This window comes from Tenacibaculum sp. TB-53 (assembly GCF_059716285.2).
This window is the reverse complement of record NZ_CM202790.1, coordinates 1011886-1095000: the sequence shown is the minus strand read 5'-3', so window position 1 is coordinate 1095000 and position 83115 is coordinate 1011886. Positions and strand designations below refer to the sequence as shown.

Genomic DNA, 83115 nt, shown 5'->3' with positions numbered 1-83115 from the left:
GTGCCTTTTGCATAATGAGCCTACGAGTTACTGTTGCTAGCAAGGTTAAAGATTTAAGGTCTGGAGCCGAAGCGAAAGCGAGTCTGAATAGGGCGATTATAGTTAGTAGTAGTAGACGCGAAACCGAGTGATCTACCCATGGGCAGGTTGAAGCTGTGGTAACACACAGTGGAGGACCGAACCAGTTGACGTTGAAAAGTCTTTGGATGACCTGTGGGTAGGGGTGAAAGGCCAATCAAACTCGGAAATAGCTCGTACTCCCCGAAATGCATTTAGGTGCAGCGTTGAATAAAAGTTTTATAGAGGTAGAGCTACTGATTGGATGCGGGGGCTTCACCGCCTACCAATTCCTGACAAACTCCGAATGCTATAAAATGTTTTTCAGCAGTGAGGGCATGGGTGCTAAGGTCCATGTCCGAGAGGGAAAGAACCCAGACCATCAGCTAAGGTCCCCAAATATATGTTAAGTTGAAAAAACGAGGTTTGACTGCCCAGACAGCTAGGATGTTGGCTTGGAAGCAGCCATTCATTTAAAGAGTGCGTAACAGCTCACTAGTCGAGCGGTCGAGCATGGATAATAATCGGGCATAAACATATTACCGAAGCTATGGACTTTTAAAAGTGGTAGGGGAGCATTCTATATGTGCTGAAGGTGTGCTGTGAGGCATGCTGGAACGTATAGAAAAGAAAATGTAGGCATAAGTAACGATAAAGGGGGCGAGAAACCCCCTCACCGAAAGACTAAGGTTTCCTCAGCGATGCTAATCAGCTGAGGGTTAGTCGGGACCTAAGGCGAATCCGAAGGGAGTAGTCGATGGACAACAGGTTAATATTCCTGTACTTCTTATAATTGCGATGGGGTGACGGAGTACTGAAAGCACCGCGAACTGACGGAATAGTTCGTTGAAACATTTAGGTATTAGACTGGTAGGCAAATCCGCTGGTTTAGCTGAAGTGTGATAGTACCACAAGTCTTCGGATGCGTGGATAGTGTGCCTAAAAACTTCCAAGAAAAACCTCTAAGCTTCAGGTTATAAGAACCCGTACCGTAAACCGACACAGGTAGTTGGGATGAGAATTCTAAGGTGCTCGAGAGATTCATGGCTAAGGAACTAGGCAAAATAGACTCGTAACTTCGGGAGAAGAGTCGCCAACAGCAATGTTGGCCGCAGTGAAAAGATCCAGGCGACTGTTTATCAAAAACACAGGGCTTTGCTAAATTGAAAGATGATGTATAAGGCCTGACACCTGCCCGGTGCTGGAAGGTTAAGTGGAGTTGTTAGCTTCGGCGACGCAATCAAATGAAGCCCCAGTAAACGGCGGCCGTAACTATAACGGTCCTAAGGTAGCGAAATTCCTTGTCGGGTAAGTTCCGACCTGCACGAATGGTGCAACGATCTGGATACTGTCTCAGCCATGAGCTCGGTGAAATTGTAGTATCGGTGAAGATGCCGATTACCCGCAGCGGGACGAAAAGACCCCGTGAACCTTTACTATAGCTTCGTATTGACTTTGGATAAGTAATGTGTAGGATAGGTGGGAGACTTTGAAGCGGCGTCGCTAGGCGTTGTGGAGTCATCCTTGAAATACCACCCTTTGCTTATCTAGAGCCTAACTCAGCAATGAGAACAGTGCGTGGTGGGTAGTTTGACTGGGGTGGTCGCCTCCAAAAGAGTAACGGAGGCTTCTAAAGGTTCCCTCAGCACGCTTGGTAACCGTGCGTAGAGTGCAATGGCATAAGGGAGCTTGACTGAGAGACATACAGGTCGATCAGGTACGAAAGTAGAGCATAGTGATCCGGTGGTTCCGCATGGAAGGGCCATCGCTCAAAGGATAAAAGGTACTCCGGGGATAACAGGCTGATCTCCCCCAAGAGCTCACATCGACGGGGGGGTTTGGCACCTCGATGTCGGCTCGTCACATCCTGGGGCTGGAGAAGGTCCCAAGGGTTGGGCTGTTCGCCCATTAAAGTGGCACGCGAGCTGGGTTCAGAACGTCGTGAGACAGTTCGGTCTCTATCTGCTGTGGGCGTTAGAAATTTGAGTGGATCTGACTTTAGTACGAGAGGACCGAGTTGGACTGACCTCTAGTGTATCTGTTGTCTCGCCAGGGGCACTGCAGAGTAGCTACGTCGGGAAGGGATAAGCGCTGAAAGCATATAAGCGCGAAACCCACCACAAGATGAGATTTCTTTAAAGGGTCGTGGAAGATCACCACGTTGATAGGCTATAAGTGTAAGTGCAGTAATGTATGTAGCTGAGTAGTACTAATAACCCATAGGCTTATGTACGTATCCCGGTCCTAGTGGCCGGGAGCAAACTCTTTGATGAATTTAGGATATGATTTTACTAATATGTTAACTTTTACAGTTGAAATATACTGAAACGATTTAAGGTGATTATCGCAATGGGGCTCACCTCTTACCATTCCGAACAGAGAAGTTAAGCCCATTAGCGCCGATGGTACTGCCACAGGTGGGAGAGTAGGTCGTTGCCTTTCTTTATCAAGCCTCAATCTTTTAAAGATTGAGGTTTTTTTTTGATCTTATTTTTAGGATTGCTGTATCTCGTAGTTTTTAATCCTTTGCCCGTTATTTTTATAATTATAAAAGAAGAAATGTTACTGTAGAAATGCTGACTTTCCTCAGCAGAACGAAATCATCAGCGAGATTTGTTATAACTAATAATGTAAATGTTATCTTTTGAATTAATCATGTTTTTTAATTAGTAATAAGGGTTTTTACCATAATTAATAGTTTTATATAATGATAAATTTGTAAGTACGCATAAAACTAAAAATCCACATAGATTTTCAGAAATAGGGGAGAAAAAGTAATCATTTATAGTCATTGTTGTAATACGTTTTTTTATTTTGCTCTATAAAATTTATTTCTATTCGCTTTTACGTATTTCGTCAAGTCTTGCTGATATGTTTTGATAAAACTTTCCTCGTAAAAATAATCTTCAATTCCTTCGGCAGAAGGAAGTTCTTTGTATCCTTTTTCGAATGCTGTAAATCGTTTATTCCAATCACTTTTATTATTCTGAAACTTTGAATATAAATCTTGGATTGTATCGAACTTGCCAAAGTATTCATTCAAAACTATTTCATAATCCGTAGACAATTTTTCCATTCCAGTTGCTTGCATTCCTTCTAATGCGAGTATTGACAATTCTGGGTAATTAAACAGAAATTGGTAAACTCCTCCGTTGTTGACTTGAGATTCAAAGTTTATTAGAGTGAAATAAATTCTCTGTTCTTTAGTCAGCTCTTTTAGAAAATTAGCGTGAGTTTGATTCTTTTCCCAATATTTATTTGTTGCGTAAATGTCATTGCAAATTTTCTCACAAATGTCATAATGTTCATTGTCATAAACTCCCCATTTTTTATCATTCCATTTTTGCTCAATTTCAGAAATCCAATTTTCAGGCAATAAAGGAAGATGTTGAGTAGATTCAGATTCAGAATCAAGTCGAACAAATTCAGTCATAGTATTTTCAGAATTATTTGTTTTATTTCTCAAAATTAAAAATCCAATAACCAAAATTAAGATTATAATTATTATTAAAATTCCTATTTTCATTAGTTTGGTTAAATGTGTTACAACGGTTTCGTATAACAGTCAGTTACGGGTTAATATGCGTTAAATTTTGGTTTAGAGCTGACGCTCGTAATAGCGAGAGGATTCGGATGTAGTCGAATTCGCCGTAATTGTGGTTATATATTATTGTGCACAGTTATTTACATATTTCATTATAGTGATATTCTAAAAATGATATATCAGGTTCATTAATTTTCGGTTTTTTAAATTCTAAATCAGTCAAAAATTTCTTTATTTGTTTGTCGGATTTTGGCCCAAATATTATTCTATATTCAGAGTCTAAAGAGAAATAACCTTTGTCAAACATCTTATCTTGCAAAACACAAAAGAAAATCGTATTTATTTAGCAAACAGCACAAGTTGAATTGTAATTGTCCAAAACAATTTCCCTTAGTTTATTTTGATAAAATCTGACTTTTACTTTATTCTTCGTTTCAGTCGGATTATTTTTCTTATTTATTTCCTGGTTTTTTATAAAATATTCCTCTATCCTCTACAAGATTCAGTTCCTCAATTATTTGTAATGCTTTTTTAAACTCTAAATCCGTTAGTTGTATTTAATTCGGAAATCGATTTTTTAGTCAAAAGATCTTACTTATCTTCACGAATATTATAACGATGTAATAATTCCATAATTACAAATCCACCACCTCTGGCTGGTGCAGGTAAATTTAGAATCTCTCTTTGGATATTTCTATGGCTTTGTCCATCTATTAAGTAAGCTTTTATTACTTCGGCAATTGCATAGTTATTAAATTTGTCAGTGATTGCCATAATTTGGTTTTAATTGTGCAAAACGGTTTCGTATAAGCATAGTGCGGGACTTTGGAGCGATTTATTGTCCGCATGCACCAGGCTTTGATAGGTGCCAAAATACTCAATTTTAGCCATTCAGCCCGCATTACGCTTATACAATGTTGTAGGTAGTGCTTTCTTTTTCGTCCGTGTTTTGGGGGCAGACACACTTATTGACAAGCTTGGGATTGTGTGATTGATAATGAGAGGCTTGGCAATGTGTGTGGCTGTCTAGAGTTGGCTTTTCTATATCAATGTCAATAGGTAACCTACCAATGCTCCACCAATAACAATAAATGCACTGTTCATTTTCTTAAAGACAAAAACAGCAATTATGCTCAATACTGCAATTAAAATTGTTCGCCAATCGGTCAAAGTGTCTTTTCCCATTTCTACACAAACGGCTACAATTACGGCAACTGCCGCAATGTTAACAGCGTCTAAAAATGCTGCAATAATTTTCGATTTCCGCATTTTTGGAATGAGTGGATTCAGAATAGCAACAAAAATGAAAGAAGGAAGGAAAATCCCAACAGTCGCTGCTATTGCTCCCCAAAATCCACCTAATTGCCAACCGATAAATGTTGCCGTTGATAAAACAGGTCCTGGCGTAAATTGTCCAACTGCAACGGCATCAATTAATTTTTGTCGTGTCAGCAATCCTGTACTGACCAATTCTGCATCTAAATAAGCAAATAGAACATATCCGCTTCCATAGAGTAGTGCACCGACTTTAAAAAAAGTCCAAAGAATTTTTAAGGTACTCGTTGATGCTGTTACCTGTAATAAAACAAGTGGAGTGAAACTGTTCAGATTGTTTTTAGAGTTGCAGATGAAATGCCAAACTAAACCGAGAAATCCGCAAGCAAACAACGCCAAAATTTCGTGTACTCCAAGCAAACAGGCAATCAACGTTAATGTTCCTAAAATTCCGAGTTCCACATTTTTGAGTGCTTTTTTTCCAAGGCGGTAAACTGCCCCGAGAATAATGGCAATTACTGCTGGCTTTATTCCATAAATGAAAGGTTCAACTTTTGGGAATTGTCCGTATTGTTGATAAAGCCAAGCAAAAAACATTGTGATGACAACCGCAGGAAAAACAAAACAAACACCTGCAACTATCAATCCTTTCCAACCTGCTCTTTCGTGTCCGCAGTGCATTGTCATTTCGGTTGAGTTGGGGCCGGGAATAATATTGGTCGCACCCACCAAATCAAGAAAATGCTGTTGGCTCATCCATTTTCTTTTTTTCACGACTTCATCTTCCATCATTGCGATATGAGCCGCAGGACCGCCAAAAGCAATGCTACCTAATTTGAAAAAGAGTTTTGCGACTTCTATTAAAGTACCTTTTGTTTCCATTTTGTTATAGTAAAATTTTTAAATATTATAGTAACAACAAATGCTATAATTATTGATATTATAACATCTGTTGGGAAATGAACTCCTAAAGCCAATCTGGAATAAGCTACTAATAACGCCCAAACTAAAACAGGTAAATAGTAAAGTCTTTTTAGGTTTGAAAATAGCAAGACGAAAGATAATATAAATGCTATAACAGTATGTCCTGAGGGGAAAGATGGACTATTTGCTATTGATAAATTTACTATGTCACCATACAAATCAAAAGGTCTTGTTCTGTGTATAGCATATTTTAATGAAATAACAATTAGCGTTGCAGTTGAAAGCATAAGGAGTAATTTCAAAAAAATGTCTTTTGCATTTTCCGATTTCTTGAAAAAGACAAACCATCCTAAACAAAAAATAATACCGATTGCTATGAGATAGGCCGTTTTTGAAATCCAAAGTAACGTTGAGTCGAATAGTTCAATTCGATTATTATGAATCAAGCGCAGTAAAAAAATATCCGCTTCTATCTGTTTGCCCATTTCTTACTTTGAAAATAATTATCAAACGACCATTTTCCTGCCCCTTTGATAAGCAAAAACAAACTTCCAAACCACATAGCAAAATCGGTACGCATTTCGTGAGTCATACTCCAAAATCCATAACTGTTTAGTTCCCGAAGGTTGAATGGCCCAAAACTCTCTCCAAAGGCAATGGGAATTTTAGTTACGACAATGGCAACCGTCATATTGATAAGCATTGCTAAAGAAGCTCCCCGTGTCAATAGCCCCATCAGTAAAAGAATGCCACAAGCTATTTCAAATACACTAACAAAATTTCCGAAAAACTCCGGGTTTGGAAAACCCATTTTAACAAACCTTCCTGCACCACGAGTAGCGGGATACATAAATTTTTGAATGCCTTCTGAAAGGAAAACTGCACCGACCATTAAGCGTATGATGATGGTGGTTTTAGAATGGTCTGAACTAATTATTTTTTGAAACATTTCAAGTTATTTTTTCAATCAAAATAGGATTATATGCTTTGTAAATTCGAGCTACTGTCCAAGCGATAGGTAGGCTTAAAATAGCTGGTACTATTATATCCATTGGATAATGAACACCAAGGTAAACTCTACTGACACTTACAAAAATAGCCCAAGGAATAAGTATAAATGGTAACCATTTTAGCTTGTTCTGGGCTACTAAAGTCAAGTAGAACGCTAATGAAAATACATTAGCTGCGTGAGATGAAATAAAGCCAAACTTTCCTCCTTTATAGTCATTTACAAAATGAAGTTGTCCTGCTAAATAAGGATTATGACTTGGTCTCAATCTTTCGAAAAGTGGTTTAAAAAGTCCTGAAGCTAACTGGTCGCTAATAGTTATGAGCAAGACAATTAACAAAATCATTAGGGTAGAGTTCTTTTTATACTTCCATATAAGCAGTAATGTCAGTAGAAAATAAAACGGTAACCAAGTAAATTTACTGGTAGCAAACCACATTATATCATCCCAAAATTTATTGTGATTACCATTTAACCATAACAGAATATCAATATCGAACTGTTTGATAAGTTCTATCATTGCTTCCTAATAGGTGATTGTCTGTAAAGAGGTTTCTTTACTGTAAAATGAGGTGCTTTTTCCATTGCGTGGCAACTGATACAACTGTTAGTCAGCATTTGGAAGTTATTGTTGAATACCACCGTATCTCTTTTTTCAAGTGCTTTTTGCATTTCTGTAAGTGTTACGGTTAAGAAATGCTCTGCGGATTTTGCACGTTTGGGTCTTCTTTCCAAACCACGCTCAATCGCTTTACGGATTTTTTCTATTTGATAGTTGGCATATTCCCAATTCTCATCTTGTCCTGCCCAATAGAGTTCCTGATAGCGGTAGCCTGTTTCCACCATTGCCATATCAAAACCCCTGAATTGGTTTTCAATGGTTTCTATTTTTTTCTGTCCCGTTCCTTTTATCCATTTGCCTTGGGCATTTTGCTCTTGATTGTTTCCACAAGAACTAAACAAAAGCAAAGCGATAATTGATATTGACCATTTCATATTTTGTGATTTTAATGCTGTAAAATTATACAACACATAACCAATAATGTGGTCTATTTGAAAAAAGAATGGTATTTATCTGTTGTTGTTTCTAAAGCCCACTGGAGTTTGGTCAACGTGTCGTTTGAAGTATTTTGAAAAATGGGAATTGTCCTTGAAATCAAGTCTGTGGGCAATCTCGCTTACAGTAATGTCTGTGTAAAGCAAAAGCCTTTTTGCTTCATTGATAATGTGTTCTGAAAGTATCTCAGCAGAAGATTTTCCTGTTTCTTTTCTGCAAGTTGCATTTAGGTTTTGCGCAGTGGTGTTTAACAATTTGGCATAATGGTTTACCTTATTTTTGAGTCCATCTTCTTTGCTCAAAAGGGCAGTGAATTTTTGAAAGATTGTACTGTTACCGTTTTTAAAAGTTTTTGGTGTTGCCGATTCAAGAAATTTTGCCAAAAGTGCTTTTAACAGTCCGTCTATTATTGGTTGATTTAGCTTTTTATTTTCTTGATGTTCGTTTAGTAAAATGTTGAAAATGTCAATTGCAATATTGTCTTTGGGAAAAAGACAAGTTTGTGCACTCAATTCTGAAATCAGGCGTTTGATATCTTTGTCCAAACAGTTGTCGATAAAGGATTTTTTGATGATGAGTACAAAGCCTTTGGGTTCTGTTTTGATGTCCCAAAAATGTACCTGCTCTTTACGGATTGTGAAAATAACAGGTGGTTTTATTTCATATTCTTTGGTGTCAATAGTGTGGGAACCTTTTCCTTTAGTCAGATAGATAATTTCAAAATAACTGTTGTGTTTGTGTGGAGATGTTTTTCTAATGTGCCGTCTGAACGGAGCAATTTTTAATCCTTCGGTTTGTCTGGTTTTGTCTTTTATTTCGAGTTCTGCTTTCATTTATTGTATTGCTGTCCGTTCGGTGGCAAAAATTAGGCTCTTTTGGTTTTTTCAGCGTTGGCTTTGTGTTGGCAAAAACTAAATGTGCCTAATGTGCGGCTGATTTTTTACATTACCTACAACTTGTTTATATAGATGTAAAATACATCGTTATACAACTTAAAAGGAGGTGTAAGAATACTACTTTTACTATTCTTTATTTTTGTTGCTAAGCTTTCTTGTTTAGTAAATAAAAAAAGGAAGTTTTTAGCAATTTTTATTCTTTTTTTATTAATGTAACCAAGATAAAACAAAATAAAAAACTGCACAAAAATGTACGGTTTAAAGTAGCTTGTTTTTTATCCCTTATAGGTAAGTTATGAGTATACCGTAATTGTAATTATATATAGTTTAGTACAGTTTTAAACTTTATTAGAATTGAGATTCTTTTTTGCTTTTCGAGTCAATCAATTTAATTAAATTATTTAACGACGCTTTAATTTTGTCCGATTCAGCTTTTTTTAACATCAATTCCGTTTTGTTTTTCATTCCGTTGTAATTTGCATTTGGATAAAGTTCAATCAAGGCTGGAAAGTATTTGTCAATTCCATCAGCAAGTTTATCTTTTCCACTTTCTGTAAATGCCTTTTCGTTATTTATCTCGTCTAAATAAATTAGATAGTTGTTTATTAGTGTTTTAATGTTTGAGTTAATATTGTTCTTTACTCTTGATGAATTTGGGTCGTCTGCATTTTCCTTAATTTGGTCATTTCCTAATTTGAAATATTTTAGTTGAAGTTCTAAACCAAAGTGCCAAACAGCAAGCATTTCTTTGTCATATAGATACTGGTCTTTTCTGTCAAGTGCATCGTAGATGTTATTCATATTTTTCCATTCATTGAAGAACTTTTCTGCAACGTTGTTTCTATGTTTTAATCCTAATTCATTGTCATCAAGTACAATATTGAAATTCTGTTGGTCAGTTAGTTTTTCTACGATTATTCTTGTTTGTGGGTCGTCAAAAGTTGGTAGTTTTTCATCTGCTTCATATCCATAATTAAGTTCTAAAACTGCATCATCGTAGTCATTTAGGTCCCAATAGCGTTTGTCAAGTGGAAATTTGTGTTTTTCAGTATTGCAATTAGTAAGTGTTATGCTGATTATAGCAAAAAGGATAATTCTAATTTTAATCATTAAATTCTATTTTGGGTTCTTTATATTCAGTGAGCAAATTTAACAAACTGTCAACTTCTTTTTCATATTTCTTTTGTTCGTTGAAAACGTAACTATGAAAAGTGTCATAATCATATTGTCTTTGGAAATTTCTTTCGTCTTGTTCAGCTTGTCTAATTATTACCTCGATTTTTTTTTCATTAAACTTATTTAGTTTAGATATTTTTTCTTTCGCTTTTCTTGCGAACAGTTCGGTTATTTTAATATGGTATTTTTCGTGCGTTAACAATTCTTTACTATTCGTATTCTTCTTATAAACAAATGAACGTGAAGGGTGAAAAATTGATTGGATAGTTACAGTCTTATCATCAATTTCGCTTTCTATTGAGGTAACAACGTATGCAAACCTTTCATTGCCGTAAAGTGATTTTTTGAAAAACTCAAGACCTCTGAAATTTTCAAAGGTAATCTGTTCGTATTTGTCAAAAGTCAATGGTTTTTCATAATTCAGATAGTTCGTATGGCTTAAAATTCCAAAACCGATTATTACCGGAATGATAACCATAACACTATACTTCAAGAATTTTTTAAACTTTTTTAGCGAAATTGTATTTCCTCCTTTATTTTCCTTTATAGCAAGATATAATTGATAGAAAACAGGAGAGAAATAAACCAGAAATATTAAAGTAATTACTAAATATTCATTCATTGGGTTTGGTTGTTCATAACTGCCTACAATTGTTCTATATGGCTGTCAGTTACAGATTTGATTTTCGTTAAAATTACTGTTTTACACAGGCTTTTGCAATTCCGAGTGGATTAAGTTGTAGTTAGATCCACCGTAATTGTGCTTATATATTGTTACCCAACGTTTTTTCATTCCAATTTTAGTTTTTTAATCAATTTAGTCAAACACTTTTCAAATTCCGGTTGATTTACAGTTAATGACTTTTCTTTTTCGGTATTAAAGTCAGTTATTGATTCATAATATTCTGTCGGATTTATTGGATTAACATTCCAACCTTCTCGTTTTGAAAACCCGTATGTCAAATTTAAGTTGTTTTTCTTTTCTACTCTTAAACAGCCAGTATATTGGTCTGAAAAATCAATAGGTAGGTAGATAACTTGTCCGTTTTTCATTTCTGCCTGTTTTTTATTCCACGAAGCGATTAATTCCGCAACAGCATTTTTAATTTCTTTTATTCCGCTTTTTGGTTCAATTGTTAAAGCAAAATAGTAAGTGTCAAATTTCCGTTGACTTATTAAATCAGGAATTTCAAAGATTAAATCTTCGTGTCCTCCTTTGTCATTTTCTATGATTTCTATTTTCAGCAGGTTGCTCATCAAATGTTGGGTAACTAGTTATAAGAGAACTAAAACTACTTTTATCCGGAGTATTACAGGTGATAAACGGAAGTTATTAGCAATTTTATTCTTTTTATTAAGCGTTAGCCAAGATAAAACAAAATAAAAAACCGTACAAAAATGTACGGTTTAAAGTAGTTTGTTTTTTTAGTCCTTATAAGTAAGTTAAGAATCCGCCGTAATTACAGTTATATATCGTTGTAAATAGTTTTACTTAACTTTCACACATATAATATTACTTTCAATATCTACTGTATGTAGTGTGTTGTATAACTCAATAATTTTGTTCTTCTCTTCTATGCTATAACCAGCATAATTATTTAATATAAAATCACTGTTCGCATCATATTTAGTTTTGTTTCCGTACATTTTAATTTTTACACAGGCAGTATCTGAATTTTGAGAATTTTCACCACAATAATTTAAGTGTTCATTAGAAAAATCAAAAGACTTTTCACTGTTTGCTTCAATGGTTATAAAGTCAGAAATAGAGGCATAATGTTTCGGTGGGTCTTCATCATAAAAACTTACTTCTGAAATACAAGATGTTCCTTCAAACTCATTCTCAATAGAAGCATAATATTTCCCTGGTCGAAAATTAGGGTCAGAAGAAGGTTTAACAATGGTAATTTTAGAATTGCTGTTATTTATAATTTTAACATTTAATGTTAATAGTCCTTTCCTCCAAATATAATTTTCATTTGGCTTTTCTATGATTATAGAAATTTTTTCTTTATCGGTAGAACTACTTGTCTTTTTAATAGATGAACAACTTGTTAATGTTAAAGTTAACGATAATAATATAATTAATTTCTTTCTTGTACTCATTGTTTTAAATTATTTACAACTTGTTTATATAAGCATAAAATACATCGTTATACAACCAAAAGGGAAGTATAAGAGTACTTTACTGTTCTTTTATATTTATTGCTAAGCTTACTTGTTTAGGAAAGAAGTCTATAGCAATTTTATTCTTTTTTTATTAGCGTTAGCCAAGATAAAACAAAATAAAAAACCGTACAAAAATGTACGGTTAAAATGATGTTTTCAATATTGATAAGTAAGCTTACTGTATAAAATTACGTTGACGTTTCGCTTCAAAAGTTAAGATGGCTGCGGCAACCGATACGTTCATAGAATCTATTTCCCCTTGCATTGGGATGTTGATATTCTGAGTAGCTTGGTCTCGCCAAACTTGCGTTAATCCTGTAGCTTCTGTACCCACTACCAAAGCAGTAGCCTTAGTATAGTCGTTTTTATGGTATTCGTTTGAATTTTGTAGGGTAGCACTGTAAATATGAATGTTGTGCTCCTGTAAGTACGCTATAATGTCTTCAGAAGTACCTGTAGCTATCTGATTGGTAAATACACACCCCACACTAGAACGTATGATATTAGGATTGAATAAATCCGTTTTAGGATTGGCTATAAAAACAGCATCCACATTAGCAGCATCGGCGGTACGTAACATAGCACCTATATTGCCTGGTTTTTCAATACCTTCCATAACTAATAGGAGTGGAGTAGTGGTGTTGAATTCAATAGAATCTAAATCGAAGTTTTTAGCTTTCACTACAGCAATAATACCCTCGGTAGTATCACGATAGGCAAGCTTTTGGTATACTTCTTTTGTTATTTCTATACAATTAGCAGCCTTATTTAGAATTTTGTTTACACTTTCTTCGGTAAACATATCAGCAACAAACAGCAGGGTATCTATTTCATAACCTCCTTTAACAACTAACGAAATTTCACGTTGTCCTTCTACTAAAAACAATCCTTTTTTCTTACGTTCTCTAGATTTCTCTTGAAGCTTTAAAAGTTCTTTTATATAGGCGTTTTGTGTACTACTAATCTGTTTCATTTGCTATTATATCAGAATACAAAAGTACTATTCTGTTTTATAATAAAATACCATCTTACTAAAAGAATAATTACTAGCTATTGCTGTTGTTAGGCAAACAACAGTACTGTTGCCCAACACCAAACATCACTGTTGTTTAACACCAGATGCTACTGTTTGAACCTTCAAACAAAACCAAAATATGGGATGTACTAGTTTGTATTAAGCTTCATACAGTAGTGTATGAAGTCACCCGACACTACTGTATAGTGTTATAATATAGTGGTGTATGAAGTTACCATACAGTAACGTATGCCTATTATCCGTGCATAAAAAAACATCATTCTTTTTACGGAATGATGTTTAATAGTTTATTAAATCGAAGAGATTCCTTCGTCATTATTTCGACTTAAGTTTATCTTGAGCGAAGTCGAAAGGCTCGACAAACTCCTCGGAATGACGTTAAAATTGTTGTCATAGCGAGGAATGATAATGACGTGGCTATCTCTTAGTTTAGAAAGACATTCTATTGATTTTTATACTTATTAGCATAACGCTTCCATAATTTTGTTTGATGCGATTCTAGGCTAATTTTTCTACCTTGTATAAAAGCATCTTTTAAAATATTGGTACGCATATCTAAAGCATCACCTTCAGAAATAAATAGGGTAGCGTCTTTACCAACTTCTAAGGTTCCTACGTTGTTGTGAATACCTAAAATTTTAGCATTGTTTTGAGTAATTAATTGTAAAGCTTTTTCTTTACTTAATCCGTAAGCAGCATACGTTCCTGCATAAAAAGGCAAGTTACGTGTACTCATACGTTCCATATCTCCTTCCATACCCAAACCAACTAAAATACCTGCATCGGTTAATATCTTAGCAACTCTAAAAGGTCTGTCATAATCTGCATCTTCACCATTAGGCAAACGGTGTGCACGTTCTAAAATAATAGGTACATTGTTAGCTTTTAATAAGTCAGCAACTTTTTCAGCCTCTTGTCCGCGAACAATCACGATATTTTTAACTCCTAATTCTTTACATACATTTACAGCATCAGTAATTCCTTTTTCTCCTGATACGTGTACAAACATTTTTTGTGTACCGTTTAAAACGCCTTGTAAAGCTTCGTATGGTAAGTTTTTAGGTGTTTTGTTACCTGCTAGGTAGCTTTTTGCATTGGCGAAAAATTTTGTAAGCTTATCAATGCTTTTTTGATAGTTTTTGTTAGGCTTTAATCCAGGATCTTCACCCATCCACCAACGACCTCTAGAGAATACCTGAGGCCAGTTCATGTGAACACCATCATCGGTTTTAATAGTCGCATCTTCCCAGTTCCAAGCATCTAATTGTACTACCGAAGAGGTTCCTGAAATAACACCACCACGTGGAGCAATTTGTGCCATTAATACTCCGTTAGGACGCATGGTCTCTACCACTTTACTTTCTGCATTATAGGCAATAATACTACGAATGTGTGGTAGCATTGAACCTACCTCATCAAAGTCTCTTGTTGCACGTACAGCATCAATTTCAGCTAAACCTAAAGAGGTGTTTGCTGCAATAAAACCTGGGTATACGTGTTTTCCTTTGGCATTAATAACAGTTCCCATACGAGCAATTCTGCTATTAGCATTTCCTACATGGGCTATTTTACCGTTAGAAAACATGATTAAGGAGTTTTCAATTACTTCTCCGTTTCCTAAATGTGCTGTAGCACCTTCAATACTATAAGCTTCAGTTTGCTTGGGTGCTGGTGTTTGTTGCGCTATTATATTTCCTAAGAATAAGAAACATAATAAACTATATATTAATTTAATTTTCATGTTGTGTGTTTTTAAGTTCTTATTCTGTATCACAGTGAAATAATTTCTGAGTTTTCTTTTTAGGAGCTTGTGTTTTACCTCCTTTAATCTTCTCTTGTAGCATCATATTGATTAGCTTAGCACGTTCTGCTTTAATAGCTTTACGCTTTTCTAAGTCTTTTTCAATATCAAAATAAACAGCTCCGTCAATAATTGTTTTCTCTGCTTTAGAATATACTGAAAGTGGATTTCCGCTCCATACTACAACATCTGCATCTTTACCTTCTTTAATACTACCTGTACGGTCGTTTAAGTGCAATAGTTTAGCAGGATTGATAGTAACTGTAGCCCAAGCTTCTTGTTCGCTTAAACCTCCATATTTAATCAATTTAGCAGCTTCTTGATTCAATCTACGAGACATTTCTGCATCATCAGAATTAATAGCAACGGTAACACCTTGGTTGTGCATAATAGCAGCGTTGTATGGTATAGCGTCGTTAACCTCGTATTTATATGCCCACCAGTCAGCAAAAGTAGAACCGCCAACTCCGTGTTCTTTCATTTTATCTGCTAGTTTGTATCCTTCTAAAATGTGGGTAAACGTATTAATGTTAAAGTTGAATTGTTCTGCAACTTTCATTAACATATTAATTTCTGATTGTACGTAAGAGTGACAAGAAATAAAACGTTCTTTATTAATAATTTCTGCTAAGGTTTCTAACTCAATATCCTTACGATATGGCTGTCCGCTTTTCTTTTTAGCATCGTATTCTTTGGCTCTTTGGAAGTAGTCAATATATACTTGTTCAACTCCCATACGTGTTTGAGGGAAACGAATGGTATTTAAATCTCCCCAGTTAGATTGTTTTACGTTTTCACCTAAGGCGAATTTGATAAACTTAGGTGTGTTGTTGTATAACATTCCGTCAGCATTCTCTCCCCATTTTAGTTTGATAATTGCTGAACGTCCACCGATTGGATTTGCAGAACCGTGTAATACTTGAATAGAAGTAACACCACCCGCAATGTTTCTGTAAATATTTACATCGTTAGGGTTGATAACATCTTCAATAGTAACCTCAGCTGTTGAGTTATGACCTGATTCGTTTACTGCTGAAGTAGCAATATGTGAATGCTCATCAATAATACCTGCGGTTACATACTTACCAGTTCCGTCAATAATTGTAGCTCCTCTTGAAGATAAGTTGGTACCTATTTTAGCTATTTTTCCATCTTTAATTAATACATCGGTATTGTTTAGTACTTCCTTGTTTTCAGAAGTCCAAACCGTAGCATTTTTAATTAAAATAGTCTCTTTTTGTGGAGCTGTAGGGTTTCCTAATCCGATATTTGGGTATGAAACAGCTACTACTTCAGGAGTAGTTTCTTTTTTCTTGCCGCCTTTCTTTTTAGCATCAGCTTTTCCAGTATAAGTAGCATTCCATGTACTTTCATTTCCGTTATTGTCGGTAGCTGTACCTGTAATTTGTTGTTTGTTTTTAACAAATGCTGTTAAGCGAGTATAGTTGTCACCATCTTTAAAAGCTATATGTAACCAGTCGTTGCTAAAAGACGATTTACTGTTTACCTTTTTATCTCCACTTTTTAAAGCAGCTGTTTGTTTAGCTCCTTTACCAGTAATGGTCATATCATACGATTTTCCGTTAACTGTTAACGTGTACTTACCTGTAATATCTTTAATATCCATTGAGTTAATGGTGTTTTTATCACCTTGTACCCAGTTTTCATATAAAGTAGTTTGCTTGTCAAAAATATCACCAGAAGTAATTAAGAAGTTAGCATAACTACCAGCTTTCAAATTTCCTATTTTATCATTCTTTAAAATTTTGGCAGGCACTGTAGTTAATGCTTCTAAAGCTGTAGTTTTATCTAATCCGTAAGTAATAGCCTTTTGAAGGTTACTACTAAATTCTTTTGCCTTTTTTAACTTGTATGTAGTTAACGCAAAAGGAACCTTGTTTTTTGCTAAAATTGAAGGATTTGCTGGTTCTTGATTCCAAGAGCGCATATCGCTTAACGCAATTTTATTTGCTAAAAATGGATTTGATACATCGTAAGCATTTCTAAAGTTAATAGGAATAATGTACGTAGCATTGGTCGCTTTAATATCATTAATTCTTTCATATTCGTTACCACCACCTACAATGGTATATTGAATTCCAAATTCGTCACCAATTTTATCAGCACGCATATTGTCTAAATATCCACCTGCATTAAATATTTGAGGTAACTCTTTTTTATTGTTTAGAGCTTCTAAAGCTAAATCGGTATTTTTTGCATTTCCTTTGGCATACCAATCGGCATCTAAATATGTTTGACGTAATAGTGCCATGGCTCCCATACGTGAAGTAGGGTAGCTTTGACGTGATTTAGCACTTTTAGAAAACGATAAGTAGTTTCCTGATTCTTTGTCTAATATTCTGTAAGCATTAGAACTGTTAGGGTTTAAAGCAACTAAAATTCCGTTACCTCGCATTATACCGTCTGCTACGTGTGTATTAACAGCACCAAAGCCTAAAGACAATAATTCTTTGGCTTTTTTAGCATCAAAGTTAAACTCAGTAACAGCGTCTACATCAGGACGAATATGGTCGTTCCAGTAATATCCTTTTCTACCAGCATCGTATTGTGGTCTTTTACCACGACCACTTTCACGTTTAGGTTTTGCAATACCAAAGGTTGAATAAGCATCTACAAAAGAAGGATACATAGATTTCCCATCTAGGTTAATTACTTGTGCTTCGTTAGGTATGTTAACGGATTTACCTACAGCAACAACTTTTCCGTCTTTAATAAGTAGTGTTCCTTTTTTTATTACTTGGGTAGGGGTAACATAAATAGTAGCATTGGTAAATGCATACACGCTGTTTTTGGATGACTTTACTCCTGTGTTGGTAGGAAAGTACTCTTGTGCAAAAGAGCTACTAATACACAGGGATAAGAGTAAGAATAGTATTTTTTTCATTTAATATTGAGTTGATTAGCTTATAAAAATAGATAGTTAAAAAGGAAAAGAATTCCTTTTAACAAAACATTAAGAATTAATCACAGGGTGATAGCCAAGAATTTAATCCACCAAGGCTTACTTAATAGACTTAAAATGGGTTTTCTTATAGTTCTTTGTTTACTTGCCCTAAGATAGTTTAGTTAAGAACTAGTTTTCCAATCTTTTCATGACCAGATAACCAGGCTGTATTACTGTCAATAAACTGAATAGCATAGTAGCTTTCCTTACTTATTTGTTTCCAAGTGTGCCCGCCATCGTTAGAAAATGATATTCCGGTTTTTCCAACAGCAAAAACTTCTTCTCCGTTCGTGTTAGGTACATACTGTACGCAGCTTTTGTAATTAGGATTGGTATTATTAGCTACGAGTGTCCATGTTTTACCACCATCGGTAGTAATTGCTTTATTAGCGTTATTGTCTTCCGGTTTTGAGTAGTTTCCTCCAATAGCAATTCCATGGTTTTCATCGTAAAAATCAATAGAGTAAATTCCTTGTGGTCCGTCACCTTGTACAATTGGAGTGTCAAAAATCTCCCAAGTGTTTCCAAAATCGGTAGATTTTAAAATACGTGCTTTGGTTCCTCCAGAACCTATCCAAACAGTATTGTTTACAATAGCAATATTGGTGTTACTAGCAGCAAAGAAGGCTTCTCCTTCTTCAAAAGTAGGCAGCTGTGAGCAAGGTAGTTTTGTCCACGTATTTCCTCCGTCTGAGGTAAGAATAATAGACGGACAATCTTCTGTAGGATCACCAACGGCAATACCATGTTTTCCATCGGCAAAGAATTGCATACAGTCGTAAAAAACCTTTTCGTGTTCTTCCTTATATACCAATTCATATTTGTTTTCATATCCTTTATATAGTAAGGCTGGGTTTGCTACCGATAAGGCAAATATATTTTCACCATTTTTAGCAATGCTTCTAAAGTGCGGTATAATAGTATCGTTATACTTTAAACTTTGTGTTTGCCATGTTCTACCACCATTTTTTGTTGTTGTAATATCTCCTTTAGAGCCTGCAAAAATTAACTCATCGTTACTAATAGCTAGTATAGCTCTAATACTGGTACTATCTTGTTTAAACTCGGTAATTTTAATAGTTTCAAAAGTTCTTGGGGCTTTCTTTTCTTGCTTACAAGATAGTATTGTTAAAGAGAGTAAGAAAAGGAATGATAATCGTTTCATGTGTTTGTTTTAGTTGTTTTAATAGTTTCAAAAGTTCTTGGGGCTTTCTTTTCTTGCTTACAAGATAGTATTGTTAAAGAGAGTAAGAAAAGGAATGATAATCGTTTCATGTGTTTGTTTTAGTTGTTTTAAATGGAGCAAGTAACCTTAGAAATTTAAATTAATTAGTAAATATGTAGAGAAAGTTTACTTTACCTATGTTGGTTCCATATTTTTGATATTTTTACAGAACTAAAAATAGGAAAACCAAACTTAAATCAATGAAAAAAGCCTTAGTAATTTCAGGAGGAGGAAGTAAAGGAGCCTTTGCAGGCGGTGTTGCACAATACCTGATGAAAAATAAAAATAAAGATTACGACATGCTTTTAGGAACATCAACAGGTAGTTTGATGGTTTCGCATTTGGCTTTGGGTATGATTGATGAATTAAAAGAAATATATACATCGGTAGATCAAAAAGCTATTTTTAGTAACAGCCCATTCAGAGTAAAATCGGTACATGGAGAAAAGGTGGTTTCTATACGACATAGAAACACGATTTGGAACTTTTTAAATGGTCGTAAAACTTTTGGTGAGAGTAAAAACTTACGAAAGCTTATAAGTAAAAGTGTTACTAAAGAAATGTACGACGAAATTAGAAGACTGAATAAAGAGGTTGTAGTAACAGTATCCAATTTAACAGCGAATCAAATTGAGTACAAATCTATCTTAGAATGTGAATATGAAGATTTTTGCGATTGGATTTGGGGTTCGTGCAATTATGTACCTTTTATGAGTTTACTAGAAAAAGATCATTGTCAGTATGCTGACGGTGGTTTTGGAAGTTTAATACCTATACGAGAAGCCATAGCAAGAGGAGCAACGGAGGTGGATGCCATTATTTTAGCAACAGAAGTAACACAAATGAACAGATTGCCTGCTAAGAACCCTTTTTCGCTGATGATGGATACCTTTGATTTTATGTTGGAGAATGTTGAGCGACATAATATTACCATAGGAAAGCTTTCTGCAAAACAACATAATGTAAAGCTGAATTTATACTATACGCCAACGGTATTAACAACCAATTCGTTAGTTTTTGATAAAGAGAAAATGAAGAAATGGTGGAAATCGGGCTATAAGTATGCGAAAAAGCTGAATGATGATAGAATGACAGAGTTTAGACCAGAGATGGTAGATAATCAAGAAATAGAGGAAGGAATAGAAAATAGTGAAGTATGAAGTTTGGAAAAGTAGCACAACCAGAGTTAATAGATTTTACATTACCTGAAACACACCCTAAAACAATAGAGCTATTAAACTCTTATGAAAAGAGTGGTAAACCTAATGTGTATGTGGGCTGTGCAAAATGGAATAAAGCAGATTTGAAAGGATTTTATCCGAGAGGAACTAAAGATGAATTGGAGTATTATTCGAAACAGTTTAATTCAATAGAGCTCAATGCTACTTTTTATAGACAGTTTCCAGCAGAACAGTTTGAAAAGTGGAAAGCTAAAACTCCTAAAAACTTTAAATTCTTTCCCAAACTAGGGCAGGAGATAAGCCACTGGAAGCGTTTACAGGGTGTACAAGATGCGGTAAATGTGTATTTAGACAATGCTTCACATTTGCAAGAGAAGTTAGGTACCATCTTTTTACAGTTACATGCTAATTTTGGAAATAAAAACTTTGATAGATTACAAAACTTTGTAGTGAGCTGGCCTAAAGGTATACCATTAGCTATAGAGGTACGCCATCCGGATTGGTTTGAAGATATAATGGTGTTTGAAGAGTTTACAAAGCTGTTTGAAGAATATAACATAGCTAATGTGTTAGTTGATACAGCAGGTAGAAGAGATATGATGCATATGCGCTTAACGAATAACGAAGCTTTTGTTCGTTATGTTGGCGCAAATCACCCGTCGGATTATACACGTTTGGATGATTGGGTAGTTCGTTTAAAAGAATGGAATGATTTAGGATTAGAGAATATTCACTTTTTTATCCATCAAAACTTAGAAGTAGAATCACCATTGTTGGCAGCCTACTTTATAAAAAAGCTAAACAAGGAATTAGGAGTTGACTTAAAGATTCCTAATGAAGAGAATAACCAACAAATGAGTTTGTTGTAATAAAGTAAGATTGTAGTAACATAAAAAAGATTATAATTGAATTAAACTCTTAGCTAAAAGAGAATGATTCTGGTTAAGTTTAATCAATAAAAATGTTATCTATAAAAAATCTCTATCAGTTCTGAAATAGTAAAATAAATAGATAACACTACCAATACCCAATAAACAAAAAACGATACTCCAGATTAAAAAATCATACATTAAAAAAGGAGTAATAATCATAGATATAATGATGAATGTCTTAATAATCATTATCAGTATGTTTACAAATTGTGATCTTTTGATTTCATACTTTTCCTTTCTAAAATATTCAAAGATGTAACCGAAACTAATCATTCCCATAATCATAAGAGGAAAAGTATGAAGCACAACAGAGTCTTTATTTACCTTAAAAACATTATTATATGCTAAAGAGGGGTAAAGCAAGATTCCAATGTAGAAGTTATAAATACACAGTATAAACCATTTACGCTTAATGTACATCATAGTTTTGCTATAATTTTTTTATAAATATAATATTATCCTTTAAATATAGACACTAGTAAGTGTATTTAAGATGATTGAGTAGTTCGCTTAAAAGAGTGGAGTGATATAGAGCTTGTTGTAATAAAGAAAGATGATTTAGTCATTCCGAACGAGGTATGAGGTGAAATTTACTAGTATTCAAGAAATTTCTCTTTTGGTCGAAATGACGTTTAATTCTTTTTTCTAAAAAATAAAATCCAGCTAAGCAAGCTGGATTTTATATATATAGTATAATTATATTATTTTAACTCCACATACATATTGTTATAATCAGGGCGCATCATATTTGAATTCCATGATGGAGAAAATTGAACTCCTTTTTTCATGGTAGGTACTCCTTTTGCTCCTGTAGTAATGTATTGAATGGTTCTTTGTAATAAAGGTTCGTTAGGGTCTCCTAAAATACCTAAGTTACCTGGATCTTCATCAATGATAACCTCAGGAATAAACCCTTCAGGAGCATTTTCACCATCTTTATTTTGAATTTCTAATACAATAGGTTGCATTGCCCACGTATGACTCTTTAAGTTATCGCCATTACGAGTATAATCGTCAGAATCGTATAAGGTAATAGAACCAACATGCTTTCCGTAAGTTTGAGTTCCTACTAACTTTACATCAATATAAGGCTTTAGTGCATTGATAACTAATTCGGATGCAGAGGCAGAATCATCAGAAACTATAAAGTAAATAGTATTTAGGTTTAAGCTATTAATAGCTTCATCCAATACTACATTTCCTTGTTGGTCTTTATTTAAAATCTGATTCGTAAAGTTATTGATTAATAAATCTGGGTTTGTTACCTCCATTACTTTATGATTCCATACTTGTTTCGCAAATAACTCATTGTTAAACTGTCCGGTAATCATACTTCCTAAATAAGTAGCTGTTTGTACAGAACCACCACCGTTATAACGTAAATCGATGATTAAGTCGGTAAGACCTGCTGATTGAAACTTAGCAAATTCAGCATTTAACTCTCCATCAAAGTTTCTAGAGAATTGATTGTACATTAAATACCCAATGGTATGGCTACCACTAGTAATTACATTGGTAACTTTTACAGGGTTTTCTGTTACTTGAGATTTGGTAACTGTAATAGTTGTTCCGTTACTAACAGGATTTCCTCCGTTATAATCAGCTAAATGAATAGTGAATGTATCATTATCTAATAAGTCATTTACGTTGCTTCTGGTTATAGTTGTTCCGTTAATCTCAGTAATAATCATACCACGAGTAACTCCTTGTGCATCGGCATTAGAACCAGTAACAACATCGTATACATATATATAATAGCCTCCTGAACCATCAGCATAGTCAGCTCCTTCTAATTTCATCCCACTTGTAAGACGTATTCCCGCAAAAGATTCTTCTAATGCAATATAATCGTCTACAATCCATGAATAGGTTCTGTTAGGATCTTTAGGGTATTCATTAGGCATGTACAATAAACTGTAAAATAAATTAGTAGGATCGTCATATCCTGATAAATAACTATACAGTTCATTATCGTTATTAAAACGTCTGTCAGCTAAGTCAGGGACTAAGTCTTGCCATAAGTAGTAAGCGTTTAAACCTTTCCAAACGAAATTTTGGACTTCAATATTTTTGGGTGCATCGTCTTTTTCACTACATGAAACAAGTAGTATTGAAAAAAAGATGATTAGGGATGCTTTTAATAATTTCATAAGAGTATATTAGTTGTAACAACAACGCAATTTACTGAATAATATTATTTTTTTTATTATTGATGTAACAAACTTGAAACTGCGTCGTCGTAGATATGTAAACCTGTTAAATAAGACGCAATTGTTTTAATAGGCTTACAAAACTAATTAACCAAACCATGAACCAATCGGACTTTTTAAAAGTTGTATTACCATTTAAAGACAAAGTCTTTCGTTTAGCGAAAAGATTATTGGTTTCTACTGAAGAAGCTGAGGACGCTACACAAGAGCTGTACTTTAAATTGTGGAGAAATAGAGAGAAGCTCTCTAATTATAAAAATGTAGAGGCATTTGCTATGACCATGACGAAGAATTACTGTTATGACAGATTAAAGTCTAAACAAGCTAGTAATTTAACATTGGTTCATAGTAATTATAAAGAGAAAGACACTCCTTTAGAAAAGAGAGTAGAACATAACGACAGTGTAAACCGAGTACATGAGCTTATAGAGAAGTTACCAGAGCAGCAAAAAATAATCATACAATTAAGAGATATTGAACAATATGATTTTGATGAAATATGTAAAATGGTTGATATGAAACCGACAGCTGTAAGAGTAGCATTATCAAGAGCTAGAAAAGCAATAAGACAAGAATTAATAAAACAACACAACTATGGAGTTAGCTAACATAGAGAAGTTATTAGATAAATACCTAGACGCAGAAACAACATTGCAAGAAGAGCAAACGTTACAAGAGTATTTTACCTCAAACAACGTGGCACCGCATTTGCAAGAATATAGTATGATGTTTGGCTATTTTAAACAAAGTAAAGACGAAACCTTTACGAAAACCATTCAGTTAAAACCTGAGAAAACTAAGAAGAACTGGAAATGGTTATCAGTAGCAGCGTCAGTAGTCTTACTATTTAGTGTATTCATGGGTAATGAAGAGTACAAAAAGTATCAACAACGTAAACAGTTTGCACAAATTAAAGAAGCGTTGCAACTAGTTTCAGTCAATTTAAACAAAGGAAACGATGCATTATATGCAGTTTCAAACAACCTAAAAAAAGGAAATGATGCTATTGAACAATTAGGAGCCTATGAAGAAACAGTAAACAAAGTAATAAACACAGTAAATTAATTAAGAAAGTAAAACCAAGTACTTATAAACCAAGAAAATCATGAAAAAAGTAATATTATTATTCGCATTCGTATTTATAGCTAATGTTAGTTTCGGGCAATCAATGTTCGATAAATTAGAAGACCTAGATGAGGTATCATCAGTAGTAGTAAATAAAGATGCTTTTGAGATTTTATCTAAATTCAAAGTAGAGTCAGAAGATAATGAAGCAATGGAGGTTTTTAAAATGATTCAAGACTTACAAGAATTAAAAGTATTTTCAACTGAAAGCGCAAAAGTGTCTGCAGAAATGGAAAGCATGGTAAAGTCTGCCATTAAAAAAAGTAATTTAATAGAGTTAATGCGTGTAAAAGACAAAGATTCTCGTGTTAAAATCTATGTAAAGTCTACAAAAAATAAAGACTTTGTAAGTGAAGTGTTAATGTTTGTAAAAGACAAAAACTCTAATGGTAACTCACCAGAATCTGTAATAGTTTCGTTAACTGGTAATATCGACATCAACAAAATGTCAAAATTAGCAGAGACGTTTTCTAAAGACGGAAAGAAGAACAAATAAAAACAAATAAGGCAGCGTTAACAAATTAACGCTGCTTTTAATCAAAAACTAACAACAATGAAAAAACTATTTATATACTCAATGTTACTAGTAGCGTTTGTAACAGTTTCTTGTAAAACAGAATCTTTACAAAGCTATTTGGTAGAAAGCCAAGAAAAGGAAGGCTTTATTACGTTTGATGTACCCGCTAGTGTATTACAGTTAAGTATGGATAAGGCATCTGAACAAGATAAAGAAGCGTATGAAAGCATAAAGAAAATAAATATTACAGGAGTTCCTTATAAGAAATTAGATGAAGCTAGTTATGAGGCGGAAAAAGAAAAGCTGAAAGCTATCTTTAAAAAATCTAGTTATAAAGAATTAATGAAATTCAAAAAAGATGGAGCGAATGCAGCAATTTACTACACAGGAGATGCTGATGCTATTGACGAAATCGTAGCTTTTGGTTACGGAAAAGAAATGGGAGTGGGAGTTGCACGAATTTTAGGAGAAAACATGAATGTTGGAAAGATTATGGAAATGATGCAAAAAGCTAAGATGGATGCAGGGAATTTAGATTTAAAGCAATTTAAAATGATTTTCGATGATAAATCATTAGAAACAGAATAAAAATTAATAGTAAGAATATAAAAAGCCACCAGATTACCTGGTGGCTTTTTTATATATTTGGCAAATTTTCAAAAAAATTATATGAAAAATATTACTTTAAAGTTATTTTTAGTGCCATTAATTACGTTTTGTATATTATCGTGTGACACTGAAGAAAATGAAGAGTCTTTAGTTGATGAGGTAAAAATTAGTTCTTACAATATTGTCGATAATACAATAAATGGAGTAAGTACAAAGACAGAACTAGAGTTTCACAATACTAGCTATGATAACATTGTTTCTTATGGAATAAAATGGTTTAGAAAATCTAAAAAAGAATTCTATGAGAAAGAATACACAGGATTACAGTCAAGTTTTTTTGATGCGTCTATAACAGAGAAGTTATTAAAAGACTCAATTTATAAAACCTTTTCTTTTGTAAAGTTTAAAGATAAGATTATTACTAGTGATACATTAGAATTTATAAGCAATTTTACAACACCTATAGTTATTGATAGTATCTATCCTAAGAATGGTTTTATTTACGATACTTTAACAGTAAAAGGTAAAAATTTTTGTGATTCTGAATTTCGTAATCTAATTTATATCAATGGAGGAGGATATAGACCTTTTTCAGTCTCAGACTCCATAATGAAAGTTGTTATCCCTCCATATTTAAAAACTTCTAACCTAAGTTTAGGAGTAAGAACTTGTGCAATAACCAAAAACATAAAAGACATATATACAATAAACGCCCCTATATTAGATTCTATTGAGTCTAAAGAAAGGTATGTAGGAGAAGTATTAAAACTTTATGGTAAAAATTTACACCATTCTATATCAGAGTTATGGTTAGATAATATTAAAACAGAAATTAAGTATACTGATTATAAAGATACTTTATTGGTTATAGTACCAAAGGGTTTATCAAAAGGGAAAGTAGATTTAAAGTTAAAAGTTTTAGATAGAATTACAGAGAAGAAAAGTTTTTATCAAACTACTAGTCCATATATTATTTCTACTATCCCTGAAACAATAGGTTTTTTTGATATAGTTACGATTAAAGGAAATTATTTTAAACAAGGAAATGAAATTCCAAGAGTAACTATAGGAGGATCAAATCAAACTTTATTAAGTTACAATAAAGAAGAAATCAAAATATTAGTAAACAGATATTTTTATACCTCCAATCCAGAGTTAAAAATTGAGATTAATGGTTTTGTAGATGTAGCTACAGTAAAAATGAGAGCTCCAAAAATTTTAGAGTTTGGCAAACCAAAATATCACTTTACAGATGAAGTTGTTATTAAAACAGATGCTTTTATTGATAGAAATAATTTAAAAATAGGAAATACCCCTGTAAAGTATGGAAATAACTATCAAATAGATGATGATGGTGCTATAAAGATATCCTTAAACGAGTGGTTACATTTAAATACATATTACCCAAGTTTTGTTATGGAAGAAGAGGGTAAATTAAAAGTGGAACTAGAAAATCAATTTGGATATGACTCTTCTATGATACAAATTTATCCACCTCAAATTAACTCATTAGATAAAAAAGTTTACATGTACGCAGATAACGTTACTATTAAAGGAAACGACTTCGGATATGGCAGAATTAATAAAATTTATATAGATGGAGAGCTAGTTACAAACCCTAATAATTCTTCATATACAGTAAAGAATACCGAAATTAAATTTAGATTAGGAATTAATACAACTCCTGGTACACATAGATTATACGTAGAGGTTGGTGGACAAAAGTCAAATGAAGTAGAATATGAAATAGAGAAATCAGAAGTACATTCAGTTAGTAAAAATGAAGCTACAAGAAAAGATAATTATATCGTATATGGAGATAATATTGAAAGATTGTCCATTAAAGCAAATGGAGAAAATTGTGAAAATATATCGAGTAGCCCTACAAAATCTGAGTTTAAATTTCCTTATTACAGAAAACTAGAAGGTGATATAAAAATTACAGGATCTGTAGGAGATCAAAAATTTGATATAGCAACCTTAAAAGGAGTTGAGCCGCATAACCTGATCAATAATACGCTTGATAATATTAACCTTTTAGGAACTTGTATTTCTGGATCAAATTTTAAAGATTGGTATTTTATTAATTATTTAGGAGTCTTTAAATTTAATCACAGTTCTGAAAAATGGGATATGATTGATAACAATCCACCTCCTTTTTCAACTTTTATGGGAGAAGAAAGGGTGTTGACAGTTACAGATGCTGAATTAATATTACCTCTTAATGAATATATTTATAAATATGATATAATAAATAAAAGTTGGACTAGTCAAAAAAATGACATACTTGTTAATAAAGGAATCTTAATAGGAGATATACTTTACGGTATGGATTATAGTAAGTTATATGAATATAATGTAAAAACAAAAGAAAAAATTTATAGAGAAAAATTTAACACTTACAATTATGAAACAGTAACTTACGGAGACAATAAAATTTTTGTTAATCCTTGGCAAGGACAAGTATTCTATTTTGATATCATAACAAAACAATTTAATTATATAGGAAGACCAAGGAATCATTTTGGTACATATCAAAATGTAGCTTTAAAGTACTATAATGATAAACTTTATTATATAGGAGGTTTAACAGATGGAGGTAAAGAACATAGAATATATGAATATGATTTTATAGAAAATAATTGGAAAGAAAAAACCCCCATGCTAATTAAAGGCTTTGATAATTCTATACATATTAAAGATGGAGTCTTTTATATAGGTTTAGGAAAAGACTTATATGGCTATGATAATAAAACCTTAAATAAATATTATATAAATAAAGATTTATATTAAGTATATAAGAGCCATCAGATCATCTGGTGGCTTTTTCTTTTTAACGGCTCATTAACAAGCCTCCCAATAGAATTTCATATTTTTGAACTCTAAACAAAAACATATGAAATTTAACAAACTCCTTGTTTTTATCGCTGTTTTCTTTACAGCAAGCTTATTTTCCCAATCAAATAAAGTATATAGAGCTGAAAGAGATAAAGTTCATAATTTAGTTCATACGAAGTTAAAAGTAGATTTTAACTTTCAAGAAAAAGAAATGAATGGGGAAGAATGGGTAACCTTAACACCTCATTTTTATGAAACGGATAAGGTTACCTTAGATGCTAAAGCAATGATTATTCATAAAGTAACAATGAATAATCAACCACTAGAGTATAATTATGACGACTATGAGTTAATTATCAACTTACCTCGTACCTATAAGCGAAACGAAGAGTTTACATTATATATTAAATATACGGCGCGACCAGAAAGGGTAAAACAAAAAGGAAGTGCAGCTATTACATCTGCAAAAGGGTTGTACTTTATCAATCCAACAGGTTTTGATAAAAACAAACCAACTCAAATTTGGACGCAAGGTGAAACCGAAGCAAGTAGTTGTTGGTTTCCAACAATTGATGCTCCAAACCAAAAGACATCACAGGAAATTTATATGACTGTTCCGCAAAAGTATGTAACGCTTTCTAACGGGAAATTAGAGAAGCAAACTACCAATGCTAATGGAACTCGTACCGATTATTGGAATTTTACTCAAAAACATGCACCATATCTGTTTTTTATGGGAGTAGGAGAATATGAGATTATTAAAGATAAATATAAAGATATTCCTGTAGATTATTATGTAGAGAAGGAATATGCTCCGTATGCAAAAGATATTTTTGGGAATACTCCTGAAATGTTAGCATTCTTTTCAAAAATTACAGGAATTGAATATCCATGGAATAAATATGCACAAATTGTTGGACGTGATTATGTAAGTGGTGCAATGGAGAATACCACAGCAGTAATTCATGGGGAAAGAGCGTATCAAACACCAGGACAATTAATTGATGAAAACGTACAAGAAAACACCATTGCACACGAAGTTTTTCATCATTGGTTTGGTGATTTAGTAACTACCGAAAGTTGGAGTAACTTAACTGTAAACGAGAGTTTTGCTAATTATAGCGAGTATTTATGGTTAGAGCATAAATATGGAAAAGATGAGGCAGATGCACACTTGTTTGAAGATATTGAAGGTTATAAAAGCGGACAAAATTTTGATAAACATTTAGTTCGTTTTTATTACGATGATAAAGAAGATATGTTTGATGCGGTTAGTTATAACAAAGGAGGCGCTATTTTACATATGTTACGTAACTATTTAGGAGATGAAGCTTTTTACGAAGGATTAAATACGTATTTAACAGATAATAAGTACGGAACAGGAGAAGCACACCAATTACGTTTAGCTTTTGAAAAAGTAAGTGGTAAAGATTTAAACTGGTTTTTCAATCAGTGGTATTTTAACAGCGGACATCCAAAGTTATCTATTTCTTATGACTTTAATAAACTAAGAAAAACAGTAACCGTAAATATTATTCAATCTCAAATGAATGAATTTAAATTTCCGTTTGCTATTGATGTTTTCGAAGGAAGTAAAAGAACAAGACATAACGTATTTGTTGAAGGAAGAGATGCGTCATTTACATTTCCTTTTACAAACCATCCAGATTTAATTCAGGTAAATGCAAACGGGGTATTGTTGTGCGATATTAATGAGAATAAAGTACTGAGTGATTATATACATCAATTAAAATATGCTCAAAACTACGTGCATAAAAGAGAAGCTTTGTTAGAAGTAGCAAAACATCAAGATGATAAAAAAGCGTTTAATGCCGTTGCAGACGCTCTGAATAACGATTTTTATAAGATTAGGATTTTAGCCTTGGAGAACATTAATTTAATCAATAAATATTCAAAAAAGAATGTAATTGATCAAATTATGAAAATAGCTCAAAACGATCCAAAAACGTTGGTACAAGCAGCGGCAATTGAAACGTTAGGAAAGTTAACAGATCCAGCATTAAAACCGGTGTTTGAAAAAGGGTTAGAAAGTAAATCATATTCTGTATTAGGAAAGTCGTTGGTAGGAATGTATTATATCGATAAGCAGTTAGCCATTCAAAAATCAAAAACATTGCCTTTAGCAGTAAAAAAGATTATTGCAACACCATTAACGCGTATTTATTTAGAAGAAAATGATGATGATGAGTTAAGTTTCATTGCAAGTAATGTAATGTCTGGAATGTTTTTAAGTCCGAACAAGAAAATTCAATCATTGTATAAAAAAGCATTTGATAAGATTGGAAAAAGTAATAATACAGAGGCAATTCAAAATCTATCAGACGATATTGTAGCTAAAGGACTTCAATACAAACAATATAACTTTGATCAGGTAGGAGTTAACTTGTTACGTCAAATGGCTCAAATGCAAAAAACTAACAAGCCATCAAATAAAGAAAAGCATCTTAAAGTTATTCAAATAGCTATGGCGAAGCTACTTGAATAAATAGTATAAAATCATAAAGTTTAAGTTAAAAAGAATACTTAGTTTTGGCACAATAATTGAATTTTCTTGCGAAACTTAAACTTTATGAGAAAAACTACTTTACTACTTGTTTTATCAGTACTAGTACTAGCATCTTGTAGTAGTGTAAAAACTACTGAAAAGGCACTTAATTCTGGTAACTATGAGAAGGCAATTTCATTATCTATTGAAAAATTAGCTAAGAATAAAACCAAAGAAAAGAATCAACCTCATGTGCTAATGCTTCAGGAAGCTTTTAGAAAAGCAACAGATAGAGATTTAGATAGAATTTCTTTTTTAGAAAAAGAGCAAAACCCTGAAAACTTTGAAACAATTTATACATTGTATCAACGTCTTAACAACAGACAAGAGCGAATAAAACCATTATTGCCATTACGAATTTTATCTTCTGGTAGAAATGCCAAGTTTAAACTTGTTAATTATACTGATGAAATTCTTGCGGCAAAAGAAAACTATGCTGGTTACTTGTACGAAAATGGTGTAGCCTTGCTAAATGAAGGATATAGAAATAAAATTAACTATAGAAGAGCTTTTGATGAATTAAGACACTTGGACAATATTAGTCCTAATTATAGAGATACAAGAAGTTTAATAGAAGAGGCTCATGCTAAAGGAATTGATTATGTACATGTTTCTGTTAGAAATAGAACAGATCAAATAATTCCTAGAAGATTAGAAAGAGATTTATTAGCAATTGATACCTATGGGTTGAATGATTTATGGACACAATATCACGCTAAAAAGGATAGAAATATTCGTTATGATTTTGATTTAGAGTTAGATTTTACAGATATTTTAATTTCTCCTGAACAAGTACACGAAAAAGAAGTTATTAAAGAACGACGTATAAAAGATGGTTTTAAGTATTTAAGAGATAATAACGGAAACTATGTAAAAGACAGTTTAGGAAACAAAATAAAAGTAGATAAGTTTAAAAGAATACGTTGTAACTTTTATAAGTTTACACAATTTAAGAGTAGTAAAGTTACAGGTGTTGTAAAATATATTGACAATAGAACAAATCAGTTATTACATCGTTTTCCTATACAAAGTGAGTTTATTTTTGAACATATTTATGCCGATTATGATGGAGACAGGAGAGCTTTGGATAAATCGTTTATAGATTTACTAGATGAAACTTCGGTAGCGTTTCCTTCTAATGAACAAATGGTATACGATACAGGAACCGACTTAAAACAGAAACTCAAACATATTATCACACGAAATAAGTTTAGAAATTAAGACATCGTCATTCCGAATCCCGTTTCCGAAACTTCGGAACGGGATGAAGGAATCTTTTTCTAAATGATAAGATAGCCACGTCGCTTATTTCGATCTTTTAGTTCATCTTGAGCGAAGTCGAAAAACTCAATAATCTCCTCGCTATGTCGTTTATTATTTAGTCGTATTTTTACAACGATGGACTTATTCTCACAACTTGACGATGCTCCTAAAAACTTACTTCCAAAAGACGGAACAGTAAACTACTATGGAATAGTTTTATCTAAGGAATTAGCAGACCATTATTACGAGGCTTTATTAAATTCCATTGAATGGCGTAACGACGAAGCTATTATTTTTGGAAAACGCATGGTAACCAAACGAAAAGTAGCTTGGTATGCCGAACAACCCTTTGAATATTCCTATTCAAACATTACCAAAACAGCCTTACCATTTACGAAAGAACTATTAGCGTTAAAAGAATTAGTTGAAAAAGAAACTGGAGAAACCTATAACTCTTGTTTATTGAATTTATACCACGATGGTTCAGAAGGAATGGCGTGGCATAGTGATGGGGAAAAAGATTTAAAAAAGAACGGAGCTATTGCTTCGTTGAGTTTTGGCGCAGAAAGACGTTTTGGTTTTAAACACAAACAGACGAAAGAAACGGTGTACAAAGTATTAGAGCATGGTTCGTTATTGGTGATGAAAGACGAAACTCAAACCCATTGGTTACACCGATTACCACCTACAAAAAAAGTCCACCGACCACGGGTGAACTTAACGTTTAGAACGATTGTGAGATAGGGTAAAAAAAACAATTATCTTTTGAGCTTCCTATCTTTATTTACATTTATTTTATTTCTTCTATTTTACCAGTTTTATATAACTCATTTACCATTAACTTCAATTCTTTCCAATCTATATTCTTAGTCAATTCTGAATATTCTTTAGTACTATCTAAAAATGATTTTAAAAACCAAGAATCAATTTTTCCAAATTTTGGAGGGTTGGTGAGTATAACCTCAATATTTTGTTGAGTCTTTTTTTTATGAAAATGACATTCTCCACCGTGAAAAGCATAATTAACCCTTTGTGAAAGTTGTCCTTTTCTAGGAACTTTTGAATTCCCTTTCCTAATAAGTTCTTCATATTGCTCTTTAATAGAAATATCATAACTAAACTTCTTTCCCAGTCGTTCCATTAGTTCAATTCCTTCTCTTCTATACTCTTTAATAGCCTCCGTTAGTATTTGTAATGTCATTTTATAGATGTTAAAAGCTCGTTTTTATGACTCATATTAACTATTAACAGTTTTATTATAGTCTATAATTAATAATAAATGTAAACTAATTCTTTTTAGTCAGTTCAAAATTCGTAAATCATAATTCATAATTAAAAAATTTACTCCACTTCCTTATAAAAAGTCAATTCGTATTCTGGTAACAAATTAGGGTGTGTAATTTTTATCAAATCTTTTAATACCAAATCTGGGCGTACAGGAGAGAGTTCAAAGTAAATTAAACCACCTGTTTCTCCTTTGTTATGCCCAATAGAAAATATCTTGTTATTAGAAAATGCATCAAACTCTTTGTAATGAATATTTGCAGTAGTTAGTTGTTCTTTGCTAGCATACAAGCCACAGTTAAACCAAAAATCAGCGTGTTGTCCTTTTTCCAATACACTTTCAAAACTTAGTGGTAAACTACCGGTTCCTTTCGTGTCTTTCCATAAGTAATTTAAGTTCGCATCGTTGTAAAATGTTGCAATAAAACTTTCACCCGCAGGAACATTCCAAACATCTTTAAACATGCTTCCAGATAAGATAGTAGGCTGTTCATCGCTGTTTTTAGCAATTTCTTTAGCTTTTAGATATTCCGCTTCTATGTTGTTGAAAATACTGTCTGCTTCCTTTTCTTTTCCGTATAAAGCTCCAAAAAATTTAATCCATTCCGCTCTTCCTAAAGGAGTTTCTTCTAGCCAATCTCCATTAAAAATGACAGGAATTCCTGTTTTTTTGATGTTCTGGTACAGTTTCGTATTTGGATGCAAAGCAAAACCAATGACTAACTCAGGCTCAATATCAATCAACTTTTCGGTATTCATGTCTTGCTCCAAACCTAACTCAATAATGTTACCTTCGTCAATTCTATTTCTTGTCCTTTTTGAAGAAACATATTTGGTATGCGGAAAACCAACAATAGTATTTTCAGCATTCAAAAGTTCTAACATCGGAATATGTGTAGTACTGGTAACCACCATTTTTTCGATAGGAACTTTAATTTCATTTTTAGAAAGATCGGTTTTATCGGTAAGCGTATAAGAGTATAGGTCGTGAGAGCTTTGAAAAGCTTTTTTGATTACTAATTTTTTTACTCCATTTTCAGAGATAATATCAAACCCTTTGGCATACTTTACAGTACTTTTGACAGGTTTCTTTTCGGTAGTTTTTTTAGTTTCTTGTTTACATTGTGTAAAGAACACAAATAAGGAAAGAATAAATAAATAACGTTTCATAGTAATAAGTTTTTATAAGTGTAGGGTGAGTGTATCTCCGTAGTTTAGTTTTAATTCAAATGATTTTTCTAACGGAATTTCATTCATATAAGCCCAAAGACTTCTCATGACACCAGCATGGGTAACAAGCACAACTTTTTGATGGTTTTTGGTTGTTAATTCGGTTAAAAAATTGGTAGTTCTATTGTGTAAATCGATATAAGATTCTCCGTTTTTAGCAGGAGTTTTTACAAAATCGTTCATCCAAATATCGAGTTCTTTTTTATCAATATCGTTCCATTTTTGTAGCTCCCAATCACCAAAATCAAGTTCTTTTAATCGATTGTCAAAAATTACGTTAGCTGAAAGTTTTTCAGCTAAAAGCTTACAACGTTGTAAGGGACTGCTATAATACCTTACATCAGCGTCGTTGACAGGAACTTTTTTTAGAATATCGCTCGCTTCTTCCTCAAAAGTAGTCGCAACCTCTATGTCTGCCTGACCATAGCATATACCTTTGGCAATATTAGGTGTGGTATGTCGTATTAAAATAACTTCCATAAGGCGAGTAGGCTTAGATAAAAAACAATTTCAGATACTTGTTGCAAAGCACCAGCGCAATCTCCTGTTTGACCACCAATCCATTTTTTAAAAAAGTGCCCCATATACAAATAGGTGAGCAATAATGGAAGTAATACTAAAAATACCGTTGGTTTTTGAAAGAAAAATAAGGGAACTACTCCGAAAATAGCTGATATGAGTAGCGATTTACTACTCATTTGTTTGGTGGTTGGTTTTATTTTAGAACTGTCAATATCTCTTACATAGTCATGTGTATACAATAAAACCGTAGCGATAAATCGGCTAATACTGTGTCCTGAAATAATTACTAGAATTAAATTAATGGATAGGTTTTGTAAATGATATAGAGCTAAAAACTTTATAGCTAGAATAAAGACCAAACCACTTACTCCAAAAGTTCCGAGTCTGGAATCTTTCATAATGGTTAAAATCTTTTCTTTAGTCCATCCGCCACCAAAACCATCACATACATCGGCAAGTCCATCTTCGTGAAAAGCTCCTGTAATCCAAATAGAACTTATCATGCTGATTACAATCGCAATATCCGTAGGAAAAATATAAGAAAAAGCAAAATAGGCTAATGCTGCAATGCTTCCGACTACAATTCCTACTAAAGAAAAATAGCGACTGCTTTTGTTGAGTATTTCAGGAGAATGATCTACCCATTTAGGACACGGAATTCGTGTAAAAAACAATACAGCTGTTAAAAAATAATGGATTTGTCTTTTTATCATAACTAGGCTTCACTAACATTGGCACTTTTAAAAGTAGCCATTTCGTTTAAAAAGTTCACACTCGACTGAATAATAGGAAAGGCAACCGCACAACCTGTACCTTCACCTAAACGTAAGCCTAAATTTAAAAGAGGTTCAGCGTTTAAAAATTCTAACATTTTTTGATGCCCTTGTTCTCCTGAATTATGACAGAAAATACAATAGTCTAAAATATCAGATTCCATTGCATGCCCTGCTAATAGGGCAGCAGTCACAATAAAACCATCAATAAGTAAAGTCATTTTTAAAGAAGCAGCTTCTAACATAGCACCACACATCATTACAATTTCAAATCCGCCAAAGGCAGTTAAGGCTTCCATAGGTGTTGAAATAGAATCGGCGTGTAACTTATAGACTTCACATAATGTGTCGATTTTTGTTTGTAGTCCTTTATCATCTACTCCAGTACCTCTACCCACACAGTTTTCAATAGGTGTATTGGTAAAATAACTCATTAACAAAGCCGCAGATGACGTATTGCTAATACCCATTTCACCAAAACCAATAACATTACAACCTTCACTATACACCTTTCTTACCAATTGTCTTCCTTTTTCTAAAGCTTCTTGGCATTGTTTTGAGGTCATAGCTTTGGTAGTGCTATAATCTTGAGTTCCTTTCGCTATTTTAGCATTGGTAAGTTGTGGATGCTCTTCAAAATCAGCATTTACACCAGCATCTATAATATTTAAATGAATGTTATTCTGTTTACAAAACACATTAATAGCAGCACCTCCTTGCAAAAAGTTAAACACCATTTGTTGCGTAACTTCTTGTGGGTACGGACTCACTTTTCCCGTAGTAGCAATTCCATGATCTCCTGCAAAAACCATAATTGTAGGTTTTGAGAGTACAGGTGTAGTGGTATTTTGAATTAAACCAATTTGCATGGCAATACTTTCTAAAGTACCTAAAGCACCAATTGGTTTGGTTTTGAAGTTGATTTCTTCTTGAAGTTCGTTCTGTAAATCTTTTGATATAGGAGTTATTGTTGTTGTCATGTGTTATTTTAAAGTTAAAGGAAGTCCAGATACCATAAAAGTTGCTTTATCAGCCAATTTTGCTATGTATTGGTTCGTCCAGCCTTGTAGTTGTGTGAATTTTCTTCCAGATTCAGAATTGGCATGTAATCCCATACCAATTTCATTAGAAATGATGATAATATTGGCGTCAATTTCAACCAACTTGTTAATTTCTTCTTTAGCAATTTCTAGCGCTTTTTCAATATCATATTTTGTATCTACAAAGAAGTTTGTTAGCCATAATGTAACACAATCAACAACCACCGTTTGTTTTTCAGAGATCACCTTACTTAACCATTTTTCTTCTTCAACAGTGGTCCAGCGTTCATCTCTATCAGAAATATGTCTGTCAACTCGTTGCTTGAAACCTTCATCCCAAATACGAGAGGTGGCTAGGTAAATAGGGGTGTCAGATAAAGATTCGGCTAGCTTTTGAGCATAGCTACTTTTGCCTGAGCGTTCACCTCCTGAGATATAATATATCATGAAATCGCATTTTATGTTGACACAAAGATTGGAAAGATTTTTAATAAAAAACAAATTAAAATAGAGAACTGTTTATTTTTGCTGAACTAAAACCACGAATTATGACAGTATCTTCTTTTATGCCAGCAGTAACCCAAATGATTTATGACATGGGGTTACAAGATTATTTAAACGGAATAACTTTTGAGTGCCCAGAAGTAGCTCTAAAAGAAAAAGAAGTAGCTGTTCGATATAAGTTGGAAGGAAAAGTGTTAACGAGTAAAGAGATAACAGCTATTTTCTCTAAAACCAAGGCAGAAGGAAAGACGTTGTATTATGTGGATGAACCTGTTTTAGAACGTATCGCACCCGACATTGTTTTTACACAAGATGTATGTGATGTTTGCCAGATAGATACAGAATCTGTGGCAAAATCAGCTTATAAATTACCTAAAGTTCCAGAATTAATATCAATTACTCCAAATTCTTTAGAAGATGTTTTTGAGAATGCATTGACCATTGCAAAAGCTATGAAGCAGGAAGCGGTAGGAGAGGCATATGTGAGTGGATTGAAAAAGCGTATTTATGATATTGTGGATGTACAACGTGAACATAGAATCCAATCGAAAAGTGTGATGTTATTAGAGTGGATAGCCCCGTTGTTTAACTGCGGGCACTGGATTCCTCATCAAATAGGCTATGCTGGAGGAATTGATTTGTTATCGCATCCATCAGGAGATAGTATTGTAATTTCTTGGGATAAAATTGTAAAATACAATCCAGAGGTATTGATTATCGCTCCTTGCGGATACGGAATTGATAGAACTCTAGAGGATATGAAATTTTTAGAAGAAAGGGAAGAATGGACGTCTTTAAGAGCAGTAAAAAATAAACAAGTGTACATTGCCGACTTTGCCATGTTTACACAATCTTCTGCTGGTACTTTGGTGGAAGGAATTGAATGCTTAGCAAAAATGATTCATCCAGATTATTATACGATTTCAGAAAACTTACAAACAAAATTCGCAAATTATCATGACTTGATGGTTGCTAATTTATAAGAATACTATACATTTGCCGTGATTTTTGGTTTTTCTTTAATCATCTATTAAAGAGAATTAAAAGGGAATTCGGTGCAAAACCGAAGCTGTTCCCGCAACTGTAAGCTATTAAGCTTGTAACAAATACTCAAACCACTGTTTTTTTAATGGGAAGGTATGTTACAAGACGCAAGCCAGGAGACCTGCCAATTATTATAATTTAATTAAAACTTTCGGGATAAAAGTTTAATGTATAATGAAGAAAATAACAATAATATTTATACTGTTTTTTACAACTAATCTTTTTTCCCAAAAAGATACTATAACTGTTAATAAATTAAAAGAGGTAATAGTTAACGGGAAGAGAAATGTAGAAAAAAAACGCATTGCTACAAAAGAATTAAAGATTGGAGTTAAAGAACAAACAAAAAACCCTATCAACTTAACAAACCTTCTACGATATAATAGTCCAATAGCTTTTAGAGATTATGGAAATGGAGGTGTGAGTACCGCTCGTTTTAGAGGAACATCGGCTTCAAATACGTTGGTTTTATGGAATGGTATTCCCATTAATGCTGTAGGAAGCGGACAAACAGATTTTAATTCATTATCTGCAAGCTTGAATGATAATATCATTGTTCAAAGTGGAGGAAATAGTGCTGAATATGGTTCTGGTGCCATTGGTGGTACGGTACACTTGAAAGATGAATTGTTGTTTAAAGAGCATCAAAAATTTCAATTATTTACTTCTTACGGAAGTTACAATACAACGTCTAATTTTTTTAAAAGCTCAGTAGGAACAGATAAGTGGAGTATAAAATTAGCTTCTACGTTTAATTATTCCGATAATGATTACACATATATTGATGAGCGGTATAAAGATGATTATGGAAACCTACTAACTAATGAAAATGGTAATTACAAAAACTACGGAATTAATTTTGTCATAGGTTATAAGTTTACTCCTACAAATACTTTATCGTTTTATTCGACCGCTTACTATGGAAATCGTTTTTTTTCCAACGGTTTCCCAAATCCATCTGCGAGTAGCGAACGAAATGAAGATTTCAATGAACGAAATTTATTACAATGGAAGTATGCGTTTTCGTCACAGTTTAAACAGGAGTTAAACTTAGCCTATCTAACACAAAAGTATAGTTATTATAGGAATAAGGATGTTGAAAATTTTGAATTTGGAAAGTCAAAAAATGTATTTATAAACCACTCTTTAACTTATAGATCATCTAATGTTTTGTCGTTTAATTACAAAACTATTTATGAAAATATAAACGGCAGTAGTTCTGATATAGGTACTGAAATAAGAAATTCAGTTGCTTTTGTAGGAAGTGTTAAATATCAACCTACTGAAAAATTAATAACGAATTTACAAGTTAGAAAAGAAATTAATTCAGATTTTAATGTGCCTCTGTCTTTATTCGTAGGAGGAGAATATAGATTAGCTAATCAATTAAACATCCTAGCCAATTTTTCAACAAATTATCGAGTACCTACTTATAATGAAATGTATTGGCCTGTAGTAGGAAATTTAAACTTAATACCAGAAAATTCAAAACAAGGGGAATTGGGAGCTTCTCTTAAAAATGAAAATATAAATATAACATCTACATTATTTTATATCCATATTAATGATAAAATTCTTTGGTTACCAACAGGTGGCAGCAATTTGTGGAGACCAAGAAATGTAGGTGATGTGGTTAATAAAGGAATTGAAACTTATGTGAGTTTTAAGAAAGAGATAGGAGAACATATAGTTGACTTCTCTTCCAATTATACGTTTACGTTAGCGGAAAATATAGAAACAAGAAAAGTATTACCATTTGCACCAAAGCATTTATTAAATTTTAATGTGGGATATGATTATAAAAGGATGAAAATTTTTATACAAAGTTTATATCAAAGTAGTGTATATACAAACCCAACAAACTCAAAAACTTATTCTGTAAAATCGGTAAATGTTCAAAACTTAGGAGTAACCTTTAAGTTATCTAGAGAACAATCAAAACTTCCAACGATAGGATTCATGCTTAATAATATATTTAATGAAGTGTATTATTTCTCAAATTTGCGTCCTATGCCAGGAACAAATTTTAATATCAATTTAAATTATAAATTTTAAACCAATGAAAATAACAAAACTACTTTTACAACTTTTTTTAATAAGTATAGTACTTATCTCTTGTTCTAGTGAAGATAAAATAGTTGAAGTAATTAGAGACAAATACGATAATGGAGTTATTGTAAGTGGAGAAGGACTTTATGGAAATAAAGATGGATTTATTTCTTACGTGAATAATGAGTTATCTGAGTCACAAAATTTTATTTATGCAGGTAAAAATGGAGCATTGTTAGCAGGATTAATTCAATCAATAGCTTTTTCTGAAACAGATGCTTATATCATTTTAAATGATGCTAATATGATTGTAATTGCAGATAGATATACTTTTAAAAAGAAGGGACAAATTACAACAGGGTTAAACAATCCAAGATATATGACTATTGTAAATGGAAAAGGATATGTTACAAACTGGGGTGATGGTGCAAATGAGAATGATGATTATGTAGCTATTATAGATATTGAAACTAATACTATTGAAGAGAATACAATTTCACTAGCTAATGGTGTAGAGCAAATTGTAAATAAAGGTAATAAATTATATATCTCACATAAAGGAGGTTGGTCATCAAACAACATTGTTTCTGTAGTAGATTTAAATAATAATAATGTAGTATCAACAATAACAGTAAAAGATAATCCTGATGATATGGCTTTTGATGCTACAGGTAATTTAATTGTTTTGTCTGAAGGTAAACCTTTAGAATATGGACCAGCTCCATACTATAAAGCTACTAAAAATACTCCTTCTTCAATTTCTATTATTAATACAACTGATAATACAATAATCAAAGAATTAGCTTTTCCTGAAAATAAAAGGGCTACTTATTTAGCATATTCTAATAACAAAATATATTATTATCAAGGAAATACAGATAAAGTTTACGGTATTAAAGAGACAGCAAATGAGTTAGCTGAAGAAGGTATTGATGTAGGAGTTATTTATGGAATGAATGTAAGAGATAATCAATTATTTGTTGCTGAATATGAATTTCAAGAAGTAAGTGAGTTAATGGTGTATGATATTAATACTAAGAATAAAATATATTCAACAGAAGTAGGAGTAGGAGCTTCAAAAATTTATTTTAATTAAGTCGTCCCCTAGAAAAGGGAAATATTGCTATGCATAAGCTCACCAATTTGGTGAGCTTGTTTTTTATAAAAACTTTTCTTGTATTTCTTTAGAAGGAACCATACAGGCATCTTTTTTACCAAACCATTTATAGCGATTTTTAGCAATGTAATCGTATACTAAGTTTCTAAAACTCTCTGGAAATATCAAAAAAAATTGCGTTAATTTCCAAACTCCACCAAAATCATTCATAATTTTTAACGCAGCTGTAGATTTAATATCATAAGCAACATTTGGCTCGTATAAAATAATAGAATCAACCTTGGAAGTGTCTATCCCTAAATATTGTGTTATTTCTTTTCCTATATCCGATTGAAGAGAAGTAAAAACAAACTGATTTTTAACATCATATTTTATAACTTTTAGCACACTATCGTTGCAAAAATTACAGACACCATCAAATAAAATCACTTTTTTATTACTAGGTAAATTGTTCATATTTAATTTTTTTCAAAAAATTAAGTGTTAACTTGTAACATAAATCAAAATTAAGCGTCTTGTAAGAAAGTAAATAATGATTTAACAATAATTTATTAGTAGATTAGAAGAATTAGTATTTATTTTTTATTTAAAAATTAACTAACACTATGATTCGAATAGAAAATCTTCACAAATCTTATCCTATAGGAAAAGACTCACTTCATGTTTTAAAAGGATTAGATTTACATATAAAAGAAGGCGAATTTGTATCAATTATGGGGTCTTCAGGATCGGGGAAATCTACCTTATTAAATATTGTAGGTTTATTAGATACACATGATGAAGGAAACTATTACTTAAACGGACAGTTGATAGAAAACTTAAATGAAAAGAAAGCTGCAGTATTACGTAATAAGTTTTTAGGATTCGTTTTTCAGTCATTCAATTTGATTTCTTATAAAACAGCTTTAGAAAATGTAGCATTACCATTATACTATAAAGGAGTTGGCAGAAAAGAACGATTAGAAATAGCCTTAGAATATCTTGAAAAAGTAGGGTTAAAAGAATGGGCTAATCACTTACCAAATGAACTTTCTGGAGGTCAAAAGCAACGTGTAGCAATTGCAAGAGCTTTAGCTACCAAGCCAAAAGTTGTATTAGCAGATGAACCAACAGGAGCGTTAGATTCTACAACAACCGATTCGGTAATGGATTTATTAAAAGAAATTAACGATGAAGGTATGACTGTTTTTGTAATTACACACGAAGAAGAAGTAGCAGAACAAACTAATAGAGTTGTTCGGTTAAAAGATGGTGTTATTATTAGCGATGAGTTAACAAAAACAGCAACGAATAAAGCAAAAGCAATTTAATTATGTTTGATTTAGATCGCTGGAGAGAAATATTTCAAAGTATTGGTAAAAATAAGCTGCGTTCGGTTTTATCAGGATTTACGGTAGCTTTTGCAATTTTATTGTTTACACTATTATTTGGAATTGTATCTGGATTACAAAATCAGTTTAAAACAGCTTTTGTAGACGATGCAACCAATGCTATGTTTGTAAGAGTGTGGAAAACCTCTAAGCCTTACAAAGGGTTACAAACAGGAAGAAGAATTCAGTTAAAAAATAAGGATTTTGATTATGTTAAAGATGAATATGAAAACAAGATTCAACATTTAACAGCAAGAATATACAAGAGTGTAAATATAACTTATAAGAACAATCAAAATAATTATCAATTACGAGCTGTACACCCAGATCATCAATTTTTAGAAAAAACAATTATTGATGAAGGAAGGTATATTAACGAGTTAGATTTAAAAAATAATGCAAAGGTTATTATTATTGGTCGTCTTGTTAAACAAGATTTATTTGGAGAAAAACCAGCTTTAGGAAAAAGAGTAAATGTTGATGGTATTTCATATAAAGTAGTCGGAATATTTTCAGATAAAGGAGGAGATAATGAAGAACGATTAACCTACATGCCTGTAACAACAGCACAAAAACTATACGGAAATAACGATTATATCAGTCAAATTAATATAGGGTATAATCCAGATTTAAATTTAGATCAGGCTATTACGTTTGGTAATCGACTAGAAAGAGATTTACGTAAAAAGTTAGACATTCACCCTGATGACCAAAGTGCTTTATCCGTAAGAAATATGGCAGAAGCAAACAAAGGAATCAACCAATTTATGTTTGCATTGTACTTTATTGTCATATTTGTAGGCTCTGGAACTTTAATAGCAGGAATTATTGGTATTAGTAATATTATGATTTTTGTTATTAAAGAACGTACAAAAGAATTCGGAATTCGTAAGGCTTTAGGAGCAAAACCTGCATCAATTATTGGTATGGTAATTCAAGAGTCTATTTTAATAACAACCATAGCAGGGTACTTAGGTTTAAGTTTAGGAACCTATATTTTAAGTGCTATTGGAGATAGTTTAGAAAAATACTTTATAAAAGACCCAAGTGTAAGTCCGGGAATTGTAATAGGAGCTACTATTATTTTAATCTTATCAGGATTAATAGCAGGGTATTTACCAGCAAAAAAGGCAGCACAAATTAAACCAATTGTAGCACTAAGAGCAGACTAATTATGAAGTTTTTATTTGATTCAGACACTTGGCAAGAAATTTACGGAAGTATTCGTAAAAATAAATTAAGAACAGGTATTACCATTGTAGGGGTACTATGGGGAATTTTCATATTAGTAGTCTTATTAGGAGCTGCTCGTGGTATGGAAAATAACTTTAAAAGAATTTTTGGAGATTTCGCTACCAACAGTGTTTTTTTATGGACACAGAGAACAGATATGCCTTTTAAAGGGTTTCAAAAAGGAAGAAGATTTGATTTAACATTTAAAGATATTGAAGTTCTTGAAAAAGAATATAGTAATGAAATAAAGTTATTGGCGCCTAGAAATCAAACTAATGGTACTGTTGTTAAAGATTTTAAATCAGGTGATTTTCAGGTTAGTGGAGATTATCCCGTTTTAGATCGTGTACAAAAGAAGGATTTAATCTACGGAAGATTTCTCAATCAGAATGATATAAAGAACAACTCTAAAGTTTGTGTTATTTCTGAAGATATGTACAAACAACTCTTTGATAAAAAAGAAGTACCTATTGGGCAGTATGTAAAAATTAGTAACGTTAATTACAAAGTTGTAGGTGTATATAAACCTTCAAATACTATAGATATTGATGGAGATACAGCTTACATTCCATTTACAACCTTTCAAAAAGTATATAACACATCTAATAAAGTAGATTGGATGATGATTACAGCTAATGAAGGAGTAGATATCAAGCAGATGGAAAAAGATATTTTGTTAACCTTAAAAAACTTGCATAAAGTACACCCAGAAGATAAAAGAGCTTTTGGAAGTGTAAATTTAGGAGACCAAATAGATAAATTAATGGGCTTTTTAACAGGAATGCAGTTTTTAACATGGTTTGTTGGGATTGCAACCTTAATAGCAGGAGTTTTTGCCATTGGTAACATTTTATTAATTACCGTAAAAGAGCGTACGAAAGAAATTGGAATTAGACGAGCTTTAGGAGCAACTCCAATAAGTATTAAAAGACAAATAGTATTAGAGTCAGTGTTTTTAACCACTGTGGCAGGAATGCTAGGAATTATTTTTGGAGGACTTGTTCTATTCCTATTAGATCTTTTAGTAGGAGGAGGAGACGATCCAACATTAGTAAATCCAACCGTAAATATACCCATAGTAATGCTAGCCTTTTCAATCCTAGTAATTTTAGGAACTTTAATAGGATTAATACCAGCATATATGGCAACAGTAGTAAAACCAATCGAAGCATTAAGAGAAGAATAAAAAAAGAAATAATCAATTAATCATGAGCAAAAGAGCAAAAATTATCTTAGGAATAGTAGCACTATTATTTGTAGTCATCCTAATTTGGTTAGGAAAGAAAAATCAAAAAAGTGTGGTAACCTATGAAACAGAGAAACCATTCAGAACTACAATTGTTAAAAAAGCAGTAGCTACAGGAAAAGTTGTTCCTTTAGAAGAAGTTGAAATAAAACCTCAAATAGCAGGAATTATAGATAAAATAGTTGTTGAAGAAGGAGCAATAGTGAAAGCAGGTGATTTGTTAGCAACGGTAAGAGTAGTACCTAACGAACAATCGTTACAAAGTGCCAGAGGAATGATTAACTCTATACAAATTAGACTAAACAATGCAAAAACGCAATATGATAGAAATAAAAACTTATTCGACAAAGGCGTAATTTCTAGTCAAGATTTTGAAGCATCGCAATTATCATACAATCAAGCAAAAAATGACTTAAGAAATGCTCAAAACGATTATCAAATAATTAAGAAAGGATCTGTAGGTTCTGCCGGAGCTAATACAAATATTAGAGCGACAACCTCTGGTATGGTTGTAGAAATTCCTGTAAAAAAAGGATATCAAGTTATTCAATCAAATAACTTTAATGAAGGTACAACCATAGCAACAATAGCTGATATGGAGAAAATGATTTTTGAAGGTAAAGTAGATGAATCAGAAGTAGGAAAATTAGTAAAAGGATCAAACATTGAAGTTTCATTAGGAGCCATTGAAAATAAAAAATTTCCAGCAATATTAAACTTTATAGCACCAAAAGGAACAGAAGAAAACGGAGCTGTACAGTTTAAAATTAAAGCAGATGTAAAACTTGATGATAATTATTTTGTAAGAGCAGGATACAGTGCGAATGCAGATATAGTATTAGAGAAAAAAGATAGTGTTTTATCTATTAAAGAATCGTTATTACGTTTTGATAAGAAAACAGAAGAGCCTTATGTAGAAATAAAAAAGGGAGATGAGGAGTTTGAAAAGCGTGAGTTAAAACTAGGAGTTTCAGACGGAGTAAATATTGAAGTTTTAGAAGGAGTTACTGCTTCTGATGAAATTAAAATCTGGAACAAAGCATCAAAAGACGATGAGAAAAAAGATTAATAATATTTAAATTGTTGATTTACAGTATTAAAGCAGTTCTTTTAGGAGCTGCTTTTTTACTTTTAAGGAATAAAATAACACACTCATATCTAAAAAGGCGTCATTTAAGGAAGTTAAAACTAAAAAGGCTTTTTTGTTCTAGATATTTGAAGTGCTCAAAGTAAAAATGAGCATTTAATTTAATTTTTTGGGGAAAATTAAATTATTCTTTAAGGGGTAAAAGCAGCTTTTAAAAGCTGCTTTTTTTTTAAGAAATATTATTAACCTTTATAAAAAGGTAACTTCACTACTTTAGCAGGAATTTGTTTTTTACGAACTTGGATAAAAATATCACTATCAACTTTAGAGTTTTCTTTAGTAACGTACCCTAACCCTATTCCTTTACCTAATGACGGACTCATCGTTCCTGAAGTAACACGACCAATATTGTTTCCATCGGTATCAACAATTTCGTAATCATGACGAGGAACACCACGCTCAGTTAATTCAAATGCAACTAATTTACGAGTAACACCCGCTTCTTTTTGAGCTTTTAAAGCTTCAGCATTTACAAAGTCTTTCGTAAACTTAGTAATCCATCCTAAGCCAGCTTCTAAAGGAGAGGTCGTATCATCAATATCGTTACCATATAAGCAATATCCCATTTCTAAACGTAAAGTATCACGAGCAGCCAACCCAATAGGCTTAATTCCCCAATCTTTACCAGCTTCAAAAACCTTGTTCCAAAGTTGTTCAACATCTTCATTTTTTACATATACTTCAAATCCACCAGAACCAGTATATCCAGTAGCAGAAACTACTACATTCGGAATTCCAGCAAAATCAGTGATTTCAAAAGTATAGAATTTAATATTCGATAAATCAACTGAAGTTAACGATTGCATTGCTTCTGCAGCTTTAGGACCTTGAATAGCTAATAACGACCAATCTTCAGAACGATTTTCCATTTCAACATTCAAATCGTTGTGTTGAGAAATCCAGTTCCAATCTTTTTCAATATTAGAAGCGTTTACTACCAACATATACTCATTTTCAGCAATCATGTAAATAATTAAATCATCTACAATTCCTCCATCAGCATTCGGCATACAGCTGTACTGTGCTTTTCCAGGAACTAATTTAGAAGCGTCGTTAGAAGATATTTTTTGAATTAAAGCCAAAGCATTTTCTCCTTTTAAAAAGAACTCTCCCATATGACTTACATCAAAAACACCAACTCCTTTTCTAACAGTTTCGTGTTCAGCAGTTACTCCTTCGTATTGTACAGGCATATTATAACCTGCAAAAGGAACCATTTTTGCTCCCAAAGCCTCATGTACATGTGATAAAGCTGTATTTTTCATGTGTTTGTTTTTTATTGTTTTTGTAACCTTTTAACGAATAAAATAATAAGTAAACATTATTTTATTCATGTTGGTTTTATTATTGTGTATTGTTTGTTTAAAAAAGTGATGCTAAAGTATTGAAAAATTAGCAAACAATACAGTTGAATCTGAGTAATATGTAAGAGTATATTACCCAAATGTTTGTTAATATTTTCTTTGTTTTAGCTAAGAATAGTAGATTTGATGAAAAATTAAAAGAAAAAGTTGTTGTAATTTCTTAACGTTTGAAACGACAACCTGAATCAAAGGATAAACTTAATGAAGCTGAACAAAAAAACAATCTTAAACATTGCATTTGTTATAATAATTGGCCTATTATTATACCCACCAACTAAAATTTATTTTATTAGGTTAGTTTCGTTTTCTCCTTCAACTATTACTGAAGAAAAAAGAGAAATGTTAAACGACTACAATTGGAATCTTAAAGGCTTAAATACTTCGAATATAGATTTTAATGAAACTAAGAATAAAGTAGTTTTTGTAAATTTTTGGGCAACTTGGTGTCCACCTTGTATTGCCGAAATGCCAAGTATTCAAAAGTTATATGACGATTATAAAGACAAGGTTGAATTTGTATTTGTGAGTAACGAAGATTGGACAACTATTGAGGCTTTTTATAAAGACAAAGGGTATGATTTACCAACGTATAACATTTTATCAAAAGTACCAGATCAACTAGTAAGCAATTCAATTCCTGCGACGTTTATAATTGATAAAAACGGAACTATTGTCGTAGATAAAAAAGGACCTGCCGATTGGAATAGTGATAAATTTAGAATTTTGTTAGACGAATTACTACAATAGAATATTTACCTTTGTAGCATGAGTCAAGAACAACCAAACAATCCGCTTCACGGAATAAAACTAGCCACCATGTTAGAAGAATTATACTTGGAGTATGGTTGGGAAGAAATGGGAGAAATATTGAATATAAATGTGTTTAAAAAGAACCCAACCTATACATCTAGTTTAAAGTTTTTAAGAACAACACCTTGGGCGAGAGCTAAAGTAGAAAAGTTGTACTTAGAAATGATAAGTAATTAAATCAAACAACCCTATAGAGTTTAGTATAAAATACCATACAAACTAAAGGTTAAATACACAAACTTAGTATTTATAGTCTACTCATTTTTGTGTAGTTTTGATATTAGATGAAGAAACCCACTTTTTACATACTTCCTGTTTTATTTCTGCTAATTATTTCTTGTTCCAAAACAGTAAAGGAACAAGCCTTAACTATGAAAGATGTTTTTCCTTCACAGAAAAATACAGACTCAACTTTTGTTTTTGATTTAGATACAATTATTAGTTTCAAAAACTATATAGAAAAATGCGAGTATTATGAGGAGATTACTCACAAGAAACAGTATGTAAGAACACAAAATAATGATATACCCCTAAATATTAATTTTTTTATAAAGTGTCATTTGCCAACTTTTTGTATTAAAGAAAAAAATATAATTGTATTGGAAGGCGACTTTAAAGAAGAAAAAACACTTTTTTTTCATGAAGATGAAAAAGTTCTTAGTGTTAAAAATTTTGAAGAGTATTTAAATAAACAGTTGTTAAATTGGGGAAAAGATTATGGATATTCTGATAGTCCAGATAGAAGTATAATACTATTTAGGTATCGCGATTTAACTAAAAAATCTAAAGAAAGAGTATATAAAGCATTGAATACTATATCAGTATCATATTTTAATTTTATTAATAGTTTTCAAAAGAAAAATATAGATTCTTTAAAGAGAGTATATCCTCTTCAAATATTATTGGAAAAAGACTTCAGATTGTTTGATAAGAAGGGTAATTTAATAGAGTTTCCGCCACCCCCACCACCAGCTCCATTAGAAATAGTAGAATAATGCCATATTTCATCGACGTCATATTACCCATTCCGTTGCAAAAAACGTTTACCTATACGGTAACCGAAGCAGAAGCCTCTTTCTTAAAAAAAGGAATGCGTGTAGCGGTTTCTTTCGGAAAAAGTAAAATATATACCGCATTGGTGTTTAACATTCACCAAAATGCACCCGAAGTATACGAAGCCAAAGACATTCATCAAATATTAGATGATACGCCTATTATAACGGAACAACAGTTAAAACATTGGCAGTGGATTTCGAGCTATTATATGTGTTCGTTAGGAGATGTGTATAGAGCAGCTTTACCATCCGCTTTTCTGTTAGAAAGTGAAACCATCATCTATAAAAATGAAAACTTTGAAGAGGAAGCCATACTAACCGATGAGGAGTTTTTAATTTTTGAAGCTTTACAACATCATTCACAGTTAACCATTCATCAAGTTGCTGATATTTTAGGAAAGAAAACCGTGCTTCCTATCATTAATGGCTTAATAGAGAAGAGTGCTGTATATATTAAAGAAGAAATTTACGAAACATACAAGCCTAAACTGATTAAGTATGTTCGGTTACATAACAACTATAACTCAAATGAAGGCTTACAAACGCTTTTAGAAGAACTTTCAAGAGCTAAAAAGCAACGAGAAGCGGTACTGACGTATTTTCAATTAGCGGCGGCTAAAAAGCCAATAAAAGCAAAAGATTTAGAAGAACAATCGGGAGCTTCTTCCGCAGTTTTAAAAGCCTTGGTAGAGAAAGATATTTTTGAATTTTATCATATTCAAACCGATCGAATTAGCTATCAAGGAGAAACGAATCAGATAAAAGAATTGAATGAGTTTCAACAAGAAGCCTTCAATCAAATAAAAACTTCTTTTGAAACACAACAGGTAAGTTTATTACACGGGGTTACAGGCTCAGGTAAGACAGAAATTTATGTAAAACTAATTAAAGAAGTGATTGCTGAAGGAAAACAGGTATTGTTTTTACTACCAGAAATCGCCTTAACAACCCAAATCATTACCCGTTTACAAAATTATTTTGGAAACTTTATTTCGGTATTCCATTCAAAATACTCGATGAACGAACGAGTAGAGGTGTGGAATAATGTGTTAGAAAATAAACCGAAAGCGCAGGTTATTTTAGGAGCGCGTTCTTCGTTGTTTTTACCGTTTTCAAATTTAGGGTTGATTGTTGTGGATGAAGAGCACGAAACGTCTTACAAACAGTTTGAACCGTCACCCCGTTACAACGCACGTGATGCTTCAGTAGTATTAGGACATTTACACCAAGCAAAAGTATTGTTAGGCTCTGCAACACCATCAATAGAGAGTTATTTTAATGCTGAGCAAAATAAATACGGATTTATAGAATTAACCCGTCGTTTTGGAAACATTCAATTGCCTAAAATTGAGCTGATAGATATTAAAGAAAAGCATCGAAAAAAGGAAATGAATGGTCATTTTTCGGATCGTTTATTAAAAATGATTACCGAAGCCTTAGACGAAAAAGAGCAGGTTATTTTATTTCAAAACCGACGTGGATTTTCGCCTGTGGTTGAGTGTACTACTTGTGGGGTGTCTCCTCAATGTCCGAATTGTGATGTGAGTTTAACCTATCATAAATTCCGTAAAGAGTTAAAATGTCATTATTGCCATTACCAACGCGCAATGCCGAATAGTTGTGGCGCTTGTGGAAGTGCTACCTTAGACACCAAAGGTTTCGGAACGGAGCAAATAGAACTCGAGTTAAAAGAGCTATTTCCGAATCATACCATTGGACGAATGGACTTGGATACCACGCGCGGTAAATATGGGTATCAAAAGATTATTGGGGCTTTTGAAGCGCAAGAAATTGATATTTTGGTAGGAACGCAAATGCTTTCTAAAGGATTAGATTTTGAAAACGTATCGTTGGTAGGAATCTTAAATGCGGATTCTATGCTCAACTTCCCTGATTTTAGAGCCCACGAACGTGCTTTTCAGTTGATGGTGCAAGTATCGGGTAGGGCAGGACGTACCAAAAAGCAAGGAAATGTAGCCATACAAACCTACAATCCATATCATCAGATTTTACAACAGGTATCTACTAACAATTATACAGAAATGTATAAAGAGCAGTTGCAAGATCGTTGGCAGTTTCATTATCCGCCGTACTATCGTTTGATAAAAATTACCTTAAAACACAAAGATTACACACGTGTTGATAACGGTATCAATTGGTTAGCCAAAGCGTTACAAAATGTGTTTCATGAAAATGTATTGGGGCCTACAGCACCTGCGGTTTCTCGTATTCGAAACCAGTATATTAAGAATTTAGTAATTAAAATTCCACCCAAACAATCGTTGGGAAAAACCAAAGAGCAGTTACAAAAAATTAAAAATACCTTTGAAGCCGTCAAAGATTTTAGACCCATCCGTTTTATTGTGGATGTGGATGCTTATTAGGAGGTTTTAATTTTGCTAATGTTTTTGTATGATTTAGTAGTGTATTTCAGTAACTAATTTAATAAATATAATATCGAATAGAATACCCGTGAGGAGTTTCAGAAATAGGTCAAAAGAAGCAATAACTTATCGCTATTATTGAAAACTGTTTTTTAATATCTGTTTTCAAATTTTTATAGTATTACGATCGCTCAAAAATTGCATCAATATCGTCTTCGTACGAGGAACTTGAATAATGTCCATCACTATAATAATTCTCGTAATCAGGTTCATAAGTTTCAAAAAAACTCATAGCCATACCTTCTACATCTAAATTTGACACGAATCTTGATGTATTGAAGTCAATTTTTTCTAATACAGATACATTGAAACCATCTAACGAAGAATCAAGGCTTTCCTGAATTTCCGATTCTATTCCATTTAAGTCAATGTCATATTCAGGGTAACCTTCAGGGTAGTGATATTCGTTTATATGTTTGGGATAATCTACATCTAAGTCATTATTGTCAACAATATCTCTCAAGTAATTTTCGATAAGAGTTTCAACCTGAAATAGAATATGCTCATCTTCAATTTCAAAGTAATCTATAAAGTTCAATAGTTCTTTTAAAGTATCTTCGTCAGAAACGTCTTCAATAAAATTGTATAAGAATTTAAAATTTTTAAATTCTATTTTTGGTTCAAATTCAGTTAATATTAATAATAGTTCCCATAATCTAACACCATCAGGGTTATCTGCTTTGATTAAACTTTTTAAAAAATGCTCGATTCTTGAATTTAAACTATCATTAAAAAAATCTAAATATGTAAGTAATATCAGAAAATCCCAGTCTTCTTCTTCCATCTTACGCTCAAAAAAGAAATCAAATAAATTTTCTTGAATCCTTTTTGAATTAGTCTTGTTGATTTTTCTGAAACCTGTTAGAGTTTGTAAATAATCTATAGAAGTTTCTGTTTCTAGAGATTTAATGACATTACATATTAAATCGCTCTCGTCAGAATATGAACCAAGCACAAAATCAGTTATAGATGGATTAAACAATACATATTCAAAGTTATTTTCATCTATTTGATTTCTATTTAACAATGATTTTGTAGCTAATTTCCTGACTGCTTCAAAACTTTTATCTGTTTGGTCACCAAGATTGACATTGTGAATTTTTAAAAAAGTGTTATAGGAGCGTCTTAATTCATCTTCAGAAATTTTACCATTATTGTAAACAGTTAAAAACGTAAGAGCTCTAACACAATCATCAGTTTGATTTTGAAAATAGTCTGCCCAAATGTCTTCTGGATTATTAAGATTCTTAATTATATATCCCCAATACTCTTCAGTTGATATATGTCCAACTCTTTCAGAATCAGTAATGAACTCGATTATGCGAGGATTGAAATTTCGATGTTTAATTATATCTCTATATCTTTTATCTTGATATATCTTATTAAGATACTCATCATCTAAGTTTGAATGATAAATGTGATTATATAAAATTTTTGCTTTATCCACGTTCGTTAAGTTTTCTACTCTAAGTAGAAACTCATTATCACGTATTTTACCATTTTGAAATCTATGACTTAAACTGAATGCTTTATTTAGAATATTAGTACGAGATGTGAGAATGAATTTTTTAGAATCATCTTTACGAACTCTATTTATAAATTTAACAATATGCGAATCTCTTTTGTTGTTAATAGCATCATACAAATTACTTCCTAAAAAATCATCACAATAAAATAGAATATTCTTTTTTTCTCTTTCTCTGAATATACTTTCGGCTTCGCTAATATTTTCTTCGATATCGCAAAACTCGTATCCTTTCGCTGTGTAATAAAGTGCTAAATTATCTGCAAGCGTAGTTTTACCTATACCTGGTTCTCCTGTCATTATTACGACATTATTTTCTTCTAGAATTTTTAACCCTTTTCTATGGTTCTCTGTTAAAGCATATTTGTATGCGTTTTCTTCAATCTCTCGAATGGTACTCTCGCTTCTGCCTTTTATAGCGTTATTATAAATTAAACCTAAAACAGAAGTACTTGTAATCCATAATTTATAGTTTCTTTCAACAATGTCTTGATTTTCCTTTTTAGATAAGAAATTGTTTAAATCTTCATATCCATAAACATCTGCTTCGTTTTTTATAAAAGGATTGAATATTGCTTTTATTTCTTGCTTGTTAAGACGAGATAATTTTTTTGAAGTAATAAATATATACTTGGCTGGTTCAAGTTTTTTGACTTTTGCTAATTCTTCAGATTGTAATTTAGAAATTAGTGTTGTATATGGCGTTGAAATATAATGCTTGCATTGTATAATGCCTTCTTTTGATTTACCAATCCAAAATCTACCATCAACTCCACCGTCTCTACCAGACTTAAATATTTCAACTCTCTTGTTTAATATTTTTTCGATTATTGAGGCTCCTAATGATTCAAACTCTCTGTCATTGAGTTTAGAAAAATCATAATCCATATTTTGTTATTGTTTTTTGTTCAGATTGTCGAATATCAATTTTTCTAGTCTTTTCATTTTAATTGTCAGTTTAAGTTATTGTCAACTCATTTGAGAATATGAGTCCTTTTTTATATTTTATGGTAGACAAGTTACTAGAAAGTAATTTATAATCAAATTATATTTTAAAAATTCCGAATATCCACAATATCCCCATTTTGTAGTTTGTTTTGGGTGTCTATGCTAAAAATGGTTTCAGCAACGTACTCAGGAGTGTACAACTGGTCGTTTTCTTTTAAATCGATAAAACGTTGTACGTTTTTAAAATCTTTTTCATCGGTACTTCTAATATCAGTTTGCATATTGGTATCTACCACACCAGGGTAAATAGCATTGCATTTTACACCATGTTCAAGCTCGTTTTGTTCCGCAGCAATGGTTTTGGTCATCATATCAATCGCAGCTTTAGACGTACAGTAAATACTCCAACCTTCATAAGGTTTTACGGCTGCTCCAGATGAAATACTAATAATCTGCTTTTTACACATCAACTGTTGTGTCGCTTCAATAAACAAACTGGATAAAATAAGTGGAGTAGTGGTATTCAAATGAATGCTTTTGGCAATATCTTCCGAAGGAATGTTTTCTAGGTTCGCTATGGTACCGAGTCTTCCCGCATTATTCACCAAGGTAATCGATGAAACTTCCAATTTCTGAATTTCGTCTAATAACATTTTAAACGTGTTGTGTGTGGCTTTGGTATCAGATAAATCTACAGAAAGCTGTACCACATTTTCCAAATCGACAATGCTTCTGGATAGTGAGTATACTCTGTAATTTTCTTGTGTGTATTTTTCGGCTAATGCTCTACCAATTCCTTTACTTCCTCCGGTGATGATGATTATATCCATAGGGTAAAAATAGGGAAATATTAGTAGTTGTACTCTAAATTGTGAGATTTCTCCCTTCGGTCGAAATGACGAGTAACGTTATAGCGAGGAGTGATAACGACGTGGCTATCTTTTGGTGGATATAAAGATTGCTTCGTTCTCATTCGCAATGACGGTTGGGTTCTTAGTTGTCATTTCGAAGGAGGTATAACTGAGAAATCTTATAGTTGATTGTTTGTGACTCTAAAGAGTATTTGGAACTTCATTGTGTGAGATTCCTCTCTCGCATTCGGAATGACAGGGAACATCATAGCAGGGAGTAGTAACAATTAAAGGAATTGGTAGCGGATGTTACTATTCTTTTTATATTATGTAGATGTTGTCTTAACCTTCAGACAGTAGTGTCTAAAGTCATAGGATAGTACTGTCTGGTGCCAACGGACAACAGTGTCGTGTGTTATGGTACTTATAATGACGTTCGAGAGTTGTCATTTCGAACCAAGCGATAGCGAAGTGTGAGAAATCTTATAATCGAATATTTGTAACTCTAAATGTATCTGTGACTTTATTGGCTGAGATTTCTCCCTTCGGTCGCAATGACGAGTAACGTTATAGCGAGGAGTGATAACGACGTGGCTATCTTTTAGTGGATACAAAGATTGCTTCGTTCTCACTCGCAATGACGGTTGGGTTGTTAGTTGTCCTTTCGAAGGAGGTACAACTGCGAAATCTTATAGTTGATTGTTTGTGACTCCAAAGAGTACTTGGAACTTCATTGGCTGAGATTCCTCTCTCGCGTTCGGAATGACAGGAAATATCATAGTAGGGAGGTCATTGAACCTAAACTTAACTCGAAATGAGCTAAAGTACTATTAAACTTGATATGTATAGTGGAAAAGCCTTTTCGTACATAGTGGAAAAGACATTTAGTGCCTAATAGAAGTGGTATTTAGTGCCTACTAAAAATGTTTTTATTCCCAATTATGATTATTTGAAGAATTCTTTCGAATTTTTTCAATTATGACTATTTGAAGAATTCTTTTGAATTCTCCCAATTATGACTATTTGAAAAATTCCTTAGAATTTTCCCAATGGACATCCATTTCAGCAAGGGTCATGTCAGAAAGTTGTTTACCCTCTTTTTTGGCAGCTTCTTCTAAAAATTGAAAGCGATTGATAAATTTTTTATTGGTTTTTTCCAAGGCGTTTTCAGGGTTTACTCCAATAAAACGCGCGTAGTTAATCATAGAGAACAACACGTCTCCAAACTCTTTTTCTATTTTCTCTTGATTGTTGTTTTTGATTTCGTCGTTCAATTCAGAAAGCTCTTCTTGAACCTTTTCCCACACTTGATGTGGTTCTTCCCAATCAAAACCAACACCTGCAACTTTATCTTGAATACGATTGGCTTTTACTACTGCAGGTAAACTTTTAGGAACACCTTCTAAAACCGATTTATTACCTTCTTTTAGTTTGAGTTTTTCCCAGTTTTTCTTAACATCTTCTTCATTTTCAACAACCACATCACCATAAATATGTGGATGACGGTCGATAAGTTTGTCTGAGATGGCGTTGGCAACGTCAGCAATGTCAAAAGCTTGTTTTTCGCTACCTATTTTAGCATAAAAGACGATGTGCAAAAGCACATCGCCTAATTCTTTTTTTATTTCTTGTAAATCGTTGTCTAAAATAGCATCTGCTAATTCGTAAGTTTCTTCAATAGTTAAATGACGCAGACTTTGTAAGGTTTGTTTTTTATCCCACGGACACTTCTCACGAAGATCGTCCATGATGTCTAACAAACGATTAAAGGCGGCTAACTGTTGCTTACGAGTATTCACGATTTAAGCTTCTTCTGTAGTTGTTTCTTCAGCTTCAGTTAACGTACTAAAATCAAATTCAGCTTTTGCTAAAATGTTGTACCACTGAATTACTTTTTTAATGTTTGAAGCGTATACACGTTCTTCATCAAACCCCGGTAAAACTTCTCCGAAGTACTCCGTTAATTTATTAGCACTTTCTTTGTGAGAAATTGCGTCTTTACCATCTTCTTTATCAGCAATATTTTTAAATACTTGCGCTAAAGGCACTTCTTCTTCGTACGTATAAATAGCAATGTTTTCTAATAAGCTTACGTTATGAGTTGCAGTAATAGGAAAACGTTTACCGTCAACAATAGATTTTACGATAACTCCTGTTTTAGTTTGTGATAAAATTTCATACAAACCTGGCTTACCTGTTACAGCTATAATTTTGTTAAATTCCATGTCTTAATGTTTTTAGTGTATAACTATTATCTCTTAGCATTAGGAAAACGCATGCGATATCCAGCGTTTACTTTCCCCTTAGAAATATTGTCTAATTTCTTTTTAATTAATCGTTTCTTTAGTGAAGAAAGTTTGTCGGTAAACAAAACTCCTTCAATATGATCGTATTCATGTTGAAAAACACGTGCAGGTAATCCGCTTAACGTTTCTGTGTGTTTTTCAAAATTTTCATCTTGGTATTCAATAGTAACTTTTTCTTGGCGAAAAACATCTTCATTAACAGTAGGTATACTTAAACACCCTTCGTTAAAAGCCCATTCCTCACCTTCTTCTTTAATGATTTTAGCATTGATAAATACGCGATTAAAGTTTTTGAAAACTTCTTTTTCCTCTTCACTTAAATCGTCATCTTCTGCAAAAGGAGAGGCATCAATAACAAACAAACGGATGTCTTTTCCTATTTGAGGAGCTGCTAAACCAAGTCCGTTAGCATTGTACATAGTTTCTCTCATATCGGCAATTAATTTGTCTAACTGCGGATAGTCTTTATCGATTTCTTTTCCTACTTTACGTAAAACGGGATCTCCGTATGCTACAATGGGTAAAATCATTTACTTTTTAATTTTTAGGAACGCAAAAATACAAAGAATGCTTTGGGTAGAAAATTATTTGTTATATAAATACGACTGTAAGATGATTGTCGCACTTATTTCGTCTACCAAAGCTTTGTTTTGACGTTGTTTTTTCTTCAAACCGCTATCAATCATAGTTTGAAAAGCCATTTTAGAGGTAAAACGCTCATCTACACGTTTTATAGGGATAGAAGGAATCGCTTTTTCAAGTTTTTCGAGAAAAGGAAGAATAAGAACTTCACTTTCACTATCAGAATTATCCATCTGCTTTGGTTTTCCTACTAAAAAAAGTTCAACATTTTCTTTTTGTGTGTAATCTTTTAAAAATGCGATAAGTTCAGAGGTATCCACAGTTGTTAAACCCGAAGCAATAATTTGAAGCTCATCGGTTACCGCAATTCCTGTTCTTTTTTTTCCAAAATCTATGGCTAATATCCTGCCCATTCTATAAGTTTTTGCAAAGGTAGCTAAATTAAACAAGGAAGAAATATCTGTTTAAAAAATGTATCTTCGCAGTATATTATGGAAAGCAATTTTATTTTTGCTGAAAATATTTTAGAAAAATGACAGAATTACAATCAATTATAGAAAAAGCGTGGGATAACCGCGAGTTATTACAAAAAGAAACTACGATTAATGCTATTAGAAAAGTAGTAGATTTATTAGATGCAGGAGATTTACGTGTTGCTGAACCAACAGAGGATGGATGGCAGGTAAACGAATGGGTAAAGAAAGCAGTAGTATTATACTTCCCAATTCAAAAAATGGAAACCTTAGAAGCAGGTATTTTTGAATATCACGATAAAATTCCATTAAAAAGAGGTTATGAAGCAAAAGGAATTCGTGTAGTACCAAATGCTGTAGCTCGTCACGGAGCCTATATTTCAGCAGGAACTATTTTAATGCCTAGTTATGTGAATATAGGAGCGTATGTTGATGAAGGAACCATGGTAGATACTTGGGCAACTGTAGGTTCTTGTGCACAAATTGGTAAAAACGTACACTTATCTGGTGGAGTAGGAATTGGAGGGGTTTTAGAGCCTTTACAAGCTGCACCGGTAATTATTGAAGATGGAGCTTTTATCGGTTCTCGTTGTATTGTTGTTGAGGGGGTTAGAGTAGAGAAGGAGGCTGTTTTAGGTGCGAATGTAGTATTAACAATGAGTACTAAAATTATTGATGTAACAGGTGATGAACCAGTTGAAATGAAAGGAGTAGTACCAGCACGTTCTGTAGTAATTCCTGGAAGTTACACGAAGAAGTTTGCTGCCGGTGAATATCAAGTTCCTTGTGCTTTAATCATTGGTAAACGTAAAGAGAGTACAAACAAGAAAACTTCGTTAAATGATGCTCTTAGAGAGTATGATGTAGCGGTTTAAGAACGTATATGGAAATAGATGTAGTTTTTATGTGGGTTGATGGAAGTGATCCTAAGCATAGGAATAAGATGAACACTTATTTAAATGCAAAGAAAGAGCTTTCGAGTAAAGAAATAAAATCTAGATATAATCAAGTAGATGAAATTGAGTTTGCTGTTAAATCTGTAATTAAAAATGCAAGTTTTGTAAGGAATATTTTTATACTTACAGATAATCAAGTACCTAAATTTTTGTTAGATAAAGAACAGAGAAATAGTTTGTACAACAAGGTTAAAATGGTTGATCATACAGATGTCTTTAAAGGGTATGAAGAATATTTACCAACATTTAATTCTAGAGCAATAGCAAGCATGCTATATAAAATTCCAGGTTTATCTGAACATTTTATATGTATGTGCGATGATTTTTTTTTAATAAATAAAACATCTCCTGAAGATTATTTCAAAAATAATGTACCTAGGTTAAGAGGGGAATGGAAATCTTTTGATGAAAATATATTACATAAAAAAGTGTATAGATCTTTTTTAAAGTTAATAGGTAAACCAAAAAAAGAAAATTTCGCAGGACATTTTAAAGCTCAACAAATCATAGCAAAAAAGTTAGGATTTAAAAAGTATTATAAGTTACATCATGTTCCTATGCCTATGAGAAAATCTACTTTTGAAGAATATTTTAAAGAAAATCAAAATGAATTTATAAATAATATTAAACATCGATTTAGACACCCTTCCCAGTTCTTAATAGAGTCTTTGGTTAATCACTTAGAGATTAAAAACAATTCAAGTGAGTTGTTGAAAGATTATCAACTTATATATATACAGAATTTTAAAAAACCGATTCTTTGGTTAAAGTATAAGGTGTTAATAAAATCAAAAAATAAAGACAAGCTATTTTTATGTCTTCAAAGTCTAGATCAAGCTTCTAAGAGTAAGCTCAACTTTATTTTAAATTGGTTTGAATTGAAATTTAAATAGCTTTGAATAGAATATCAGAAATATTATTTTTTTTAAAAAAAGGAAGTACAATTCTTTATCCAACCGATACAGTTTGGGGAGTAGGTTGTGATGCTACAAATGAAGAAGCTGTAAAAAAGGTTTATAAATTAAAAAACAGGGAAGAATCGAAGAGCCTTATCATTTTGGTAGACTCTATTGAAATGTTGCAAAATTATATAGAAAACATCCCTGAAAAAGCTTTTGAAATTTTAAAGACATCAGAAAAACCAACTACTATTATTTATAATAGTCCAAAAGGTTTAGCTCCCAATACGATTGCAGTTGATAATACAATTGCTATTCGTATTCCAAAGGACGAGTTTTGTATTCAGTTAATTAGAGAATTTGGAAAACCTATTGTTTCTACTTCTGCAAATGTAAGTGGAGAGCCTACGCCAAAATCATTTTTAGAAATAAGTGAAGAAATAAAACAAAATGTTGATTTTGTTGTAAAGGTCAATATAGATAAGGTTTCAACAAAAGCTTCTACAATTTTAAAAATAGAAAAAGGGAGTATTATAACAATAAGAAAATAGTTTAATAATCATTTTCCTTATACTGTGTTTTGTGATATTAAGTTTATATTTTTGCAAACTTAATATTACTTTATGAGTGCTAAAATACCGAATTATCTAAAATACATCTTTACAAATGTTTTTGTGCTATTTGTATTGCTTTTTATTTTTAGAATTATTTTTTATGTTTTTTTTATAAATAATCTACCTGTAGATGCTAATGATATTAGTAAAGCTCTTTTTTTAGGTGCTAGGTTTGATTTAAGATTAGCAGTTTTTTCTTATGTGCCTTTGGCATTATGTTATCTTTTTATTAAAAATTTCTTTGAAAATAAAAAGTATAAATCTTTTAGCGTTTATTATAGTGTTATATTATATTTTATAATTCTGGTATTTTATTTGTTTGATTTTGGTCATTTTAGTTATTTAAATTTAAGAGTCAATGCAAACGCACTTCGTTTCCTAGAAAACTTAGGAATTTCTTCAAAAGTTTTTTTGGAAAGTTATCCTGTTTTTAAAGGAGGAATAGGAATTCTTATATTTCTGTTTTTAGTGATAAAACTCCATAAAATAATCTACTCGATTTTCAAAAAGATAGATTTTATATCACCTAAAAAAAATCGAATTGTTTTTGGAGTTTTAGCAGTATTGCTATTAAGCTTAGGAGGTTATGGTAGTTTAAAACATTATCCATTACGTTGGAGTGAAGCTTTTTTTTCAAAAGATAAAAAAATCAATCAGTTTGCACTTAACCCAGTATTATATTTTTTTGATAGTTTTAAATTTAGGTCTGAAGGTTTTGATTTAGAAAAGACAAAAGAATATATAAAAATAACAAACAAACATTTAGGTATAAATTCAGACACGTTAAACTTTACAAGAAAAATAAGCTATAACGATTCTATTAAGCATCAAAAAAAAACTAATATTGTTTTTGTTATGTTAGAATCAACAGGGAATGGAGCATTGAGTTACTATGGAAATCCTGCAAATAGTACTCCTGTATTAGATAGCCTTTTGGATAATAGTATTAATTTTACTAACCATTATGTACATAAATCTACCACAGCAGGTAGTGTATTTTCTAGTGTAACTGGTTTACCAGATGTAGACAATATAAAATCAGCTTCAAGAAACCCTATGATTATTGATCAACGTATATTATTTGACCAATTTAAAGGTTATGAAAAATTGTATTTTTTAGGAGGTAGTGCTAATTGGGCTAATATTAGAGCTGTTTTTCAATCTAATATAAAAGATTTAAAGATATTTGAAGAAGGTAGTTATGAAGAAGAAAATAGAGCAGATGTTTGGGGTATTGATGATTATGATTTGTTTAAAGAATCAGATAAAGAACTTCAAAAATTACACAATAAAAACATCCCATTTGTAGCTTACATACAAACAGCTACAAATCATATGCCTTTTACAGTACCAGAGGTAAAGGACACCTACCGACCTATACATGAAAAGGAAATAGATGAAGAATTATTAAATAAATCAGCATACCGAAGTTTAGCACAGTTAAATGCTATTCGTTATTTAGATTTTAATATTAAACGATTCTTAGAAAGAGCACAAAAAAGTGGATATTTTGACAATACAATTTTTGTGTTTTTTGGAGATCATCAAGGAGGAATGAAAGATATTAATTATTATAAACCTACAGAAGATAAACTAGGTATTTTAAGGCATAATACACCTTTTTTTATCCATGCTCCTAAATTGGTAAAAACACAAAAAATTACAAGAAATACTCATTTAGTAGACGTTGTACCTACTGTAATGTCCCTAGCTAAAATAAATCATATAAATTATACTTTAGGTATTAATGCTTTAGACTCTACGAGGGCAAACCATTTTTCTTTTATTTATAGAGATATTGATGGAGAACCTGCTTCAGGAGTTATTCAAGACTCTTTATACTTTTATCAAACAGTATTTAATAAAAAATCGAAACTCATTAATTTAAACACCAATAGTTTAGATGATATTAGTAAAGAATATCCTACTAAAACAAAAGAAATGGATAGTTTATTAAATGGTTTTTATCATAGTACAAAGTATTTGTATTATAAAAATAAAAAGAAATAACACAATATAATATAAGGTTATTACAGCGTAGTATATGCAAAAACAATATTTTAAAGAAGCCATTTCTGCAGAAATATTTCAATATATATCTCAAGCAGCCAAAGAATTGCAATTAGAGAGTTATGTAATTGGTGGCTTTGTACGTGACTTTATCTTACAACGTGGTACAGCCAAAGATGTTGATGTGGTTGCAGTTGGAAGTGGAATAGATTTAGCACAAAAAGTAGCTGAATTACTACCCAATAAGCCAAAGGTTCAAGTATTTAAGACTTACGGAACAGCTATGTTACGTTTTCAAGATATTGAAATAGAATTTGTTGGGGCTAGAAAAGAATCATATTCAGAAGAAAGTAGAAACCCTAAAGTTTCTGAAGGAACTTTAGAAGACGATCAAAATAGGAGAGATTTTACAATTAATGCTTTAGCATTAAGTTTAAATGAAGATGATTTTGGATTGTTGCTTGATCCTTTCGGAGGAATGGCTGATTTGGAAGCTAAAATAATTAGAACTCCGTTAGATCCAGATATTACCTATTCTGACGATCCACTACGCATGATGCGTGCCATTCGTTTTGCTACACAATTGAACTTTGAAATAGAAGAACAATCATTAAATGCAATAACAAAAAATTCTTCGAGAATTAAAATTATAACTCGTGAACGCATTGTGGTTGAACTGAATAAAATATTGGAAGCTCCAGTTCCATCAACTGGATTTTTGTTACTTGAAAAAACAGGCTTATTAGATCTAATTATTCCTGAATTAACTGCTTTAAAAGGGGTAGAAGAAGTAGAGGGACAAAAGCACAAAGATAATTTTTACCACACCTTAGAAGTAGTTGATAATATTTCTGAGAATACGGAGGATGTTTGGCTTCGTTGGGCAGCATTGTTGCACGATATTGGTAAAGCGCCAACGAAACGTTATCACAAAAAAATAGGTTGGACGTTCCACTCTCATGAATTTGTGGGATCGAAGATGGTATACAAGTTATTTAAACGTTTAAAAATGCCATTGAACAATAAGATGAAATTTGTTCAAAAGATGGTGATGTTGAGCTCTCGTCCGATTGTTTTAGCGAGTGAAGTGACAGACTCTGCTGTACGTCGTTTAATTTTCGATGCAGGAGATGATGTAGAGTCTTTAATGACTTTATGCGAAGCAGATATTACAACGAAAAACCCAAAGAAATTTAAACGTTATCACAAGAATTTTGAGATTGTTCGTCAAAAAATTAAAGAAGTTGAAGAACGTGATAGAGTGCGTAATTTTCAACCTCCAATTACAGGAGAAGAAATAATGGAAGCTTTCAATTTGCAGCCTTGTAGAGAAATAGGTCAGATAAAAGAAGCGATTAAAGAAGCCATTTTAGATGGCAAAATACCTAATGAACACGAGGCTTCTTACCAGTTTATGTTGGAAAAAGGAGTACAGTTAGGATTAAAAACAAATCAATAAAAAAGAGAAGCTAATGCTTCTCTTTTTTTATTATCCTAAAGACTGCATTTCTACAAGTTTTTTATATGTTCCGCTTTTAGATATTAATTCTTCATGAGTTCCCTGTTCTACAATTTTACCTTTTTTCATTACTACAATCATATCTGCTTTTTGAATGGTAGATAAACGGTGTGCAATTACAACTGAAGTTCTATTTTGCATCATTTTTTCTAAAGCATCCTGTACTAATTTTTCTGATTCTGTATCTAAAGCCGATGTTGCTTCATCTAAAATCATGATCGGAGGATTTTTAAGTACAGCACGCGCAATACTTAAACGTTGCTTTTGCCCTCCAGACAATTTATTTCCACTATCTCCAATATTGGTATCATAACCATTTGGTAAATCTTTAATAAACTCGTGTGCATTGGCTATTTTAGCAGCTTCAATAATTTCTTCGTTGCTTTTACCTTCAACTCCTAAAGTAATGTTGTTTTTTACAGTATCGTTAAATAAAATAGAGTCTTGTGTAACTAAGCCCTCTAGTTGTCTTAATGACTGTTTTTTAAGGTTTCTTATATCTATTCCATCAAGTAGAATGGTACCTTTATTTACATCATAAAAACGAGTTAATAAATTAGCAATGGTTGATTTACCACTTCCTGATTGCCCTACTAAAGCAATCATTTTTCCTTTAGGAATAGTTAAGGAGAAATCTTTTAAAACATATTCATTTTCGTATTTAAAAGAAATGTTTTCTATTACAATTTTAGTATCAAAAGTCTTCTTATCAACAGCATTATGAATATCTTTTAAAGGATTGCTAGTTTCTAAAACTTCTAAGATACGTTCAGCAGCAGCGTTTCCTTTTTTAACTCCGTAGCTAGCTTTAGAAATAGCTTTAGCAGGTGTTAAAATATTATAAGCTAACCCCATATAAGCAATGAAGTCTTCTCCTTGTAACGTACCTTCTTCTAAAACTAATATACCTCCATACCAAAGTAATACAGCGATAACACCAATTCCTAAAAACTCACTAGCTGGACTTGCTAAATTTGTTCTATTAAGTAGAGTATTAGAAAAATGGTAAAAACGATTGGTTGATTTTTCAAATTTCTGTTGAAATTCTTTTTCAGCAGTGAAGCCTTTAATTACTTTTAATCCTCCTAAAGTTTCTTCTAAAAGCGATAAGAAATATCCCTGTTCTTTTTGTACACTATCTGATTTTCGCTTTAAGCTTTTACCAATTAGAGAAATAACATATCCGGAAATAGGAATAAAAACAAACACAAAAAGAGTAAGTTTAAAGCTAATAGCTATCATTGCAGTAATGGTGAAAATAATAGTTAAAGGCTCTCTTACCAACATTTCCAAGATAGATAAAAATGAATGCTGGATTTCCAATACATCAGTCCCTATTCTAGCCATGGTGTCACCTTTTCTTTTTTCAGAAAAATAGGAGATAGGTAATTCTATAGTCTTTCTATATAAATCATTTCGAATATCTTTTAAAACACCATTTCTTAAAAAAGTAATGAAATACATAGCTAAGTAGTTGAAAATATTCTTAAAAAAGAACGTAGTTATAACTAAACCTACAACAACCATTAATGTTTTTGATTTATCTTCACCAGCAATTTCATATACATAATAAGAAACATTAGCCTTAAAATAGTCGATTATTTTTGTAACACTTTCAAAAACTGGTTTTTCAGTTACTTTAATAGTATTTGGTTTAAAGATAACCTCTAACATAGGCATTAATACCAAGAAAGAAAGTGTAGAAAAAAGAGCATATAAGATATTAAATAATACATTTAAATAGCCATACTTTTTATATGGAATAGCATATTTAATAATCTTTTTAAAGTAGTCCATTATAGGTTTAATTCTTTTATAATTCGTTGTATTTTGGTGTCTAGCTCTTCTTCTACTGCCTTAGCATTGGAAATATCATTTAATTTACTGTTAACGCTAAAGTAGAATTTAATCTTTGGTTCAGTACCACTTGGGCGAGCGGCAATTTTAGTTCCGTCTTGGGTTTGATAGATTAATACATTTGATTTAGGAATATCAATTACAGTTTCTTCACCAGTTAGTAAGTTTTTTCTTATTGAAGATTGATAATCATACAAATATTCAACTTTAGTACCATCTATTTCAGTTAATGGATTGTTGCGTAAATCAATCATCATTTGTTTGATTTGTTGCGCACCGTCCATTCCTTTTTTCACTAAAGAAATCAAATGTTCTTTGTATAAATGATGACGTGTGTATAAGTTTAATAATTCTTTATAAAAAGAACTATTATTAGCTTTTGCATTAGCTGCAATTTCACAAGCAAGTAGGGCAGAGGTAACTGCATCTTTATCGCGAACAAAGTCACCTACCATATAGCCAAAACTCTCTTCGCCACCACCAATAAAATTAAGATCTGGGTGATCTTTGATCATTTTAGCAATCCATTTGAAACCTGTTAAACCAACTTTAGTTTCAACTCCATAAGAATCAGCAATTTCATTGACCAAATTAGTAGAAACTATCGTAGAACCTACGAATTGCTTTCCGTTTAGTTTTCCTCGTTTTTTCCAATCGTTGATTAAGAAATTGGTCATCATACTCATGGTTTGATTTCCGTTTAACAAGGTCATGTTTCCATCTATATCTCTTACTGCTATTCCAATTCTATCTGAATCTGGATCAGTTCCTAAAACAATATCGGCGTCAATTTTATTAGCCAAATCTACGGCCATTTTAAGAGCTGCTGGTTCTTCAGGATTTGGAGATTCAACCGTAGAAAAATCACCATCAGGAATGGCTTGTTCTTCAACAATATGAACCTGTGTATATCCCGCACGTTTTAAAACTTCAGGAATTAATTTGATTGAAGTTCCGTGTAACGAAGTAAATACAATTTTTAAATCTTCACGTCCTTTTATATCAAAAGTACCATTGGCTAAGGAAGCTTTCCAAAAAGCTTCATCTATTTCACTTCCTATAGAAGTAATTAATTCTTCTTTCGTATTGAAATTGATTTCAGAAAAAGCTAACGAATTTACTTCATTAATGATTTCTGTATCTTGTGGAGGTACTATTTGTCCGCCATCATTCCAATATACTTTATATCCGTTATATTCTGGTGGGTTATGAGAAGCTGTTAAAACAATTCCAGCATCACACCCTAAGTAATTTACAGCGAAAGACAATTCTGGGGTGGGACGCATATCTTCAAATAAAAATACTTGAATGTTATTTGCTGATAACACATTAGCAACCACCTTTGCTAACCATTCACTATCATGACGGCAATCATAACCGATAGCTACTTTTAACGCTTTATTAGGGTATGTTTTATGTAAGTAATTACTTAACCCTTGGGTAGCCTTTCCTAAAGTATATTTATTAATTCGGTTAGTACCTGCGCCTACAACTCCACGCATTCCACCCGTTCCGAATTCTAGGTTTTTATAAAAGCGATCAGCTAAATCCTCAGCACTAGAGCTGATTAATTGCTGAATTTCTTGTTGTGTTTCTGAATCGAAAGTGTCAGAAAGCCATTGTTTAGCGTTGTTTAAAATCTCTTTCATGTGTAAAATTTAAAAACATACAAAGATACGGGTTTAAAAGTTCAGTTTTTCTTTGATTGTATAATGTTTTTGTTGCGGATTACTCTTAATAATCAGCTCACCTAAAAAGCCTGCTAAAAATAAAAGTGTACCTAAAACCATAGAGGTTAAGGCAATGTAAAACCAAGGGTTACTGGTAACAAGTATTGTTTTGGTACCTGTAGAGAGATGGTAAATTTTCATCGCTCCAATATAAAAGGCTGAAAGGAAACCAAAGATGAACATTAACGTTCCCCACAAGCCAAAAAAGTGCATAGGACGTTTTCCAAATTTAGATAAAAATGAAATGGTAATTAAGTCTAAAAATCCATTTACAAAGCGATCCATACCAAATTTTGTCTCTCCATATTTTCTAGCTTGATGCTGTACTATCTTTTCATCAATACGGTTGAATCCTTCATTTTTAGCTAGCACAGGAATGTATCTGTGCATTTCACCACTTACTTTTACAGCTTTCACTACTTCATTTTTATAAGCTTTTAGTCCGCAGTTAAAATCATGTAATTTTAACCCTGATGTTTTACGTGCTGCCCAATTGAATAGCTTAGATGGAATATTTTTAGTGACTACATTGTCATAGCGTTTTCTCTTCCATCCAGAAATTAAATCAAAATTATCTTCAGTGATTAAACGGTATAGTTCAGGAATTTCATCCGGACTGTCTTGTAAATCGGCATCCATGGTAATTACAACGCGCCCTTGTACTAAGCTAAAACCAGCGTCTAAGGCTTGGGATTTCCCATAATTCTTCTGGAATCGTAAGCCTTTTACTTCTTGGTGTTGTTGCGATAACTCATGTATTATTTTCCATGAATTATCAGTACTACCATCGTCAATAAAGATAAGTTCATATAAAAATTGATTGGATTGCATAACTTTTGCAATCCAATCATATAATTCTGGTAAAGATTCTTCTTCGTTAAGAAGTGGTATTACTACCGATATATCCATATATTTTATTCGATGTTAAAAAAAGGTAAAGTTACGAAGTATTACTTTTATGTAAAACTTTTACTACTTTAAACTATTTTTAATATTGATCTTCTTCTGTTTTTTTCATGATAGCACCGGCAATAGCAGATACTACAAAGCCAAGAAAAATATAAAATAAAAACCCTAAAGCGTCTCCAATAAGAGTTCCTTGAAACTTAGATTGCATAGTTAATTGAGTATCAACTTGCTCGTCTGTTAAACCGGCGTCTAGTAATTTTTGAGTTTGGAATTCGTTTAATTGGTTATAGAAATCTGGTTCAATAAGGCCAGTGAAAATATGACTATAGATAATACTTATTAAAGCGCCAATGGCAACAACACCTACACCTATTTTTAAAGCTTGTCCCCAAGTTAACAAAGAATTATTATCTTTTTTTAATTTTTTAATAGCTAAAATAGGAAGAGCAATAATACATGCAGCTAACACAATCATATTAATTATTCCTCCTACAGTATCGAAGGTCATACCCAAAGCATAAATTATAAGGTTGGTTAAAACTATAGCTCCTCCGTAAATTAACCCATAGTTTAAAATAATGTTTTTGCTGTTTGTTTGATTTTCCATTGTGTGAATTTAGTTAGTGATACAAATATATTCTTTTTTTAATGTTACGTTTATTTAATACTGGTAAAAGCAAAAAATAACAACAACAAACTATTAGTATTCAAAAACTTAGAAATGTTACAGTTTTTTTATTGAAATTTTGTTGTTTTTTACGAAAAAATGGTTGTAAATTTGCATCGGCAAGTCCTACACAACCAGCTCCCTTTGAATCCCCCAGGGCGGGAACGCAGCAAGGGTATTAGGTCGTAGCGGTGTGATGTAGGTAGCTTGCCTTTTTTTGTGTCCAATAGTTTCGTTTATTCCTCCTCTTCTTCGTTTTTCATTTTCTTATCACTTCTAGGGTGATGATCTTCTACTACTTTTTTGAGAAAACTAGTGTCTAAATGCACATAAATCTCTGTAGTTGTAATGCTTTCATGTCCTAATAATTGTTGAATAACACGTAAATCAGCTCCATTCTTAAGTAAATAGGTGGCAAAAGAATGCCTTAATGTATGCGGACCAATACTTTTTTGAAGATTGATTTTTTGGGCTAACTCTTTTAGAATTATAAAAATCATTTGTCTAGTTAAACGTTTTCCTCTTCTATTTAAGAAAACAGTGTCTTCATCTTCTTTTTTTGGAGTAATTTGAGACCTGATTTCATTAATATAAAATCTAAGTCTATGAATTGTTGTAATGTGTATTGGAACAAAACGATATTTATTTCCTTTTCCTAGTATGCGTATATATCCTTCGTCGAAGAATAAATCGGATAATTGTAAATTAATCAGTTCACTCACACGAAGACCACAACTATAAATAGTTTCAATAATAGTCTTGTTGCGTTCTCCTTGTGGATGACTTAAATCGATGGCAGCTATTAATTTATCTATATCTTCTTTTTCTAAAGTATCTGGTAACTTTTTAATAATGTTAGGGCTTTCTACTAAATCAGTTGGGTTGTCTTCTCGATAATCTTCAAATACCAGAAAATCAAAAAAGCTACGTAAACCTGAAATTAATCTAGCTTGACTACGAGCATTGATACTTTTGCTAGTTTCATAGATGAATTGCTGAATAGTATCTGCAGCTATATAAATTGGGGAAGGAGAGTTTTCTAGATTATCTAAAAATAAGAATAGCTTATTTACATCCCTTTGATAGCTGTCTATAGAGTTTTTTGAAAGTCCTCTTTCAATTTTTAAAAAGTTAGTATAATCAGATATAGCTTGTTTCCAGTTCATTATAAAAAGAAGTGCTTTTATTAGAAAAAGACATTATTAAGAATAGAAATAAAATTATTTTAGTGCAGCACAAAATTAAAATTATAAATTAAAAAACTATAAAAAAAATATTAGTAGTAATTACTATGGTAGCTGCTGGTTTTACAGCGAATGCACAAGAAGCTAATGGATAAACAGCAAAAGGGAAATGGGTTATTGAAGTAAATACAGGTAATACTTCTTTTTCTTAGGCTATTTCGAATGGAAACACGTAATGGAGTTTAGGTTTAGGTGGAGGTTATTTTGTAGCAGATGATTTAGCTATAAAAGCTGGAATTGGGTATGCAGATAATGGTTTTATTGATGCATTCGTATATAAATTAGGAGCAGAATACTATATTGATAGTCAATTTCCTGTAAGTGTAGATTTCACTGGAAACACTAATTCTAATTTAAAACGGTTAGGCTTACAAACAAGTTATGCATGGTTTTTAGGAGAAAACGTAAGTTTAAAACCAGATGTTAGATATAATGTTGATTTAGATAATCAAAGTGTTGTTTTTAAAGGATTTATAGGTTTCGCTTTGTGTTTTTAAGAATAAACAAGAAATAAGTAAAAAATATTTTTTTAGTTAACTTTTTTATTCTTAGTGTTTTAAATGGTGTTGTGTGTTTTAACCTCTTTTTTATTAAAAAAAGAGCAATTAGATTCTTAATTAAATGTATATTTGCCGGCTCAAAACAAAACTTATAAAACAAAAATTATGAAAAAATTTTTAGTAGTTGCTATGATGGCTTTCGGTTTAGCTGTTAATGCACAAGAAACAGAATTAAACGTTGGTGGAACTATTGGTTTACCTGTTGGAGATGCTGATAAAGCTAATGTAACTGGAGCAATTGAAGCTAACTATTTATTCAAGCTTAATGATAAGTTTAAGGTTGGACCATCTGTATCTTATTTGCATTTTCAACAAGAAATAGCTGATGTAGCTTTTATTCCAGTAGCTGTAGCAGGTCGTTATAGTTTTGCTGATAAATTTTCAGTAGGTACTGATTTAGGGTATGGTATTGGTGTAAGACCTTCAGCAAATAAAGAAAGTGGTTTTTACTACCGTGCTTTAGTTGGTTACCAAGTAACTGAAAAAATTAATTTACATGTAGATTATACAGGTGTTTCAGGTGATGACCTTTTAGGTAACCCAGCTACAATTGGAATTGGAGGAACTTATTCTTTCTCTTTATAGTAACAGACTTTACAATAAGAAAAAAGGAAGCAAATTTGCTTCCTTTTTTTATGCTTAAAAGTTAAAAAGAGTATTTTTACTTTAGAAAATATTAAGAATGAAAAAAGTAATCATAATTAATGGGCCTAATTTGAATTTATTAGGGAAGCGTGAACCAACTATTTATGGAGCAAGCACTTTTGAGGACTATTTGAAAGAATTAAAAAATAAATATGTAGATATTCAGTTAGAATATTTTCAGTCGAATATTGAAGGAGAAATAATAGATAAACTGCATGAAGTTGGTTTTAATTATAATGGTATTATTCTAAATGCAGCAGCTTATACCCATACTTCTGTTGGTATTGGTGACGCTGTAAAAGGTATAGAAACTCCTGTGGTTGAAGTGCATATATCTAATATACATGCTCGTGAAGAGTTTCGTCATGTAAGTTATATAGCTCCAAATGCAAAAGGAGTTATTTTTGGTTTTGGCTTGAAAGGGTATGAATTAGCGCTTCAAAGTTTTTTGTAAATACCAATAACGTATTCCTAAAAATACAAATAAAGGAATCATAGGGTAGGTATATAACTGTACTTTAGTTAACCATACAAATGGTATAATTATTAAAAAAAATAATAGAACTAGACAGTATTTATAAACCCAAATAGGAGGTTCTTTTTTTAACAAGAAAAAAGCTATGATAAGATTTGGAGCAAACGCCCATAAAAAGTTAAAGTTATTTGGAGCTGTGGAGTGATTGGTAAAGAACCATAAGAACACAATTAACAATCCTAAAGTTCCTGTGGTGAAAAATAAAACAAAATCAAACCATTTACTTCTTTTAGAGTTTTTAATGTCTTTATAAGTAATAAATAATCCCAGTAGAGAGAATAATAAAATAATTAAAAACGGACTAAAAGCATCACTTTTTGATTCTTTCTCTTTAAAATCGAGCAAGATATTAGTTTTTTGTACTAATTTTTCTTCTTTTTCACCTTTAATTACCCTAGATGCTTTTAAAGCTTCAAAAACATAATCGGGCAGATATAAATATTCTAAAGGTGTTGCAATTTTATCTAATTTACTTCCCAATGCAATATTAATTCCTAAACTACCCCAAGTGTTCGGATTGATTTCTTTGTTCATTAATTGTCTTAGAGATTGTTTTTTAGTAACAAAATCATCCTTAAAAACTAAATTATCACTTGTGATTTTTTGAATTATATCACGAGGTCTAGTAGCGCAGTTATCAAAAAAAGGGTCGTAAAAATAGCTTGCATTTTCAGGTAGAGAATTTGTTTCTAAAAACTGAAAGAACTCATTTCTTTGTTGCTGTGTTAAATTTAAAACTTGCTCTTTAACCCAACGTTTGTCTTGTTGAGCACTTTTTAAAGATAAATGAAACGGATAACGAGCTAATTTATATTTCATATATCCTTTAGTAAAGTTTACATAAAAGTTAGGGTCGTCAAAATCAAAAATACCATAGTTGTAGAGTAAATCTAACTGTAAAACAGGATCTTTCACACGGATAGCTGTGTGTCCAAATTTCTCATATAAAGCTTCTCCAGGACCAGAAGTAATGATACTGATTTGAGAAAACTTAGATAAACCTAAAGTATTAACTCTTTGAGAAAAACCTAGGTTAATAACTGCTAAAAAAAGTAAAAGAAATACATGTTTTTTTATCATCATAAGGATATGAGAAGGTTATTGTTGGTGTTTATACAAATATCATAAATCTGATTAATATAATTGGGGTTTTTAAGGTTGTTGTTTAAGGTTTAATTCCAAGAGTTTCATGAATAAACTTTGAAATACGTTGCTCTAGCCACTTGTTTTCTGTATTAGAAAAAGAAGATATAAAACCAACATGACCTCCATAATTTGGTGTGGATAAATAAAAGTTTTTCATGTTTTTAGCTTCTTTTATTGGGTAACACTCTTTTGATAAAAAACTATCATCTAAAGCATTTATGAGTAATGTAGGTACTTTTATTTCAGGAATGAAAGGTTTTGCACTTGCTTTTTCCCAATAATCCTCTGAACTTTTAAATCCAAAAACAGGAACTGTATATTGTTTTTCTAAATGTCTAAATTTATTTGCTTTGAATAAAAGTTCTTTATCAAGCTGAAAATCAGGAAATTTTTCGGCTTTTTGTAACAGTTTCAACTTCATGGTACGTAAAAACTCATTTAGGTAAATTTTGTTTTTTAGTTTGTTTAATTCGGCTTGAGATGATGTTAAATCCACAGGGACAGATACAGCTATTCCTCCTTTTATTTCGGAAGGAATATTGTTATACTCTCCTAAAAACTTCAGTGTTAGGTTACCTCCTAAGCTAAAACCAATAATTATAATATTTTCGTAATTATAATTGCTGTTTAAATGTTTAATAATAAACTCAACATCATCAGTTTTTCCACTATGGTAAGTTTCTAAAAGTAAATTATCTTCTCCGCTGCAACCTCTTAAGTTCATGCAAACTGTATCGAAACCAATATTGTTTAAATGATTAGATGTTCTGATCATATAGTTTGATTGAGAACTTCCTTCTAGTCCGTGAATTAATAACACAAGTGATTTAGATTCTACTATGGAAAAATCTAAATCAATAAAATCAGCATCCCAGGTTGTGACTCTTTTTCGGTTATATTCAATAGTGTCTTTCATGAATAAAGGTCGGTAAACAGTGTTGAAATGAGCACTTTTAAAAGGTAAACTAGGAGAAAATGTATCTGAAATGATTGGCATAATACTATTTTATAGCTTTTTAAACAAAGATGACAAAAAATAGCTAAAATGTAAAAACCATTGAATGATTTCTTATTTTAGCTGTAAATTATGAATACTATGAATATTAAAAAATATATCCCTAATTTATTAACTTTAGGAAACCTGTTATGTGGTACTATTGCTACTATTTTTGCTATAAAAGGTGATTTTTTTGCTACAGCAATTTTGGTAATGCTAGGGATACTTTTTGATTTTTTTGATGGATTTGCCGCTCGTATGTTAAAGGTACAGGGTGAATTAGGAAAACAGTTAGATAGTTTAGCAGATATGGTAACGAGTGGGGTAGTACCGGGAATTGTAATGATGCAAATGTTGGTGAATGCTTTAGACATAGATGCTGTTGGATATTTTGGAGTTGATGAATACGGAGCAACAGGTAGTAACTTACCATATTTAGGATTATTGTTAACACTGGGAGCTGGATATCGTTTAGCGAAGTTTAATATTGATGAGCGTCAATCTGATAGTTTTATAGGTGTGCCGACACCAGCAATGAGTTTATTTGTGATTTCATTGCCATTAATAGCTCAATTTGATAAAGAATCGTTTTTAATAGGTTTTATTGAAAATCAATACTTTTTGATATTAATTACAATACTATTTACGTACCTAATGAATGCTGAAATTCCGTTATTCTCTTTAAAGTTTAAAAACTTTTATTTTAAAGATAATGTGATTAAGTATGTGTTTTTAACTTTGTCGGTTATATTAATTGTAACGCTAAAAATAGTAGCAATTCCAATGATTATTCTTTCTTATGTAATACTATCTATAGTAAATAATTCAGACAAAAAGCTTTCTTTAAAATAGAATTAGTTACCCTTTTAAATAAAACAAAAAAGCACGTTATAAATCAACGTGCTTTTTTGTTTTTGAAAGTTGTTTTAGGTGTCTTTTTAAGTTTTAAAAATATTACTTATAAAATGGTAATTGTCTAAAGATATTTTATCTTCAACAAAGACTTTACTTATAAGTTTGTTTTTTGATAACTCTCCTTTTTTATACACATCCCAGCTTTCGTTATTTCTATTGGTTAATATAATTTTATCAGCGTTTATTTCAAAGTTGCACCAATCATTATAATTAGCTATTTTTTTATAGCCATGATCAGAAACTTTAATGTTTCCTTTCACCTCTAAGCCTTTTATATCAATTGAAAGATTACAGAAATCAACAAAGCTCATATTATCGGCAGGTACTACAAGAAATGAATTAACATTTCCTTTTTTTCTATATAGTTTAAAACCTTCTTTTAAATTATGAGTGCGGTATGCTTCTGAGAAAGAAGAGAAGATATCTTCTTCTTTTGCGTTTTCAATTATAAAATGATTTTGTGTTACAGCTTGATTATCAAATTTCTTCTTTTTAAGCTCAAAATCCTTTCCAAGATATACTCTACGAACAGTTTCGTCTTCAGCCAGTTCTTCAGGAGTTCCTTCTTTTAAAATACCTCCATTATACATTAAGTAAGTTCTATCTGTGATTGCCAATGTTGCTTGTACATCATGATCGGTAATTAAAATACCAATATTTTTATTTTTCAGCTGTGCTACAATTCCTTGAATATCTTCCACCGCAATAGGATCTACACCAGCAAAAGGCTCATCTAATAAAATGAATTTAGGGTCAGAAGCTAAACAACGTGCTATTTCTGTTCTACGACGCTCGCCACCAGATAACAAATCACCACGGTTTTTACGTACATGTCCTAAACTAAATTCATCAATTAGCTCTTCTAAACGTTGTTTTCTTTCAGCTTTAGTTCTGTCAGTAAATTCAAGAACTGACATAATATTATCTTCCACTGAAAGTTTTCTAAAAACAGAAGCTTCTTGTGCTAAATAACCAATTCCTTTTTGAGAACGTTTGTACATAGCATCGGTAGTAATTTCTTCATCATCTAAAAAAATATGACCATCATTAGGTTTAATCATTCCTACTATCATATAAAAAGAGGTTGTTTTACCAGCTCCGTTAGGACCTAATAATCCAATAATTTCACCTTGCTCAACCTCTAAAGAAATTCCTTTAACTACTTTTCTACTACCGTATACCTTTTGTATGTTGTCTGCTCTTAACTTCATTTATTTTTGTTGAAAATAGAATTGATTAAAGAATAAAAGTAACAAAACTGTTTCTTAAAAACTTCTTAAATCAATTTATACATAAATTAAGCTTCGTTTTCTAAAGCTTCCCAAAACTCTACAGCTCTTCTTAAATGAGGAATAACAATAGTACCGCCTACTAATGTAGCAATGCTCATGGTTTCCATCATTTCCTCTCTTGTTACACCATTTTTATATGCTGTTTCTAAATGGTAAGCAATACAGTCATCACAACGTAATACAGCAGAAGCTACTAAGCCTAAAAGTTCTTTTGTTTTTACGGGAAGATGTCCTTCTGTGTATGCGTTAGTATCTAAATTAAAAATACGTTTGATTACTTTATTGTCTGAAGCTAAAATCTTTTCGTTCATTTTAGCACGATAGTCGTTAAACTCTTGGATTTTTTGTGACATTTTTTTGTTGTTTTTTTATGGCAAATTTTGATACATATATACTCATCTCATATAAGATCATAATAGGAACTGATACTATTATTTGGCTAGCCACATCTGGAGGTGTAATAATTGCAGATAATACCAACACCACTACTAAGGCGTGCTTACGATATTTTCTTAAAAAATCTGGTGTAATCAATCCTATCTTAGAAAGAAAGAAAATAACTACAGGAAGTTCAAAAAATATAGCTACGCCTAATAATGTGTTAGTAATAAGACCAATATAGGCTTCTAATTTAAAATTATTTTGTATGGCGTCTGATATTTCAAAATTATAAAAGAAGTATACAGACATAGGTAAAATAACATAATAGCTAAACAAAATACCTAGAAAGAATAGAAAAGAAGAAGTAAAAATAAATCCTTTTGATTTTTTCTTTTCACTTTCGTGTAAACCAGGAGCTATAAATCGCCAAAATTCCCATAAAATATAAGGAAAAGCAACTACAAAACCTAAAATTAGAGAAGACCAAATCCCTGTCATTAATTGTTGAGTAGGATTTAAAGCTTGTAGTGTTTGTTTGAATTTTATTGTACAAAAGCTACTGTCAATTCCAATAGAAGAAAATACTTTACAAAAGAATTGATAGGTTGCAAAATCGGGTTTTAGATGAGCTAAAAGTATCTCGTTAAAAACAAAATTAATGTTTGCAAAAATTACAATTGCAACAATAAAAATAGCTACAAAACTTCTTACTAAATGCCATCTTAGCTCTTCAAGATGGTCTAAAAAAGACATTTCTTTTTCTGCCATCTTAAAATATTCCTTCTTTAATTAAATCGTGTAAGTGAACTACACCTACATAATTGTTATTAATGTCAGTAACTAAAATTTGAGTGATATTATTGTTTTCTAACGTGTCTAGAGCTTCAACAGCCATAGCATCTGCATCAATTGTTTTTGGTGATGTACTCATAATATCAGCAGCGGTAAGTTCATCTATCTTTGTCGTTTTACTTAACATTCTACGAATATCTCCATCAGTAATGATTCCTGTAATTTTATTATTAGTATCAACAACAGCAGTCACACCTAGACGTTTTTCAGAAATTTCTACAATTACTTGGGTAACTTTGTCGATACTTTTCACCTTAGGTAATTCGTTATTTTTAATAAGGTCAGAAACTCTTAAGTATAACCGCTTACCTAAAGCACCTCCAGGATGATATTTTGCAAAATCACTACTTGAAAAACCTCTTAATTCTAATAAGCATACAGCTAAAGCATCTCCTAAAACTAACTGAGCTGTTGTGCTAGTTGTTGGAGCTAAGTTATTAGGACAAGCTTCTTTTTCAACAAAAGAATTTAAAAGGAAGTCAGCATTTTTTCCTAAGAAAGAGTCAGGATTCCCTGTTATAGCGATAATTTTGTTGTTATAGTTTTTAATTAAAGGTACTAAGACTTTTATCTCAGGAGTATTTCCACTTTTAGAAATACAAATAACTACATCGTTATCCTGTACGTTACCTAAATCACCATGTATAGCATCAGCAGCGTGCATAAAAACAGCAGGTGTACCTGTTGAGTTAAAAGTAGCGACCATTTTAGTTGCAATATTGGCACTTTTTCCAATACCAGTTACAATAACACGACCTTTTGAATTAAATATAAAATTAACAGCGTCCGTAAACGAGCTATTTAATAAATTTGCTAAATTAGCAATAGCATTACTTTCTAAAAGGATAGTTTCTTTTGCGGTTGAGAGAATAGCGTTTGCGTCTTTCAAGTTAAAAAAGTTTTAAATATATTTTAAAGTGTAAAAATAGGAATAATTTGAGAAGAAAATCTTTTTTAATAAAAAGAAAGTTTACGTTATGTATTGTTGGGAATTTTTGTAAATTAGTTCTCGTTTTTAATTTTTGATATTAGAAGATGAATAAAGAGCAGACGGATTTATATGGATCATTAAAAAAAATCTTCGGATTTAACCAGTTTAAAGGGCTACAAGAAGATGTAGTTAACAGTGTGTTAGAGAATAAAAACACATTTGTTATTATGCCAACTGGGGGTGGTAAGTCACTATGTTATCAATTACCTGCCTTAATGAAGGAAGGTACAGCAATTGTGGTATCGCCATTAATTGCTTTAATGAAAAACCAAGTAGATGCCATTAGGGGTATTTCTGAAAATCATGGAATAGCCCATGTGTTAAATTCTTCGTTGAACAAATCGGAGATTGCACAAGTAAAATCAGATATTGAATCGGGAATTACCAAGTTATTGTACGTAGCTCCTGAATCTTTAATTAAAGAAGAGTACGCTGAGTTTCTAAGAAGACAAAAAATATCATTTGTAGCTATTGATGAAGCGCACTGTATATCTGAATGGGGACATGACTTTAGACCTGAGTATAGAAACCTGAGAAATATTATTAAACAGATTGATAATGTACCAATTATTGGTTTAACTGCAACTGCAACAGAGAAAGTACAAGAAGACATTCTTAAAACTCTTGGAATGTCAGATGCAAATGTGTTTAAAGCATCTTTCAACAGATCAAATTTATTCTACGAAGTTAGACCTAAGACTAAAGATGTAGAAAAGGACATTATTCGCTTTATAAAACAACGACTAGGAAAATCAGGTATTATTTACTGTTTGAGTCGTAAAAAAGTGGAAGAAATAGCGCAAATTTTACAAGTTAACGGAATTAATGCTGTTCCTTACCATGCAGGTTTAGACGCAAAAACACGTGTAAAGCATCAAGACATGTTCTTAATGGAAGATTGTGATGTTGTAGTAGCTACGATTGCTTTTGGTATGGGAATTGACAAGCCAGATGTTCGTTTTGTAATACACCACGACATTCCTAAAAGTTTAGAGAGTTATTATCAAGAAACTGGTAGAGCAGGACGTGATGGAGGAGAAGGTTATTGTTTAACTTTTTATTCGTACAAGGATATCGAAAAGCTTGAGAAGTTTATGGCGAACAAGCCTGTTGCCGAACAAGAAGTTGGACATGCTCTATTACAAGAAGTCGTAGGGTACGCTGAAACATCAATGAACAGACGTAAGTATTTACTGCATTATTTTGGAGAAGAATTTGATGAAGTAAATGGAGAAGGCGCTGATATGGATGATAATATGCGAAATCCTAAGAAGAAGCACGAAGCTAAAGATGAAGTAGTAACTTTGTTATCTGTTATTAGAGATACTAGTGAAATGTATAAACCAAAAGAAATTGTAAACACAATTATTGGTAAAGAAAATGCATTGTTAAAATCTCATAAAACAAACGATCAACCTTTTTTTGGTATTGGTAAAGCTAAAGATAATCATTACTGGATGGCTTTAATTCGTCAAGTTCTAGTTGCAGATTTAATCAAGAAAGAAATAGAACAGTATGGAGTTCTAAAATTAACAAAAGAAGGTAAAGAGTTTATAAAAAATCCATCATCATTTATGATGACAGAAAATCACGTTTATAAAACAGCAGATGATGGTACTATTATTACCAATGAAAAATCAGCAGGAGGAGTAGATGATAAATTGGTAGTAATGCTAAAAGATTTAAGAAAGAAAGTAGGAAAACGTTTAGGAGTTCCTCCTTTTGCGGTTTTTCAAGACCCATCTTTAGATGATATGGCATTAAAATACCCTGTAACATTAGATGAACTGGCAAAAGTTCATGGTGTTGGTGAGGGTAAAGCCAAAAAATATGGTAAAGATTTCGTTGCGCTTATTTCAAAATATGTGGAAGACAACGATATTATGCGCCCTGATGATTTAATAGTTAAAAGTACTGGAGTTAATTCTGGATTAAAGTTATACATCATTCAAAATACAGATAGAAAATTGCCTTTGGAAGATATTGCTAAGTCTAAAGGTTTAGAAATGTCTGAATTAATAAAAGAGATGGAGGCTATTGTGTTTTCGGGAACTAAACTTAATATTGATTATGCAGTAGATGACTTACTTGATGAGGATCAGCAGGAAGAAATTCATGATTATTTTATGGAAGCTGAGACAGATAAAATTCAAGAAGCCTTGGATGAGTTTGATGGAGATTATGATGATGATGAATTACGATTAATGCGTATTAAATTTACCAGTGAAATAGCTAACTAAAAAACTTAACAATATGCAAGCAAGTACTTACTTACATTTTAACGGAAACTGCAAAGAAGCAATGACTTTTTATGCGGATGTTTTAGGTGGTGAAATGACAATGTTGATGCAATTTAAAGATGCTCCAGAAGAAGTTTGTAAAAACATTCCTGAAGAAGCAATGGAATTAACAATGCATTGTACTGTAGAAGCAGGAGGTTTCTCTATTATGGGGTCTGATTTTTTAAATGAAAAAGAAGCGTTTACAAAAGGAAATAACTTTGCAGTAAGTATAAATACTGAAGACGAAGATGAAGCAGTTGCTATTTTTAATGGACTTTCTTCTGACGGGGCTTTTGTTATGATGCCTTTTGAAGAAGCTTTTTGGGGAGGTAAGTTTGGAATGTTAAAAGATAAGTATGGTGTAAATTGGATGGTGTCTTTAGAAGAACAAATAGCGTAATGAACCCTAAAGTAACACAATATATATTAGATAAAAATAATTGGACGCAAGAGTTAAATCTCTTGCGTTCTGTTTTTATGGATCTTCCTGTTGAAGAAACTATTAAATGGGGAGCACCTGTTTATGTACATAAAGGAAAAAATATAGTAGGATTATCTGCTTTTAAAAACTATTGTGGTTTATGGTTTTTTCAGGGGAGTTTTTTAGTTGATAAAGAAAAAGTATTAGTAAATGTTCAAGAAGGAAAAACACAAGCAATGCGTCAATGGCGATTTAATGAATTGGGTGAGATTGATACCATACTTATTAAACAATATGTATTAGAAGCTATTAAAAACTCTGAAGAAGGAAAAGAATTAAAAGCTAAAAAGAATACTAAACCCATAATTATCCCTAAAGAATTACAGTTAGAATTGGATAAA

At 32.0% G+C, this 83115-nt stretch carries 73 protein-coding genes, 2 rRNA genes, 1 other RNA gene, 1 pseudogene and 1 riboswitch (2 of these 78 cut by a window edge); of the genes and pseudogenes, 35 read left to right on the top strand and 42 right to left on the bottom strand.

What is annotated here, in order from left to right; genetic code table 11:
- Positions 1-2290 (top strand): 23S ribosomal RNA (locus AC3VJB_RS04985) (it extends 583 nt beyond the left edge of the window).
- A gap of 100 nt (positions 2291-2390) precedes the next feature.
- Positions 2391-2499, top strand: a 5S ribosomal RNA gene (gene rrf, locus AC3VJB_RS04980).
- A gap of 367 nt (positions 2500-2866) precedes the next feature.
- Here rrf and AC3VJB_RS04975 read toward each other — a convergent pair.
- The 16 genes from AC3VJB_RS04975 to AC3VJB_RS04900 form a co-directional block, all read right to left on the bottom strand.
- A complete protein-coding gene (locus tag AC3VJB_RS04975) occupies positions 2867-3583 on the bottom strand; it encodes a DMP19 family protein (RefSeq protein WP_497666834.1) in 717 nt (238 codons plus the stop codon).
- A gap of 609 nt (positions 3584-4192) precedes the next feature.
- Positions 4193-4375 (bottom strand): hypothetical protein, encoded by a 183-nt coding sequence (locus AC3VJB_RS04970; protein WP_159490954.1) that lies wholly within the window; start codon positions 4373-4375, stop codon positions 4193-4195.
- Positions 4376-4642: 267 nt separating this feature from the next.
- Positions 4643-5758 carry a chromate efflux transporter gene (chrA, locus tag AC3VJB_RS04965; RefSeq protein WP_159490956.1) on the bottom strand — a complete coding sequence of 372 codons (1116 nt, stop codon included), beginning with the start codon at positions 5756-5758 and terminating at the stop codon, positions 4643-4645.
- The gene (locus AC3VJB_RS04960) at positions 5737-6285 is read right to left on the bottom strand and encodes a phosphatase PAP2 family protein (RefSeq protein ID WP_159490958.1); all 549 of its coding nucleotides are present in this window, start codon (positions 6283-6285) and stop codon (positions 5737-5739) included. Before AC3VJB_RS04960 ends, chrA begins: the two co-directional genes overlap by 22 nt.
- A complete protein-coding gene (locus AC3VJB_RS04955) occupies positions 6270-6749 on the bottom strand; it encodes a DoxX family protein (RefSeq protein WP_159490960.1) in 480 nt (159 codons plus the stop codon). The genes AC3VJB_RS04960 and AC3VJB_RS04955 overlap by 16 nt, the downstream gene beginning before the upstream one ends.
- A 1-nt stretch (position 6750) precedes the next feature.
- Entirely contained in the window at positions 6751-7329 is a 579-nt protein-coding gene (locus AC3VJB_RS04950; RefSeq protein ID WP_497666833.1) for a phosphatase PAP2 family protein, read from the bottom strand.
- A complete protein-coding gene (locus AC3VJB_RS04945) occupies positions 7326-7805 on the bottom strand; it encodes a hypothetical protein (protein WP_159490962.1) in 480 nt (159 codons plus the stop codon). Before AC3VJB_RS04945 ends, AC3VJB_RS04950 begins: the two co-directional genes overlap by 4 nt.
- 75 nt (positions 7806-7880) lie before the next feature.
- Positions 7881-8699 carry an AraC family transcriptional regulator gene (locus tag AC3VJB_RS04940; RefSeq protein WP_159490964.1) on the bottom strand — a complete coding sequence of 273 codons (819 nt, stop codon included), beginning with the start codon at positions 8697-8699 and terminating at the stop codon, positions 7881-7883.
- A gap of 411 nt (positions 8700-9110) precedes the next feature.
- Positions 9111-9872, bottom strand: coding sequence for a hypothetical protein (locus tag AC3VJB_RS04935; protein WP_159490966.1), 762 nt, complete (start codon positions 9870-9872; stop codon positions 9111-9113).
- Positions 9865-10560 (bottom strand): hypothetical protein, encoded by a 696-nt coding sequence (locus tag AC3VJB_RS04930; RefSeq protein WP_159490968.1) that lies wholly within the window; start codon positions 10558-10560, stop codon positions 9865-9867. Before AC3VJB_RS04930 ends, AC3VJB_RS04935 begins: the two co-directional genes overlap by 8 nt.
- A 167-nt stretch (positions 10561-10727) precedes the next feature.
- Positions 10728-11195 (bottom strand): hypothetical protein, encoded by a 468-nt coding sequence (locus AC3VJB_RS04925; protein WP_159490970.1) that lies wholly within the window; start codon positions 11193-11195, stop codon positions 10728-10730.
- A 231-nt stretch (positions 11196-11426) separates the two neighbouring features.
- On the bottom strand, positions 11427-12044 hold the full coding sequence (locus AC3VJB_RS04920) for a hypothetical protein (protein WP_159490972.1): 618 nt from the start codon (positions 12042-12044) through the stop codon (positions 11427-11429).
- Positions 12045-12282: 238 nt separating this feature from the next.
- Positions 12283-13080: a TrmH family RNA methyltransferase gene (locus tag AC3VJB_RS04915; protein WP_159490974.1), complete on the bottom strand. Its 798-nt coding sequence runs from the start codon at positions 13078-13080 to the stop codon at positions 12283-12285.
- Positions 13081-13585: 505 nt separating this feature from the next.
- Entirely contained in the window at positions 13586-14884 is a 1299-nt protein-coding gene (locus AC3VJB_RS04910; RefSeq protein ID WP_497666832.1) for an amidohydrolase family protein, read from the bottom strand.
- Positions 14885-14903: 19 nt separating this feature from the next.
- Entirely contained in the window at positions 14904-17849 is a 2946-nt protein-coding gene (locus AC3VJB_RS04905; protein WP_497666831.1) for an amidohydrolase family protein, read from the bottom strand.
- 178 nt (positions 17850-18027) lie between these two features.
- Positions 18028-19074 carry a WD40/YVTN/BNR-like repeat-containing protein gene (locus AC3VJB_RS04900; RefSeq protein WP_497666830.1) on the bottom strand — a complete coding sequence of 349 codons (1047 nt, stop codon included), beginning with the start codon at positions 19072-19074 and terminating at the stop codon, positions 18028-18030.
- Positions 19075-19334: 260 nt separating this feature from the next.
- Between AC3VJB_RS04900 and AC3VJB_RS04895 the strand changes: the two genes are divergently transcribed.
- A complete protein-coding gene (locus AC3VJB_RS04895; protein WP_125344893.1) occupies positions 19335-20294 on the top strand; it encodes a patatin-like phospholipase family protein in 960 nt (319 codons plus the stop codon).
- Entirely contained in the window at positions 20291-21184 is an 894-nt protein-coding gene (locus AC3VJB_RS04890) for a DUF72 domain-containing protein (protein ID WP_464838126.1), read from the top strand. The genes AC3VJB_RS04895 and AC3VJB_RS04890 overlap by 4 nt, the downstream gene beginning before the upstream one ends.
- 764 nt (positions 21185-21948) lie before the next feature.
- Here the strand turns inward: AC3VJB_RS04890 and AC3VJB_RS04885 are convergent.
- Entirely contained in the window at positions 21949-23397 is a 1449-nt protein-coding gene (locus tag AC3VJB_RS04885; RefSeq protein ID WP_389863561.1) for a GFO_1087 family putative carboxy terminal peptidase, read from the bottom strand.
- A 158-nt stretch (positions 23398-23555) separates the two neighbouring features.
- Here AC3VJB_RS04885 and AC3VJB_RS04880 point away from each other — a divergent pair, with 158 nt between their 5' ends.
- The 8 genes from AC3VJB_RS04880 to AC3VJB_RS04845 all read left to right on the top strand — a co-directional run bounded on the left by AC3VJB_RS04880 (position 23556) and on the right by AC3VJB_RS04845 (position 33119).
- The gene (locus tag AC3VJB_RS04880; protein ID WP_047788702.1) at positions 23556-24065 is read left to right on the top strand and encodes a GFO_1088 family ECF-type sigma factor; all 510 of its coding nucleotides are present in this window, start codon (positions 23556-23558) and stop codon (positions 24063-24065) included.
- Positions 24052-24522, top strand: coding sequence for a PG0215 family putative anti-sigma factor (locus AC3VJB_RS04875; RefSeq protein WP_047788703.1), 471 nt, complete (start codon positions 24052-24054; stop codon positions 24520-24522). The genes AC3VJB_RS04880 and AC3VJB_RS04875 overlap by 14 nt, the downstream gene beginning before the upstream one ends.
- A 40-nt stretch (positions 24523-24562) precedes the next feature.
- The gene (locus tag AC3VJB_RS04870; RefSeq protein ID WP_047788704.1) at positions 24563-25078 is read left to right on the top strand and encodes a GFO_1090 family protein; all 516 of its coding nucleotides are present in this window, start codon (positions 24563-24565) and stop codon (positions 25076-25078) included.
- A 57-nt stretch (positions 25079-25135) separates the two neighbouring features.
- Complete coding sequence (locus tag AC3VJB_RS04865; RefSeq protein WP_253056518.1) at positions 25136-25687, top strand: GFO_1091 family lipoprotein; 552 nt, start codon at positions 25136-25138, stop codon at positions 25685-25687.
- 81 nt (positions 25688-25768) lie between these two features.
- A complete protein-coding gene (locus AC3VJB_RS04860) occupies positions 25769-28501 on the top strand; it encodes an IPT/TIG domain-containing protein (RefSeq protein ID WP_073183884.1) in 2733 nt (910 codons plus the stop codon).
- 103 nt (positions 28502-28604) lie between these two features.
- Entirely contained in the window at positions 28605-31052 is a 2448-nt protein-coding gene (locus tag AC3VJB_RS04855; protein WP_497666829.1) for a M1 family aminopeptidase, read from the top strand.
- Positions 31053-31136: 84 nt separating this feature from the next.
- Complete coding sequence (locus AC3VJB_RS04850) at positions 31137-32333, top strand: hypothetical protein (protein ID WP_497666828.1); 1197 nt, start codon at positions 31137-31139, stop codon at positions 32331-32333.
- A gap of 177 nt (positions 32334-32510) precedes the next feature.
- Complete coding sequence (locus AC3VJB_RS04845) at positions 32511-33119, top strand: alpha-ketoglutarate-dependent dioxygenase AlkB family protein (protein WP_497666827.1); 609 nt, start codon at positions 32511-32513, stop codon at positions 33117-33119.
- Positions 33120-33165: 46 nt separating this feature from the next.
- Here AC3VJB_RS04845 and AC3VJB_RS04840 read toward each other — a convergent pair whose 3' ends face one another.
- The 6 genes from AC3VJB_RS04840 to AC3VJB_RS04815 all read right to left on the bottom strand — a co-directional run bounded on the left by AC3VJB_RS04840 (position 33166) and on the right by AC3VJB_RS04815 (position 37671).
- Positions 33166-33576 (bottom strand): DUF6896 domain-containing protein, encoded by a 411-nt coding sequence (locus AC3VJB_RS04840; RefSeq protein ID WP_497666826.1) that lies wholly within the window; start codon positions 33574-33576, stop codon positions 33166-33168.
- A 140-nt stretch (positions 33577-33716) separates the two neighbouring features.
- Positions 33717-34829 carry an ABC transporter substrate-binding protein gene (locus tag AC3VJB_RS04835; protein ID WP_497666825.1) on the bottom strand — a complete coding sequence of 371 codons (1113 nt, stop codon included), beginning with the start codon at positions 34827-34829 and terminating at the stop codon, positions 33717-33719.
- Between the two features lie 12 nt (positions 34830-34841).
- Positions 34842-35369, bottom strand: coding sequence for an alpha-ribazole phosphatase (gene cobC, locus AC3VJB_RS04830; protein WP_497666824.1), 528 nt, complete (start codon positions 35367-35369; stop codon positions 34842-34844).
- The gene (locus tag AC3VJB_RS04825; protein ID WP_497666823.1) at positions 35354-36124 is read right to left on the bottom strand and encodes an adenosylcobinamide-GDP ribazoletransferase; all 771 of its coding nucleotides are present in this window, start codon (positions 36122-36124) and stop codon (positions 35354-35356) included. The genes cobC and AC3VJB_RS04825 overlap by 16 nt, the downstream gene beginning before the upstream one ends.
- A gap of 2 nt (positions 36125-36126) precedes the next feature.
- On the bottom strand, positions 36127-37164 hold the full coding sequence (cobT, locus tag AC3VJB_RS04820) for a nicotinate-nucleotide--dimethylbenzimidazole phosphoribosyltransferase (RefSeq protein WP_497666822.1): 1038 nt from the start codon (positions 37162-37164) through the stop codon (positions 36127-36129).
- Positions 37165-37167: 3 nt separating this feature from the next.
- Positions 37168-37671, bottom strand: coding sequence for a bifunctional adenosylcobinamide kinase/adenosylcobinamide-phosphate guanylyltransferase (locus AC3VJB_RS04815; protein ID WP_497666821.1), 504 nt, complete (start codon positions 37669-37671; stop codon positions 37168-37170).
- 101 nt (positions 37672-37772) lie between these two features.
- Here AC3VJB_RS04815 and AC3VJB_RS04810 point away from each other — a divergent pair, with 101 nt between their 5' ends.
- From AC3VJB_RS04810 to AC3VJB_RS04800, 3 genes are all read left to right on the top strand, one after another.
- Complete coding sequence (locus tag AC3VJB_RS04810) at positions 37773-38711, top strand: ABC transporter substrate-binding protein (RefSeq protein ID WP_497666820.1); 939 nt, start codon at positions 37773-37775, stop codon at positions 38709-38711.
- Between the two features lie 9 nt (positions 38712-38720).
- A riboswitch (cobalamin riboswitch) is annotated at positions 38721-38915 on the top strand.
- A gap of 31 nt (positions 38916-38946) precedes the next feature.
- Positions 38947-40827, top strand: coding sequence for a TonB-dependent receptor plug domain-containing protein (locus AC3VJB_RS04805; protein WP_497652154.1), 1881 nt, complete (start codon positions 38947-38949; stop codon positions 40825-40827).
- Between the two features lie 4 nt (positions 40828-40831).
- A complete protein-coding gene (locus AC3VJB_RS04800; protein ID WP_047788716.1) occupies positions 40832-41917 on the top strand; it encodes a YncE family protein in 1086 nt (361 codons plus the stop codon).
- A gap of 63 nt (positions 41918-41980) precedes the next feature.
- Here AC3VJB_RS04800 and AC3VJB_RS04795 read toward each other — a convergent pair whose 3' ends face one another.
- Positions 41981-42394: a thiol-disulfide oxidoreductase DCC family protein gene (locus AC3VJB_RS04795; RefSeq protein ID WP_167713779.1), complete on the bottom strand. Its 414-nt coding sequence runs from the start codon at positions 42392-42394 to the stop codon at positions 41981-41983.
- A gap of 149 nt (positions 42395-42543) precedes the next feature.
- On the opposite strand from AC3VJB_RS04795, the gene AC3VJB_RS04790 reads away from it, so the two are divergent.
- From AC3VJB_RS04790 to AC3VJB_RS04775, 4 genes are read left to right on the top strand one after another with little or no spacing between them, the layout of a single operon-like run.
- Entirely contained in the window at positions 42544-43248 is a 705-nt protein-coding gene (locus AC3VJB_RS04790; RefSeq protein WP_073183911.1) for an ABC transporter ATP-binding protein, read from the top strand.
- A gap of 2 nt (positions 43249-43250) precedes the next feature.
- Positions 43251-44480, top strand: coding sequence for an ABC transporter permease (locus AC3VJB_RS04785; RefSeq protein ID WP_167713780.1), 1230 nt, complete (start codon positions 43251-43253; stop codon positions 44478-44480).
- Between the two features lie 2 nt (positions 44481-44482).
- A complete protein-coding gene (locus tag AC3VJB_RS04780; protein ID WP_159491010.1) occupies positions 44483-45727 on the top strand; it encodes an ABC transporter permease in 1245 nt (414 codons plus the stop codon).
- A 22-nt stretch (positions 45728-45749) separates the two neighbouring features.
- Entirely contained in the window at positions 45750-46856 is a 1107-nt protein-coding gene (locus AC3VJB_RS04775; RefSeq protein ID WP_047788721.1) for an efflux RND transporter periplasmic adaptor subunit, read from the top strand.
- Between the two features lie 260 nt (positions 46857-47116).
- Here AC3VJB_RS04775 and gcvT read toward each other — a convergent pair whose 3' ends face one another.
- Positions 47117-48199 (bottom strand): glycine cleavage system aminomethyltransferase GcvT, encoded by a 1083-nt coding sequence (gene gcvT / locus AC3VJB_RS04770; RefSeq protein WP_437824732.1) that lies wholly within the window; start codon positions 48197-48199, stop codon positions 47117-47119.
- Between the two features lie 300 nt (positions 48200-48499).
- Here gcvT and AC3VJB_RS04765 point away from each other — a divergent pair, with 300 nt between their 5' ends.
- The 4 genes from AC3VJB_RS04765 (at position 48500) to priA (ending at position 52547) form a co-directional block, all read left to right on the top strand.
- Positions 48500-49045 carry a TlpA family protein disulfide reductase gene (locus AC3VJB_RS04765; RefSeq protein WP_073183919.1) on the top strand — a complete coding sequence of 182 codons (546 nt, stop codon included), beginning with the start codon at positions 48500-48502 and terminating at the stop codon, positions 49043-49045.
- Between the two features lie 18 nt (positions 49046-49063).
- On the top strand, positions 49064-49285 hold the full coding sequence (locus tag AC3VJB_RS04760; protein WP_047788724.1) for a VF530 family protein: 222 nt from the start codon (positions 49064-49066) through the stop codon (positions 49283-49285).
- A 107-nt stretch (positions 49286-49392) separates the two neighbouring features.
- Positions 49393-50103, top strand: coding sequence for a hypothetical protein (locus AC3VJB_RS04755; RefSeq protein ID WP_497666819.1), 711 nt, complete (start codon positions 49393-49395; stop codon positions 50101-50103).
- On the top strand, positions 50103-52547 hold the full coding sequence (priA, locus tag AC3VJB_RS04750; RefSeq protein WP_497666818.1) for a replication restart helicase PriA: 2445 nt from the start codon (positions 50103-50105) through the stop codon (positions 52545-52547). Before AC3VJB_RS04755 ends, priA begins: the two co-directional genes overlap by 1 nt.
- Before the next feature lie 181 nt (positions 52548-52728).
- Here priA and AC3VJB_RS04745 read toward each other — a convergent pair whose 3' ends face one another.
- The 6 genes from AC3VJB_RS04745 to ruvX form a co-directional block, all read right to left on the bottom strand.
- Complete coding sequence (locus AC3VJB_RS04745) at positions 52729-55020, bottom strand: nSTAND3 domain-containing NTPase (RefSeq protein ID WP_497666817.1); 2292 nt, start codon at positions 55018-55020, stop codon at positions 52729-52731.
- Positions 55021-55184: 164 nt separating this feature from the next.
- The gene (locus AC3VJB_RS04740; protein ID WP_497666816.1) at positions 55185-55910 is read right to left on the bottom strand and encodes a (S)-benzoin forming benzil reductase; all 726 of its coding nucleotides are present in this window, start codon (positions 55908-55910) and stop codon (positions 55185-55187) included.
- 1040 nt (positions 55911-56950) lie between these two features.
- On the bottom strand, positions 56951-57730 hold the full coding sequence (gene mazG, locus AC3VJB_RS04735; RefSeq protein ID WP_073183936.1) for a nucleoside triphosphate pyrophosphohydrolase: 780 nt from the start codon (positions 57728-57730) through the stop codon (positions 56951-56953).
- A 3-nt stretch (positions 57731-57733) separates the two neighbouring features.
- Positions 57734-58156 carry a DUF5606 family protein gene (locus AC3VJB_RS04730; RefSeq protein ID WP_047788730.1) on the bottom strand — a complete coding sequence of 141 codons (423 nt, stop codon included), beginning with the start codon at positions 58154-58156 and terminating at the stop codon, positions 57734-57736.
- Positions 58157-58182: 26 nt separating this feature from the next.
- Positions 58183-58767: a peptide deformylase gene (def, locus tag AC3VJB_RS04725; protein WP_073183938.1), complete on the bottom strand. Its 585-nt coding sequence runs from the start codon at positions 58765-58767 to the stop codon at positions 58183-58185.
- Positions 58768-58821: 54 nt separating this feature from the next.
- Positions 58822-59232 (bottom strand): Holliday junction resolvase RuvX, encoded by a 411-nt coding sequence (gene ruvX, locus AC3VJB_RS04720; protein ID WP_394420991.1) that lies wholly within the window; start codon positions 59230-59232, stop codon positions 58822-58824.
- Between the two features lie 119 nt (positions 59233-59351).
- Between ruvX and AC3VJB_RS04715 the strand changes: the two genes are divergently transcribed.
- The 5 genes from AC3VJB_RS04715 (at position 59352) to AC3VJB_RS04695 (ending at position 65230) form a co-directional block, all read left to right on the top strand.
- Positions 59352-60167 (top strand): 2,3,4,5-tetrahydropyridine-2,6-dicarboxylate N-succinyltransferase, encoded by an 816-nt coding sequence (locus tag AC3VJB_RS04715; RefSeq protein ID WP_394420993.1) that lies wholly within the window; start codon positions 59352-59354, stop codon positions 60165-60167.
- Between the two features lie 8 nt (positions 60168-60175).
- Positions 60176-61141, top strand: coding sequence for a stealth family protein (locus tag AC3VJB_RS04710; protein ID WP_437824721.1), 966 nt, complete (start codon positions 60176-60178; stop codon positions 61139-61141).
- A 2-nt stretch (positions 61142-61143) separates the two neighbouring features.
- Positions 61144-61698, top strand: a complete 555-nt coding sequence (locus tag AC3VJB_RS04705) for an L-threonylcarbamoyladenylate synthase (protein WP_073183943.1) — start codon at positions 61144-61146, stop codon at positions 61696-61698.
- A gap of 72 nt (positions 61699-61770) precedes the next feature.
- The gene (locus AC3VJB_RS04700) at positions 61771-63771 is read left to right on the top strand and encodes an LTA synthase family protein (protein ID WP_497666815.1); all 2001 of its coding nucleotides are present in this window, start codon (positions 61771-61773) and stop codon (positions 63769-63771) included.
- A 34-nt stretch (positions 63772-63805) separates the two neighbouring features.
- Positions 63806-65230 (top strand): CCA tRNA nucleotidyltransferase, encoded by a 1425-nt coding sequence (locus AC3VJB_RS04695; RefSeq protein WP_047788737.1) that lies wholly within the window; start codon positions 63806-63808, stop codon positions 65228-65230.
- Positions 65231-65260: 30 nt separating this feature from the next.
- Here the strand turns inward: AC3VJB_RS04695 and AC3VJB_RS04690 are convergent, their stop codons facing one another.
- From AC3VJB_RS04690 to AC3VJB_RS04675, 4 genes are all read right to left on the bottom strand, one after another.
- Positions 65261-67087: an ABC transporter ATP-binding protein gene (locus AC3VJB_RS04690; RefSeq protein ID WP_437824714.1), complete on the bottom strand. Its 1827-nt coding sequence runs from the start codon at positions 67085-67087 to the stop codon at positions 65261-65263.
- Positions 67087-68796, bottom strand: coding sequence for a phospho-sugar mutase (locus AC3VJB_RS04685; protein ID WP_437824712.1), 1710 nt, complete (start codon positions 68794-68796; stop codon positions 67087-67089). Before AC3VJB_RS04685 ends, AC3VJB_RS04690 begins: the two co-directional genes overlap by 1 nt.
- 33 nt (positions 68797-68829) lie before the next feature.
- Positions 68830-69786, bottom strand: a complete 957-nt coding sequence (locus AC3VJB_RS04680) for a glycosyltransferase family 2 protein (RefSeq protein WP_047788740.1) — start codon at positions 69784-69786, stop codon at positions 68830-68832.
- A 79-nt stretch (positions 69787-69865) separates the two neighbouring features.
- Positions 69866-70393 carry a DUF4199 domain-containing protein gene (locus tag AC3VJB_RS04675; RefSeq protein ID WP_047788741.1) on the bottom strand — a complete coding sequence of 176 codons (528 nt, stop codon included), beginning with the start codon at positions 70391-70393 and terminating at the stop codon, positions 69866-69868.
- Between the two features lie 177 nt (positions 70394-70570).
- Here AC3VJB_RS04675 and ffs point away from each other — a divergent pair.
- Positions 70571-70669, top strand: an RNA gene (ffs, locus tag AC3VJB_RS04670) — signal recognition particle sRNA small type.
- A gap of 20 nt (positions 70670-70689) precedes the next feature.
- Here ffs and AC3VJB_RS04665 read toward each other — a convergent pair.
- Positions 70690-71619: a site-specific tyrosine recombinase gene (locus tag AC3VJB_RS04665; RefSeq protein WP_437824710.1), complete on the bottom strand. Its 930-nt coding sequence runs from the start codon at positions 71617-71619 to the stop codon at positions 70690-70692.
- 743 nt (positions 71620-72362) lie between these two features.
- Here AC3VJB_RS04665 and AC3VJB_RS04660 point away from each other — a divergent pair.
- Together AC3VJB_RS04660 and aroQ are read left to right on the top strand one after the other, a co-directional pair.
- Positions 72363-72842, top strand: a complete 480-nt coding sequence (locus tag AC3VJB_RS04660; RefSeq protein WP_047788743.1) for an outer membrane beta-barrel protein — start codon at positions 72363-72365, stop codon at positions 72840-72842.
- A 97-nt stretch (positions 72843-72939) separates the two neighbouring features.
- Entirely contained in the window at positions 72940-73356 is a 417-nt protein-coding gene (gene aroQ / locus AC3VJB_RS04655) for a type II 3-dehydroquinate dehydratase (RefSeq protein WP_047788744.1), read from the top strand.
- Here the strand turns inward: aroQ and AC3VJB_RS04650 are convergent.
- Positions 73333-74520, bottom strand: a complete 1188-nt coding sequence (locus tag AC3VJB_RS04650; protein WP_253269472.1) for a lipoprotein N-acyltransferase Lnb domain-containing protein — start codon at positions 74518-74520, stop codon at positions 73333-73335. The two genes, aroQ and AC3VJB_RS04650, sit on opposite strands and share 24 nt — an antisense overlap.
- A gap of 82 nt (positions 74521-74602) precedes the next feature.
- The gene (locus AC3VJB_RS04645; protein ID WP_047788745.1) at positions 74603-75580 is read right to left on the bottom strand and encodes a YheT family hydrolase; all 978 of its coding nucleotides are present in this window, start codon (positions 75578-75580) and stop codon (positions 74603-74605) included.
- A gap of 99 nt (positions 75581-75679) precedes the next feature.
- Between AC3VJB_RS04645 and AC3VJB_RS04640 the strand changes: the two genes are divergently transcribed.
- Positions 75680-76432, top strand: coding sequence for a CDP-alcohol phosphatidyltransferase family protein (locus AC3VJB_RS04640; protein WP_172644834.1), 753 nt, complete (start codon positions 75680-75682; stop codon positions 76430-76432).
- A gap of 539 nt (positions 76433-76971) precedes the next feature.
- On the opposite strand, the pseudogene lptB reads toward AC3VJB_RS04640, so the two are convergent.
- From lptB to AC3VJB_RS04620, 4 genes and pseudogenes are all read right to left on the bottom strand, one after another.
- Positions 76972-77706 (bottom strand): annotated as a pseudogene (lptB, locus tag AC3VJB_RS04635) (LPS export ABC transporter ATP-binding protein); the annotation flags it as partial.
- Positions 77707-77792: 86 nt separating this feature from the next.
- Positions 77793-78140, bottom strand: a complete 348-nt coding sequence (locus AC3VJB_RS04630) for a carboxymuconolactone decarboxylase family protein (RefSeq protein WP_047788746.1) — start codon at positions 78138-78140, stop codon at positions 77793-77795.
- Complete coding sequence (tatC, locus tag AC3VJB_RS04625) at positions 78115-78936, bottom strand: twin-arginine translocase subunit TatC (protein ID WP_167713796.1); 822 nt, start codon at positions 78934-78936, stop codon at positions 78115-78117. Before tatC ends, AC3VJB_RS04630 begins: the two co-directional genes overlap by 26 nt.
- Before the next feature lies 1 nt (position 78937).
- The gene (locus AC3VJB_RS04620; RefSeq protein WP_047788748.1) at positions 78938-79909 is read right to left on the bottom strand and encodes a KpsF/GutQ family sugar-phosphate isomerase; all 972 of its coding nucleotides are present in this window, start codon (positions 79907-79909) and stop codon (positions 78938-78940) included.
- A 146-nt stretch (positions 79910-80055) separates the two neighbouring features.
- On the opposite strand from AC3VJB_RS04620, the gene AC3VJB_RS04615 reads away from it, so the two are divergent.
- The 3 genes in view from AC3VJB_RS04615 to AC3VJB_RS04605 are tightly spaced (at most 13 nt apart) and all read left to right on the top strand, a layout consistent with a single transcriptional unit that may run on beyond the window.
- Positions 80056-82251 carry a RecQ family ATP-dependent DNA helicase gene (locus AC3VJB_RS04615; protein WP_047788749.1) on the top strand — a complete coding sequence of 732 codons (2196 nt, stop codon included), beginning with the start codon at positions 80056-80058 and terminating at the stop codon, positions 82249-82251.
- A 13-nt stretch (positions 82252-82264) separates the two neighbouring features.
- Positions 82265-82693, top strand: coding sequence for a VOC family protein (locus AC3VJB_RS04610; protein WP_047788750.1), 429 nt, complete (start codon positions 82265-82267; stop codon positions 82691-82693).
- Positions 82693-83115: the 5' portion of a YdeI/OmpD-associated family protein gene (locus AC3VJB_RS04605; RefSeq protein WP_497666814.1), read on the top strand. The gene runs 171 nt beyond the window's last position; 423 of the gene's 594 nt are visible here — the first part of the coding sequence; the start codon lies at positions 82693-82695; its stop codon lies off the right edge, out of view. Before AC3VJB_RS04610 ends, AC3VJB_RS04605 begins: the two co-directional genes overlap by 1 nt.

What these genes read in the sequence shown, in the direction of transcription:
- AC3VJB_RS04610 (WP_047788750.1), top strand. Translation starts at nt 82,265, where the DNA reads ATGCAAGCAAGTACTTACTTACATTTTAACGGAAACTGCAAAGAAGCA.
- AC3VJB_RS04870 (WP_047788704.1), top strand. Translation starts at nt 24,563, where the DNA reads ATGAAAAAAGTAATATTATTATTCGCATTCGTATTTATAGCTAATGTT.
- AC3VJB_RS04700 (WP_497666815.1), top strand. Translation starts at nt 61,771, where the DNA reads ATGAGTGCTAAAATACCGAATTATCTAAAATACATCTTTACAAATGTT.
- AC3VJB_RS04810 (WP_497666820.1), top strand. Translation starts at nt 37,773, where the DNA reads ATGACAGTATCTTCTTTTATGCCAGCAGTAACCCAAATGATTTATGAC.
- AC3VJB_RS04910 (WP_497666832.1), bottom strand. Translation starts at nt 14,884, where the DNA reads ATGAAAATTAAATTAATATATAGTTTATTATGTTTCTTATTCTTAGGA.
- AC3VJB_RS04715 (WP_394420993.1), top strand. Translation starts at nt 59,352, where the DNA reads ATGACAGAATTACAATCAATTATAGAAAAAGCGTGGGATAACCGCGAG.
- AC3VJB_RS04755 (WP_497666819.1), top strand. Translation starts at nt 49,393, where the DNA reads ATGAAGAAACCCACTTTTTACATACTTCCTGTTTTATTTCTGCTAATT.
- AC3VJB_RS04615 (WP_047788749.1), top strand. Translation starts at nt 80,056, where the DNA reads ATGAATAAAGAGCAGACGGATTTATATGGATCATTAAAAAAAATCTTC.
- AC3VJB_RS04760 (WP_047788724.1), top strand. Translation starts at nt 49,064, where the DNA reads ATGAGTCAAGAACAACCAAACAATCCGCTTCACGGAATAAAACTAGCC.
- AC3VJB_RS04935 (WP_159490966.1), bottom strand. Translation starts at nt 9,872, where the DNA reads ATGATTAAAATTAGAATTATCCTTTTTGCTATAATCAGCATAACACTT.
- AC3VJB_RS04640 (WP_172644834.1), top strand. Translation starts at nt 75,680, where the DNA reads ATGAATATTAAAAAATATATCCCTAATTTATTAACTTTAGGAAACCTG.
- AC3VJB_RS04890 (WP_464838126.1), top strand. Translation starts at nt 20,291, where the DNA reads ATGAAGTTTGGAAAAGTAGCACAACCAGAGTTAATAGATTTTACATTA.
- AC3VJB_RS04900 (WP_497666830.1), bottom strand. Translation starts at nt 19,074, where the DNA reads ATGAAACGATTATCATTCCTTTTCTTACTCTCTTTAACAATACTATCT.
- AC3VJB_RS04745 (WP_497666817.1), bottom strand. Translation starts at nt 55,020, where the DNA reads ATGGATTATGATTTTTCTAAACTCAATGACAGAGAGTTTGAATCATTA.
- AC3VJB_RS04855 (WP_497666829.1), top strand. Translation starts at nt 28,605, where the DNA reads ATGAAATTTAACAAACTCCTTGTTTTTATCGCTGTTTTCTTTACAGCA.
- AC3VJB_RS04685 (WP_437824712.1), bottom strand. Translation starts at nt 68,796, where the DNA reads ATGAAAGAGATTTTAAACAACGCTAAACAATGGCTTTCTGACACTTTC.
- AC3VJB_RS04950 (WP_497666833.1), bottom strand. Translation starts at nt 7,329, where the DNA reads ATGATAGAACTTATCAAACAGTTCGATATTGATATTCTGTTATGGTTA.
- AC3VJB_RS04815 (WP_497666821.1), bottom strand. Translation starts at nt 37,671, where the DNA reads ATGATATATTATATCTCAGGAGGTGAACGCTCAGGCAAAAGTAGCTAT.
- AC3VJB_RS04915 (WP_159490974.1), bottom strand. Translation starts at nt 13,080, where the DNA reads ATGAAACAGATTAGTAGTACACAAAACGCCTATATAAAAGAACTTTTA.
- AC3VJB_RS04630 (WP_047788746.1), bottom strand. Translation starts at nt 78,140, where the DNA reads ATGTCACAAAAAATCCAAGAGTTTAACGACTATCGTGCTAAAATGAAC.
- cobT (WP_497666822.1), bottom strand. Translation starts at nt 37,164, where the DNA reads ATGACAACAACAATAACTCCTATATCAAAAGATTTACAGAACGAACTT.
- aroQ (WP_047788744.1), top strand. Translation starts at nt 72,940, where the DNA reads ATGAAAAAAGTAATCATAATTAATGGGCCTAATTTGAATTTATTAGGG.
- def (WP_073183938.1), bottom strand. Translation starts at nt 58,767, where the DNA reads ATGATTTTACCCATTGTAGCATACGGAGATCCCGTTTTACGTAAAGTA.
- chrA (WP_159490956.1), bottom strand. Translation starts at nt 5,758, where the DNA reads ATGGAAACAAAAGGTACTTTAATAGAAGTCGCAAAACTCTTTTTCAAA.
- AC3VJB_RS04840 (WP_497666826.1), bottom strand. Translation starts at nt 33,576, where the DNA reads ATGACATTACAAATACTAACGGAGGCTATTAAAGAGTATAGAAGAGAA.
- AC3VJB_RS04695 (WP_047788737.1), top strand. Translation starts at nt 63,806, where the DNA reads ATGCAAAAACAATATTTTAAAGAAGCCATTTCTGCAGAAATATTTCAA.
- AC3VJB_RS04835 (WP_497666825.1), bottom strand. Translation starts at nt 34,829, where the DNA reads ATGAAACGTTATTTATTTATTCTTTCCTTATTTGTGTTCTTTACACAA.
- tatC (WP_167713796.1), bottom strand. Translation starts at nt 78,936, where the DNA reads ATGGCAGAAAAAGAAATGTCTTTTTTAGACCATCTTGAAGAGCTAAGA.
- AC3VJB_RS04920 (WP_159490972.1), bottom strand. Translation starts at nt 12,044, where the DNA reads ATGAGTACAAGAAAGAAATTAATTATATTATTATCGTTAACTTTAACA.
- AC3VJB_RS04955 (WP_159490960.1), bottom strand. Translation starts at nt 6,749, where the DNA reads ATGTTTCAAAAAATAATTAGTTCAGACCATTCTAAAACCACCATCATC.
- AC3VJB_RS04940 (WP_159490964.1), bottom strand. Translation starts at nt 8,699, where the DNA reads ATGAAAGCAGAACTCGAAATAAAAGACAAAACCAGACAAACCGAAGGA.
- AC3VJB_RS04970 (WP_159490954.1), bottom strand. Translation starts at nt 4,375, where the DNA reads ATGGCAATCACTGACAAATTTAATAACTATGCAATTGCCGAAGTAATA.
- cobC (WP_497666824.1), bottom strand. Translation starts at nt 35,369, where the DNA reads ATGGAAGTTATTTTAATACGACATACCACACCTAATATTGCCAAAGGT.
- AC3VJB_RS04805 (WP_497652154.1), top strand. Translation starts at nt 38,947, where the DNA reads ATGAAGAAAATAACAATAATATTTATACTGTTTTTTACAACTAATCTT.
- AC3VJB_RS04905 (WP_497666831.1), bottom strand. Translation starts at nt 17,849, where the DNA reads ATGAAAAAAATACTATTCTTACTCTTATCCCTGTGTATTAGTAGCTCT.
- AC3VJB_RS04850 (WP_497666828.1), top strand. Translation starts at nt 31,137, where the DNA reads ATGAGAAAAACTACTTTACTACTTGTTTTATCAGTACTAGTACTAGCA.
- AC3VJB_RS04665 (WP_437824710.1), bottom strand. Translation starts at nt 71,619, where the DNA reads ATGAACTGGAAACAAGCTATATCTGATTATACTAACTTTTTAAAAATT.
- AC3VJB_RS04925 (WP_159490970.1), bottom strand. Translation starts at nt 11,195, where the DNA reads ATGAGCAACCTGCTGAAAATAGAAATCATAGAAAATGACAAAGGAGGA.
- gcvT (WP_437824732.1), bottom strand. Translation starts at nt 48,199, where the DNA reads ATGAAAAATACAGCTTTATCACATGTACATGAGGCTTTGGGAGCAAAA.
- AC3VJB_RS04865 (WP_253056518.1), top strand. Translation starts at nt 25,136, where the DNA reads ATGAAAAAACTATTTATATACTCAATGTTACTAGTAGCGTTTGTAACA.
- AC3VJB_RS04860 (WP_073183884.1), top strand. Translation starts at nt 25,769, where the DNA reads ATGAAAAATATTACTTTAAAGTTATTTTTAGTGCCATTAATTACGTTT.
- AC3VJB_RS04785 (WP_167713780.1), top strand. Translation starts at nt 43,251, where the DNA reads ATGTTTGATTTAGATCGCTGGAGAGAAATATTTCAAAGTATTGGTAAA.
- AC3VJB_RS04875 (WP_047788703.1), top strand. Translation starts at nt 24,052, where the DNA reads ATGGAGTTAGCTAACATAGAGAAGTTATTAGATAAATACCTAGACGCA.
- AC3VJB_RS04930 (WP_159490968.1), bottom strand. Translation starts at nt 10,560, where the DNA reads ATGAATGAATATTTAGTAATTACTTTAATATTTCTGGTTTATTTCTCT.
- AC3VJB_RS04645 (WP_047788745.1), bottom strand. Translation starts at nt 75,580, where the DNA reads ATGCCAATCATTTCAGATACATTTTCTCCTAGTTTACCTTTTAAAAGT.
- AC3VJB_RS04730 (WP_047788730.1), bottom strand. Translation starts at nt 58,156, where the DNA reads ATGGAATTTAACAAAATTATAGCTGTAACAGGTAAGCCAGGTTTGTAT.
- AC3VJB_RS04690 (WP_437824714.1), bottom strand. Translation starts at nt 67,087, where the DNA reads ATGGACTACTTTAAAAAGATTATTAAATATGCTATTCCATATAAAAAG.
- AC3VJB_RS04945 (WP_159490962.1), bottom strand. Translation starts at nt 7,805, where the DNA reads ATGAAATGGTCAATATCAATTATCGCTTTGCTTTTGTTTAGTTCTTGT.
- AC3VJB_RS04825 (WP_497666823.1), bottom strand. Translation starts at nt 36,124, where the DNA reads ATGATAAAAAGACAAATCCATTATTTTTTAACAGCTGTATTGTTTTTT.
- AC3VJB_RS04675 (WP_047788741.1), bottom strand. Translation starts at nt 70,393, where the DNA reads ATGGAAAATCAAACAAACAGCAAAAACATTATTTTAAACTATGGGTTA.
- AC3VJB_RS04775 (WP_047788721.1), top strand. Translation starts at nt 45,750, where the DNA reads ATGAGCAAAAGAGCAAAAATTATCTTAGGAATAGTAGCACTATTATTT.
- AC3VJB_RS04740 (WP_497666816.1), bottom strand. Translation starts at nt 55,910, where the DNA reads ATGGATATAATCATCATCACCGGAGGAAGTAAAGGAATTGGTAGAGCA.
- ruvX (WP_394420991.1), bottom strand. Translation starts at nt 59,232, where the DNA reads ATGGGCAGGATATTAGCCATAGATTTTGGAAAAAAAAGAACAGGAATT.
- AC3VJB_RS04895 (WP_125344893.1), top strand. Translation starts at nt 19,335, where the DNA reads ATGAAAAAAGCCTTAGTAATTTCAGGAGGAGGAAGTAAAGGAGCCTTT.
- priA (WP_497666818.1), top strand. Translation starts at nt 50,103, where the DNA reads ATGCCATATTTCATCGACGTCATATTACCCATTCCGTTGCAAAAAACG.
- AC3VJB_RS04960 (WP_159490958.1), bottom strand. Translation starts at nt 6,285, where the DNA reads ATGGGCAAACAGATAGAAGCGGATATTTTTTTACTGCGCTTGATTCAT.
- AC3VJB_RS04780 (WP_159491010.1), top strand. Translation starts at nt 44,483, where the DNA reads ATGAAGTTTTTATTTGATTCAGACACTTGGCAAGAAATTTACGGAAGT.
- AC3VJB_RS04975 (WP_497666834.1), bottom strand. Translation starts at nt 3,583, where the DNA reads ATGAAAATAGGAATTTTAATAATAATTATAATCTTAATTTTGGTTATT.
- AC3VJB_RS04650 (WP_253269472.1), bottom strand. Translation starts at nt 74,520, where the DNA reads ATGATGATAAAAAAACATGTATTTCTTTTACTTTTTTTAGCAGTTATT.
- AC3VJB_RS04795 (WP_167713779.1), bottom strand. Translation starts at nt 42,394, where the DNA reads ATGAACAATTTACCTAGTAATAAAAAAGTGATTTTATTTGATGGTGTC.
- AC3VJB_RS04790 (WP_073183911.1), top strand. Translation starts at nt 42,544, where the DNA reads ATGATTCGAATAGAAAATCTTCACAAATCTTATCCTATAGGAAAAGAC.
- AC3VJB_RS04680 (WP_047788740.1), bottom strand. Translation starts at nt 69,786, where the DNA reads ATGGATATATCGGTAGTAATACCACTTCTTAACGAAGAAGAATCTTTA.
- AC3VJB_RS04800 (WP_047788716.1), top strand. Translation starts at nt 40,832, where the DNA reads ATGAAAATAACAAAACTACTTTTACAACTTTTTTTAATAAGTATAGTA.
- AC3VJB_RS04885 (WP_389863561.1), bottom strand. Translation starts at nt 23,397, where the DNA reads ATGAAATTATTAAAAGCATCCCTAATCATCTTTTTTTCAATACTACTT.
- AC3VJB_RS04845 (WP_497666827.1), top strand. Translation starts at nt 32,511, where the DNA reads ATGGACTTATTCTCACAACTTGACGATGCTCCTAAAAACTTACTTCCA.
- AC3VJB_RS04765 (WP_073183919.1), top strand. Translation starts at nt 48,500, where the DNA reads ATGAAGCTGAACAAAAAAACAATCTTAAACATTGCATTTGTTATAATA.
- AC3VJB_RS04710 (WP_437824721.1), top strand. Translation starts at nt 60,176, where the DNA reads ATGGAAATAGATGTAGTTTTTATGTGGGTTGATGGAAGTGATCCTAAG.
- AC3VJB_RS04660 (WP_047788743.1), top strand. Translation starts at nt 72,363, where the DNA reads ATGAAAAAATTTTTAGTAGTTGCTATGATGGCTTTCGGTTTAGCTGTT.
- AC3VJB_RS04880 (WP_047788702.1), top strand. Translation starts at nt 23,556, where the DNA reads ATGAACCAATCGGACTTTTTAAAAGTTGTATTACCATTTAAAGACAAA.